89 protein-coding genes and 7 pseudogenes (1 of these 96 running past the window's edge) are annotated in these 115,343 nt (G+C 59.2%); 45 read left to right on the top strand and 51 right to left on the bottom strand.

Going from position 1 to position 115,343, the window contains the following annotated elements; genetic code table 11:
• Positions 1-84: pseudogene (gene glyA / locus FJ425_RS17930) on the bottom strand (serine hydroxymethyltransferase); its annotated part reaches 579 nt to the left of the window's first position; the annotation flags it as partial.
• 84 nt (positions 85-168) lie between these two features.
• Positions 169-999 carry a hypothetical protein gene (locus FJ425_RS17925; protein WP_198327536.1) on the bottom strand — a complete coding sequence of 277 codons (831 nt, stop codon included), beginning with the start codon at positions 997-999 and terminating at the stop codon, positions 169-171.
• Positions 1,000-1,125: 126 nt separating this feature from the next.
• Here FJ425_RS17925 and FJ425_RS17920 point away from each other — a divergent pair, with 126 nt between their 5' ends.
• A complete protein-coding gene (locus FJ425_RS17920; RefSeq protein ID WP_064993351.1) occupies positions 1,126-2,946 on the top strand; it encodes a phospholipase D-like domain-containing protein in 1,821 nt (606 codons plus the stop codon).
• A 123-nt stretch (positions 2,947-3,069) separates the two neighbouring features.
• Here FJ425_RS17920 and FJ425_RS17915 read toward each other — a convergent pair whose 3' ends face one another.
• From FJ425_RS17915 to FJ425_RS17905, 3 genes are all read right to left on the bottom strand, one after another.
• Entirely contained in the window at positions 3,070-3,528 is a 459-nt protein-coding gene (locus tag FJ425_RS17915) for a MucR family transcriptional regulator (RefSeq protein ID WP_064993350.1), read from the bottom strand.
• Positions 3,529-4,259: 731 nt separating this feature from the next.
• Positions 4,260-5,306 carry a hypothetical protein gene (locus FJ425_RS17910; RefSeq protein ID WP_064993349.1) on the bottom strand — a complete coding sequence of 349 codons (1,047 nt, stop codon included), beginning with the start codon at positions 5,304-5,306 and terminating at the stop codon, positions 4,260-4,262.
• Positions 5,307-5,421: 115 nt separating this feature from the next.
• Positions 5,422-8,196 carry a caspase family protein gene (locus tag FJ425_RS17905; RefSeq protein WP_140698301.1) on the bottom strand — a complete coding sequence of 925 codons (2,775 nt, stop codon included), beginning with the start codon at positions 8,194-8,196 and terminating at the stop codon, positions 5,422-5,424.
• Between the two features lie 393 nt (positions 8,197-8,589).
• Between FJ425_RS17905 and FJ425_RS17900 the strand changes: the two genes are divergently transcribed.
• Both FJ425_RS17900 and FJ425_RS17895 read left to right on the top strand, forming a co-directional pair.
• Positions 8,590-8,769 (top strand): hypothetical protein, encoded by a 180-nt coding sequence (locus tag FJ425_RS17900; RefSeq protein ID WP_064993346.1) that lies wholly within the window; start codon positions 8,590-8,592, stop codon positions 8,767-8,769.
• 16 nt (positions 8,770-8,785) lie between these two features.
• Positions 8,786-10,189: a radical SAM protein gene (locus tag FJ425_RS17895; RefSeq protein ID WP_064993345.1), complete on the top strand. Its 1,404-nt coding sequence runs from the start codon at positions 8,786-8,788 to the stop codon at positions 10,187-10,189.
• Positions 10,190-10,272: 83 nt separating this feature from the next.
• On the opposite strand, the gene FJ425_RS17890 is transcribed toward FJ425_RS17895, so the two are convergent.
• Both FJ425_RS17890 and FJ425_RS17885 read right to left on the bottom strand, forming a co-directional pair.
• Positions 10,273-11,553, bottom strand: coding sequence for a HipA domain-containing protein (locus FJ425_RS17890; RefSeq protein ID WP_064993344.1), 1,281 nt, complete (start codon positions 11,551-11,553; stop codon positions 10,273-10,275).
• Positions 11,543-11,881: a helix-turn-helix transcriptional regulator gene (locus FJ425_RS17885; RefSeq protein WP_064993359.1), complete on the bottom strand. Its 339-nt coding sequence runs from the start codon at positions 11,879-11,881 to the stop codon at positions 11,543-11,545. The genes FJ425_RS17890 and FJ425_RS17885 overlap by 11 nt, the downstream gene beginning before the upstream one ends.
• A 283-nt stretch (positions 11,882-12,164) precedes the next feature.
• Here FJ425_RS17885 and FJ425_RS17880 point away from each other — a divergent pair, with 283 nt between their 5' ends.
• From FJ425_RS17880 to FJ425_RS17855, 6 genes are all read left to right on the top strand, one after another.
• The gene (locus tag FJ425_RS17880) at positions 12,165-16,229 is read left to right on the top strand and encodes a hypothetical protein (RefSeq protein ID WP_064993343.1); all 4,065 of its coding nucleotides are present in this window, start codon (positions 12,165-12,167) and stop codon (positions 16,227-16,229) included.
• A gap of 156 nt (positions 16,230-16,385) precedes the next feature.
• Positions 16,386-16,706, top strand: coding sequence for a hypothetical protein (locus tag FJ425_RS17875; RefSeq protein ID WP_064993342.1), 321 nt, complete (start codon positions 16,386-16,388; stop codon positions 16,704-16,706).
• Positions 16,703-19,825, top strand: coding sequence for a hypothetical protein (locus FJ425_RS17870; RefSeq protein WP_140698298.1), 3,123 nt, complete (start codon positions 16,703-16,705; stop codon positions 19,823-19,825). Before FJ425_RS17875 ends, FJ425_RS17870 begins: the two co-directional genes overlap by 4 nt.
• Positions 19,826-20,587, top strand: coding sequence for a hypothetical protein (locus FJ425_RS17865; RefSeq protein ID WP_064993340.1), 762 nt, complete (start codon positions 19,826-19,828; stop codon positions 20,585-20,587).
• Positions 20,584-21,879, top strand: coding sequence for a hypothetical protein (locus FJ425_RS17860; RefSeq protein WP_064993339.1), 1,296 nt, complete (start codon positions 20,584-20,586; stop codon positions 21,877-21,879). Before FJ425_RS17865 ends, FJ425_RS17860 begins: the two co-directional genes overlap by 4 nt.
• Positions 21,879-22,301, top strand: coding sequence for an ASCH domain-containing protein (locus FJ425_RS17855; RefSeq protein WP_064993338.1), 423 nt, complete (start codon positions 21,879-21,881; stop codon positions 22,299-22,301). The genes FJ425_RS17860 and FJ425_RS17855 overlap by 1 nt, the downstream gene beginning before the upstream one ends.
• Before the next feature lie 967 nt (positions 22,302-23,268).
• Here the strand turns inward: FJ425_RS17855 and FJ425_RS17850 are convergent.
• The 4 genes and pseudogenes from FJ425_RS17850 to FJ425_RS17830 all read right to left on the bottom strand — a co-directional run bounded on the left by FJ425_RS17850 (position 23,269) and on the right by FJ425_RS17830 (position 27,460).
• A complete protein-coding gene (locus FJ425_RS17850; protein ID WP_064993337.1) occupies positions 23,269-24,393 on the bottom strand; it encodes a hypothetical protein in 1,125 nt (374 codons plus the stop codon).
• Positions 24,390-25,634, bottom strand: a pseudogene (locus FJ425_RS17845) (HipA domain-containing protein). Before FJ425_RS17845 ends, FJ425_RS17850 begins: the two are co-directional and overlap by 4 nt.
• A complete protein-coding gene (locus FJ425_RS17840) occupies positions 25,627-25,962 on the bottom strand; it encodes a helix-turn-helix transcriptional regulator (protein ID WP_013533370.1) in 336 nt (111 codons plus the stop codon). Before FJ425_RS17840 ends, FJ425_RS17845 begins: the two are co-directional and overlap by 8 nt.
• Positions 25,963-26,551: 589 nt before the next feature.
• Positions 26,552-27,460 carry a hypothetical protein gene (locus tag FJ425_RS17830; protein WP_064993336.1) on the bottom strand — a complete coding sequence of 303 codons (909 nt, stop codon included), beginning with the start codon at positions 27,458-27,460 and terminating at the stop codon, positions 26,552-26,554.
• Between the two features lie 1,925 nt (positions 27,461-29,385).
• Between FJ425_RS17830 and FJ425_RS17825 the strand changes: the two genes are divergently transcribed.
• Entirely contained in the window at positions 29,386-30,129 is a 744-nt protein-coding gene (locus FJ425_RS17825; RefSeq protein WP_064993335.1) for a class I SAM-dependent methyltransferase, read from the top strand.
• A 471-nt stretch (positions 30,130-30,600) separates the two neighbouring features.
• On the opposite strand, the gene FJ425_RS17820 is transcribed toward FJ425_RS17825, so the two are convergent.
• The 14 genes from FJ425_RS17820 to FJ425_RS17750 all read right to left on the bottom strand — a co-directional run bounded on the left by FJ425_RS17820 (position 30,601) and on the right by FJ425_RS17750 (position 47,598).
• On the bottom strand, positions 30,601-32,028 hold the full coding sequence (locus tag FJ425_RS17820; protein ID WP_064993334.1) for a hypothetical protein: 1,428 nt from the start codon (positions 32,026-32,028) through the stop codon (positions 30,601-30,603).
• Between the two features lie 427 nt (positions 32,029-32,455).
• Positions 32,456-33,487 carry a class I SAM-dependent methyltransferase gene (locus tag FJ425_RS17815; protein WP_064993333.1) on the bottom strand — a complete coding sequence of 344 codons (1,032 nt, stop codon included), beginning with the start codon at positions 33,485-33,487 and terminating at the stop codon, positions 32,456-32,458.
• Between the two features lie 649 nt (positions 33,488-34,136).
• Positions 34,137-34,958 (bottom strand): 50S ribosomal protein L11 methyltransferase, encoded by an 822-nt coding sequence (locus FJ425_RS17810; RefSeq protein WP_224655960.1) that lies wholly within the window; start codon positions 34,956-34,958, stop codon positions 34,137-34,139.
• A 529-nt stretch (positions 34,959-35,487) separates the two neighbouring features.
• Complete coding sequence (locus FJ425_RS17805) at positions 35,488-36,291, bottom strand: arginine deiminase family protein (RefSeq protein ID WP_064993331.1); 804 nt, start codon at positions 36,289-36,291, stop codon at positions 35,488-35,490.
• 15 nt (positions 36,292-36,306) lie between these two features.
• Positions 36,307-37,293, bottom strand: coding sequence for an arginine deiminase-related protein (locus FJ425_RS17800; RefSeq protein WP_064993330.1), 987 nt, complete (start codon positions 37,291-37,293; stop codon positions 36,307-36,309).
• Positions 37,290-38,363 (bottom strand): ornithine cyclodeaminase, encoded by a 1,074-nt coding sequence (locus tag FJ425_RS17795; RefSeq protein WP_064993329.1) that lies wholly within the window; start codon positions 38,361-38,363, stop codon positions 37,290-37,292. Before FJ425_RS17795 ends, FJ425_RS17800 begins: the two co-directional genes overlap by 4 nt.
• 3 nt (positions 38,364-38,366) lie before the next feature.
• Positions 38,367-39,287 (bottom strand): arginase, encoded by a 921-nt coding sequence (gene rocF / locus FJ425_RS17790; RefSeq protein ID WP_064993328.1) that lies wholly within the window; start codon positions 39,285-39,287, stop codon positions 38,367-38,369.
• Positions 39,288-39,331: 44 nt separating this feature from the next.
• Complete coding sequence (locus tag FJ425_RS17785) at positions 39,332-40,138, bottom strand: ABC transporter permease (RefSeq protein WP_064993358.1); 807 nt, start codon at positions 40,136-40,138, stop codon at positions 39,332-39,334.
• Positions 40,138-40,851, bottom strand: coding sequence for an ABC transporter permease (locus FJ425_RS17780; protein ID WP_198327675.1), 714 nt, complete (start codon positions 40,849-40,851; stop codon positions 40,138-40,140). Before FJ425_RS17780 ends, FJ425_RS17785 begins: the two co-directional genes overlap by 1 nt.
• Positions 40,852-41,024: 173 nt before the next feature.
• On the bottom strand, positions 41,025-41,807 hold the full coding sequence (locus FJ425_RS17775; protein WP_064993327.1) for a transporter substrate-binding domain-containing protein: 783 nt from the start codon (positions 41,805-41,807) through the stop codon (positions 41,025-41,027).
• A gap of 44 nt (positions 41,808-41,851) precedes the next feature.
• Entirely contained in the window at positions 41,852-42,664 is an 813-nt protein-coding gene (locus FJ425_RS17770) for an ABC transporter ATP-binding protein (protein WP_064993326.1), read from the bottom strand.
• 100 nt (positions 42,665-42,764) lie between these two features.
• Entirely contained in the window at positions 42,765-43,955 is a 1,191-nt protein-coding gene (gene alr, locus FJ425_RS17765; RefSeq protein ID WP_224655959.1) for an alanine racemase, read from the bottom strand.
• 793 nt (positions 43,956-44,748) lie between these two features.
• Positions 44,749-46,194 carry a M20 family metallopeptidase gene (locus tag FJ425_RS17760; protein WP_064993324.1) on the bottom strand — a complete coding sequence of 482 codons (1,446 nt, stop codon included), beginning with the start codon at positions 46,192-46,194 and terminating at the stop codon, positions 44,749-44,751.
• Positions 46,195-46,326: 132 nt separating this feature from the next.
• A complete protein-coding gene (locus FJ425_RS17750) occupies positions 46,327-47,598 on the bottom strand; it encodes a CapA family protein (RefSeq protein WP_064993323.1) in 1,272 nt (423 codons plus the stop codon).
• 489 nt (positions 47,599-48,087) lie between these two features.
• Between FJ425_RS17750 and FJ425_RS17745 the strand changes: the two genes are divergently transcribed.
• From FJ425_RS17745 to FJ425_RS17735, 3 genes are all read left to right on the top strand, one after another.
• On the top strand, positions 48,088-49,053 hold the full coding sequence (locus FJ425_RS17745) for a LysR family transcriptional regulator (RefSeq protein ID WP_064993322.1): 966 nt from the start codon (positions 48,088-48,090) through the stop codon (positions 49,051-49,053).
• A 205-nt stretch (positions 49,054-49,258) separates the two neighbouring features.
• Positions 49,259-49,603 (top strand): hypothetical protein, encoded by a 345-nt coding sequence (locus tag FJ425_RS17740; RefSeq protein ID WP_064993321.1) that lies wholly within the window; start codon positions 49,259-49,261, stop codon positions 49,601-49,603.
• Between the two features lies 1 nt (position 49,604).
• Entirely contained in the window at positions 49,605-50,171 is a 567-nt protein-coding gene (locus tag FJ425_RS17735) for a DNA-binding protein (protein ID WP_064993320.1), read from the top strand.
• A gap of 518 nt (positions 50,172-50,689) precedes the next feature.
• Here the strand turns inward: FJ425_RS17735 and FJ425_RS32060 are convergent.
• A complete protein-coding gene (locus FJ425_RS32060) occupies positions 50,690-51,217 on the bottom strand; it encodes a 2Fe-2S iron-sulfur cluster-binding protein (RefSeq protein ID WP_318013636.1) in 528 nt (175 codons plus the stop codon).
• Between the two features lie 2,388 nt (positions 51,218-53,605).
• Here FJ425_RS32060 and FJ425_RS17725 point away from each other — a divergent pair.
• From FJ425_RS17725 to FJ425_RS32045, 7 genes and pseudogenes are all read left to right on the top strand, one after another.
• The gene (locus FJ425_RS17725) at positions 53,606-53,923 is read left to right on the top strand and encodes a hypothetical protein (protein ID WP_064993319.1); all 318 of its coding nucleotides are present in this window, start codon (positions 53,606-53,608) and stop codon (positions 53,921-53,923) included.
• 73 nt (positions 53,924-53,996) lie between these two features.
• Positions 53,997-54,863: a hypothetical protein gene (locus FJ425_RS17720; protein WP_064993318.1), complete on the top strand. Its 867-nt coding sequence runs from the start codon at positions 53,997-53,999 to the stop codon at positions 54,861-54,863.
• Between the two features lie 233 nt (positions 54,864-55,096).
• The gene (gene virD4 / locus FJ425_RS17715) at positions 55,097-56,842 is read left to right on the top strand and encodes a type IV secretion system ATPase VirD4 (protein WP_064993317.1); all 1,746 of its coding nucleotides are present in this window, start codon (positions 55,097-55,099) and stop codon (positions 56,840-56,842) included.
• A gap of 105 nt (positions 56,843-56,947) precedes the next feature.
• Positions 56,948-60,124, top strand: a complete 3,177-nt coding sequence (locus FJ425_RS17710; RefSeq protein ID WP_224655958.1) for a Ulp1 family isopeptidase — start codon at positions 56,948-56,950, stop codon at positions 60,122-60,124.
• Positions 60,125-60,382: 258 nt separating this feature from the next.
• A complete protein-coding gene (locus FJ425_RS32055) occupies positions 60,383-61,096 on the top strand; it encodes an IS66 family transposase zinc-finger binding domain-containing protein (protein WP_224655957.1) in 714 nt (237 codons plus the stop codon).
• Positions 60,987-61,769, top strand: a complete 783-nt coding sequence (locus FJ425_RS32050) for a transposase (protein ID WP_224655956.1) — start codon at positions 60,987-60,989, stop codon at positions 61,767-61,769. The genes FJ425_RS32055 and FJ425_RS32050 overlap by 110 nt, the downstream gene beginning before the upstream one ends.
• Positions 61,770-61,799: 30 nt before the next feature.
• A pseudogene (locus FJ425_RS32045) lies at positions 61,800-62,069 on the top strand (transposase); the annotation flags it as partial.
• A gap of 102 nt (positions 62,070-62,171) precedes the next feature.
• On the opposite strand, the gene FJ425_RS17695 reads toward FJ425_RS32045, so the two are convergent.
• Entirely contained in the window at positions 62,172-62,897 is a 726-nt protein-coding gene (locus FJ425_RS17695) for a response regulator (RefSeq protein WP_013533346.1), read from the bottom strand.
• A gap of 1,222 nt (positions 62,898-64,119) precedes the next feature.
• Here FJ425_RS17695 and FJ425_RS17685 point away from each other — a divergent pair.
• Genes FJ425_RS17685 through virB11 form a run of 11 tightly spaced genes read left to right on the top strand, consistent with a single transcriptional unit; the run spans position 64,120 to position 73,543 of the window.
• Complete coding sequence (locus FJ425_RS17685; protein ID WP_064993315.1) at positions 64,120-64,893, top strand: type IV secretion system lytic transglycosylase VirB1; 774 nt, start codon at positions 64,120-64,122, stop codon at positions 64,891-64,893.
• A gap of 14 nt (positions 64,894-64,907) precedes the next feature.
• On the top strand, positions 64,908-65,273 hold the full coding sequence (gene virB2 / locus FJ425_RS17680; protein ID WP_013533343.1) for a pilin major subunit VirB2: 366 nt from the start codon (positions 64,908-64,910) through the stop codon (positions 65,271-65,273).
• On the top strand, positions 65,273-65,599 hold the full coding sequence (locus FJ425_RS17675; RefSeq protein ID WP_013533342.1) for a type IV secretion system protein VirB3: 327 nt from the start codon (positions 65,273-65,275) through the stop codon (positions 65,597-65,599). Before virB2 ends, FJ425_RS17675 begins: the two co-directional genes overlap by 1 nt.
• Positions 65,599-67,968, top strand: a complete 2,370-nt coding sequence (locus FJ425_RS17670; protein ID WP_064993314.1) for a VirB4 family type IV secretion/conjugal transfer ATPase — start codon at positions 65,599-65,601, stop codon at positions 67,966-67,968. The genes FJ425_RS17675 and FJ425_RS17670 overlap by 1 nt, the downstream gene beginning before the upstream one ends.
• A 13-nt stretch (positions 67,969-67,981) precedes the next feature.
• Positions 67,982-68,665: a type IV secretion system protein VirB5 gene (locus FJ425_RS17665; RefSeq protein ID WP_064993313.1), complete on the top strand. Its 684-nt coding sequence runs from the start codon at positions 67,982-67,984 to the stop codon at positions 68,663-68,665.
• A gap of 58 nt (positions 68,666-68,723) precedes the next feature.
• The gene (locus FJ425_RS17660; protein ID WP_064993312.1) at positions 68,724-69,611 is read left to right on the top strand and encodes a type IV secretion system protein; all 888 of its coding nucleotides are present in this window, start codon (positions 68,724-68,726) and stop codon (positions 69,609-69,611) included.
• A 22-nt stretch (positions 69,612-69,633) separates the two neighbouring features.
• Complete coding sequence (locus tag FJ425_RS17655; protein WP_013533338.1) at positions 69,634-69,792, top strand: type IV secretion system lipoprotein VirB7; 159 nt, start codon at positions 69,634-69,636, stop codon at positions 69,790-69,792.
• Positions 69,789-70,502 carry a type IV secretion system protein VirB8 gene (locus FJ425_RS17650; RefSeq protein WP_013533337.1) on the top strand — a complete coding sequence of 238 codons (714 nt, stop codon included), beginning with the start codon at positions 69,789-69,791 and terminating at the stop codon, positions 70,500-70,502. The genes FJ425_RS17655 and FJ425_RS17650 overlap by 4 nt, the downstream gene beginning before the upstream one ends.
• Positions 70,499-71,380 carry a TrbG/VirB9 family P-type conjugative transfer protein gene (locus FJ425_RS17645; RefSeq protein ID WP_064993311.1) on the top strand — a complete coding sequence of 294 codons (882 nt, stop codon included), beginning with the start codon at positions 70,499-70,501 and terminating at the stop codon, positions 71,378-71,380. The genes FJ425_RS17650 and FJ425_RS17645 overlap by 4 nt, the downstream gene beginning before the upstream one ends.
• Positions 71,377-72,519, top strand: coding sequence for a type IV secretion system protein VirB10 (gene virB10 / locus FJ425_RS17640; RefSeq protein ID WP_064993310.1), 1,143 nt, complete (start codon positions 71,377-71,379; stop codon positions 72,517-72,519). Before FJ425_RS17645 ends, virB10 begins: the two co-directional genes overlap by 4 nt.
• Complete coding sequence (gene virB11 / locus FJ425_RS17635; protein ID WP_013533334.1) at positions 72,503-73,543, top strand: P-type DNA transfer ATPase VirB11; 1,041 nt, start codon at positions 72,503-72,505, stop codon at positions 73,541-73,543. The genes virB10 and virB11 overlap by 17 nt, the downstream gene beginning before the upstream one ends.
• Positions 73,544-73,661: 118 nt before the next feature.
• Here the strand turns inward: virB11 and FJ425_RS17630 are convergent, their stop codons facing one another.
• From FJ425_RS17630 to FJ425_RS17620, 3 genes and pseudogenes are all read right to left on the bottom strand, one after another.
• The gene (locus FJ425_RS17630; protein WP_064993308.1) at positions 73,662-76,097 is read right to left on the bottom strand and encodes an ATP-binding protein; all 2,436 of its coding nucleotides are present in this window, start codon (positions 76,095-76,097) and stop codon (positions 73,662-73,664) included.
• Positions 76,098-76,264: 167 nt separating this feature from the next.
• On the bottom strand, positions 76,265-77,017 hold the full coding sequence (locus FJ425_RS17625) for a carbonic anhydrase (RefSeq protein WP_064993307.1): 753 nt from the start codon (positions 77,015-77,017) through the stop codon (positions 76,265-76,267).
• A gap of 973 nt (positions 77,018-77,990) precedes the next feature.
• Positions 77,991-78,696: pseudogene (locus tag FJ425_RS17620) on the bottom strand (porin); the annotation flags it as partial.
• Between FJ425_RS17620 and FJ425_RS32040 the strand changes: the two are divergent.
• The gene (locus tag FJ425_RS32040; RefSeq protein ID WP_064993306.1) at positions 78,611-79,096 is read left to right on the top strand and encodes a hypothetical protein; all 486 of its coding nucleotides are present in this window, start codon (positions 78,611-78,613) and stop codon (positions 79,094-79,096) included. The pseudogene FJ425_RS17620 and the gene FJ425_RS32040 sit on opposite strands and share 86 nt — an antisense overlap.
• Before the next feature lie 29 nt (positions 79,097-79,125).
• Here FJ425_RS32040 and FJ425_RS17610 read toward each other — a convergent pair whose 3' ends face one another.
• Entirely contained in the window at positions 79,126-79,725 is a 600-nt protein-coding gene (locus tag FJ425_RS17610; protein ID WP_084015684.1) for a type IV toxin-antitoxin system AbiEi family antitoxin domain-containing protein, read from the bottom strand.
• 98 nt (positions 79,726-79,823) lie between these two features.
• Between FJ425_RS17610 and FJ425_RS17605 the strand changes: the two genes are divergently transcribed.
• Positions 79,824-83,888 (top strand): helix-turn-helix transcriptional regulator, encoded by a 4,065-nt coding sequence (locus FJ425_RS17605; protein ID WP_084015682.1) that lies wholly within the window; start codon positions 79,824-79,826, stop codon positions 83,886-83,888.
• Between the two features lie 171 nt (positions 83,889-84,059).
• On the opposite strand, the gene FJ425_RS17600 is transcribed toward FJ425_RS17605, so the two are convergent.
• Positions 84,060-85,706: an MFS transporter gene (locus FJ425_RS17600; protein WP_064993354.1), complete on the bottom strand. Its 1,647-nt coding sequence runs from the start codon at positions 85,704-85,706 to the stop codon at positions 84,060-84,062.
• A 141-nt stretch (positions 85,707-85,847) separates the two neighbouring features.
• Between FJ425_RS17600 and FJ425_RS17595 the strand changes: the two genes are divergently transcribed.
• A complete protein-coding gene (locus tag FJ425_RS17595) occupies positions 85,848-86,036 on the top strand; it encodes a hypothetical protein (RefSeq protein ID WP_064993304.1) in 189 nt (62 codons plus the stop codon).
• 10 nt (positions 86,037-86,046) lie between these two features.
• Here FJ425_RS17595 and FJ425_RS17590 read toward each other — a convergent pair whose 3' ends face one another.
• The 9 genes from FJ425_RS17590 to FJ425_RS17550 form a co-directional block, all read right to left on the bottom strand.
• Positions 86,047-87,030: a beta-ketoacyl-ACP synthase III gene (locus FJ425_RS17590; RefSeq protein ID WP_064993303.1), complete on the bottom strand. Its 984-nt coding sequence runs from the start codon at positions 87,028-87,030 to the stop codon at positions 86,047-86,049.
• Complete coding sequence (locus FJ425_RS17585; protein ID WP_064993302.1) at positions 87,027-88,292, bottom strand: adenosylmethionine--8-amino-7-oxononanoate transaminase; 1,266 nt, start codon at positions 88,290-88,292, stop codon at positions 87,027-87,029. The genes FJ425_RS17590 and FJ425_RS17585 overlap by 4 nt, the downstream gene beginning before the upstream one ends.
• Positions 88,292-88,927, bottom strand: a complete 636-nt coding sequence (gene bioD, locus FJ425_RS17580) for a dethiobiotin synthase (RefSeq protein WP_064993301.1) — start codon at positions 88,925-88,927, stop codon at positions 88,292-88,294. The genes FJ425_RS17585 and bioD overlap by 1 nt, the downstream gene beginning before the upstream one ends.
• A complete protein-coding gene (locus FJ425_RS17575) occupies positions 88,924-90,066 on the bottom strand; it encodes an 8-amino-7-oxononanoate synthase (protein ID WP_064993300.1) in 1,143 nt (380 codons plus the stop codon). Before FJ425_RS17575 ends, bioD begins: the two co-directional genes overlap by 4 nt.
• Positions 90,063-91,073 (bottom strand): biotin synthase BioB, encoded by a 1,011-nt coding sequence (bioB, locus tag FJ425_RS17570; protein ID WP_064993299.1) that lies wholly within the window; start codon positions 91,071-91,073, stop codon positions 90,063-90,065. The genes FJ425_RS17575 and bioB overlap by 4 nt, the downstream gene beginning before the upstream one ends.
• A 190-nt stretch (positions 91,074-91,263) precedes the next feature.
• Positions 91,264-92,142: a carboxylating nicotinate-nucleotide diphosphorylase gene (gene nadC / locus FJ425_RS17565; protein WP_064993298.1), complete on the bottom strand. Its 879-nt coding sequence runs from the start codon at positions 92,140-92,142 to the stop codon at positions 91,264-91,266.
• Entirely contained in the window at positions 92,139-93,686 is a 1,548-nt protein-coding gene (locus FJ425_RS17560) for an L-aspartate oxidase (protein ID WP_064993297.1), read from the bottom strand. Before FJ425_RS17560 ends, nadC begins: the two co-directional genes overlap by 4 nt.
• Positions 93,683-94,657: a quinolinate synthase NadA gene (nadA, locus tag FJ425_RS17555; protein WP_064993296.1), complete on the bottom strand. Its 975-nt coding sequence runs from the start codon at positions 94,655-94,657 to the stop codon at positions 93,683-93,685. Before nadA ends, FJ425_RS17560 begins: the two co-directional genes overlap by 4 nt.
• A gap of 64 nt (positions 94,658-94,721) precedes the next feature.
• The gene (locus tag FJ425_RS17550; protein ID WP_064993295.1) at positions 94,722-95,684 is read right to left on the bottom strand and encodes a hypothetical protein; all 963 of its coding nucleotides are present in this window, start codon (positions 95,682-95,684) and stop codon (positions 94,722-94,724) included.
• 173 nt (positions 95,685-95,857) lie between these two features.
• On the opposite strand from FJ425_RS17550, the gene panB reads away from it, so the two are divergent.
• The 4 genes from panB (at position 95,858) to FJ425_RS17530 (ending at position 99,169) form a co-directional block, all read left to right on the top strand.
• Positions 95,858-96,694 carry a 3-methyl-2-oxobutanoate hydroxymethyltransferase gene (panB, locus tag FJ425_RS17545; RefSeq protein WP_064993294.1) on the top strand — a complete coding sequence of 279 codons (837 nt, stop codon included), beginning with the start codon at positions 95,858-95,860 and terminating at the stop codon, positions 96,692-96,694.
• A complete protein-coding gene (gene panC / locus FJ425_RS17540; RefSeq protein ID WP_064993293.1) occupies positions 96,691-97,554 on the top strand; it encodes a pantoate--beta-alanine ligase in 864 nt (287 codons plus the stop codon). The genes panB and panC overlap by 4 nt, the downstream gene beginning before the upstream one ends.
• A gap of 159 nt (positions 97,555-97,713) precedes the next feature.
• Positions 97,714-98,439, top strand: coding sequence for a LuxR family transcriptional regulator (locus tag FJ425_RS17535; protein WP_064993292.1), 726 nt, complete (start codon positions 97,714-97,716; stop codon positions 98,437-98,439).
• Between the two features lie 94 nt (positions 98,440-98,533).
• A complete protein-coding gene (locus tag FJ425_RS17530) occupies positions 98,534-99,169 on the top strand; it encodes an acyl-homoserine-lactone synthase (RefSeq protein ID WP_064993291.1) in 636 nt (211 codons plus the stop codon).
• A gap of 557 nt (positions 99,170-99,726) precedes the next feature.
• Here the strand turns inward: FJ425_RS17530 and FJ425_RS32035 are convergent.
• The 6 genes and pseudogenes from FJ425_RS32035 to FJ425_RS17495 all read right to left on the bottom strand — a co-directional run bounded on the left by FJ425_RS32035 (position 99,727) and on the right by FJ425_RS17495 (position 105,430).
• Positions 99,727-100,950 carry a hypothetical protein gene (locus FJ425_RS32035; protein ID WP_224655955.1) on the bottom strand — a complete coding sequence of 408 codons (1,224 nt, stop codon included), beginning with the start codon at positions 100,948-100,950 and terminating at the stop codon, positions 99,727-99,729.
• A gap of 657 nt (positions 100,951-101,607) precedes the next feature.
• Positions 101,608-102,417: a galactosyl transferase gene (locus FJ425_RS17515; protein WP_064993289.1), complete on the bottom strand. Its 810-nt coding sequence runs from the start codon at positions 102,415-102,417 to the stop codon at positions 101,608-101,610.
• Positions 102,414-103,426, bottom strand: a pseudogene (locus FJ425_RS17510) (polysaccharide pyruvyl transferase family protein). The gene FJ425_RS17515 and the pseudogene FJ425_RS17510 overlap by 4 nt, the downstream one beginning before the upstream one ends.
• 32 nt (positions 103,427-103,458) lie before the next feature.
• On the bottom strand, positions 103,459-103,866 hold the full coding sequence (locus FJ425_RS17505) for a hypothetical protein (protein ID WP_064993288.1): 408 nt from the start codon (positions 103,864-103,866) through the stop codon (positions 103,459-103,461).
• Between the two features lie 420 nt (positions 103,867-104,286).
• Positions 104,287-104,468, bottom strand: a pseudogene (locus tag FJ425_RS17500) (polysaccharide pyruvyl transferase family protein); the annotation flags it as partial.
• Positions 104,465-105,430, bottom strand: a pseudogene (locus FJ425_RS17495) (glycosyltransferase family A protein). The pseudogenes FJ425_RS17500 and FJ425_RS17495, both read right to left, overlap by 4 nt.
• Before the next feature lie 522 nt (positions 105,431-105,952).
• On the opposite strand from FJ425_RS17495, the gene FJ425_RS17490 reads away from it, so the two are divergent.
• Positions 105,953-106,207, top strand: a complete 255-nt coding sequence (locus tag FJ425_RS17490; RefSeq protein WP_064993353.1) for a helix-turn-helix transcriptional regulator — start codon at positions 105,953-105,955, stop codon at positions 106,205-106,207.
• A gap of 209 nt (positions 106,208-106,416) precedes the next feature.
• Here the strand turns inward: FJ425_RS17490 and FJ425_RS17485 are convergent, their stop codons facing one another.
• Positions 106,417-106,806 carry a hypothetical protein gene (locus FJ425_RS17485; protein ID WP_064993287.1) on the bottom strand — a complete coding sequence of 130 codons (390 nt, stop codon included), beginning with the start codon at positions 106,804-106,806 and terminating at the stop codon, positions 106,417-106,419.
• Positions 106,807-107,258: 452 nt separating this feature from the next.
• Here FJ425_RS17485 and queC point away from each other — a divergent pair, with 452 nt between their 5' ends.
• From queC to FJ425_RS17460, 4 genes are all read left to right on the top strand, one after another.
• Positions 107,259-107,957 (top strand): 7-cyano-7-deazaguanine synthase QueC, encoded by a 699-nt coding sequence (queC, locus tag FJ425_RS17480; protein WP_064993286.1) that lies wholly within the window; start codon positions 107,259-107,261, stop codon positions 107,955-107,957.
• A complete protein-coding gene (queD, locus tag FJ425_RS17475; RefSeq protein ID WP_013533306.1) occupies positions 107,957-108,313 on the top strand; it encodes a 6-carboxytetrahydropterin synthase QueD in 357 nt (118 codons plus the stop codon). Before queC ends, queD begins: the two co-directional genes overlap by 1 nt.
• Positions 108,310-109,044, top strand: a complete 735-nt coding sequence (gene queE, locus FJ425_RS17470) for a 7-carboxy-7-deazaguanine synthase QueE (RefSeq protein WP_064993285.1) — start codon at positions 108,310-108,312, stop codon at positions 109,042-109,044. Before queD ends, queE begins: the two co-directional genes overlap by 4 nt.
• A 923-nt stretch (positions 109,045-109,967) precedes the next feature.
• On the top strand, positions 109,968-110,501 hold the full coding sequence (locus tag FJ425_RS17460; protein WP_064993284.1) for a hypothetical protein: 534 nt from the start codon (positions 109,968-109,970) through the stop codon (positions 110,499-110,501).
• 523 nt (positions 110,502-111,024) lie between these two features.
• Here the strand turns inward: FJ425_RS17460 and FJ425_RS17455 are convergent.
• Genes FJ425_RS17455 through FJ425_RS17445 form a run of 3 tightly spaced genes read right to left on the bottom strand, consistent with a single transcriptional unit; the run spans position 111,025 to position 112,161 of the window.
• Entirely contained in the window at positions 111,025-111,570 is a 546-nt protein-coding gene (locus tag FJ425_RS17455) for a hypothetical protein (RefSeq protein WP_086081355.1), read from the bottom strand.
• Positions 111,571-111,592: 22 nt separating this feature from the next.
• A complete protein-coding gene (locus tag FJ425_RS17450; protein WP_084015674.1) occupies positions 111,593-111,838 on the bottom strand; it encodes a DUF2188 domain-containing protein in 246 nt (81 codons plus the stop codon).
• A gap of 56 nt (positions 111,839-111,894) precedes the next feature.
• Positions 111,895-112,161, bottom strand: coding sequence for a DUF3892 domain-containing protein (locus FJ425_RS17445; protein WP_064993282.1), 267 nt, complete (start codon positions 112,159-112,161; stop codon positions 111,895-111,897).
• A 1,113-nt stretch (positions 112,162-113,274) separates the two neighbouring features.
• On the opposite strand from FJ425_RS17445, the gene FJ425_RS32470 reads away from it, so the two are divergent.
• Together FJ425_RS32470 and FJ425_RS17425 are read left to right on the top strand one after the other, a co-directional pair.
• On the top strand, positions 113,275-114,060 hold the full coding sequence (locus FJ425_RS32470) for a thermonuclease family protein (protein WP_176479564.1): 786 nt from the start codon (positions 113,275-113,277) through the stop codon (positions 114,058-114,060).
• A 329-nt stretch (positions 114,061-114,389) separates the two neighbouring features.
• Positions 114,390-115,343 (top strand): RNA-directed DNA polymerase (locus FJ425_RS17425; protein ID WP_140700728.1); only part of this gene is annotated, 954 nt, incomplete at its 3' end.

Below are 115,343 nucleotides of genomic sequence, written 5' to 3'. Positions count from 1 at the left end.
GATGTGGGCGATGTCGGCCACCAGGTAGGAGTTCACCTCCGAAGCAATTTTGGCCATTGCCTCGTAGTCAAAGATACGCGGATAGGTGCGGTACTTTTCCGAATGTCATGATTTTGAGCGCCTTCTTGAAATCCGCCCCAGGCGTCATTGGCGTCGAGCCGATCGCTCTCAGTCCAACTGGCCCGGAAAATTCACTTTTCGCCCAGCTTCGAGATTGCGCACGATATTTTCGACTGCGATCTGGTAGAACTCACCGACATGGAAGGCCATGGCACCATCAAGGTTTCGTTGGTGATATGAAATGATGCCGATCACGCAATTCACCAGAGCGACTACAGCGGACTCGTCCAAGGGGTAGTCGGCGTAGATGGCATTCGGATCACTGAAATAGCGCTTATCGAGATGCGCGAAGAACTTGTCCCGCCGGCCCATGATCATCGCAATCGTCGTCCTGTGGGCTTCCAGCTCATTGAGCTGTTCCTTGATCAGGCTTGGAGATGGTGTCCCCGATTTCCAGGCGATGTGCATCTGGTTGTCGAGGCAAAACTCGAGGAACCTGAATAAGCTGCGGTCGCTGCGCCTTGGACTTTCAAGCAGCTTGGCAGTGGCAAGATGGAGATCGACTTCGATCGAGCGCATGATCTGGTAAAGTAGTGGTTCTATTCGCCAGAGCCTGTCCCCGTGCTCTTCGCATTGTTTCAATAGGGACGAATACGTTGCCAGCTTGATCACCAGACCCGGTGGGTTGTTCCCATGGACAAGCGCGGCATAGCGCCCGAGGCGCTCTTCATAGTTGGCCTGAATCTGTGCCTTCATCGATCGTCGTTCCTTCCGGAAAGAACCGGCAATCGCACGCACAAACCTGTTTCGGCGCAACCGCAATGAAAATTTGCCCGCCACCACCCATGCCGAGCGGCGGCAATTATTGCTGACGTTGAAGTGTGAGCCCGCTGTAGTGTCGCCATATTCTGCGCCATCAAGTATCTGGCTAACTAACATGTGGTCACATGCCACAAATTTTTGCCATAAGCATGATTGATTCCATTCAGAACTTGAAATTCAATGTCATGGTTTGGGAGAGATAATCCCGTTCAGCATTGCCATGAGGAGGGAAGAATGCGGAAAATGGGGGCATCCGATAACGGCAAGTTGAAAGTGCACGCCATTGCGGGGACACGCGTCGTGTTGCTGGCGCTGGATCTGTCCAAGGCGGATGCGCGGGGGTTGAGAGGCTTCGCGTTTCGACGCCGCGTCAATGGTGGTGAATGGTCGTGGCTGACAGGACTGAAGATATTCGAGAAGCTGTTCCCGCAGGGCGTCAAGGCTGCGGAGGATGGCAAGATACCGCGGTTCTTCACGAACGAGCATCCGATTCAAAGCTTTATGTGGAGCGACTATCAGGCCAATCCGCAGACCAGATATGAATTTGAAGTCTCGGCCATGTTCGGCGAGCCGGGTGCGCTTGAAGCCCGCCATACCGCAAGTATCGACATTACCACCGAGGCAGAAGACGACGGCAGACATGGTATCTGGTTCAATCGTGGTGCCATCGCCAGCCAGGCCTTCGCCGAAAAGTTCGGCAACAAGGCGCTCGGCGACGACGAGTATAACGATCCGGAAAACAAGGAGGTCGCGTGGTTGTCGCGCGGCCTGCTTGAAGCGTGTATCGCCCATATTCGGGAGACACCCGCGGGCGATGGGCTGCGCGTGGCGGCCTATGAGTTCACATATTTGCGCTTCGCGAAGGAGTTGAAGGCTGCTATCGACCGTGGCGTCGACGTACGCATAGTGTTCCACGACACAAAGGTCAACAACGCGAACGCAGAACTGGCTGGGCTAGCGGAGAAGGTTGGCAACCGCACGATACTGTTTCGGCGCACGAAAACCAAAATCCCCCACAACAAGTTCATCGTGCGTCTTGCTGGCGGGACCGACCCTGTCTCGGTCTGGACAGGCTCGACCAACTTCACGCCCTCCGGCTTTCTGGGGCAGACGAACGTCGGACATAAGGTGACCGATGCCGGGGTTGCAAAAACCTATTTTAAATTCTGGACCGGTCTCACCAGCGATCCCGATGACGACCACGCAACGGTTGCAGCTGTCGGTCTGACCCCCAACCCAGCCAATCTTGTCGGTCCTGGCGTCACGCTTGTGTTTTCACCGCGCACCAGCACGCGAATGCTCGATTGGTACGGCGCGCGTATCGCGGACGCAAAAACGTCCTCCATGTTTACGGGTGCCTTTTCCGTCGATCCCAAGATTCTGGCGCCCATGGCCGCGAAAGGGCCGTCGATGCGGTTCATTTTGCTCGAGCGGCCTCCGACCGAGGCAATCGAAAAGGCACAGCAGGAGAATCCAGCCGATCTGCAATTCTCGTACGGCGCCATCCTTGGCAAAGAGAAGATGGAAGTTGAAGAGCGGACTGGGCGTAGCGCCACGGGAAAAAAAGTCACCAAGATCGTGCCGATACCTCATTTCAAGATCGAAAGTTGGTTTCTCGATGAGGAACTGGAACGCCAGAGCGGCGATGGATTCGTCTTTTTCATCCACACCAAATTCCTGCTGATCGATCCTCTATCTCAGGATCCGCTGATCTGCACAGGATCGGCGAATTTTTCCGGAGGCTCCCTTACCGCAAATGACGAGAACATGCTGTTGATCCGCGGCGACACCCGGGTCGCTGATATCTACCTGACAGAGTTTGACCGGATATTTCGCCACTTCTACTCTCGCGACATCATCAACAAGATCGAAAAGTTGGGTGGCGAAGCCAAGGTTGGGATACTTGATCCATCGGGCAAATGGCTCATCGCCTACTATGCCGACGACAATGCCAAGTGTCACAAGCGACAAATGTTCTTCGCCGATCCGGACGCAAGTTGGAGCCAGGCGGCACCGGACGATCACGACATATTCAAGGGCGAAAAGAAGCTGCCTGTGATTTGACCTGAAATGGGCCCAAGCGTTCACCAGGCGAGCGCCACCTGCACGTCTGCGCACCTTCTGAAGCGATTGGTCCCGCGGGCCGCAAAATTTTCGTTGCGGCCTATCAAGACCGTTCGCGTAGCGCTAACGGCGCGGTGATGTTCGCTTGGTCGTTGCCTTTTGCGTCGCCTTGGCCCCCGGCTTCCGCCCAAGCCCGCTGGACTTTGCCAATGCAGAGCGTTGGGCCGCGTAATTCGGCGCGACCATCGGGTACTCTCGCGCCAGCCCCCACTTTTCACGGTATTGCTCAGGCGTCAGCCCGTAATGAACACTGAGGTGGCGCTTCAGCGACTTGAACTTTTTCCCATCCTCCAAGCAAATGATGAAGTCAGGCGTCACCGATCTCTTTGGATTGACCGCAGGCTGCGCGATCGGCTCTTGGGCTGCCGTTGGATGACCGATGCCCGACAGTGTCGAATGAACTAGACTGATGAGATCTGGGAGACCGGTCACTGGCAGGGCATTTTTGGCAACGTATGCCGAGACGATATCCGCGGTCAGTCCGACCAGATCGGCTTGCTCAGCTTCTTTTTCCTCGCTCAAAATATATTCTCCTGATGATACGCAATTGCCCAAGGGTGAATATGTAGTGCAAGTTTGAGCGCGCGCCAATCGCGGCAGCCAGAACCTCCTAAAGGTGCGGTCTATCCCCTAAGGCCGACCTAGTCGGCCTCTGCCGTACTTGTGCGCGCAGGCTGTGTGATGGTTGGTGAAAGCAGCGCGGTCATTTGCAGAAGCCAATGGGAGCGATGCGCACATGTAGAATTGCTCGGTCGAACCAAAGATGGGTCGGCGAGTCGGCATTGGCGGCGTTTCATTTGGCGCCCCTCGCCGGGGGCTGTCGGTCCCGCATCCCGCCTTGCGTCGGCGCTATGCTGATGCTCCTTCGGCCGCCCTGTTAAACCGTCTCAGGGTCACGAACTTTCTCCAGCACCGCACTGCCTTTGGTCGCTATCGCGGTCATTTCGGTGCTTCCGTCTTGTACGCCATTGTCCCTCGACGAAAGCGCGGTTCCGTTGATGACCCCGCGCTGACGTCGGCGCTTTGGCAGGCGCTTGGGATTGCTTGCCCAGAGATGACAACCGCTTTGGCGCCAAGATGGCATCCATGAGTTTGGCATAAGCAGCGTGTCTGGCCTCTTTCTGGACAAACCCTTCGCATCTTGCCCGATATCGCTTTTGCTGCGTTTGGGGTGATAAACGTGAACCAGCTTGTCGCCGCGCCGGCACACTCCAAAATGCGGCTGGCAGTGTCCCCGGCGTGAACCTTGCTGATTAAATGACAGCCTGCCGACGCTTGGGTGGCCAAGCAAATGCGAAACCGCCATCCTTGATCGGCCACGCTAGGCCGAAACCGTTGTCGAACGCCAGCGCTCGATCATCAGCGTTCGTCACTTCAGTCTCTACAACTATCAACTGTTTGCCGTTCCACCGCTGGTGCTGCCGATAGTCAAGAAGTTGCCCAATGGCTGTTCGAATCGCGAACCTAAGGGTCGACGGTTCGGTTGGTTTGATCTCAACCATGACCTCATCTCGCTTGTCAGCTACGTACCTTAAGTCGTCGCAGAAGGTGGCCGGGAAGGTCACGCCAGGAAACCGATCCTTAAGATAGGCTTCGAACCGTCTTTGCAATCTGTTGTGGCGGGGATGGACCACGGCTTCATATTTTTCCACATAACGCGAATACGCATTGGATGCAGCTTCCCCAGCTCGTCGTTTTCTGCGGGTTGCCGACGACGGGCGCCTAGTTTCACGCTCGCCCTCAAGAAGTTTTCTGACAGACCGGACAAAATCGCGCGCATTGCGGTTTTTCGTATCTTCCGCGTACCACCAACTGACCTGGCCGCTCCAACCGGGACCTCGCTCAAGCTTCATGCGTCGTTCCGATGAAGGCAACAGCCTGACGTCCTTGATCCTGGCCTTGACACGGAAGCTGGTGATTTCATCCTCCACGTGCCGCACCGATGGGAATTGGCCGTTGAATTTTTGTCGATGACGGTAGATGCGCGCGTTTCGGTACCAACCGACCACACAGCGCGGATCGCTCCCCTGTGTCGGAGCCGTCCAGACTATATCGACGCCATCGAGGAAGTCGTCCTCGGGACCGGCCCCAAGGCGCTGGATGTTGACCTGCCGATCCTCTTCGCCCTTGATGGTTTCGAAGTGGCCGTAGACATACCCATCTTCACAGGCAACGAAGTTCAACTCCTCACCGCAAAAGCCTTCCAGAACTGGAAACCCGCCGCCGCCTTTCGGAGGATCGTTCGGATCCCTGCCGGCATAGTGGTTCATCCATGCAATGTTGCAGAAGAGCAATGGCATTCGTTGTTCCTTATGACTGATGCATTATCGCTTTGACTGGGAGAAACCGGGGCGAGCCAGATCCCTATGGGATGAAGCTCCTTCGGCTGGCGCGCGGCCAAAATCGTCGCCGTTGCTACTCGCAATATTGGTCTTCTTCAAATTGGTAGTCGCCAAGTTGGCGGCGCGCGGCAAGAACCGCATCGAGACGCCAGAAGACCGATCCATCCGCGATGCGCGCGTCGGTAAGCAGACTGCGCGGTCTTGTAATTGACAGGGCCCGCAAAAGGACCGCTCTTGCTTGTGCGTCCGGTGCGAAGTCCTGGAGCGAGCGCACAAGGTCGAATCCGCTTGGGTCGCCCGTCGGTCGCAGTTTGTGCGCCAGCGCGCGATAAAGGACATCAAGGCCTGCGTAAGAGAAGTGGTTGGAGGCGTACCTTACGAGGAGGTTGATCGTTGCTGGCGAACTCCCATGATCGCTCCTCAAAGCCGCCGACAGCGCCTGCGCGACTGACACATCCGTCACCTCAACGATTTGGACCCCGGTAAGCGGATCGGCGCTGCGTGGCGGTGCTATCTGAATGTCGTACTCAACGCCTTTTTCCAACCCTGAAACCCATCGATCTGGCATGGGCGTCCAACATGCTAGGTCTACCATCTCGGACGCGTATGCCGCGACATCACGGTCTTGCTTGATGCCGTTGTCCAGTCGAAGGACCAATTGAGCTAACGCCTCGGCACTGAGGAAGCGACCTTGAGCCGCTAGCACGCGCGCAGCAAGGCTGGCATCAATCGGCAAGCAGGACGAATTTTTACCAGACGTGCCAAGTACACAACCCCACAACGGTGTGCTCCACTCCTCGCTTAGCGGAAGCACGCGCGCGAAACGTGGCAACCAGGTCGGGTCCACCCAGAACATGTCGTGGTTGATAACGAGCAAGCCGTATCGCCGAATGATCAGATCGAGATCACGTCCGTTAAGTTCGCCGCGGCGGGCGAGCAGCAATATTGGTGGAAGTGACCAGGAGCTGGTGGCGGAGCCCTCTGCGGCTTGTCTTTCGGAGTCCTTTGCCATCAACCACATCATCATTCCGGCTCCGTTGCCCATGCCCGACGCTTGCGGGCCAGCAGCGAAGTATTCGACGATTTTTGTCGAAAGCTCGCACCAACTCGCCGCGCACCTGGCCAAGCGTGGAAAGACCGCGGCGTTCGGCGCCAAGGTGAGTTTGGGACTTCCCGCCACATCCTCGACGAACCGTAGAAAGGCGAGCCAGTCCGATGGTCTGACAACGTCGCGTTCTGCCCGAACGGAGGTCAACAGGATAGCGGCCTCCAACGAGCGTCGCCGCGCGTCCTCGTCCCGGAGCTCACCAAAAGCCAGGGCAAGCCCGGCGAGGTAAGTCCGCACAGCCTGATCGGAAAGCTCCGATAGGCCATAGTCGGCGACCGTTCGCACGTCGTCGACGTTGTAGAGATCATCGATTTCTGGACCGTTCAAAAGGAAATATGTCGCGGGGCAAGACCGCGCTCGATCAAGCAGCGCAGCTTCGAGCGCAAACTGGTAATCCCACAATCGGTCGCGCTTGACGTCCTTGGAATCACAGACGTCAATCACACCGCTGCGCGAAGAGACAAAATGCAGCCGTCGACCGGCGTCCTTAGACAATTCGGACGATAGCCGGAATTCCCAGTTTTCCTGGTCGCCTATCGGGTGACTGACAAGCCCACCTACACCGCCGCGCATCAGGGCTGTCCGCGCCTTGATGCGTTGCTCGTCCCAACGCGGCGAAGCAGGTTCGAGATCGTCGGCGGCAATCGCCAACTGCACTCCCGATCCCATCGCGCTCGGAAGCAATGAGGACATCCATGGCGGGCCGGGGCGTACCTCGATCCAGCCGTTCGGCTGCACGGCGATGTGATATTGCAGGAAGTACAGGAGCATGCAGATGGCGACTACAAGCGCTGCACTCCAACCGAAAACGCGCCGTACCCTTCCAGCCAAGGCTCGTCTGGGTTCGGGGGCTAAGGGCGGCCCAATGGTCTTGTCGGACCATTCGAGCGCAAGATGGCCGGAGCCACAAAGCTCCGGCGACTGCCTGCGACCGCCGGCGAAGAGGTAGGCAAGTTGCTCGGTACGCTCCCTCGCGAAAACAAAGAGCCGCGCCAGGTCGCTCGACGCCGATCCCCCGGGCGACGGCTGCGTAGCGGTCCCGGGCATTGCGGCCAGTGCAAAGAGCCGCTTGTCTACGAGCGCTTCGTGCAGGGCAATCGTGAACAGGCCTCGGCCGAGAGCAGGGTGCTCGTAAGCCAATTGCTGCGAAGTGGCGCCGGAGAGGACCAGGATGTTGTCGTCGCCAAGTCGACCCGATAGCGCTGCCCGAAAGTCCTTCGCAACGCCGCCGGCATGGCAAAAGTCAAAAACCGCCGAGACCTTCGCCGGTCTGGCAAGCATGACAAGATCGGCAAGCCCGGCGCCGGTGAGGTCTATTTGGTCAGGATTAGCCTCATAGGTGCAGAACCAGGTCTGGTCCGTGCTCTGGTCACCATGACCCGAAAGGACCAGGATGAGTTCGCAGCCTCCGACTTCTTCACTCGCGCCAATCTCTCGAAACATCGCTTCAAGCGACTTGCGGGTAAGGTTCTCGTCGTAAAGCCCTGTGGGGGCATCGCTGGAAGCCAGAACGGCGATCGCATTGGCCAGCGCGGAGGCTCCCTCCACAGAATAGCGAAGCCGAGACCGTGAACTCATGTAGATAGGGCTGGAAAAGCGATCGGCAGCTATACTACAAACGCTTCCGGAAGGATGCACATCGCTGGAGGATTGATCATGAGCGGCGGAGTAGCTTTGACCACTGCGCTCGGCGTTTTCCTGGTTGGTATTTTCGGAGGGTTCGTCGCTGAGCTTGTTCATTGGTATGGCCTAAGGACAAATCCGCGATTTCCAGAATACCTGAAAAGTGCACTCTACTGGATTATCACAGCGCTGATGATATTTGTATCCGGCGCTTTCACTTGGTTGAATTTTGGCAGTCAGGCGCAAGCATTGACTGCATTCCAGATCGGGCTCTTGACCCCGCTAATCCTGCAAAAGGTCATTGCGGGGGCCGCTGGCGCGGAAACGGCTCGCTCACCCCGAGCCAATGTGACCGATTTCTTCCGCGGCTAACAATCTTCGACGATCCACGAAGCATTAGCCGTCCGGGGCTCTGCATCGCGAAATTAGCGCGACTCGATTTTACTTGCCAAGTCGCCAGTTCGGGCAGACTATGCGGGTGTGGGTCTTCACGAGGAGGGATCGTAAGTCATGACGAAGATTACTCTCATCGAATCTGCTGACCGCGAGCCTACAATCAAGGTCAAGCCGGGCGTAACCATAGAGCAGGTTGAAGTCAGCGTTTCCGACGAAAAGGGCAATTCAAAGCCGCTTGCGACACTTTGCGGCTATGACGCAACCTACTGCGTGGCCCTGATCGAGCAGAGCTGACGGTTGGCAGCGTGCCATGTACTCCACATCACGCTACAATTTCTCGATCCCTACAAAGACCGGCAGTATCATTCTTTACAATGCGCGAACGGGAGCGTCGCGTCATTTTGCGGGGAGCGATGCTGCCGATCTCGGCTTCGCTCTTTGCAGGCACCCCGCAAAAATCGATCTCACCAATCTAGGGGAAGCGCTGTCGCAATCCTTGCTGAGCGGTGGATTTGTTGTTGAGCCGGGGTTCGACGAAATAAAGCAAATTCGGGAGCTCTTCCTGCAGACCAAGGCAGAGTCCCCAATCATTGTGACCATCACTACGACCAACAATTGCAATCTAGGGTGCTTCTACTGTTTTCAGAAGCGGGACGAATCCACGCTTGAGTTTGGCAATGTCGATAAGATCGTCGAGCGCGTTGAAAACATTCTGACTGCTTCCGGCAAGCCAGCCCTACACATTGATTGGTATGGCGGCGAGCCGATGTTGAATCGGGCCTTTCTGGAAAAGGCATCGTCACGGCTCCAGGCACTCTGCAATCAGTTGGGACGGCGGTACTCAGCGTCGATCTTGACCAACGGCACACTGTGGCCTGGCGATCCCTTGGCTTTCGCCCGCATCCACATGATTGAGCGCGTTCAGGTCACCTTCGACGGATTTGGCAAATCCCATAACAAGGTACGGCGCTACCGTCGCGGATTTTCCGGCGAGGATCAGTTTCAGGGCGCTATCAGACTGATTGAAGCTCTCAAACGGGATGTGACCGTTGATATCCGTTTCAACCTGGGTACGAAGAACAGTGCGGATCTCGTTTTGCTCGCCGAATTCGGGATGACAAACGGCTGGTTCGAGAAGGGGTCAAAGGCAACGCTGCAGATCGCTAAACTGACGCCTTACTCAACCGAGGTCGATTTCATCCGCAAGACTGAGCTGGCTTATGCGGAATTCGAGGCCGCCAGGGATGTCGTGCGCGCCATCGTCCCAGAAATCTATCTCGACAAGACAGCCGCATTGGATCGCTACCCCCACCCAAGAAGATCCGTGTGTGCTGCGATTGCCGAGGATTCGATCGTCATCGGCGCTGATGGATCCCTGTACAATTGCGGCCTCCAGGTTACCGAACCGCACCGCGCTGTCGGACAACTCGATCGAGAATCCACCGCACAACAAGCCACGCAGGAACAATGGTGGGACGGGTTCGATCCGACACGCAACGAAAAGTGCAGCACATGCTCCTTTCTGCCGCTGTGCTGGGGGGCTTGCCCAAAGCTTCACCTGGAGCGCGATACGGCATCGCTCGATCAACAGAGCGAATTCTGGCGGACCATGCTGCCGAGGCGATTGACATCCTCGCTCGGACTGCAGCTACCAACCGATTTTGCCTTAACCGCAACGGACCAATTCAAATCCGCGCCGCCCGATCGTCGCTAGGCTTGTGAGAAGTCAAGGCGGGGGTCGTGTCAACACTGATCGGATCGCGGGTCTTGCGAACTCCGCGCGACGGCGAATTTGCTCTACTGAAGCAGGGCTCTCAGGCTTTCTGGAGCGCCCTCGAGCGCGAAGGGGTTGAGGATCTGCCTTCGCCAAAACAACTGACGATCAATGACGCTAAGATTGGCTTCCTCGCAGACGCGATCCCACTGATCGCGGATCGTTGTGATCTGTGCCGCCGCGATCGCGGTGGCGTCCTCTTTAGACAACTGGAACACCGCATGTGCCTGAAGGCAGACCGCAACCTGGCTTGATCGGTTGTTGCCGAGGATCAACATCGCTTGGCCCGCCTCGTTGCCGGCGCGCGCCTGCGGGCAGATGTCGTAGGCAGGGGTCAGCTCCAGCTCGGAGCCATTCCAAAATGCGGCATGATTGCGGGCATGGTCGTCCGTGTTGCCGCAAAGGATATTGAAGACTACCCGCGAATACAGCTCCTTCAGCGTTTTCTTTGGATCGCTAAAGCGATGGCGGATGATCGGCGCCAGATCTTCATAGCTGGCATAGCGCGCCATCATCTCATCGAGGCCGAGCATCGTCAGTGCAGAAACCATGCTGCGGCGGCGCCATTGATCGCCTGACTTTTGCCGGTCGAAACGGGTGATGAGCAGGACATCCTTCCCTACGGTCTGTGTCAGGCGCACCGGTGCCGCATTGATCCCGACCATGCCGGCAAGCCGCATGGCGATGAACTCAGCCTTTACCACGCTGTAGACGTCGCCTTGAGAGGAGAATTTCGCGATGAATTTTGCATCCGCGTCGGCGATCAGTGCTTTCGGCCGGGCTCCGCCGATGGAGCTTCCATGAAACAAGGCCTGGTCCAGCTCGGACGTCAGCGGCACACCCTCTTCGACGCGGGCGGCAGCGCTCAAAAGCTCCTCCAGCGATGCGCTTCGCGATTGGCGTGGAACGTATCTGCTGGGCGACGCCTGGAAATCGAGCGCGCCTATGCGGTCAGATCCAGACTCCAACAGGTAAGTGAGCTCGTCCAGCGCCGCGGGATCGATCGCGTTGCCCTTTTTGCCCAGGATAAGGTTGATGATGACGCGCCGGCCCCAGGCATCAGGCGCTGCGTCGCGAATGCTGTTGGGCATCGAAAGACCAGGCGACAGCGGCAATCCGCCTGCCTTCAGCGGCAATTCGGGGTCGTAGATCGCGATCGCGTCTTCGCGGGCCAGGTAGGAACGGCCATAATTGAATAGCAGCTTGTCGCCGTCACGCGTCAACAGTCCGGCAACAACCGGCTCCGTCGCTTGTGGCAGCCAAATCCAGACAAAAGCCTCGCGGGGTGCGTTTTCAGAAGTCATCTTTCACCGGACCGGTTGACGTGCGTACGGCCTGGGGAAGAAGCGTCAGCGTTGCGGTGTTCGCCGCTATGTGCTGGGCAAACGTTGCCAGGTCGCTATCGAACAGCCTTACTCCCACGACGGCCGCGGCCTCGAAGACAGCGCCGATAGCGCAGCCGAGGTCGCCCCGTTCAATACGGTGGACGAGACCACGCGATAGACCGGCACGCTCACCGAGCTCCTCGACAGTTATGCGACGCTCGATGCGTGCGCGCCGGATGAGTTGCCCTAGGAGCAGCGCGGCGTCGCGGCTATAACGCGAATAAGACCTCGATGCGGGCTTAGCCATGATCATGTTCCATTAATGGTACTTTTTACCGCTTTGCGCTCCATTTATAGCGCAAAAATCCCTCTGACAAGCCATTGCTCGTCACGGAGTCTCATAAATAGGACGAAAAATAACTTTGCGACCTATTTATGGTACAATTAAGCTGCGGAAACGGCCTTTTTGCGGCCCAACATTAGGGCCTGCTAACGCGAAAGCGTCGACAACGGCAGCCTGCTATGCGTCACTGACGTCAGGGCGACTCATGGTGATTTTGAAGCTGAAATTTCTCCGCAGGAAACTTTAGATGACAAGCGGTTTTCCCCAGCCCTCTGCAAAAGATGCGGCCGCGGCCTATTTCAAGCGCCGGCTGACGATCAGCGATACTTCCAAACTCGACCCCGGGGTTGATGAGCCGGGGCTTCTCGCTCTTGCCGGTAACAAGATCGTTCTTGGCGAGCCTGGCATGGGCAAGAGCGAGCTCATGCGCGAGCTCGGACGGCAGTTAATCGTTGAACCGGTGACCGCGATCCGGTTCATCAACAGCAAGAACCCGGCCAAGCTGGTGGCGATGGGCAAGCCGATTTTGATTGATGGCCTCGACGAGGCCATGTCCAAGCGCGAGGGCGACGCCGTCGATGCAATCCTCGCCCAGCTCGAAGAGGCCGGTTCGCCGCCGTTCATCCTCTCGTGCCGCTCGCGCGAATGGCAGGCGCGCAGCATAACGGACCTGCGCCAACTCTACGGTGCCGATCCCATTGTGCTGACGCTCGAACCCTTCAACCGTTCAGAAGCGCGCGCCTATCTCGTTGCGCGGTATTCAACCGTGGATCCCAACCATGTGCTCGACCATCTCGCCTTACACGGATTGGAAGAGCTTTATCGAAATCCCTTGACGCTTGGCCTGACTGGACGGGTCGCCGAGACCGACGTGCAATTGCCGGGGACGCGGGCTGCCTTGTTCGAGCGCGTCTGTACATTGGTCTGGCCTGAGCACGATCCGGATCGCCAGAATATGGGATTGGCCCAACTCACTCAGGATGAAGCGCTTGATGCTGCAGGGGCAATTGCTGCTGGCCTTTTGTTTTCGGGCGCTGAAGCTGCGAGCGCTGCGGGCGCATCGCAGGTTCAGCAAGGTGATCTGCGACTGTCAGATTTGGAAAAGCTGCCGAGCGCCAAGGCCGCGCGGGCGATTTTTTCCTGCAAGCTATTTCACAGCGTTGGTCCTTCGCGGGCCAAACTTATTCACCGCGTCATCGCAGAGTATCTCGGCGCACGTTGGCTCTCGCGACAGGCCACCACTCCGCGGACGCAGCGCCGCGTTCTGGCACAATTGCAGGGCAGCGGCGGCGTTTCCGCAAGTCTGCGCGGCATTCATGCCTGGCTTGGCTACCATAGCCCGCCAATGGCCGAGCGGATCATCGCCGAAGACCCCTACGGTGTGCTTCGCTATGGGGAGACCGCTGCGCTGACCCCGCATCTGGCCGATTGTCTTTTCGAGGCGCTGCGCAGGCTCGCTCACGACGATCCGTATTTCCGGTCGGCCGATTGGGACATCAAGACGGCGGCGGGCCTGATGATCGCGGCCCTCAAGCCCAAGATCAAAGATATCATCGCGGCGGCAACGAGCAGTGTGCATCTGCGTTCGCTCTTGATAGAAGGATTGAAGGGCACATCCCTGGCCGCCGAGCTGGCCGACACGCTCGAAGTAATCGTCCTGTCGAGAGAGCGCTTTTACGCCGAGCGCGCCGACGCGGCGGACGCCCTCATGCCATATCGCGACCGCGCCTGGTGGCAGGCGACGGTGGCAGCTTTGGCTGATCAGGGCGGCGACACCTCGCGCCTTGCGCGCAAGCTGATCCAAGCCATTGAGGGCGATGTGCCAGACGCGGTGCTGGTCGCAACATTGTTCGGCGAATTAGGCTTAACAAGTTGTCCGCTGCCACGCCGCAGGGATCGGCGCGTCCACACAATCCGCCCATATCGGCGCCTGTTCGACACGATAGCTACGGCACGACTGGCCGGAATACTGGATTTGATCGCCGAATATGCGGAACTCTTGACCAACGACGATTGGCGGCAGGCCGGCGAAGTAGCAGACATCGTGGCTCAGCTGATCGTCCAGGCAATTGATAAAGGCATTACCGGACCGGCCCAAGCTCCTGCGCTGTGGCGCTGGCTCAAGATCATTGAACGGTCCCATCGCTCCCATCGTGAAGAATACCAGAGCCTGGCCGACCGATTGTCGACGCACGATGCGTTGCGACGCGCGGTCCAGGAGCACGTTCTTGCGACTGACCGCCGCAAGGATAGCCTGTGGGCGACCGAGCACCATTTACAACACCGTTTGGTCGGGCTCACAACACGACCAGGCGACATTGTCTGCGCGCTCGCTCGCTTGGCCGAAGGCGACACAAAAGACGCTGGCCTGCGTGAAGATTGGAAGGACTTGTTGCAGATTGCCAGGGGCCCAAGCGGGCTCGATCCCAATGTGCGGCTGGCCGCGGAAGCGTTCCGGCGCGGCGACAAGCAACTGGCTAGGTTCCTGCGCAAGCTCGAAAATCCCAAGAAGCCCGCCTGGAAGGTCCGTCACGACAAGAAGGAAGCCATTTGGGTGCGCGAGCAGAAGGCGGCCTTCGAAGTGGTACGCCACCAGTTGGAAAAGGTGCGCGACGATCTGCGCTCCGGCGGACTCACGGCAATCTTCGAGCCCGCCGAAGCCTATCTTGGCATGTCATCCCGCGATTTGCCGAATGACCTGCCGCCGGCCGAGCGTCTGGTCAGCCTCCTTGGACCGGCGCTGGGTGACGACGCACTGACCGGATTCGAGGCCGTTCTTCATCGCCCCGATCTGCCCACCGCCGCTGAAATCGCTGAGGGTTTCGCACATGGGACGTTCTATAACTACAGCGGCCCGATCATGGCCGGACTTTATGAGCGTCTGCGCACCGGGAAGAGCTTGGCCGACCTTCCGGGTTCTCTCAAACTGGCGGCCCTGCTGCTCAGCTACGACGATCACGGCTGGAGCGTTGAGAATGAACAGGAGCGGCTGCAAGCCGCGCTGGAGGCCGAGGTCATCCCCACTGCCGAATCCCGCATCGCATTCGCGCGGCTCTGGATGGAACCGGCGTTGGCAGCCGGCAGCGATCATGTCAGCGGGCTCTACAAGCTCGCCCACGATCCTGCCTGGCAGGCGACCGGAGCTGCGCTGGCCGCTGAATGGCTGACGGCGTTTCCCAACGTTCCCGAGCAGGTCGAAGTAGGGCTGGTCGACTGCCTGACCCAGGCTGGCGCGGTCGATGCACTGCGCGATATCGCAGAGGCGCGCGCCGCGATGGTGTTTCGCAATTTCGATCATATGCTGTCGTGGCTTGCAATTGATGTGCTGGTGCGTTTTGAGTTGGTGAGGCCGGATCTCAACACGATCGGTGCAGGTCATCCTAGGTTCATCTGGTTCCTGCGCAACCGAATCCAATTCGAGCGGGGCGGCGGTATGATGCCGCTGTCGGTCGCACAGGCGGAATGGATCATTACCGAGTTTCGTGGGCATTGGCCCTACGCAGTGCTCAACGGCGTCGGCTCGGGCGACACAAACGACTATGACGCAACTGACTTTCTGCGCTCCCTGCTTGGTCTGATCGCTGGCGACACCAGCGTCGAAGCAAGCCAAGCCATGGCGCGCCTCGTTGCCGGATCCAATGACGGCTATGCCGAGCTGATCCGGCACATGGCAGCAGAACAGCGGCAGAAGCGGGCGGAAGAGGATTTTTCAGGGCTGGCGCCGAGCGATTTGACAGCGCTCCTCGACGACGGACCGCCCGGCAATATCGAAGACTTGAAGGCGATAGTGCTGGAAGAGATGGACATCGCGCGGCGCAAGCTCGCCGGTGATGATCTCGATACGGTTGTAGAATTCTGGACGGATGCTGGCGTTCCGCGCGACGAGAACCGCTGCCGCGACCGGCTGGCGGCGATGATCGGACCGGAATTGGCCCGCTACGATATCCAGCGGATTACGGAGGCGGACATGCCTCAGACCAAGCGGGCGGATCTCGCCTTCGCGCGCGGCACGATGCAATTGCCCATCGAGGTCAAAGGTCAGTGGCACCCGAATGTCTGGGATGCGGCGACCGACCAGCTCGATGTTCAATATCTCGTCGACTGGCGCTCCGAACAACGCGGCATCTACTGCGTCCTGTGGTTCGGCAATATGCCCTCGGCGAGCGGTAGGCGATTGAAGGCCAGGCCCAACGGGCTTCCCGCGCCCGCGAGCGCCCAAGAGATGAAAGAAATGTTGAAGGCCGCGATTCCCGAGGCGCGCCAGCCACTGATCGAGGTGGTTGTCCTCGATCTAATCAGCGGAAGACGCTGAAACGGCGCTTCGAGCCATGTGAGAATATAGTGGAGTCAGGTTCGGTCGCTTCTATTCGCGGAAAGACACAGCATTAATACACAGCGCCACTGAGACTTAAATTGCTGGTCAGAGTGCCGAAGATATAGTAGAGGATGTTTAGCTGGGAGGGAGCTTATGGGGATCATCGAGACAGCAGCGCTGGGCGCCGTCGGCGGCATTCTGCCGGATATCATCAAGGCCATTCGCAAGCGCTTTGAGTCGACGCCGTCATATATCAAATCAAGCTACTATTGGTTCAGTGTGGTGTTGTTGGCGATCATCGGTGCGGTCGCGTCGATAGCGGCTCATGCCGGAACCGCTCAGGAAGCGCTGGCCTACGGAGCCAGTTCGTTCGCACTCCTCACACAGGTCGTGGGACAGACTGAGGAGAAGCATCTGGGAGGCGCGGACGAGGCGAGCCTGATACGCCAGATTCGCACCTGGTGGGGTTCGTGAAGCTCGCTGAAGCTTCCTCCCCGTCAAACCTTTTTCGGCGCTTCATTCGATTGACGGGTGCAGGTCCGGATCGCGACATTGGGCTTCCCTGGTTGCGGCTGCCATTCCTGGACCGCCCGTTCGACCTTTGGTCGCGAGATTCCAGATTGGCACTCAGGTCTGCTTTTCCAGCAGGCGAGATTGCCGCGGCGCTCGACGAACGCATGTTTGAGGATCGCGAACCGCTCTTCTTAAGGATCGGCGCGGGCGCCAGGGAATCCGCCGTCCCGTGGGAAGCGTTCCAGGCGGAAATCAGTCCGCTCAACCGCCACAAGCTCGCGCCCGTGCGGACTGTCGATGATGATCGCAGCTTCGGGTTCGCGGCGGTGCCGGAACGTATGAGAGTGCTTGCATTGGTCGGGCATCCAGGACCCGAACGCGCTTTTGACCCGCAAGCAGCCCATGATTTCCTTGCTGAAACCCTTGCGGCAGCCGCTACCGCGAGCGGCCGTATCGACGAATACGACCTGCTCCAGCTTCGCGCTGATGACCTCGACGCAGCAGTGGCGCTGGCACGGACGTTGAGGCCGAATGTGGTCATCTTCTTCGGCATCGGGCAAAGGGCACCCGCGCCGCAACTGCGCACGGCAGATGGCGACGACGGCTGGATGGCCGTTTCCGCGCTAGCGCAACGATTGTTTCCAACACCTCATTCGGCGCCGCCGTTCTGGATTTTCTGGGCCTGCTCACTCGGCGAACATGATGAGCAGACCTCCCAAAGTGTCGAGGGAGGTGCGGCGCTAACAGCGCTGCGCCAAAGCGGGGGTATTTCGGTCCTCGCCATGCGCTCGCGTATCCGCGTGCGCGCGGCACGCATCATGATCGAGGCGCTTTTGGGATCTTTCGCATCGGGAGAGCCTTTGGAGGTGGCGGCCGCCGTTAGCCGTGCTGCGGCTCTCAACGCCGATGTGATCTCTGACGGCCGGATGGACTACGCCGCGCCCGCCGTCTGGTCGCTTAGCGAGCCCGTGGACGCCGTCAGCTGGGGTGACGAGCCAGCGTTTCCGGCGTCCTGGGTGGCAGTGCGTCTTTTGTCAGGCGCCAACGAACTTCCCGCGCTTGCAAACGGGGTGGCTCCGATCGATGAGACGTCGTCGGCGCTCGCCCGCACCTGGACCCGGCCCGGTCGATATTTTGCGGTAACCGGTTCCGCGTCAATCGATCCGGGATCGCGCGCGCGGCTGCTTTCAGTTGGCGCAGCCCTGCGTCGTGATACAGGTCGGCCGGTCGTTCCGGTTTTGCCACGCTCAGGCGCGACTTTTGATCAACGCCTGCGGTTGTGGGCTGAGGACGCCTTTCGCCAGCTTGACCCCCGGCACCATGATCGCGAGATCGCCCAGGCAATTGCCGCCATTCGGGACACAGGTCTAAACGGGCTTGCCCGACTCCTTGCAATCCCCGACATTGTCGTTTTGCTGGGGGAAGTTCCCGATTCAGCGGTCGCATGGGACGTGCTTGTGACTGCGGCGGCGCTGAGTTCGGTGGTAGTCGCAGGTTCCGCTGTCCCTGACGCGGCCCGGCAATGGGCGATCGATCAGCTTATGATGGACATGGCCAACGAAGAGATCGAAGCCGCGGTGCGCGCGGAGCCATTGGTGTCGGCTATCCTGAGCGTCTCCGAGCGGGCGCTGGCCATGGGTGATGTCGGGCGCATAACTGGCGTGGAAGCAGCCCGACTTACCCGGCTCGATCCCTTTTGCGTACGCGTTGCAGGACAACGGGTGCTTGCAGAGACGGTTCGGCGCACCATGCTGCGATTGTTGCCGTCCGAAACAGTTGATGCAGCCCATCGCTCCTGCATAACAATGCTGCTTGATCGGCCGGTAGAGCACGATTTCGGCGCGCTGGTCGAAGTTGTTCGTCACTATGCTTCACTAAGAGAGGGAAGTCAGGCCGCAGAAGCGATCAATGCCGCTTGGCTTGCGGCTGGCGCTGGCTGGTCGATCTCGGATCGGGCACGACTGTTTGATCAAGCAACGCAAAGCCGCGTCTTGGTCGACGAGCTCGCCGCCGCCCCGTGGTTCTCAATCTGCGAAGCCGCCATTGTCTTGCAGCAATTCGCACTGGTCCGCACCATGCTTAGCGGCCGTAACTTTTCCACGCCTGTCGAAAAGGCGCGAAAACATGCGATGTTGTCGGAGTGTTTCAAGGCTGACGCCACGCAACCGCCAGCGCAACAAGCGATGCGCCGCGAGGCTGCGGCAGCGGTGGCCGAAGCCCAGGCGGCCGTCGACGCTGGTATCGCCGATGCCGCCGTCCAGTTGTCACAGTATCGCAACAACCTTGCCCGCATCAGCCAGTATTTTGATCATGACTATGATGGCGCGCTTGCGGTCTATGACACGATCCTCAAGGAGGTCGGGCCCTCAGCCTTCGCGAATCCAATCTTCGGGCACCTCTTTGCGGCGGCCAGCCGCAATGCTGCCGAATGCGTTCTCGATCCAGCCATGCGTCCGCTCGATCCGGTTATCCGCGACCGCGCCGAAGCACTTGTTCAGCAGGGCCTCGAGGTGGCCCGAGCGCTTCACCTTGCTGAAGTGGAAATGGAACTTCGCTACACTAGGGCACGCATCGCGGAGGCCGCCAATGACGATCAGACCGCTGCCCTTATTCTAGCCGGACTGTCCGATGGCGAGGCGCAACGCCGCTATCCGCTTCTCGCAGCCATCGCGGCGGACAGGTTGGCTTGGAACGAGATGCGCACCGGTCATCGCCGGTTCAGTTGGGACGATGCGCGCGCCAGGCTTCGGACATTGCGCTTGTTCGAGCATGCCTGGGCGCAACGGGTTGTCATAAGGAACCGCATAGATTGCGCGGATTGTCTGGCAGCAAGGGGCGCGCCGGATCGCGAGACCGCGATCGAGCTGCTCAAGGACAATGTGGCCGACATCAGACGCCTGCCAGGGCTGACAGGAGACGAAGACGCGCAGCGCGCGGCAAAAACCCATGCCGGCCTGGATGTCCTCACCGCGTCCGGGGGGACGGTTTGGGCCGCTTTTCTAGAATCCCCCCTGGCCGCCAAGGTGCCCGAGCCGTGGAAGCGGGGGACCGCCGAAGAAATCTGGCAAGGGAGGATCTGAATGGGAACGGGGGGATTTGGGGGCGGCAGCGGCTCGCTCGGCGGCGGAGGCGCCGGGTCGGCAGGATCGGGCGGTTCCCTGTTGCGGGCCATCACGTATCTGCGCGACATCGCACGAATGCTGACGGCCGACGGCGATCAGGCACGACTAACGCGCGAGATCAATGCATTGCTACGCGAACGAGGACGCGCGGGCTTCATGGCGGGGCTATTTCAAGACCCCTTTGCGACCACACTGCTCGACAGGTTGATAGAACTCAGCAGGGCAATGCAAGGGCAAAGATGGTCTGGCATCTTGGATCAGAGCGGCGTTGCCAAAGGTTCAGGATCGATCACCGCCTATTGCGACGTGGCGATTGACCAAGCTTTGCGCGAGCATGGCGACGCCGTCGATGAAAGGCATATCGACCGCGTCGGTCTGGCGTTTCGCTCGTTTCTTGCAACCGCCCTTGCGGGCGATAACCTGGCGGTGGCCGAACGAGGCGATGCGGCAGCGGTAGAAGTGGCCTTCGATCGGACCCGCTTCGCCGACCCGAATGACATTCGTCGCGGCTTTCTCGGGCAAATCATTGCCAAAAGCATTGTCGGTGAATCCTGCATAGACCTCGGGGCGTCGGAGTTGTCGGTCGAGCGCGCCGCCAATACGATCGCCGCCGCTATCCAGCAACGCTTTGAGGAGAAATTCGTCCGCACCCGCAAGGCTGCCAGCGGCGATCTGCTGGCGACCATAGGTGCCAACTATTCGAAACTGGTAATCGGATGATGAGCACGCCTCGGACCATTCCCGCCCATATCGAGATCGTCAAGGCGCCGCGGCGGGAGACACAGGTCATCGACCTCGACCTTGCAAGCATCCAGTGGCACAACGCGGCCGGCCTCGGTCCGCTTGGGCTCGATCCCCGAGCGCTTGATCTCCTGGAAGTGGCGCGCCTCGTCTGGGAAGTGGAGCGCTATATTCCCAAGCGTATTTCGAGCCAGCGCGTTCGATCGGTAAAGGTGGCTGTTTCGGTGCGCGAACCCTCAGCATGGACGACCGCAACCCATGCAGCCCTAACGGCGATCCTGCGCTTATTGGGCAACGCTGAATGGACGTTCGCGGTCTCCAAGCGAAAGACCTCGAACGCGCTCGATCGGCTTTCGTTGAATGGCTCACACACAGATCGCGTTCAGACCACCGCGTTGTTTTCGGCGGGCCTCGACAGCACCAGCGGGCTGGACTGGCTGCGCCGCAACGACACCGACGCTGCGCTCGCTTCCTTTTATGGCGCCAAGGCAAGGCAAACGGAGTTGGCCGATCAATTCGCTTTCAAACGCCATGTCCAGGTAGGATGCACGTGGTCCAATGGACGACGACGCATCGGCGGGCAGTTTCAATATCGCTCTTTCCTGTTCCTTGCGCTCGGCGCGTTGGTCGCGCGTTCCTATGGCGCCACGACGTTGCTCCAGTTCGAAAACGGCCCTTTGGCGATCGCGATGCCACCGGCGGCGACCTATCGGATGACCCGCCATGCACATCCCATGCTGCACACCTTGGCGAGCGGTCTGTTCTCAAACCTCTTCGGCGAACCGTTGTCGGTTCAGAACCCGTTTTTGACCACAACCAAACGCGAAGCCGCCGAGGCGATGAAGGCGCATCTTGGTGCCAAGCGGTTCGATAAGGCCATCCTCGAAACCGAGACCTGTTGGAACCTGGCGTCGCGCCAGGTGCTCGGCGCCATTACCAAGCGCATCGGTCAACCATGCGGACTTTGCATTCCCTGCGCGGTGCGCAGAACCGCTTTGCGCGGCCGAGATGTCCCGCACGCGGTCGATCTGACATCCAAAAAGGACCCGCACTTCACTGACGGCGATGCGCGTATCCATATCGACGCTTATCTGGCATGGGCACGAAAGCTCACCGCATCGTCCTATGGACCCGAGCGCTTCGCGTTCGAAGCGCCGCAGATCGTGCGAGAGGCGGTTACACATTCCCAGGGCAAGCTGACGATGGCAGAGATTTTTGACATCGAGCAACGCTTCGCCCGCGAGTTGATCGAGACGTTTCCGGTGCCTTGATGACCATTATCGGCCTACCGAATTTTCTTGTAGCACTCAGCATCAAGCAGCCCTGGGCGGAACTGATTTTGCTGGGCCGCAAAACCATCGAAGTGAGAAGCTGGCCGACCGACTTCCGGGGGCCGTTGATCTTGCACACCGGCAAGAAGCCGGAGCTGGAAGCCCTGTTTCGATATCCCGATATCGACGCAAGCTACTTGGGTGGGTTCGTCGGCGTGGCCGAGCTGGTGAACGTCGAACTGTTCACCCATGCCAGCTGGAGCCGTCTCAGGTCGGAGCATATGGTGCCTGGCCCTATGCCAGGCGAAGCCTTTGGCTGGCGTTTTCGGCATGTCCGCCGGTTGAAACGGCCAGTAGATGCCAGCGGCAGTCTCAAGTTGTTCCCAGTTTCGGAGAACGCAAGACAGGCCATGGAATTCTGACACGCGGACCGTCACGCCTGCTTTTGGCGCAGCGCAAACCCCGGTTCCGTCGTTTAATTCGCCTCGGACGCTGGCCACCGCAATGGCCGTTCCTGGTGCCTATCGAGAAGCCCGCGGCGTAGACCTATACAGGCGATGCGATGAAAGGGCTTGAGATCGAAAATCTCGGGCTCTGCAGGGCAGAAGTTGATCGCAAACGCTCATGGTCCCCTTACGCCCCAGCATTTACACGGGGCGCGAGCGCATGGCGTTCGTAGTCGAGGAGCAACCCGCATCTTCACTAGGCGTGCCTGCGATAAAGTCTTCAAGAAGCGCCCAAGAGAACAAACCTGGGAAGGAGTTGCGCGACCTCACCGGAGTGGTCGAGTCCGAATTTGTCCTCCCGCTCTACGCCGGTGACAACACGAACCGGGGCGCAGCAGATCGTCGTGGTCCTTGTGGCAAGAGCGGCTAGTCCCAGCAGCCCAAATCGGATTGCATCCAGGTTGAGCCATTGGTGGGATCGCGCCGAATCGTATTTTTCGATGGGACACCCCGGCCGGATGTCTCATGCCGTCTAAATCAATAGCATCCCGCATGATGGGCGTTTTGGCGGGTAAATTCCGGAAGTTTACTCTAAGTTTTTGATTTTATTGATAATATGGCGGAGAGAGCGGGGCCTGGCGATACAACTCCTCGGATAACTGATGTCAGCCTCCGAGGCTTCGTATCTAGCCTGAACCCGGGCGGCCGCCATTTTGGCCTCAAGGCGCGGCCTTCCCCAGCGTATCGGTATACGACACTACCGGACGGGGCCGAATACGTTTCGGCAGACGATCTGAATTTTCGTCCCCTGTCGGTGGTGATAGTGGGCATCAGCGCGGCGTGGCCGCGTTCAGTCTCCTGCGTTCCATCTTTCTGCCTAATCGTGCCGTGTCTGGTGTCGCCGGCCGTTTCCCCACGATGCTCATGTTCGGTGGTCACCGGATCAGTTGCCTCCTCTGATGCGTCGCTCCTCACCGATCGGGATGATCCAGCCGCCAGCGCGGTCAGGCCGAGAAAAATCATCGGGACCCCCTATCTGCGTCAGGCGGATGCGAACGGTTTGCAGCTCCGCGTCGATAGCGGCACGGATGAGATCGCGCTCGATGCCGACGAAGACCGGCCGGAGATTGAGGCGAGCGAGCGCCTCCTGATCGGCGGGCGCAACGTCGGTGTCAGCGACGGGTCCGGCACGGGTGACGATCCCTCCGATCAGTCCGCCCATGGTCGTGGCCTTTTCCAGCTCTCTCACCAACGTGGCATCCAGCAGCGCTCGGGCGCGTTGGAGATCCCCTTGGAGTCTTCGCGCGAACGGCTGGTGTGTGAGGCCGCGAAGCGCACTGGCTAGCTCAGCGTGCCCAAGCGACTTGATGAGATTGGCGATATGGAGGCGGAGAAGCCCGATGAAGAGCGCGTCTTTCTCCTCCGGCTTGATCGGCTCGCCTTCATCGATCGGATCGCGGACTGAGAGGTGGGCGTCCGTCGGATTTGGCGCCGCCATCCCCCAGCGGGTCGCGATGGCAATGCGCTTCACTGTGATCTTGCGGCCTCCAGCGGTGATATCTATCCGTCCGGCCTGAGCCCAGGCGCGGTTCAACGCTTTGGCCGGGCCGCCATTATCGTGGCAACCTTTCGCTTCGGCCACGGTCAAGGAGGACAGGTCGGATGCGCAGGCGATCCAGTCGGGCAGATCGCCGCGGGACAAGCGCGTGACTTTGACCTGCCGGCGGCGATCGAGGTCGATGATGCGGCTGCCGAGATGCGCGAAGATCGAAAGGTTGAAGTAGCGTTCCAGATAGGCGCGGGCAACGAAGCGGCCGAACAAGCCGGATAGCGCGACCTTCACCTCGCGGGCTTGCCCAAGCGGTTCCCGGAAGATGAAGGGCGTACCCGCGCCGGTTGGCGTCAACAGCGCGTCCAGGATAGACCACGCGCCATATGCAGCCCCTGGCGTCTGCAACACTTCGCGAATCCCGGCGTCCTCGATCTCCGAGACGTCGAGGTCGACGGTCGCGCCCGCGACAGGGCTGAATGTTGGCGGATCGAAATTGTGGAGGAAGGTCCTCGTCATAGCGCCAGCGCCAGCTTGGGATCGTCATGCTCGAAAGCGCTGGCCATTCGGCTGATTTCCGCCGATCGAGCGCCGACCGCCTTGGCTGTATCGCGCCAGGTCGCTGTCACGGTCGCGACCTCTTTGATAATCGCGCGGGCCTGCGGCAGGGTGAGCGCGAAAAATATCGACGCGTTCAAGCAGATCGAGCGAACAGGTGCCCTCATCGAGATCGATGTTCGTCGTCAGCACCCGGGCCTTGAGATCTGTCGGGACGGGATTGAGGTCGTATGCCGGCGAGAGAGACCACCCCGCCTTTCCCAGCCATAGGAAACCGTGATTGCGGAGGTGGTCGTCGACATTGGAAACCAGCACATTGAAGACGACCCGCCGATAGAGGGCATGCGCGTCCGTCTTCCCCTGGGCGCCGTGTTGAGCAAGGGCATCGACGATCTCCGGATAGCTGCCGCGCTCACCGTCCTTGGCGCCCATCATCGCCATCGCCGACAGGAACGGGATGCGGCTCGCACCGTCACGATCGAAGCGTCGCGACAACATGACTGGCTTGCCGGCGACCTCGATCAGCTCGTGTTGAGGCGTGGCAATACCTGCCTGGCCGGCCAGCCGCAGCGCGATCTGTTCCCAGGTCTCCATACTGTAGTCGTCGGTCTCCTTCGGGAATTTCGCTATGGAGAGGTGACCATGTTGGTCGATAACCGAGGCCTTCGGTCGGGCACCGCCCAGGGAGGAGCCTGGGGCAAAGATGAGCTGCAAGTCTTCATCCGTTTCCTCGTCTCGGAGGATCGTTCGGTGATCTGGAGCAAACGGCCAAGCTCGATTAAAGCAGGAACGCCCGTGCGGATCGGCGCTTGGAAAATCTCTTCGCCGACCCAGCGGAAGCGGAGGGCGCCAAGTCGCGTCTCGTCGGCGACGCTGAGCAGGTAGTCGCTTTCTACAAGCGTGCGAACCGCGCGGCCTTCTTGGTCGGCGAGGCGGCGTTCGGCGCGCTGCATGAGGCGCCGGCCCCAGGTATCCGGCGCTGAGTCGCCGATGGAGCCGAAAGTCACAAGACCTGCAGGGGGGGCGAAGGCTCCGCGGGTCAAAGCAAGAGCTGGCTCTAGCGAGAAGCGGTCCGGATCCTCAAGCCATGCTCCGTCATACTCGAAGAGGATGGTCTCGGTTCCCCGGACGCGATTGCTCCTCGCCAGTCCGATCGGGCGTGTGCGGCCGTCCAAATCGATATGGACCTCGAAGTCAGCCATCGCGCGACGATCCGGTTGGCCGCTGGAGGTGGACATGCTTGGGCAGGTCGGCACTGGCGAGCGCCTGACCGACGCTGTCGTTGCTGATGTCGGCGACCTGGCCCAGGCCCTCAAGGAGGCCGAGGGCCTGCAGGACGCCGGCATAGATGCCGACGCTGACGTTGGTGTCCCCGGCTTCGACCCTTTGCAGAGTCGAGCGAGAAGTGAAGGCGCGCTCGGCTACCACCGCCATCGGCAGCCGTCGGCGTCGACGGGCATCATGAATGTCAGCCCCAAGCTTGCGCAGCACGCGCCGCACCGCAGCCGGAGGGTTGTGTGGAGTGGGCATTATGTCACCTTCGCGCTACAGATTGGTCCGTTATGTAGCACGAAGACTACAATTCATCTAGCCCTTGAAGCCTCATCTCAATGGAGAACGAAGTTCTATTACCGCCGTCGTGACGGCATCGACGGGACCCCCCAGTCGTCGGCGATCGCGGCGAGCGTGGTCATCACGTCATCGAAGCTCGTTCGGACGACCTGAGTGAAAGGAGCGTCTGTCTCCGTCACTATGCGGTCGATCTGGGCAAGTGCAGGCGAGAGAGCGGCCGCGATGCGAACGGGTCATCTCGGCATGACGGAGAAATAGCATAGCATCGGCGCACATCGAGCCTCGCTTTTGCTTCGGGTGAACCAGTGAAGCACGACCGTGCCGCGATGCTGTGGGAGATACGACCGTGCCGCGATGCTGTGGGAGATATTGTTCGTGCAGGTGCGGCCGCTGCCCGCCTTAAAAACTGTCAAGAAAGGTGGCGAGCGCCCAGACCCGTATCAGGATCCACTAAGGCTCGGGTATTCAGGCTCCGCGCCTCCGACGCGACCATGCTCTGAAGCCGCACCTCCAAGATAATAGGTTTTCCTTCGCCGGATGGAGGCGGTCAGAAATCCAACGCTTTGGCCAGCATCGGTTCAAGAACCAGATCCGGCCGACCTCCCTTTTCGCGAAGCTCCATTGCCCTTATGATCTTCGTGCCTTCATGGCTGTGCTTCCAGTCCCGAGACGCTTCGGCCGCGACGACGAGGTAGTCGGTCTGGCCGCAGACGGTTTCCTTCCAATCACCGCCGCGTTCGCAAATCATCTCAGCGATTACCTTTCGCGGGCCAATGGCGAATTTTCCCGTGAGGACGAACATCCGACTCGGAATTACGAGCCGGCTTGCATCCTCCAAGGCGCCGTCAATGACACCCACATTGCCGAAGGTAGGCAGCCCCGTATCTGTCGCGCTGTCGCCGACAAGATGGGCAATCCACCCGCATATGTCTTCTGCCTCCTCGGCGGTTATGCGACGGTCAGAAATAGACCTTCTGGCAGTTTCTCCGAGAGACGCCACGCGGCTGTCTCTCTGCAGGACCACACTCGAGTCCAACCTGGACAGCAGTCTTTCGACCTCTGCGGGCGTGATGGAGTTGTCGCAGGCGATACCGGCACAGAACCCGTAGAACTCGTTGACTTCGTCCTTCTCGTCAGCGGCGATAAACTCCCGCGAGCGTATGCCGACTATTGTTTCAAGGATGGCGTAGATCTCTTCGGGCGCGTTACCCCACACATCCAGATCGCGAATGAGCTCGGCAGCATCGTCGTCGTGAAGAAGGGACAGGAACTGCTCAGCTTCGACCCTGAGTGGCGGCATCTCCGCGCTCTCGACCCGCTCGCTGGCCATCACGCCCTTCAAGAACCCGAGCCAGTACCCCAACGCCTTCCGGTGATTTGCCTGCGCATGGATTCTACCGAGCGCGGCCCCTTCGTGTTCGAGTTTACCGCCCCTTCCGCGGAACACTTCAACCATTGTCGCCCCCTCGACTCTTGGTTTCGATCTTAGCAGACATCAGAACACTCATCTATCCGCCGACCAGACAACGCGTGCCTAAACCGGAAGGCCTATCCCGTTAGCTCCCTGCTTTCGAGATGGTAGGGCCAGGTTGCCACCCCAGGAACGGCGTTTCGGCCGAGCGGTCGACCAAAGAAGACGCTCTGGACTCACCAAGGATCAGGCGCCTGAACCCGCTGCCTCCGACGCGCTCTGTCTCTCGCCCAGCCGTGCTCGTCCGCAAGGGACGCTCCGCTCAAGCCCTTGCGGACTGCGCGCGCCTGCGCATGGCGGGACGCGCGACGGCGGCTCCGGAGATCAGGCTTGGTTCCAGACCGCTTCGTGCGGGGAGCTAAAGCTCGAGATCGCCCTTTCGCCTACTGTGCCGACACCGTTCTGTCCCTGGCGCTGCCGTGCTCTTTGATTAAATCTGCCGAATTCTCGCGTATCCTGCGGCCGCGCATGTGAGCACAAGGTGGCGCCGGCGCTTCGACGAGCCACCCCACAAAAACCAGCGTCGGGATGGCGACCGAAATGCTGAGGCAAGAGACCGCCACTCCAGAATGAAAAGTTCGTCATGCATTCCCATGCCGTTATTGCGTCCCTGCCAGTCGCCGGGGCCGACCGTACTGTCCTTATCGAGGCCGCCAACACCGCGCTCGAAAGAGCCATAAGCGCATTGAGCCCGCCAACGAGAAGCTGACTCGCACCCTTTGGGATGCCGAGTCCTATATCCATAATGAAATCACCGCAGACATGTTGCCGATTTCACGGGACGACGCTGCGTACTTCGTGGACGTGTTCCTGATGCATCATGTCATTGGATTGGCTGTCGCAGCAGACGAAGAGGCCGCTGATATCCCGGCCGTGACCTCGCCGGAGGTGGCTGGACCTGCCTGCTGCAATCTCGCGGGCAGCGCAATCAATACAGCGGTCTATTGTAGCAGACGCTTTATGAAGGCGAACCTCGACGATCTCGTGCGGCGCTGCGCCGGCCCGACCCGCCGATTCAAGCGGAGTGGTGCTGAGGTTGCAGGAAAATGCCCCCCGCAGGACTCCTGGAGGGCAGGCACGGGCTGGGTGCCGTGCTCGTGGGCTGGAGGCGCGTCACAGCGGCGCAGGCCCCGCACCCGGAGGGCGTCATGACGATGACGGAGGCCGCCCCCCTTCCTTGGAGTCCATCACTACACCCTGAGATTCCTGGTGGATTCGGGATACGTCGAAACGACCTCGTGAGAGGGAAACTGGGCGCAAGAACACTCGGGCCGAATTCACTACGGCCGTGGCAGCACGGCCGCTCCAGAACGATTTCGTCCAAGCCAGGAACGGGCCAGGAGACTGGGACGCGGTTCGAGTCCTTGCCCCCGGCTCTCGGAAGCAGGATTTAACCCTGCGATCCGCACCTCGATGGGGAACAGTCGCAAAGTGCAACCGAAGCTTTTGAGCAAGTGCTCACGGCTGAAATCGGAATCCGCCGGGGACTATGGATGTATCTTCGGCACGGCGACTTCAAAGGAACCGCCTCGTTATGGGCCAAAACGTTTGTGATGACGTAAAGGTCAGGCCAGAGTTGCCACTCCCCGCACGCGGTGTCCCTCAGAGGCGCCTTTCGCGACCAGAATCGTCTGATCTTTTGTCGGAACCCTGACAAAGCCGTGTCGTTGCAAACAGACAGAAGCGGAGACTAAGAGCCAATATAGTGAACTAAACCGACTCTTTGAATTGGCTTGGCTCTTGCATTTTGAATCGGCGTTCATTCCGCAACGGAGCCGTTCGATGTCCGGAGCCCGACCAGAGCGACACCCTTCGACCATTTCCTGTTGCGGAACGAGCGGCGTTATTTCCGAGCCGATTGCATACGAAGTAATTGCTAAAATCTTTAAATCAATCTCACAGGAGGAGAAATGGCTGACGAATTCATCTACGACGAAAATTGGTCGGCAATGTATGAGCTACTTACATTGCTGCGAGGTAAGAATGATGAGGTCGGCGAGACTGTCGCCTTTCTTCAGCGATTTTCCAGCGGAGGGAGTGCTCTTGAACTCGGCATTGGCGACGGACGCGTGGCGGTGCCGTTGAGCGAGCGAGGCGTCAAGGTCGAAGGTATCGACAATTCGGACAGCATGTTGAACCTTCTCGCCAAGCGTACTGGCCTGATTAAGTTTTGGAAGGCAGATATTTCAAGATTTAGATCGGAGCACCGCTACAACTTGGTGTATTGCGTTTGGAATACATTCACGCAGGCCGTCACGCGCGAAGCGCAAATAGCTTGCCTCCGATCTGCCGTGGAGGCGTTAGATGATGGAGGGAATTTGGTGATAGATGTAGGCGTGCCGCCCTTGGATGGTTTCGTCAACGGCCAGAAAATTTCCACGCTCGTTGTGGATCATGAGAATACGATCATCGCTGCTGATGTGCACGATCCGCTAACCCAAAAATTGGTCTCAACCCTCCTCTGGTTTTCTGGTACGTCGGTCAAACGATTGCCCAATCGCGTTCGTTACGTCTATCATCAGGAACTCGATACCATGGCCGAATGCGTAGGGCTCAAGCTGGCGGAGCGTTGGGGAGATTGGGCAGGAGGTGCGTTCACCGAACAGTCCAAACGTCATATCTCTGTTTACCGCCGAGCGACGACCGGTCTATAAAATGAGTTATCTCCAACTAATGTAAGGCAACCCCCCCCCGGGCGGGTGATAAAGCCTGGCAGAGCCTCATTGAAACGACCGTGAGGTTGATGTGAGCGGAACAAGCGAGCTTGGCGGCATAAGAGTCTATGATCGGTTCTACCTATTCGCAATATGGTCTGTAGGAGTCAGCAGCGCGAAGCGCGAACGTGCATCAGCGAACAAGCGCGGCTCACGAACTCCGATGCCTTAACAACTCGATCGCGCGCCGAACGACCTCGCTGGCTTCCTGCAAGCACTTGACCACCTGACGCCGAAGGCCACTTCGATCGGAAAGTGCTGTCAGCATAATTCGGCCGTCGGCAATCGCCAATGCGCACGCATGGCTCGCACAGGTCTTCAAAGCGCATCGGCGATGGAAGGCCCAACAGCGATGTCCATGCCTTCAGTGAAATGACCAAATCTGAACGGCGTCAGCTTCGCGCTCACAGATCAACGGGAGGGTCCAATTACATCCTGTTCTGGCTGCTGAGCGCCAGCGAGCCAAATGGGGCGATCCTCCAATGCTGTTTCCTTTGCAAGCCGTTTGCACAACGTTTGCCAGAGGGGATCGCCGGCGAATGCTGGCAAGCTGCCCCATGCCTCCCTCAAAGGTATCTCGCCATAGCAGTCGATTAACCGCCCAAAATCGCAGCCAAGCTGGGTCATAAGACTGAACGGATCGATTCGACCCGGCGAGATCGTGCGATGCCCCCACAGACTCGGCTCTTGGTCAGACCCCAGCGAGACGGACAAGCTACTATTTGCAGGTGACGGAAACTCAGAGAGAGTAGACAGCAAGGCATAGCGCATAATCGGATAGTAAACGATCTGGCGACTGCCGCCGAGCACCCGCACTCCAGGGAGTATCGATGTTACAAAGAATGACAGGAGCATACTGGGTATGATTTCATGCTCGTTCAACGATTGGAGAAGCGCGTCAGGTGCGCACTGTACAGAGAAGGTCCCGCTTTCGTTCAAAAACAGGCCATCGCGCAGCCGCAGGGGAAATATGCGCCCCCCTAAAAAATGCCAAAAGAAGTCGGTTGTCGTCTTTGCCCAGCCGGCCCATTGGCCGCAATCAAACGACACGAAATGATTGAGCAGCCTCTTCGCAAAAGAGCTTGGTCCAAACAGCGTTGACGAAAGCCACGATGACGGGTCGCGAAGATGCTGGGCGACTAGGTCGCCCACGTCCAAATCATCGAACTGCAACAACTGTAGATCCGATGCGAAGAAACGGCGCCAGAGGCTCTGATTGGCTGTCTTGATAGCATCGGCGGCCGAGAGAAACTCATCATCGGGCAGGGCTCTTTTCAATTGCGCGGCCAGTTGGCTCGCGATCCTCGTCTGTTTGGCGCTCGTCAGAGCAAAGCGCTGCGGCGCATGACGTCCGCAAACACTGAGTCGACCCATTTTTCTGTTTGACAGCCCGAAGAGATTGAAGTGCTGACCTCCAAGCCGCAGCCAACCGGGGCCTTTCTTGTCGCTTTCTTGGAATTTTACAGTTGAACTCGAATGAGTCACATACCAGCTGTCTTTATGGGAGCGCAGCCCCATGGCACTAAAGATATGCGTGTAGAACGCATCGGGTTCAAAAGCCAGGTAACAGTGTGGGCCGGTCTGAATGACCGGTCGGCTTCGAAGCTGTGCACCGAGTTTTTCAATCTGCTGATGCCCATAGCCCAGACGAGAGGCACAATCTGCAAGTCGTAACTCCATCTGCTCTAGAGCATGCATACGGACAGGATCGGCGGCGGCGGGCTTAGCGTCATAAGCGGCATGCGCATACGCACGTGTCGGAAGCGTCGAGTAACGCGAGATGTGTGGCATAAGCCAAACCAATGCTTCAGCGACGGGTTTTGGAGATGGCGATTTCATAACACGTCATCCGGTGGGCTGTTGGGCTACCGTTTTGCTTGGTGGACAGATGAGAATACCGACTGTCCAAACCACGACGATGACAACTCCGAAATACGGGAGCCCGGCCGAGGGCAACAGCGTATCGCCGGCAAGTGCAGTCAAACCATACACAACCAATCCAAACCCCGTTGCAAGGGTTTGGATGCGCGCTGGCCGATCGACGGGAACCGCAATAAAGCCGACTGCGCCGCTGGTAACAATTGGATCATCCTTCCCGACAAAGTAATGAGGTGACTGTCTGTACGCTGTTGGTTTCAAGAAGCGCGAGCCATGTCGCGGACATGAAATACGAGTACCTGCCGATATTGGAGGCAAGCCACTGGCCAAGAATGTACTGGTCGTAACAATGGCATTTTAGGACGCGTTGGTCGTTGGCCGGCTTCGCTCAGCTTCCGGACGCTGCCAGGCGGCGGAACGGCGGGGGTTCGAAGGCCAATCCCGGCAGCGAAGCCGGGGTTTCTGTATAGACGTATTCATTTGGAATGCAGGGTGGGGCCATCGCCGAAATTACACGCCGAAGATTGTCCGCGTTGTTGCTAGCGGCAAGTGTGTAGAAATTGCCAGAATTCCATGTCACGCATCCGTATTTGAAGTGCGCGGCCACCGACTCTGACATTTCAGATAGCGTCGTCTCATTGAGGTTCATTTGCTTAAGAATGGATTCAGTTTTCTTTTTGATATCATCCTGAGTGAAGAAGCGCGCTTTATATCCGTAGTCTTTCTGGAGCTCCCGGCTCAAGTATGAGATGTCGTCGTCTTGCCGAAATTTTTCGAAGAAGAAGAATATCCCACCGTCTTTCAAGTGACGTTTCACAAAGCCAATCTGCGCCTTTCGATTGGGCGAATACATTTGAAATGTGGTGTCCTCCAAGATGATGTCGAATCCGTCGGCAAAGTGCCTGAGCGCCAACGTCCCAACCATTCGGCTCCGGGTCAAGTGATGAAATGGGCCGAGGAAGAATGTTGCATGCGCGGGCCGTCCGTGCAGAAAGAAGCTTTCCTCGTTTTCCTTATTGGGACTGCATGAAAGGGTCTGAATCTTGCCGTTACCCAGCTGGGCAAGCGTTCGAGCGAGTGTGCCTTCGGCGGCCCCCAGCAGATAGAACCGAGCCGGGAGGGTCTCATCCGCGATAGCGTCTGCATATCGCAAGAAGGCATCGCCAACTCGAACCTCCTCCTCAAGACGATAAGGAATGCTGGCATGATAGTGAGGGTCGAAGCGGCCCCAGATCTGGCGATGCGCGCCGGTGAAGCTTTGCAGCGACGCATCCCCTTGGAAAAGGCGCGCATCAACGCTCGGAACTTTGATCGGGGCTCCTGATCGCCCTGCTGCGGTCGCCGAAAAGAAATCGGCCATTTCATTCAATCGTGGTGCCTTATCGCAGTCCTTGAAAAAGTCTCCCACCCGCTGTTCCATTCCGCTCTTCCCAAGTGAATTGTTCGACGCACAGCTCCGGTACTTCGCGCATGGCTCCGTCACTAGACGCATCCGAGGCAGGCCGGCTTCGCCATAGTTATATCACATCACAATAAGTACTAATGTAAAAGTTAAGCTAAAATCAAATATAGGTCGCGACTTGGAAACAACACACTCTGGACATTAATTAACAATCTGCGCAAGGAGTGTTAGACTTAGTCCGCAGACCTCAAAATTGGATGTGCACATGAGTTACTCACGCGTTGACCGGTATCGCCTGGTCGAGCTTGCCGGTCCCGGGCAATGATCACGTTGTCGCCAACATGGGGTGATCGCTTTGATCTCCCGCGTCAGCATCCTCCGCGTTGAAGCACTGATTGAGCTCGACACCGGAGAAGCGACCGGCGCCTGCATCGCCGACAATCCCAGCATGTTGACCCGTTATCAGCATGCGACCCAAACAGGCGGAGCGGTAGCCGAGTCTGCCCGGTAAAAGGTCCGGTCAGAGGTCGTATATTCAATACTGGATCGTGATGGCCTGTGCTCACGGGGGATCAGGTAACGTTAGCATCACCAGCCCCCCTGCAGCCGCCCTGTCAGCAGAACCTTCACACATGAACCAAGAGCCGCTTGTCGCTTGCCCTGAACTTCATGTCGAAACCAAATCGATCGACCCAGATTTATCGCCTCTCAAATAATATCTCCGCCCAGATTCGACCGGCATAGGTACTCGTAGAGGGTGAAAAGCCGTTCGCCAATGACTCTTCCGCTCCCTAGAAGAGATGAGAAATTTCCCAAATTGGGCGACAAAATATGAGGTCATTCCATGGCAGAGGCCAGAACTGTGAACGGTAACTTGGTGTTCTACCGGGTCCAGAGCGCTTGGGTCTAGATAATCATAGCTCCTGAAAAGCACGGTTGGCGAGAGACATACCGGATCGTGTAGCGTCTGGATCACCGAGAAATATGAACGTTCAGCAAACAGGTTAAATCCCGAAAGATCAAATCCGCATTGGTTAAAGACGGAATTTTCCTCAAAGGCTTGCACGTCGGTGCAGAGGAACCCGAATTGCTGAATCCGATATGGCATCACTACTGTAGCAGGACTGGCGATTTGGCGGATGTCTTCCGCTATCGATTCATATCCCTCACCAACTACCCCAGAATCCAATGTTTCCGTAAAAATTATGTCAGGCGCCGAAGGAAGGTCGCCGTCCAGAATTGCTTGCCTTGAGGACTTTGCAATCACCGCGATGCGATCCTGCAAATCGTTGTTCCGGATAATCTCCCGCGCCGCCTCAGCAATTCGCTCATCCATCTCGCATGTGAATACCTTTCGGGCGCCATGCCTGGCGAAGAGCATCGCCGGAAGGCCAGCCCCGGTCCCGATTTCCACGACGGTCTTTCCTCTGAGATTACAGGATGCAATGGCCGCCTCTATTGCTGCATTTCGTGCGGAGTCGCGCATCATTCTGAAATGCCAGTTGGGAACCTGGGAATCTGCGTGAGCGCGGGATGGGATTTCGTGCATTTTTAATACCCTCTAAACCCCTATGGTGGGTGAATAAAAGCCAACGATCTCATCGCGAACAGCGATCGAGGGCGTCGCGCGCATTGTAGGGCTGCCTGTCAATCCTCTGAGACGAGCGAATGAGTGTTGCAGCTTGCGAAGGGGAAGCAGCAAGAATGGTGCCAAGGCACGCAAGCGCTAGAGACCCGGCCTGCCAATTCCGTCGCCTACAAAGAGTGCGTGAGTCTGCACCAGTTTTGGGAATGCGCCGGGTACCTGAACTCAGTGCCGATTTGTCGAATCCCCGACACGGTCATCTTTCGGCCTGAGTTCCTTAGCTGGTAGTCGCCCCGAGCCTCGAGCGTGTCGCCGAATACTCCGTCGCTTTACCCGGAGAGAAAGCGTGGCGGCGCGACAATCACGATCGAGGGGAAAGCACGAGTTCTGTTTGTCGTCTAGACGTCTGGGGTAACAAGGGGGGTTGAATGACCTACCTGCAATCCCGGTACCAGCGCAGCGACATACAGGAAAGCCCGGCATCGATCCTCTCGATCTCGGCGGTCTTCAGAGGCACGACCTTGTAACTCGCCTTTTCGAGCATCTCAATCGTGCGCGGGTAGCCCGCGCTGACCATGACGATGTCGTTGACGCGCAGCACGTTCGCCGCAGGCTCTTCGCCTTCCGGGACGATGAACTGGCGGAATTCCTTGAATACGGAAGCCTTCGCGAGGGCAGCGGTCGAAATCACGGTTTCATCGTCGAGCAGCGAGGAGGCCGTCTTGAAATGCAGAACGCCTTTCGGAGTCTCGGCAATCTGGGCCTTCCCGCCGAGTTGCTCGATACAGGAGACAAGGGCCTCTGCCCCGGCCTTGTCGGTGCGATCGGAAAGGCCTATCAGGACGCTATTTGGGGTGTACATGATATCCCCGCCGTCCGCTTGTCCCGGGGTAGGGAGTTCTAGCACGGTGTCGAACATATCGCGCAGGATCGGCGCGATCTCCGCGGTCTCGGCGACCCGGCTTGGCGTGCCGGGACGGAGCAGGATGGCGCCCCCGGTGAAAACGAGCGCCGGGTCTTCGACAAACAGGGAGTCTGGAAAGGCCTCAAGAGACGGCAGGACGCTCACTTCGACACCTGCATGCCGCAAGGCCGCAACGTATGCGTCGTGCTCGCCCTTGACGCCTTCATAGGTAGGACCGCCCCGATCATCGGCGCGTAGGCCGTTGACGACCGAGATCGAGGGTTCGCGAACGATTGCCGAGTTGAACTGATAGACCGATCTGGTTTGCGACATTTCCAATCCTATTTGTCAGTAGTGTTTCGCTGTGCGGCTTGCTTGGGCGGTGAATGACGTCTGTGCGGGCTGCGCCCTGCGCTTCGACAGGTGAATCCCTGCAAGCATGCACCGGACCGATCCACCCGCGAGTTCGATTGTCGAGACATCGAACGGCAATAGTCGCGCGGACTGCTCGATTGCCGATATCTGCTTCGCCTGCAGCGCCGCATGTGCTCGCCCGGAAATGGCAACAATGCGACCATCCGTGCCCTCCAGTTCAATGGCATTGCCGGCGAAGTCTTCGATCTGCTCGATCGAAAGCTCCACGATCTGACGACCGGTTTCCTCCAACCTCGCGACGACTTCCCGCCGCCGCCAGGGATCAGGGATCGACTGCGCCCCTAACAACGCGAAATCGGTGCCGACGCACATCAGGACATTGGTGTGATAGACCGCCTTGCCGCTGCGATCGACTGCGTCAAAGATCATTGGCTCGAAATTGAAGTGCGTGCAGAACCGTTCGAGCGCAACCTCGTTTGCCCTGTTGGAACGCACCACGTAGGCGACACGGGCAATGTGGTCGAGCACCATCGCACCGGTCCCTTCGAGGAAGACCCCGTCCTTCTCGAGGCCGGAATAATCGATGACATCCTGAACCCGGTACTCAGCCTTGAGCATCTCGATGATGTCGGTCCGGCGCTCTTGCCTTCGATTCTCCGAGTACATCGGATAGATCGCGACATGCCCGCCAGAATGGGTCGAAAACCAGTTGTTCGGAAAGACGGAGTCGGGTGTTGCGGCCGACTCATCCTCATAGAGGTGGACAGTGATCCCGGCCTCAGCGAGGCCGTCCGCCATACGCGTGGCTTCTTGATATGCCAGAGCGACCAGATCATCCGGCTTCCGCGTTTCATCGCGCACCTGGAACGTATTGTCTGCCGCAGTGACCGGATTCGGCGTGAAGTGATGAGGGCGGATCATCACGACGGCCCTCGGCGCCTGCATGGATACTTTGCTCATCCCAATGCACCGCTCAGCCGCACTGGAGCCGGTTGGGCGGCGCGCAGGATCATGCCGTACAAGTCGCGGGGTTCATCCGGGTCGGCGAGGAGATCGAGTTCTTCGTAGAGTCCGGTGTCCTTGAGGCGGTCGCGCACATAGCGCAGGGCCGAAAAATCCTCGATCGCGAAGCCCACGGAATCGAACAAAGTGATTTGGCGCTCGTCGCGGCGGCCGGGCTCGTTGCCGGCGATCACCTGCCAGAGCTCGACCACCAAGTGCTCGGGCGCGAGCTGTTGGATTTCGCCTTCGATGCGGGTCTGTGGGGCGTATTCCACGAAGATGTCGGAGCGCAGAAGAATGTCGCGGTGCAGTTCGGTCTTGCCTGGACAGTCGCCGCCGACCGCGTTGATGTGGACGCCGGGGCCAACCATGTTGTCTGTAAGGATGGTGGCACACTGCTTGTCGGCGGTGACGGTGGTAATGATATCGGCGCCTTCCACGGCCTCCTGCGAGGAGGCGCAGGCGGTGATGTCCAGGCCGATGCCGGCGAGGTTCTTCGCGCAGCGGCGCGTGGCAGCAGGATCGACGTCGTAGAGGCGCAGTCGATCGACGCCGACGATGGCCTTGAAGGCGATCGCCTGGAACTCGGACTGTGCGCCGTTGCCGATGATCGCCATGGTGCGAACGCCCTTCGGCGCGAGATGCTTCGCCGCGACCGCCGACATGGCCGCGGTGCGGAGCGCGGTGAGGATGGTCATCTCCGTGAGCAGCATTGGATAGCCGCTTCCGACATCGGCCAGAACGCCGAAGGCGGTGACGGTCTGGCGGCCGGAGCGCGTGTTCTTGGGATGGCCGTTGACATATTTGAAGCCGTAGGTTTCGCCGTCGCTCGTCGGCATCAGCTCGATGACGCCGTCCACGCTGTGGGACGCCACACGCGGCGTCTTGTCGAACAGCTCCCAGCGGCCGAAGTCTTCCTCGATATAGCCGGCGAGGTCGGTCAGGAAGCGCTCCACGCCGATCGTCAGAACCAGCTTCATCATATTGTCCACGCTCACGAAGGGAACGATGTTTAGCTTCTCGGGCATGGTTCAGTGGTTCCTTGTCGGGCGGTCCATGATGCGGCGGCCCATTAGACTGGCGGTGAGGTCGACCATCAGGATCGCGGTGCGGCCGCGCTCGTCGAGGAAGGGGTTGAGCTCGACGAGATCGAGGCTGGTGACGAGGCCGGAATCGTGCAGCATCTCCATCACCAGATGCGCCTCGCGGAAGGTCGCCCCGCCCGGCACGGTCGTGCCCACGGCCGGGGCGATTGACGGGTCTAGGAAATCGACGTCCAGGCTGACATGAAGCATGCCGTCCTCAGCCAGGATGCGCTGGAGAAAAGCGCGTAGCAGAGGAGCGATCCCGTGCTCGTCGATCATGCGCATGTCGTGGACTGTCACCCCGGCGAGTTTCAGCGCCTCACGCTCGGCCGGATCGACGCTGCGCACACCAAGCGTGCAGATGCGCGCCGGATCGACCGCAGCTGGCAGGTCTGGGAAATAGCCGTGAAAGCCTTTTTGCCCGCTGGCGTAGGCGAGCGGGACGCCGTGCAAGTTGCCGCTGACCGTAGTGTCGAGCGTGTGAAAGTCCGGGTGGGCATCCAGCCAAAGCACGAAGAGCGGCCGGCCCAACTCCTTGGCACGACGGGCAACTCCGGACAGCGTGCCGGCAGAGATACTGTGATCGCCGCCGAGAAAGATCGGCATTGCTTCTCGGCTCGCCGCATAGGCAGCTTCGGCGATCGCTCCGGTCCACGCCGAGACCTGCGGCAGCGCCTTCAGGCCGAGGTTCTCATGCGCCACGGGCGGAAGCGGTCCGGGCGCGACCGCCCCTGCGTCCTCCACTTCATGGCCGAGTTCCGTCAGCGCCTGCGCGAGTCCCGCGGCGCGCAACGCGCTCGGTCCCATATCACAGCCCATGCGTCCGGCCCCGTCCTGGACCGCCGCGCCAACGATCCTACACAGCATGTCGCCGCTCCCTATTGCTGCTGGCAGCGCGCTGGTTCGGCGCGTCACCCCACTCGAACCGGGATGCGAGCCTCGATACGGCTGAAAATCCATACGAGCAATCCCGTGAGAACCATGTATGTCAATGCAAGCAGAAGCAATGGCTCGTATATCACCAATGTATCCTGGCGAACGCGAGCTGAAACTGCATAAAGGTCGACAACCGTGATAGTAGCGACGAGCGGTGTCGATTTGAGTTGCATTACTGTTTCACCGGCCAACGTGGGCAACGCCTTGTGGATTGCCTGCGGCAACCAGACCCGGCGAAAAAGCTTCCAGCGGTTCATACCGAAAGCGCGTCCCGCCTCGAGCTGGCCGCTCGGCACGCCGGCAAAAGCACCGCGCATAACCTCGCCTACATAGCCTGCGAAGGACAGCGTTAGAGCCAGTACAGCGTATGGCCACGCCTGGCGAACGAGAGGCCAGATATCGGATTCGCGAATCCATGGATATTGCGGGAAGAGCGAGCCAAGCCCGTAATAGAGCAGCCAAATTTGCAGAAGCAACGGTGTGCCTCGAATGACGGTGCAGAAAGCTTTCGCTGGAAGACTGAGCCAACTAGGGCCCACTACTTGAGCGAGCCCAAGTGGCAATGCCAGAACGAAGCCGAAGACGCAGGTCACGATGAGGATCCAGATCGAACGCCATAAACCAGCAATCGCAAGCATGTAGTAGTCGGCCAACCAGTCCCAACGCATGAAGACGGCTGCTGCGGTGATCAAGACAAGGCCGATCACGATCAATACGACGCGGTGTGGCTCCAACCGTGCGAATGGGCGGCAGTTTGCCGCAACAGTCGTGAAATAGGCCATCAGCGGCTCTCCGCTATCGGCTGCCGGCCGCGCCTTGCCCAATGCTCGACCCGTCCGATGAGGACGTTGGAGATCAAAGTGAGCAGTAGATAAAGCACGCCAGCGGCCATGAAGAAGGTGAAATAGGCCTTTGTAGTGCCCGCAGCCTGCCGTGTTTCCAGAGTCAGTTCATTGAAGCCCACAACGGCCAGAAGTGCTGTGCCTTTGAACGCAACCAGCCAGAGATTTGCGAGACCCGGGATCGCGAAGGGCAGCATCGCCGGCAGAGTAATGCGTCGCATCAGCATCCTTGGGTTCATACCAAAGGCTCGCCCGGCCTCGATTTGGCCTTGCGGCACCGCGAGGATCGCGCCGCGCAGCACCTCCGTTGCGTACGCGCCCTGTACGAAGCCGAGCGCAACGATGCCTGCCATCGGCCCGCTGACGTCGATCCGTCCGTAACCGAGAGTTTCCAGGAGGCGGTTGATCAGGTCCGGAACCGCGAAATAGATAAGCAGAATTAGCACAAGTTCCGGTACCGCGCGGATGAGGGTGGTGTAGACTTGAAGCAAGTCGCGGCGCACAGGTCCGCCGTAAAGCTTGCCAAAAGCACCGCCAATGCCAATAACCAATCCCAAGGCGAATGCGCCGACACCGATCCCAATTGAATTAATGAATCCGCGAACCAGATTTCCGCCCCAGCCAGGCGGCGTAGGTGCAAGCAACTCGAACATGCTGGTCTGCGCCAGCGACAAAAAGACAGAATCGGTCAAGAACGCCTCCACCTTGAGGATTGACCCTCGCCAAGAGCCTGCCGTTCACTGGTGCGTGACGAAGGAGGCCGCCTGCCTCCGACTCAACAGGCAGAAGTATTTCGAGGGTCTACGTAACAGGAGAATTTCGTCTGTCATTCGCCGTAAATGTCGAATGAGAAGTACTTTTTCGTAATTTCATTGTACTTCCCGTTCGCGCGAATCCCCTTGATTGCGGCGTTTATCTTTTCCTTGAGCATGGTGTCTCCCTTGCGCAGACCCGCGCCCGCGCCCGGCGCGAAAATCTCGGGGTCATTGGCAACCTTGCCCTTTATCTCGCAGCAGGCCTTACCCTGGTCAGTCTTCATGAATTGATCAATGGTAAGCGGGCTAGCCAGAATGGCGTCGATCCTGCCGGCGACCAAGTCCTGGTTGGCCTCATCCTGTGTCTGGTACGTCTTCATCTCGGCCAAGCTGTCTTTGAAATGCTTGCTGGCATAGACCTCGGCATTGGTCGAGACCTGAATACCGAGGATCCTGCCCTTGAGGCCCTCAGGGGTAGGATCCACTGCAACGCCCTTGGGACCGGCAATCGTGTACCCGTTATCGCTATAGTACTTGTCGGAGAAATCGATCGTCTTCTTGCGCTTCTCTGTGATTGACATCGAACTCATGATGACATCGATTTTCTTTGACGTCAGGGAAGGAATGATCCCGTCCCAGGCGACCGGAGTGATGACACAATCGAGTTTTGCCTCGGCGCAGATCGCATCAATGATCTCAATTTCCCAGCCGACCCATTTTCCAGAGGCGTCCAGGGACGAGAATGGAGGGTAGGGCTCGGCCGCGATTCCGACCTTCACCTGTTCAGCTTGCGCCATCAAAGTAGATGCGCAGAAGATTGCCGCTGCGGCCGTCAATTTGGAAAGTATTCTCATTGTTTTCCCCTATAAGTCAGATGGTTTAGTCTGTTTTTCAGGCGCTAGCCCACTCTGCGGATGAATTGTTGAAGCCGCTCCGATTTCGGAGATCCGAAGATTGCGTCTGGTGGCCCTTCTTCCTCGACGCGGCCCTCGTGGAGAAATACCACGCGGGTCGCGACCTCGCGGGCAAATTTCATTTCATGCGTGACCAGGATCATGGTGCGACCTTCGCGGGCCAAATCGCCGATTACGCCCAGAACCTCACCGATGAGTTCGGGATCGAGTGATGAAGTCGGTTCGTCGAAGAGCATCACGCGTGGCTGGACCGCGAGAGCGCGCGCGATCGCGCCGCGCTGCTGCTGTCCGCCGGATAAAAATGCCGGGTATACGTGCCGTTTTTCCAGAAGCCCCACTCTCGCAAGCAGTTTCTCGGCTTCGATGATCGCCATTTCACGCTTGACGCCAAGCACATGGACCGGAACCTCGATCACATTTTCGATCAAGGTCATGTGGGTCCAGAGATTGAAGCTCTGAAAGACCATGCCGAGCCGGGAACGTACACGTTCAATCTGCTTTCGGTCCGCCGGGAGGGTGCTGCCATTTCCGTCAGGCTTGAGACGTATTTCCTCGCCGTTCACCCTGATAACGCCGCTGGTGGGGTTTTCCAGGCAGTTGATGCAGCGAAGTAAAGTGGATTTGCCGGAGCCGCTGCCCCCGATAATCGCCACCACATCGCCGTCGCGCGCAGATAGCGAGACCCCCTTCAACACATGAAGGGCGCCAAACTTCTTGTGCAAGTCCTCGACATGGATCGCCTCCGCGGCCGTGTCCGTCACCGCGTGGCGAGGAATTGCCATGATCGTGGCCGTCATTGCTGTGCGCCTGTATCGCCGAGCACAACATGAAAGGGCGAGACCAACAGCACTGTTCTGAGCGCCTTCATTTCGTTTCCTCTATTTCTGCGCCAATGTCTCAGACATAGACGCGCGGGATGTGGTCGCGGAGCTGGGCATAGAGACCGATGAGGTCCGTGCCCCATTGAGCGGCGACTTCCTCGTGAGTGATGGTCTGGTGCGCTTGCTGTCCGAGCAGGAGCACTTGGTCGCCAAATCTTGCATCAGGCACGTCCGTCAGATCGATGCGCAGGTGCTCGAGATGCGCGGGAGGGAGCAGGCGCGCGCGCTGCCCCCTCACCAGCGCCTCGGCCTGGGCTGGCACGTGACGCGGAAGGCCATCCCCCCACCCCATACCTAGGACGCCGATGGTCATTCCCGACCGAAAACCGGGTATGTCTGGTATAGGACCGAGAGAAGCGTCGATCCGCTTGACGGAAACGAGGCATGTCGAAATGGCCTTGAGCGCCGGCCGCAGGGTGACGGCCCGCATGGGTCGATCCGTCTCGGGAAGACCGATAAACAGGGCCCCGGGATCGACGGCATCGAGATCCATCGCGGGATGCCGAAGCACACCGGCAGTACTCGACATCATAATGATCGGGGGACGGGTGCCGGACGCCTCGGCATCCTGTAGAATCCGCTGCAGGCGGGAAAATTGCTCGCTAGCATCCGAAGTCACTGATGTGGGCAGCTCGCTGAGATGGGCGTAGAGCCCCTGTACTTCAACGTCGTTGCAGACGTGCGCGGCTGCGAGAAGCCGGCCTATCTCCTGCGGCGTGGCCCCAGCCCTGAAGAACCCGAGATCCGCCTTGACGAAAATACGGGTGACGCTCATGGCGGCGCGCCAGGACTCCAGCTCATTGAGGCTGGAAACGGTAACGGTGAGTCCGAGCGCTTCAATTGTTTTCGCCGATGTCGGTAGGGGACCGGGATAAAGCAAAACCGGGAGATCGATGCCCATTTCCCGGATGGCCATAGCATCGGGCAAGGTTGCGACAGCAAAGCCGTCAGCCCCCTCTGTTGCCAGTGTGCGGGCGACAGGTCCCGCTCCACAGCCATATCCATTGCGCTTTAAGCAGGCGAAAATCTTCACTGTCCGGGGAAGATGCCTACGCAGCTGACGGTAATTGTGCCTGATCGCGCCGAGGTCGATCTCGTAGCAGGCCTCCCGGGACGCCGCCTTTTTGCTCTGCACCGTCGCAATAGACGTTAACGCGCACATAGGTTCTGACGTTTTTCCCAACCGCTTTTTATTGCTTGTTTGCATGCGAAACGATGCGAGGAATCGCCAAAACCGTCAATTTATTAAGTTTTTGTGACACCCTATTAATTTTACTGATATGGCCACACACACGAGGCAGGCAAATGGCTGGATGACGCTCCGCGATGCAGGGCTGCTGCCTGGCAGGCCTGATCAGCAGCCTGCAAGCATCTTTGAGCGACGGCTTGCCGACACCTTGCTTGTTCCTCATTATGGACGCGGCGCTTCGGGCCCGCCTGGCCGGGTCATCCAGCCAGGCGGTGCTGTGGGCGATCAGAATGGACTGGGGGCTGCGCTAGGTGCTGGTGGTCGAGCTGGCTACGGGAGTGACAGCACCATTACAGGCGCGGGTTCACGACAGGGCTCAAGCAGCGCGGACTTGCCAATGTCGAGTTCGCGGTCTCCGACGGCCATCCGGCCCTCAGGGCGCGTTCAGGAAGTGCGGCCCCAACGGATAGCATGTGCACGACTTAGCCTAGCGCTGTGGTTCGCCAAGCGGAAAACCAAAAACTCGAAGCTTGGCGCAGAGCTGGGGTGAGAAATTCATGAGAGGTGGCCGAGGCGAACCGCTACTTCAATACGGACCATTTGCGCGAGCGCAGAGAAGGAAAGGCCTGGGGACATTCATCGCTTGAACGCGCTGCGGTTCCCTGTTCTGCTAACCCCCGGGGCGCAGCAGACAGTCGATGTCATTGCGACGCCATTCGCGGAACTTGATGAACCCAACTGTGACGGAGCGTTGTCCGCCAGATAATGAAACTCTGCAAGCGAGGCCGCCGAGCGTAAGGTCTTCTTGCACCTATGCAAAAGCCGCTGCCTTACCGCGCAAGTTGTCGACCGTGATCTCGGGCGGAATTGGGCAAATGTAGCGTCGCCCGCCAGTACGCTCCTTCAATTCCGCTTTTGCCCGGGCGATAAGATCGGGATTGCGCAGGCAATCTGCCGCGGTGGTCGCCATTGCTTTCGCCGCGAGCACCATTCCTTTATGGGCTGCTGGCAGATTCCCTTGCGTGACGAGCTGCCAAGTGTGGAACGGCGTACCTATAGCGAAGCAGGCAGTGCTGCACTGAACCGTGGGCACGATCCAGCTCACGTCGCCGACGTCAGTGCTGCCCATCATCATCCCTTCGCGCGCAGGAATGGGAAGTAGCCCGTCATGCAGCACCTGGCTCGCCAGCGAACGGTCGTAGAGCGCAACGCTCGCCACAATCTCCTCGTTCGTAAACGCGTTCTTCCGCAGTTGTTCGGCGAAGGCATAATCCGTATCGTCGAAGCCCGGGCCGCCGAGGCGACTCATGTTTTCGTACATAACCTCCTGCAGCACTTTGTTAGGCAGAACGTTCGAGTTTGCATCCATGATCTGCACCTCAACGGTGGTTTCCGTCATCAGCGCGGCGCCATCGGCGATCTTCTTGACGCGCTGGAACAGGTGCTCTGCATCCGGCAAATGCGGCGAACGCACCAGGTAGAGTGATTCCGCAAAAGCCTGTACCACGTTCGGCGCATCGCCACCCGTATTCGTAACGGCATAGTGGACGCGCGCATCCGAGGCCATGTGCTCGCGCATGTAATTTACGCCCACATTCATCAGCTCCACCGCGTCGAGCGCGCTGCGGCCAAGATGGGGAGAAACCGCCGCATGCGACGCCTGACCCGTGAAGCGGAAGCTAGCCTGAATGCACGCGAGAAACGAGGTGGACTGCACCTCGTTGACGACGTTTGGATGCCAGCAGAAGGCGGCATCGAGATCATCGAAGAGACCGGCCCGTGCCATGAAAGTCTTGCCCGATCCGCTCTCTTCCGCCGGGCAGCCGTAATAGCGCACCGTGCCCGCGATGGCGCCCGATGCAAGCGCATCCTTCAAGGCCACGGCTGCGAGCGCAGATCCGGAACCGAGAAGATTGTGCCCGCAACCATGCCCAGATGCGCCCTCCGTGGTAGGCATGCGCTCGGTAATGCCCGAAACTTGCCCGAGAGCCGGCAGCGCATCGAACTCCCCCAGAAAACCGACTGTTGGGCTACCGCTTCCATGTTCCGCCACGAAGGCAGTGGCCATGCCGCAGAGCTTTTTGGTAATGCGAAAGCCCTCGTGCTCCAGCAAGGCGATCTGCTCGGCGACCGCGCGATGCTCCTCGAAGGCGAGTTCCGGCATGGCCCAGATGCGGTCGCTGAGCGCACAGTAGTCGGCGCTCTTGGTGTCCACGCGCCGGGCGATTTCATAGACGCCCAGCCCATCGTTATGCATGTTCGGTTCTCCTCATTGTCCAAATGCGCATTTGGAACCGTTCGGCTGTAAGGGGGCGCCCCGTCATCAGTGCATTGGCACTATACGACACGATCATCAGGATGCGGGCCAGGTTGACGTGCATGGACGACGCTACCTGTTGGCGGCGACCTCGACGCTGCGGGAATTAGCTTTTGGCAGAAGAACGCGAGCATCTTCCAGCACTATTTCGGTTCCATACTTTTGCGAGCGTCGAGATAGGTCTTCGAGCATTGAACCAGCCAGCTCTTTTGATGCGGGCACGGGCACAAGACGCTCATGATACCTGTTGCTGCTCAGCCGCTGCTCCCCTCCAATCACGATTGGAGCGAGGTCGATTGACTCCAAGTGGTTGTTGCCATCGAAGCTGCACGTCGCGACGATACTTTTCCAGATATCTGGTGAACTCCATTCGTCCTCACCTTCGGGTAGATGAAACAGGAAATTTCCCAATCCGTAGAAGATCGGAGCCCCGCGGTAGATTTCGATCGGCTGCAGCACCGGTGCGCCGTGGCTGGCGAACGCATTCGCTCCCGCATCAATGCAGGATCGCGCGAAGAATTGAACCCATTCGGGAACCTCGCGCCAATCTGGTTCCCAATGATGATGATGAAGATAGGCGATGACAAAGGCACCGGCCAACGAGGCCTTCCGGATTGCGGCGAGCTGACCTCGTAAACTTTGCTCGTTGAAGATGATCCTTCGGCAGTTCTCGGAGGATCGGCGAAAAATGGTTCCGTAAAAGTCGATTTCATCGGACGATGTCAGTTCGCGAGGATCGTCCGGCTGCGTGTAGGTTCCGCGCTCCATAGAGTTGCTTAAAAACGTTTCCTGAATGGAACGCAGGTTCGCGAATTTCTCATCGTCAACCTCGAATACCCGCGAGACATCGAGTTTGTTCACCCCCGGTCGAGCGGGACGGGTACCTGCCGCATTGTCAGCGTACATTGTGGCTGGCCCTGGTCCGGCATCCATCGCGATGAGGGCGACCTTCCTCTTGCCGAGTTGCTTGATGCCGGCTTTGCTCGCGTCACTGGCGTCAACGCCAATTCCTGCACGCAGAAACTCACGCTCGTCTACTTCCTCAAGTGTCGAAAGCACTCCTGCGGGCCCAAGATCGAACGCATGATTATTGGAAAGAGCCAGTGCGCTAAAGCCAATATCCTTCAAATTATCCAACACGACAGGTGGAGAGCACTGGAAATAGGTGCCTTTCATCGGCCACCCACCATGCCGGCCGAGAATCGTGGTTTCTAAATTCGTGAATGAGGCATCGGCTTGCCGGATCAGTTCTTTGATCGTGGCGAAGCCGTCGTCCGATACATGCCGAATATCGTGGTAGATGAGGGACTGTCCGGTGAGGGCGAGGGTGAACGGCGAAGGCATGATTGAGTATCAACCCCTGTATGGGCAAATGTCATTAGCGGCCACTTTTTGTGGCAACCGATCGACTGCGGAGAAAGTGTTGGCTAGTTCCTTGATCCGGTAAGGATCGGCCGTGCGGATTTACGACAAGCGCGGGTAGTTGGTTGCGGGTGCGCAACGTCCGAGCTGGGGTCGGAACAGTTCCTGCCAGAGGCACGGAAATACGAATGCCGCATATGTGCTTTTCTAACGTTATAGTCCGCAATTTTTAGAGCTGTGTCCCCTGTGTTCGATTGTGAACTATCCGCTCTGCCAGGGGATGGGTGTTGCTGCATGCGTCATGTCAGCGTTCTCTCTGATGCGTCTGATCCACTGGTTTTGTTACGCCAGACGATGGGGAGAATCGGGAAAATGGTCAATTTATTAAGTTTTTGTGACACCCTATTAATTTTACTGATATAGCGGCCAAACGGAGCTCTGGCCCTGCGGCCACCAATTCGGACAAAGGCAATGGAAGAGATTTCCGGCCGAAACAGCAAGGCTGGGTTCAGGTCCGCTCAGATTTTTCGGGAGATCATGAGGACCGGTTCTACGAGGCGGGCCGCCCGAGAACTCGGGATTACCCAGTCGGCCGTAAGCCAGCATCTCAAGTTGTTTGAAGAAGCTGTTGGTGAGAAGCTTTTTGCGCGAGATCCCCGCGGCCTTGTTCCAACCACGCGCGCCATCGAAATTTACAACCGCATAGACAGATACTTTGAGACCCTCGGCCACATCGAGAGGGAAATCACCGATTCTTTCAGCGCCAAGCGAAACCTCCTGACGATTGCCGCACCGCATATATTCTCGTTGAGACTCATCCCCAAAATAATTCTTGCGCTAAATAATCTAGATTCGACTCTAGAATTTCATTATAGGGCCCAGCGATACGACGAGATAGCACAAAGCGTTGTGACGGGAGAGGCCGATATCGGGATTTCCCGACTGCCGTTAGATGAACGCTTCTTTGAGTGGAAGATAGTCGCCGAAAGCAAGAGTGTCTGCGTGTTGCAACCCGACCATCGCCTTGCTGAAAAGGACATCATAACTGTTGACGACCTCTCAGGGGAGCCCCTTATCGTTCTAGAGAGAGAATACACTTCTAACAAATTGGGCCTATTGACATACGGGCGGAGAGAACTTCCTTTATTGCCGAAGGTTCATTCGGACACAATAGGCTTGGATGCTTCCTTTGTCGCATATGGTATAGGTATTGCAATAGATAATGAATTTGTTGCACAGCAATATCAAATGTTTGATGTGAAAATCGTTCCTTTTGAGCCGTCAGCGAGATACGACTACGTGGTATTTTGGCGCCGCGGCAGCGATAATATTTCGCAAACGTCGCCAATTGTGGATACTTTCGTGGAGGTGATCCACCGTGAACAATCGTTCGGGCGTGAGGGGCCCAAAGCGGCTTTCCACCCCCATAGCATCTAATGCCGGAAAAATTGTACCTGAGTGGCTGTTTCGGTCGATTGCAGCGGTGACATCCCTACTTCGTGACATCCCTCCTTTTGGAGAGCTTCAGCACGCAATTCCGGGTGCCAACAACCGCCCTTTGTCTTGGTGCATTTGAAAAATTCACCTTGCCTGCTATGTTGTCTAGAATCCATTTTTGTTAAACGGACCTGAGGGAACCCCTATGACGAAGACAGCTGTACGGATGCGTCGCGGCCAAGGGCCAGTGGGCAAGCGGACGAGAACCCATCCCAAGCTGGCTGAGAAATTGCAGATGCGTCGATTGGCCAGGATTAACGCGGTCCTGCAGAGGGCGGAAGAATCTGGCCTGCGCGCTGAGAAGGACGGCAGGATTGCGGGGCGGGTGAGTGCTAATCTAATCAAGAAAGCCAAGGCTCGAACCGGATTGACGTCTGATACCGAGCTCGTCGAATTTGCATTGGCCAATGTGGCTCTGGAAGACAACTTCGCCGAGACCTTCAGGAAAACACGGGGGACTGTGGATCCGACGCTGAAGCTCGGATTCTGAATTGGCCGATTTCGACTTTGGTGCGGCCTTAAGGTGGTCGCGATTTGATCCTCAAAAAACCTTGAGCCGCCGCCCCGACACGGAGCTGCCGATCATCGGCAACCTCGGCGGGGCGGGGCAAGAACTGCTGCTGGACACCTGCGTCTATATCGACGGTTTGCAAGGCCGGGCGCCTGACGCAGTTGCCGACCTCCTCGATGTCAGGCAGGTCAACCATAGCACCGTAGCGATCCAGGAGCTGATGCACACTGTAGGCGTGCTTGATCCGAAACACTCGGGCACGAGTAAAGCTGTCAAGCAGATCGGGAGCATGATCAAGGACATGCCGTCCCATCGGGTTTTTGCACCAGATCCCGATGTCTTGGGCCGAGCCGCCCTTCTCTCAGGAATGCTGTGTCGCCTCCAGGGCTACAAGCATGATTCCAAGCTTCGGGCGCTTCAAGACTGCGTGCTGTTCCTGCATGCGCAGAAAATGGGATTTTCCGTTCTAACGGGCAACGTCAGTGATTTCGACTATTTGCTGCAGTTAATTCCGAAGGGTCGGGTTTTGATGTATCGGCCAATCTGAGTATAGCCGCCTTCCGCGCTTCTGGGCGAAGGCGGCAATGACTTGGCCACCTTCCGCAGTCGCCTGACCCGGGACTCCCATTCGCCCATGCAGGACGGCTCGAAGACCTGCGGCAGCCCTGGTCCGTTCCAAAAGCTCAATGCCAGACTTTCGTTATCGACAGGCAGGCCGCAGCATAATTTGGATGGGTCAAAGCGTCCAGATTGTCCATAGCCGATCTTAACTGTTCTTCCCAATCAATGTGACGAGAGACAATTCGGTCAGAAACTCCAATCCTCTCGCTGACAGGAGCTAGTGCCATCGAACGGGTCACACAGGCGGTTCAAGTGCGTACGAACTGAGCCAAGGAAGAGCTTTGCTCACTTCGAGGGAATTCGTTGACTCTGCAAACCGTGCGGCAGCCGATCAGGCGCTGCAAGTCGACCAGATGCGTGCCGCAGGCCAATCGAGGAACGCTTCATCGCCGGATTTCAGTCTGTACCAGGCCGGGCGTGCTCAGGATCACGTGACGGACCGCCTCATGGTAACGGACCTAACCAGTGCAACGACAACGGCGCAAGCGCCTGCTCGATCGTGCTTTCGACATCCGCCCTGTGGACCGGCTTCTCTTTGAGACGCTCAACCAGCACGGTTGCACCGGTGACAAAGCCCGGAGTGCAATAGCCGCACTGGAATGAAAAACGTTCGACGAAGGCCTTATCGCGGAGAGCCGGACGACATCGCCATTCGCGTCGCGTTCGGCATGCCCTTCTTATGTGCGGACGGACTTGCCATCGAAGAAATGCGCTGCGGTGATGCAGCTGCGGATCTGACGGTAACGTCCTTCCGGGTCCTCGAGAATGATCGCGCACGCGTGGCAGATGCCTTGGCCGCAGCCAAGCCGCGATCCCGTAAGGTTGAGATATTCGTGCAGGAAGTCGCACCTCCGATGTCTGTGTCCAGACCCCGACATCCCTGGCATGCGGCAGGCAATACCGGTTCCAGTTCCGGTCGGGTCCGTCCTCATAGAGCGGCAAAGCCTCGAGCAGGGCGTGGCCGACGCCCATGGCCAGGCTGCCTTGGAGCTGACACGAGACGAGTTCCGGCACGATTTGGTGCCGCCTTCGAGGATGGAATGATGCGAAAGGAGCTTCACGTCCCCCTGAGGCGGTGTCCACTGCGACTGCTGCGATCGTCGCCACGCCCGCGTAACAGGTGCCGGCGGCGTTCTGGCGCTGTACCGGCGGATAGAAGACTTGGCTGTTGGCGCCGCTTTCCGAACTGGTCAAAGCGCGCCAGCTGGTTTGAAGGCACTGATGACCTGCGGCGGCTTCCATTTTCTCGAGCGGCGCTCGCCTCACCTAGTACTCCCGACATTCCGGCATCGCTGACAAACGGCGCGGCCTTGCCCGGTCATGAAAGCGGCCTTGCCCGGTCATGAAAATCGCGGGCGTCTCTAACGCCGCAAGATTGAAGCGCATGACTTCTGCTTCGGATCCGCATGTCCTGACTGATCTGTCCTCTGTTGAGCCTTCAGAAGGAGATGGCCGAACTCCTCGCAGCCGAGCCGCGCCTGCTGGCTTGCGATTGTGTGTCGCCCCGCGTCCCGCCGAATTGACTTTGCGCGCTTTTCCCTTCCTGAAATCCGGCCACACTGACCGGGCGACTAATTTTCACAGCCAGGATAGCCTCCCATCTGCACAGCTCCCGCCAAACCCAGCAGCGCTAGGCGCTTTCCGAAACGTCCAGTCACGTTTTCAACGCGCGTGTTGGAAACGGTGAATCGTCGACACATTTCCGCCACGGTTTAGCCGCGCCGAAGCCACAATTTCCCACGACATAGCCGGCGTTGCCCTAGACGGTTCGGTCCGGCACCGGCTCAACAAGCCCCCCGCCCTAGGGTCAGTGCCGGATCGAACCACCCTCTTCTTGCGGGACACAGGTCCGAGCCTGAATGTGCTCAGCAGAAGTAAGCTGGTCCACTTCATGGCGAGGCGGTCTCCCAATCGCACAGGGCTGCAAACACCTGCACAGCAATAATGGTTTGCGGCGCGCATCGGCTTGAGGCGACTTAGGCCAGCTCTACGATGCTTTAGTGTGCGACTCATTCAAAGTAGCAAACTGACGCTAGTCAGAAAGCAAGCCTGCATACCGGTCGGCGCTGTCGATGCTCCTATAATAGTTGGTGTCTTCAACCGTGCCTGATTATCCTACGATCTCATCGACTTGCAGTGATCCTGTTAGATCTCGGTCGCTGCGCCTCGGCTCTGGCTGCAGATCGGCTCACTATTCCCATAGGCCGAAATAAGTTGGAACCGCGTCCCGGACTTCCCCACGTGAAAACACGCTGACCGTCGATGTTGCTCTCCACGTGCGGTCGCCCGCCCAGGATGTGAAATGCAGCTTTGCAGGATCGAAGGCGCGGGCCACGCAATGTATCCCTCTCATGTTCGTCCCTGCGATTGCTCTCCTTGTATCGCGGATCCATGCAGCGTTTGTGGATCATCTGCCGCACTAAGTGTGCCAAGAGAAAAAGCCTCTGACTAAACCGTTGTGGGCCGCCCATGCCATCCGAACCCGACATTGTTCCACAGCCGACACTGACGTCCTGGCTGGCCTAGGGCGTGGGACCTGAAGTTGCGACCACGAGCACAGAGCCGGCTCGGCGACGAGGCGAGGGCCATCGGCAAAAAGAGTAACAAACACCGTGTTGCACATGCACGCTGGAGAATACTTGATGGCGGTCGGATTCACTCCGTCAGGCGTGACAGTTAGCGTATCGTTTGCCTTCGCATCGCGCGGAAGTGTGCGTGCTCAGAGCGTAATAGCGCCGCGATCGCGACGGTAACCTGAAAACTCCTTGAGCCTTGATAAGGCGCTCAATTCGAGCTTGTGCCCAAGAACAGGCCTGTCGGCCAGGACGGCTGCGTGCGCGAGTCATGCCATCGCGTCTGCGCTTCGGCGCCACTTGAACCCTCCTTTATCCCCTTGCATCCGATCGAGGTGCAGCTGAAGAAACTGACCGTCTTTGCGTAACTGAAGTTTTCCTGAGTCCTGCATCGTCGTGGGGCGGGGAAGGAGAGGGGATGTTGCAGCCAAAGCAAGTAATGTCGATGGTGCGCCTGCATCAATGCGGTTGGAGCGCAAGGCTGCGTGGCCATTGCAGCTGGTCATGTTGCTGCGGAGCTGGCGCTGAATAGGCCGTCCGTTCCGGGGTGACTGCGCCAGGCGACCTCCCGTTGAGAAAACCCCGGGCACGAAGGCGTTGAACATGTCGCTGTCGCCCAGCTGACGGTTGACTCGCCAGCGGCTGGGGCTAACGCCGGGCACTCATAGGCGACAGGCGGCCGGGCCGAGAAGGGGCGGCATTGTGCGATGCCGCGCTGCCCGCCAGCGCGATTTTTCCCGCCCGTCCTTTGCACCTCGCCTGTCACCGGCCCCGTCGCGAGATTGCCATGAGCCTGCAGCAGGAAGGCCGGATGGTGGCAAAGCGCGGTGGTGCTATTGGCGGCCGCGCAAATTGCCGGGCCGCGGCTGATCAGCCGGAGCGGGCGGTGGTCGTTGTAGCAACGCTCGATCATCCACCCTGCGCTCAAAGGAGAAGCTGCCGCGAGGATATCACCCCGGGCTCTTGCAACGACCGGAAGGAGGAGGCGACAGAGCCGGGGCGTACCATTCATGCGCTTTGGCAGAAGTCACTCACGGCATTTGATGCCAGCCTCGTCATCTTGGCTGGGACGAGACTGGAACCTTCTGCCAGACTACAACTGTAACACCATATCGGTTCAGCAGGTCAGGCTTGGGTGATAACCTCATGCGTAGAATAACGACTTTGGAGACCGAGCAATGGATCGCGATAACAAACGGGCACGCGCAGCTGCAAGTTCATCCCAAGCCAGGGAACAAGCCAGGGAACCCTCTACCATCCTGTCCCTTACAGAGGGGCCATTAACGCAGGTAGCAGAACGGCTGGTAACCGCTAACCCGCGCGATACAGCGCGAAACCTTGCAGGCTTCAAAGGCCTCGGGAAGGAAGCGCGAACAGCCATTCGGGGTACTCAACCCGGGCAAGAAACTGAACTCGCAAAATTTGAAAGGCGGGGCAATCAGCTCGGACGATCAGCCGTCGAGCTGACTTGGAAGCTGACATCCGAATTGGGGTACCGGCCGGACAACGTTGCATTGGAGCAAGTCAGAGCGGTCAGCAATATAGCCAATTACCTAACGCCACACATGCAAGATGCTGTTGTCAATCGCATTGGCAACATGGATCCGGCCTCGCAAGCTCTCGGAGCTCTTAACGTTGCGCCCAACTTCGGCAAGTTCAATAACGAAAACCAATCTCGCATTCTTGATCAAGCCGTTGAATTGATGTCTGATCCGAACGGCAACATCAGGATGGTGGCACAGAATGCAATTATCCAGGCGTATCACCAGATGGATCCAAATCAGCAGGCCCAAGCTCACGCAGTTCCCGGCCTGGAACCCCTCTTGCGGCAAATGCCTCCGCCGCAGCATGCAGAGGAACGGCATGCGGATCTGGACGCCCACATAGCAGGCCTTGAGGCTGCGGTTCATGCGACAGGCACGCAAATCTCCTATGAACAGCTGCAGCGGGGTGGTCTAGTAGGGCAGGCCATAAACCGCAGCTACAGTCAGGCCCGAGCGGACCTGCAGGAGTCCACCAGGAACAGGGATCGCGGGGGCCGTTGAGATCTCGGCAACAGTAGACGCTTTCTCTCCCGAATTGCGTTCACGGCCTGGCTGTTTCCAAGTCGCTGGCCGTTGACGCACTAACTTGTGTAACTTTCAAAAAACCACGTCTGCCGGGTGGTGCGATGCAACCATTGCGCCACCCGCCTCGGCATCGATCTGTCGAGCGGCGACATCACGACGTCGGTTCGGTGTCTGAAGCCGCACCATGAGCTGCGGCAGGCAATGGAACAATGCCTTCAACCAAAACGACGACCCCCAACATAGCCGTTAGCATCGCCTGCTCGCTCGCCGTGGGGTTCTGTGCGGCAAGTCTGTACGCAACCTTCCTCCACGGCGGTGGCGGCGAGGCCTTGATGGCGTTTGATGTCCGTGCCTTTTGGTTTGAGACGCCCTTCTATCTGGGTTTCGCAACCCCCGTCTTCTATCGGGGCGCGGCTATCGTGCTCTCGACATCCGCGGTCGTCTTGCTGATTCAGCAGGTCGTATTGCGCCGCAAGCTCGAACACCACGGGACGGCTCGTTGGGCTCGAGTGGATGAAATGCGACGCACCGGATATCTGCGACGATACCGTGGCGTGAAAGGACCGGTATTTGGGAAGACGAGTGGCCCTTTCTGGCCTGGTTACTACCTGACCAATGGCGAGCAGCCTCACAGCCTCATCGTTGCACCGACCCGCGCTGGCAAGGGCGTCGGCGTAGTCATTCCAACGCTACTTACATTCAAAGGCTCAGTGATAGCTCTGGACGTCAAGGGGGAGCTCTTCGAGCTCACCTCGAGGGCGCGCAAAGCCGCAGGCGATGACGTGTTCAAATTCGCGCCGCTGGATTCGGAGCGGCGCACGAACTGCTACAATCCACTGTTGGACCTTATTGCGCTGCCTCCACAGCTCCAATTCACCGAAGCCCGCCGCTTGGCCGCAAACCTGATTACGGCCAAGGGGGAAGGCGCGGAAGGTTTCGTCAGCGGCGCGCGAGATATCTTTGTCGCGGGGATCCTTGCCTGCATCGAGCGGGGCACGCCGACAATCGGCGCCGTCTATGATCTCTTCGCCCAGCCGGGGGAAAAGTTTAAGCTCTTCGCGCAACTCGCCATGGAGACGCGAAACAAAGAGGCTCAACGCATCTTCGACGACATGGCCGGGAACGACACAAAAATCCTGACCTCCTACACTTCCGTGCTCGGCGATGGCGGGCTCAATCTCTGGGCGGATCCCGCTGTTAAGGCGGCCACAAGTCGCTCGGACTTTTCGGTCTATGATCTTCGCCGTCGCCGAACGTGCATCTATCTTTGTGTTGGTCCAAACGACCTTGAGGTGATCGCGCCTCTGATACGCTTGTTTTTTCAGCAAATCGTTTCAATTCTACAGCGGTCGCTGCCCCGCCCGGAGGAAAAGCACGAGGTTCTCTTCCTGCTCGATGAGTTCAAGCACTTGGGTAAGCTGGAGGCGATCGAGACCGCAATTACGACTATCGCGGGCTACAAGGGGCGTTTCATGCTCATCATCCAAAGCCTTTCGGCACTGACAGGGGCTTATGGAGAGGCTGGCAAGCAGAATTTTCTCAGCAATACCGGCCTGCAAGTGTTCATGGCAACGGCCGATGATGAGACCCCGAACTACATTTCCAAAGCCATCGGTGAATACACGTTTGAAGCCAAATCGATTTCCTACAGCCAGGCGCGAAGATTCGACTGGAACATTCAGAATTCGCATCAAGGTGCACCGCTGTTGCGTCCCGAACAGGTTCGGCTGCTCGACGACGACTACGAGATCGTTCTCATCAAAGGTCTGCCACCATTGCAATTGAGGAAGGTGCGATATTTTTCGGACCGCATTCTGAAACGCATCTTTGAAGGCCAGACAGGCGCCCTCCCGGAGCCGGCACCGTTGACGGAAGCAGAGGAGGAACTCTCCACAGACTTTCGACTCGATGAGCCGCCGCGTGGATTGGCGCAGGAATTTAACGATACCGTTTGATGTGAGGCTAGTGTGGACCCGCGAAAAAATCCATCCCGTGCAACAGCTTTGCCGCAGGACGCCGGCTTGGAAGGGCGGCAAGCGGGCGAGGCCCGGCGAGTGAGCGTGGCGCAGCAAGTGGCCGAGGCGTTCCGGCCGATGTTCGATGATCGAGCCGACGAGGCGCACAATGAAGGGGCCGTTCTGCGAGTGGAACAGGGGCTCCGCGACGTGCTTCACCAAGAGCAGGATGATCAAGCCGCTCAGCCAATCGTAACAGCCAGCCAACAGCAGATCCGACCCTTGTCGGATGCGCTTGACCAGGGCAACCACCGGCCACAGTTGGTCATCGTCAATGGTGAACATTTCACAGCGCTGTGGCCAGCGGAGAGGCTGGCGGCCCTGAATGCGCGGCAAGCCGTCGCCCTTCACCAGCAGCCGAGCCAAATCGGCCATTCGGGCGGCCGCGTGCCGATGCAGCCCCTCATGCAGCGGTTGGCTGAATTGCCATTGGCAGGGCTACCCGTTCAAGGCGCAAGGGCCGAACACATCAGAAGGATGCATGTGCAGGCCGCGCCCTCCGCAAAATTTGAAGCGCCCTCCGCTGCGATCGGGAGCTCCATAACCGTCTCGTTCGCCCTCCCCAAAGGCGTCTCCCATGGAACTCAACGCGTCCCACAGGCGATGCTCTCTTCCTCGGACCGCGATGGCCGCTTGCCTGATGCGGGTCCGGCCCGGCAAGTGGGCATTGAGCAGCACGTGGCCGCGCCGCGCCGCTCCAATCCGGCTCCTGTCGCGCCTCGAGTACGTCGTGACCCCAGCTATCGCCATGTGTCCGACGAACACTGGAACGTTATTGATAAGGCGATCGCCCAGGCTGCGGCTTCTCAGCAAGGCTATAGCAAGAGTAGGCTTCAAGCTCACGCTTATTCGCTTCGCCGATTAGCGAATCATTTCGGCGAGCGCGGCCAAGCGAATGATCTAACAAATCACCAATCCCTGGTCGACCACCTCGATACTTTCTTTCCGGACTACCCTGATATGAAGACGGCGTTGAACGTCCTGCGTGCGTATCATGAGCCGGACTATTCAGTTGCTGACCGGCCGGTGCCCGCAAAGGCGGACGCGCACCTCCTGGAAAAAGCGGCCGGTGACAGCGGGTTGGCTTCAAGCACCCGTGTTATCTATAGTCGTAGTCTTCGCAAATTTTCTGCGGCGCTTAACAAACAGGGTCAGACGATCACTGGGCTGGATCACAATGAGCGGGCGAAAATCGCCGAGAGCTTGTACCCAAACGATCGCTATCTCAGCCACGCGCTAGAGCGGATTCGCAAAGCGGACTCATACGCGCTTGCCAAGGCGAACCTATCGCTGTTCGATGATCGAGCCGACGTGGTGCCAACCAATACAGAGGCGCTTGTGCGAATCGAGCAGGGGTTGCACGGCGCGCTCCAGGAAGGGCAGAATGATCAAGCCGCCTCGTCTTTTTTCAACAACCCAAGCACGCCCGCTGGACGGGATAACCTCAACACAAGCATGTCGGACGCTTTCGCAAACTCTGGATGGGCCGGAGTTCAGGCCGCCGCTCCGCCAGTCCTAGCTGCCAGCCAACAGCAGATACAGCCCTTGCCGGATGCGCTTGATCAGGGCGCCCACCGGCCACCCCGGTGGGTCGCCACCAACAATGAACATTCCACAGCGCTGTGGCCAGCGGAGAGGCTGACGGCCCTGAATACGCCGCAAGTCGTCGCCTTTCAGCAGCAGCCGAGCCAAATCGGCAATTCAGGCGGCCGCGTGCCAATGCAGCCCCCCATGCAGCAGTTCGGTGAATTGCCCTTGGCTGGGATACCCGTTCCAGGCACAGGGGCCGAGCCCATCAGAAGGACGCAGCGGGCCGCGCCCTCCGCAAGGTCTGAGGCGCCCCCCGCGGCGATCGAGGACTTTATAGACCTTTCGTCCGCAGTCCCCGACGGCTTCTCCCATGGGACTCAACGCCTCCCAGAGGCGATGCTCCCTTTGCTGAATCACCATGGCCTCTTGCCGGATGCCGACAAGCCGGAATGGAACTTCGATATCAAAGGTCACGGCTACACCGCCCTGACGCCGGAGGGCGGCAACGCCGTTTGGCTCGTCCATCGCGGTGCGATGAGGGAAGCTGCAGCGGCAGCAGTACCGGCAAGGGCTCCAGAACCCGCCTTGCCAGCGACGCAGTCGGACACCTATCGCGGTGTTCCGTTGGTCGATCTGACCACCTCCTCCGAGGCACACATCGCAGCCCTTCCGTCAGGCTCGTTCAACCTCCCCGAAGGGGCGGTGCTCGGCCCCGACCTGCTGGGTGACGCCCATATCAGCAGGGATTACCAGTTGCTGGCGCAGAGCCTGCAGATGCACCACCCAGCACTCGCCGCCCGAACGCGGCTTGTGGATTCCTTGGTCTCCCAGCAACTGCGCCGTCACGACCGGGACCCGGACCCCATAGTGCTGTCCATCTATCATCAAAACGACGTCGCAGCCGACTTCGTGTTCCTGCCTGTGAACAGTGGCGATCCCATGGCTGCGGCGGGGAATGATGGACGCAACGAGCATTGGTCGCTGCTGCTCGTAGATCGCAGCGACCGGGATAAAGCGGTTGCCTATCACTACGACTCCATCCGTCGTCGCGATGGACTGCCATACAATGACGCGCCTGCACGAGAGCTCGCAGCCAGACTGGACGTGACCACCGTGGTGACACCCGCCATGGCCCTGCAGAACAACGGTGTTGATTGCGGCGTGTTCGTGGTGGACGGCACGCGCTCCCTGGTTGAGAGATTGGCGAACCAGGACTTGCCAGACCCGCAGCGGCCGCTGCACCTCGAGGCCCTCGTCCCCGATCGGCAGGCGCTGCAAAACCGACTGTGGCAGGGGCGCTTGCCCCACGAGGTTGCAAGCCCCGCGGAAGTGTTTGGAGCAGCCGGGTCGCAGGTGCGACACGCGGTGTTGCAAGCGCAGCAAGCCCGACAAGTCGCGCCAGCCTCGTTTGAACGGCACGTGAGCAGGACTCGCCACGTCCAGGCCGAGCTGACGAGTGCACTTGAAAGGAGCAACCGCGTGAACAGCGGGGGAGTCATCATAAACAATGAACACTACACAGCGCTGTTGACACCGGCGAAGAGGCAGAGGACTGAAAATCCGCAAATCCTCAGCACGGAGCGGCAAGCGCGTGCAGCAAACACGTCGTCCATCAGGCAAGACCCCGATCAAGCCCGAGCGGACCTCATGACTTCCTACAGAAGCAGAGAGCGCTCCGACGCGGGGCGTTGAGCTCGATGGCCGCGATGAAGCAGAACAGCTCTTTTGGCGACCACGTCCCAACAGCTGGCTGCGCAGGCCGGCTCGAGGTTCTGGACGGTCGGACGGGACGGCGGGTGCGCTCGGAGGCCGACAGAGCCCGGATTGCCGCCGAGAGCCTGATGCCGGAGGTGCAGGTGGCGGCGGTCGCCCGCAAGCATGGCGCGACCCACCGATTGGCGGCGTCGCCTTCGTCAGGGACAACTGGCACTGCCAGAAAGCATGGCGCCGATGTTCGCGCCGCTGATGGTGGATGAATCGTCGGCGCCTCAGCGGACGATGAGGCCACCGAAATCGGCGCAAGCGACCCTGGCCGAGCGCCAGGCTGCCTTGGCTAAATCCGAAGAGGCGCGGCGTCGCCTGGAGACCATCGTCGGTCAGCTCAATCACGAGAAGTTCGGCGCCAGGTCCGAGAAGCTGCATCCCGATCAATACCACCTGCCGCTCGAAGACGTGGAGATCGCGCAGGGCGTGCTCGACGCCGCGCAGGAAAGGGCGCAGCGGGTCATCCAGGGTCGTTCGGACGGCGCGTCCGGTTCACGCCCGCGCAACCGTGGTCACTTGCCGGCTCATCTGCCGCGAGTGGAACGGATCATCGAGCCCAGAGCACGCTGTGCCCCTGCGGCTGCGGCGAGATGGCTAAGGATCGGCGAGGATGTCAGCGAGCGGCTCGACGCGATCCCGGCGCAGTTGCGCGTGCTGGTCAGGCGCCGCCCGAAATACGCTTGCCGGCGCTGCTCGAGCGCGGTCGTGCAGGCGCATGCGCCCGAGCATATCGTGTCCGGCGGCCTGCCGACCGAGGCGCTAATCGCCCAGGTCATCGTCGCCAAGTTCGGTGGTCATTTGCCGTTCTACCGGCAGGCCGAAATCTACGCCCGCCAGGGGCATCCAACTGGATCGCGCCACACTGGGCAATTGGGCAGGCCGGGCCTGCTTCCATCTTAAGCCGAAGCCCAGGCATCTGTCTGACGCGGATCGCCTGTTCATTGACGCCTATGAGGGCTATGACCGGCTGAGATGCCTGGAACGGCCGCAACGACCGTGGCTGCTCGTCCATTGCTGGAGCCGCCTGCGCCGACGGTTTGTGAAGCTGGCGCGTAACACCAAGTCCCCGATCGCCGAAGCGGCGATACGCCAGATCGCGGCGCTCTACGCCATCGAGCCACCAGTGCGCGGCATCGCCTCAAGTCCGGCTTGCCGCTCGACAGGATTATTCCGCGCCGATCATCGCCGCCCTGAAACATGGTTCGAAAAGCAACTGTCGATGATCTCCTCCGGCTCCAGGTTGGCGGAAGACACCCGCTATGGGCTCGCTCACTGGGAGGGGCTCACCCGCTTCCTCGACGACGGCCGGCTCCAGCCCGACACCAACCCAGTCGAAAACGCCATCCGTCCAGTATGCGCGACCAGAAAAAATGCTCTGTTTGCTGGCCATGAAGTTGCGGCCGAAAACTGGGCACAGCTCTCATCCGTCGTGGCCACCTGCAGGCTCAACGACGTCAATCCCGTTGCCTACCTCGCCGAAACTCTCGACGCCATCATCAACGGCCATCCGCAGAGCCAGATCGAGGAACTCATGCCCTGGCGATTCCGGAAAACGTCAAGCCCAAATCCATAGGCGATCGGCGAGGCGCTTACGCTCGACAGGCGATACACACTTCTCAAATTGGGTCTCTCGCGCTTCGTTGGGAGGGTCGCATCGCGATCGACAGCAACACCGTCGAGCGCTCAATCCGTGCGATCGGGCTCAAACGACAAGAACGCGCGCTTCGCTGGCTCGAACTGCGGTGCCGAAATAAGGGGCGGTGATTGCATCGCTGAGACCCGCAAGCTCAATGGTGTCCAGCCACTCGGCTATCTCGCCGCCGTCCTCACCAGCATCGTCAACAGCCATCCCAACAGCCAGATCGACGACCTACGCCTTTGGCCTGTACCCCGGCGCCGAGCTAAAGGCCGTGGCCTGAGAACACCGCTTTGGCTTGATCAGCCTCCTTGTCAGCAATCGCCAGAATCGCCCCTGTCACGCGGCCAAGGTGCCTCCGTAGCTAACGTCCACGTCAGCGTTGAAGAAGTACCCCGCACCACGACTCGTCTTGACCAGGCGAGGATTGGCCGCATCAGCCTCGAGCTTCCGGCGCAAGCGCAAGATCAGGACATCGATACTTCGATCGTAGACCTCTTCACCACGCACACGGCTCGCGAGCAAAAGCCGTTCTCTGGATAGTACGCTGCGGGGGTTCTCCAGGAACGCGATCAGGAGATTGAACTCACATGCGGTAAGCTTGACCTCGCCACGCTCTGCACAGATCAGCCGCCGCTGTTTGACGCTGAGCTTCCAAGCTCCAAACCGGAATGAGCGATGATCTTTCGTTCGCGGACTGGAAATGCGCTGGCGTAGCGCTACGCGAATGCGGGCCAGGAACTCGCGCAGGCCGAAAGGCTTGGGAATGAAATCGGTTGCGCCGAGCTCCAGTGCAACGACTTTTTCGGCCTCATCGAGCCGGTCGCCGCTGATCACTATGATAGGCAAATCCGATTTTGTCGCCAGCTTGCGGACGATCGCAAGCCCATCCTCACGGCCCAGGTTGAGGTCAACGACCACAAGGTCGACCGGCTCATGAGATAGGACGTGGTTGAACTGCTTGCTATCGTTGACTGCAGTCACCTTCAAGGCATGCATCATGAGATACTCGGCGATGAGGCGTCGCATTGCGGCATCATCGTCAATGACAAGAACATGTTTCAACGGCTCACCTTCAATCTTGAATCCCCTTGATTCCAAAGCTGTTGCCCGGCAACCTTCTGGATCGACCCACCACAGCTGCCCCCGCTGCCACGCGCCGTTGCGTGCGGCCAATGTGAGGCCGTTGCTCGTCATGGTCTTTCATCCACAGCCAAATGACCGCATCAAGTCAGTCCGTGACCAGGAGACCAGGTCCAGTCGCCGGCATGACCCTGCCGTGGGATCCTTCAGCTCAAGCTCGAGCTCACCTGCAGGCCCGGCAACAGCACTCGACTTCGACGGCACGGACGCCCAGTTTCCTGACGTGTCCTTGAGTCGCCGCGGTTCTGGCGACGGCGGAGCTGCATCAACTCGAAATCCTGCCGCTCGTGCGTCCGGGCTCCGAAGCGGTGGCGGAGCGCGGCGTTTGATTGATCGCAGAGGCGGTGGCGCAAGAGCGGCCGTGTCGCTGCTGTAGCCTTGGGCCATGGTATGTCTCCTTCCAAGCGAGTTCTTCCGGGGGGAGGGGCCCGGCGTTCCAAACCCTGGTCCGCGCGACCGGCAGGTCGGTTGCGGTTACGGTTCCGAGCTAGCATTTATCAGTTGAACGCGACACCTCCCTTTGAGCTGGTCACTATTCTCGGCAGCGGCCTCGGACGCCGCCAAATGGGGTGCGGCTCGCCGAACAGCTGAATCAGGCTCGCACCAAGATGGGCTGCGCTGCTGCGTTTCCGCGCCCCGCGGACAGCCCCATCCAGCCAGCGCAGACGAGCTCGCGCGATGGACCTGCCCGTGCGGGGCCGCGCATGGCTGTCTCTTAAAGAGCTGGCAGCATACCGCAACGTGGGCACCGGCGCCTTCTTCGGTCCTCTCGCTGGACCGACCCACGGCATCCGCAGCCTGGACTAGCCTCCATTTTCTCCTTGATTCGACCTTGGCAGAAGATTCCATCACCATCCTGCCGCCGAAGCCGCGGATTACAGTCCAAAAGCAACAGGCGACCGGGACGGGCAATCCCGCACAGGACTCGTCGTACCAAGATCCTTTGCATGTCGCTGCTGGCTAATCGGATCCGCCAACCCGTGCTTGCGCAAGATGCTCACCCACACTGCCACGATCAAGGTCTTTGTTTCAGTTGAAGCCGAAAAGCTGAACTTGAACATCACACAGTAACAAACCGCCCCGATAAGCGTGTTCCGGACAGGGCCAGAACCCGTCGGGCGGCTTGGAAAGGTAGGTGATAGGAATGTTTATTGCAGTTTGGCCGCTGGCCATCGTTCTGTTGACATCCATGTCACTCCCAGCCGAGCCCGCGCCACTTTCGCCCCGTGAGTTCCACCGCCTGTCGCGCAAATGCGCTCCCTGGGTCGCGCCGTCCACCCTTGCCGCGATTGCCAAGATTGAAAGTGGCTTTGAAACGCTGGTGGCTCATGACAACACCACAGGTGAGCAGCTTCGCTGGATAGACCACCTGCAAGCCACGCGGGGCATCAAGGACCGACTCGAAGCACAACATTCCGTCGATGTTGGATTGATGCAAATAAACAGCAACAACTTTCCCACGCTCAATCTCACGCCGGAAAAGGCATTCGAGCCCTGCGCCTCGCTTTCGGCCGCCGCCCACTTGCTTGAAAGCCGGTATGCCGGCGGCACGACTGCCCCAGCGCAGCAACTGGCGCTTCGCCGTGCCATCTCGGCCTATAACACGGGTGACGTCACGCGTGGCTTTGCCAACGGTTATGTACGCAAGGTCGAGTTGGCCGCAAAGGACATGTCAGAGACAACGCAGGAGCCGACCGCCCAAGATGCGCCACACCTTGAGGCACCGGGTCGGAAAGCAGTGCCGCCTCTGCTCCAGCTGAACCAAAAGGCCAACCAAAAGCAGCCCCGCCAAAATTCCTGGGCCATCTGGGGCTCCTATCAGACAAACCGCTCCGGGGCCGATCCCTCCGGTCCGACAGACAGCCGGGCTGCCGATGAGCGGGAACCCTCGAACCCGAACAAACTCGTATTCGATTGAAACATGGAGATACAATGATCAAGCCACTCAAAATACTTCGTGCGCTTAAAACGCGTGTTCCTTCGCCTTTTTCCATGCTGCGAATGGCGGCTGAATACGCGCCGGCCGCTGCTGCGGGCGTGGCGTGGACGGTCTTCTCCAGCGGGCCGGCCGCGGCACAGGTGACCGGAGGGACGGATCCCGCCAAGATGGTCCAGAATATCTGCACCTTCATACTTGGTCCCTTCGGACAATCACTGGCCGTGCTCGGACTCGTGGCCATCGGGATCTCCTGGATGTTCGGTCGTGCTTCACTTGGCCTGGTTGCGGGTGTCGTTGGAGGAATCGTCATCATGTTTGGCGCCAGCTTCCTGGGCAAGGCGCTGATAGGCGCCGGCTGATGAGCGACCGGCTGGAAGTGAGCACCCTCTATGTGGCGGCGACACGCCCCGCACTGTTTTTGGGGGTGCCGCTGACGCTGGCCGGAGCGCTCATGATGTTGGCGGGACTCGTCATCATCATCCTTAAGAACCCGCTCTATGAAGTCGTGCTCGTGCCACTCTGGTTCGGAGCACGGCTGATTGTTGAGCGTGACTATAACGCCGCAAGCGTGGCGTTTCTCTATTTGCAGACCGCCGGCAGAAGCGTGGATGGGTCGGTCTGGGGCGGGGCGAGCGTCAGCGCGAATCCGATCAGAGTGCCGAAGCGCGGAAGAGGAATGGTGTGATGTTTGGCGCCAGTGGCAGGACCGAGAGATCTGGCGAGATCTATCTTCCGTATGTCGGTCATCTGAGCGACCAGGTTGTCCTTCTGGAAGACGGATCGATTATGGCCATGGCACATCTGAACGGGCTGCCATTTGATTTGGAAGACGCTGAGATGCGCAACTCGCGCTGCCGCGCGTTCAACACTCTCTTGCGCAACATCGCCGACGACAATGTCACGCTGTACGCCCATCTTGTGCGAAACAACGATGTGCCGGAGCCGGCATCGCGCCAGTTTCAAAGTGCATTCGCTGGCAGTCTGAGCGAGGCGTATGAGAGCCGTGTCCTGTCGGGCAAGCTCTTTCGCAACGACCATTTCCTCACTGTCGTCGTGTTCCCCCGCACCGCAATCGGCAAGATCGGCTGGCGTAGCGCAAAATCGTCCAGACGCAATGACAACGATCTGGCCACACAAATGCGAAGCCTGGAAGACCTCTGGCAGATCATTGCTGGCTCACTGGGCGGTTACGGTCTGCGCCGGTTGGGTGTTCGTGAGAAAGGCGACGTGCTCTTCACGGAAATCGGTGAGGCGCTTCGGTTGATAATGACGTGCCGGTTTCTTCCGGTTCCGATGGTTAGCGGCTCACTCGGCGCCTCGATCTACACTGACCAGGTCATCTGCGGGAAGCGGGCGCTTGAGATTCGACGGCCCGGGGGCAGCTCGGTGGGGTCATTGTTTTCGTTCCGTGAATATCCGGCGACGACGCGGCCCGGCATGCTAAATCCCTTGCTGTCGGCCAACTTCCCGCTTGTGCTCAGCCAGAGCTTTTCCTTCCTCACTCGGCCCCAAGCTCATGCGAAGCTTAGCCTTAAGTCCAGCCAGATGACGAGCGCCGGCGACAAGGCTCTCACCCAGATCAATGAACTTGCCGAAGCAGAGGACGCACTGGCAAGCAACGAGTTCGTCATGGGTTCGCATCATCTGAGCCTGTGCGTCTATGCCGAGAGCCTCAACAGCCTTGCAGATCGCGCAGCAAATGCCCGCGGAAGGCTGGCCGATGCGGGCGCCGTCATCGTCCAAGAGGGTATCGGTATGGAGGCCGCGTACTGGTCCCAACTTCCGGGGAACAACAGGTGGCGCACACGCCCCGGGGCCATCACCTCGCACAATTTTGCCGGGCTTGTGTCATTTGAGAACTTCCCAAACGGTTCCGCATCCGGCCACTGGGGCAAAGCTGTTGCGCGCTTCCGCACGAACGGTGGAACTTCTTTCGACTACATCCCCCATGAGAATGACGTGGGCATGACGGCGATATTCGGGCCAGTCGGCAAAGGCAAGACGACGCTGATGACCTTTATCCTCGCGATGCTTGAGCAAAGCGTGGTCGATCGCGATGGTGCCATCGTCTTTTTCGATAAGGACCGGGGTGGTGAACTGCTGGTGCGGGCCACGGGGGGGACATATCTAGCCTTGCGCAGAGGCGCTCCGAGCGGCTTGGCCCCTCTGCGTGGACTGGACAACACCTCCGCCTCGTTGGACTTTCTGCGCGAATGGTTGATGGCCCTTATCGAGAGTGACGGCCGCGGTCCGATCTCGCCGGAGGAAAGCCGTCGACTAGAACGTGGCATTGTTCGTCAACTTTCGTTCGAACCCGTGATGCGCTCAATTGCGGGCCTGCGCGAATTCCTGCTGCACGGCCCCTCCGAGGGCGCAGGAGCACGGCTGCAGCGGTGGTGTAGAGGGAATGCGCTTGGATGGGCCTTTGACGGCGATGTCGACGAAGTAAGGCTTGATGCCTCCATCACCGGCTTCGACATGACGCAGCTCCTGGAATATGAGGAGGTCTGTGCGCCGGCCGCCGCATATCTTCTGCACCGCGTGGGCGCCGTTGTCGATGGCCGTCGGTTCGTCATGAGCTGCGACGAATTTCGCTTCTATCTGCTCAACCCGCAGTTCTCGGCTGTTATCGACAAGTTCTTGCTCACCGTCCGCAAGAACAACGGGATGTTGATACTTGCAACGCAGCAGCCCGAACACGTGCTGGAATCGCCGCTGGGAGCCAGTCTCGTTGCGCAATGCATGACGAAGATTTTCTACCCGTCACCGACGGCGGACCGGGCTGCGTATGTCGATGGTTTGAAGTGCACCACGCAGGAGTTCGAGGCGATCCGCCACGGAATGGCAATTGGCAGCCGCAAGTTTTTGCTCAAGCGCGACAGCGGGAGTGTTGTTTGCGAATTCGACCTTGGCCAGATGCGCGAGTACGTAGCCGTACTCTCGGGGCGGGCCAACACCGTGCGCTTTGCCGACCAGCTTCGTGACCAGCACGGAGATGCCCCAAGCGGGTGGCTCGACGAGTTCATGGCTCGTTACCACGAAGTTCAAGACTGAAGGAGGAATATTCATGAGATTTGCCAAGCTTGCAGTGACGACGCTTGCTGTTTCCTTTCTGCTTAGCACACAGGCCAGGTCGCAATTTATCGTCAGCGACCCGGCATTGACAGTACAAGCGGGACTAACAGCGGGTTCCACTGCGGCGATGCTTATAAAATCGGCTCAGACGCTCGCTACCACGATCGAAATGGTAGAGATACTGAAGTCGTCATTTGCTGTCACGGGACTGCTGGGCGCACTGAACCAGGGAAACCACTACCCATCGAGCAATAAGCTGGACGGGCAGATGTTTGATGCTCGGGCGCCGGTTTCGACCATGGCGCGTACCATTGTGCAAGACCCAACCCGGAGAGTCACCGGCACCGATTCAGAAGCGAAACTGTTAGAGGAGCAAATCACTGGTGCCGCCAATGCGGCAGCTCTTGCAGCCGACACTCTGGACGTAATGGACAAGCGCCTTAAGGCTAACGACAACACGCCTGGTCAGCTTTCGCGCTCGCGAAATATTGTGCAGGCCACCGTGACCAACGGTCTGGTCCTCAAGCAGATTCACGATGCGGTCATCCAAAATGTCGAGGCCACGAGTCTGCTGACGATGACCACTGCACAAGGCAGCCTTCACGCCGTGGAGGAGGCCGCCACGCAGCGTCGCGAGCGCCAGGACACCGCCAAGATGTTTGGCACACTGCCGTGAACCACGCAAAGTTCGTCCGGCTCAACTGGGCTGATCAGGGACAAATCAGGCTCAGGCCATGAATTTCAAGATTGCCGCGCCATTCACGGCCATACACACGATCTTTGATCTGGCCTTTACCTCAGGGCTGCACAACGTGCTTGAAAAGATCCAAGAGGCGGTCAGCGCACCTCTGGTCGCGTGTGTAACGCTTTGGATAATAATACAAGGCTGTCTGGTCATGCGCGGTCAAGTCGATGCGCGCGGGAGTATCTCGCGCGTAATCATGGTGTCGATTGTCGTTGCCCTGATCTTGGACCAGTCCAACTACCAGCAGTACATTGAAACGTTCTTCGACGACACGATTCCAAGGTTTGCTCACCATATAAGTAGCAGCGACTTGCCATTCGTCGATATTCCTCGGAAGCTAGACTTTATGTTTGCTGCAAGTCAGTATGCTTTTCAGATGATTGCTTCCGAAATTGGGACAATGAATGGCCAGGACATACTTGCCTTCCAGGGAGCGCAATGGATTTTCTACGGCTCGCTGTGGACGGCGTTCGAGATCTACGATGCCGTTGGAATTCTGACGAAGCTGCTCTTGGCGATCGGACCCCTGGTCCTTGTCGGCTACCTTTTTGATCGCACGCGAGACATGGCCACCAGATGGATCGGCCAACTGCTCTCGTACGGGCTGCTGCTTCTCCTTCTCAACATCGTTGCGACGATAGTTATTGCGGCCGAAGCAGTCTCGCTGACAGCAATGCTTATCATAATCAAAATGTCGGGCACGACAGCAGCCAAGATCATCGGGCTTTACGAGCTCGACATGCTCTTCCTCGCTGGCGACGCTCTGATCATCGCGCTTCCGACGATCGCCAGCAGCATCGCCGGCGGCTCTTTGGCAGGCGAGAACCGACCTCTTAGCAACCTCAACCGCTACTTTGCCAAAACGGCGGGTGGTTAATCAATCAACCGGTGCCAAAAACATGAAACGCTATCTACTGTTGCTAATCCTCGCTTTGGCGGCCTGCAAGACAACCGATCGGCTTGCGACCTGCACGGGTACGCCATTCCAACTGAACGCGGGACAATGGGAAACCACTCCTGAGGATCTTCAGGTCGAGTGCGCGGAAGAGCCCAAGTGAAATTTCCTGAACATGCCCTTCTGGTGGAGAGAGAAACGCTAGCCGCTCACTACAAGAAGGTGGAAGCGTTTCAAACTTCACGAGCGAAGTCTGCGCGGCGCTTGTCAAAGGCGCTTATAGCCTTTGCCGCAGCGGCGGTCCTGGGAAATGTCGCCCAGGCATTTACCATCGCTGCCATGGTCCCGTTGGCCAAGCTCGTACCTGTGTTCCTCTGGGTGCGGCCGGACGGTACCGTTGACAGCGAAGTGTCAATCTCTCGACTGCCGGCAACCCAAGACCGAGCCGTCATAAACGCTTCGCTGTGGGAATATGTACGCCTGCGCGAGGGCTACACGGCAGATACAGCCCAATACGCCTATGACCTCGTCTCCAGTTTCAGCGCACCTTCTGTGCAACAGCAATATCAAGATTTCTTCAACTATCCCAACCCCACCTCGCCGCAGGTCACGGTTGGGAAGCGCGGCAAGCTCGAGGTCGGGCATATTTCATCAAATGACATCAGTCCCGACGTTCAGCAGATCCGATACAAACGTACGCTTGTTATCGATGGGCAGACGCCGATAGTGACCTCCTGGACTGCTACCATCCGCTACGAGCGCTTGACGGGTCTGCCTGGGCAATCGAGGCTCACCAATCCGGGAGGTCTACTCGTCACATCCTACCAAGCCTCGCAAGACACCGTATCGAACCTGGGCTTCGTGCAGCCATGACAAAAAGAGCATTTCTGGCGCTGGCCTGTTCACTCTTCCTAACGATGGAAGCGTGCGCCGAAGACACGCCACTTGCCGGCAAGCATGATGCGCGGATGCGCTACCTGGCTTACCGCCCCGACGAAGTGGTGCGCCTATCGACCGCAGTTGGGGCAACGCTGGTTGTCACATTCGCGGCAAACGAGACCGTCGCAGCCGTGGCTGTTTCCAATAGCAAAGACCTGGCTGCGCTCCCGCGCGCCAATTATCTCTTTTTCAAGGCTAGCCGGATGCTGTCGCCGCAGCCGGTCGTCGTGCTGGCCGAGAGCGAGTCCGGTACACGCAGATACGTCTTCAGTATTTCAACGAAAGCGATGCCCAAACTCGATGAGGAGCAACCAGACCTATACTACAGTGTGCAGTTCACCTATCCTGCTGATGAGGCTGCTGCTCAGAGAAAGGAAGCGGAAAGGCGCTCGATTCTTGGCCAGGCCCGGGCGAGAGTGCTGCAAGACGAGAGAGTTCGGGATTTGTTGAATCGGCCCGCCGCAGCTGCCAGTCCGGACGAAAGCAATTTTCACTACGTCGCAAAGGGCGATCGGTCGCTGGCGCCGCTGGAAGTCTTCGATAATGGCTTTACGACCGTATTTGGATTCGCAAGCAATTCCCGCATACCCTCCCTCTACGTTATCAATCCCGACGGCAAGGAAGCCGCTGCCAATTACACGGTCAAAGGCGACTATGTTGAAGTATCCGCCGTCGCCCGGGAATGGCGTCTGAGAGATGGCAACACGGTCTTGTCCATTTTCAACAGAGCTTATGACCCTGTGGGACGAGCGCCAGCGACCGGTACAGTGACACCCGACGTGTGGCGCGTTTTGAAAGGCTCGGGACGATGAATGAAACCGGCCCACAGGCGGGACATGATGTCCATGCATCCGGATCGATGGTCTCGGAGCCGGCCCGCCGGCATGTTTCGGGATCGCAGAAGTTGGCCGTCGCTGCTCTTGTTCTCATCTCGTCTCTATCGCTCATCTGGCTCGGAGGTCGTTCCAGCACACAAGACGAACCATCTCAGCCAAAGCCGCCAATTGTCGCCAACGTCGAGCCATTCCGTCCCGTGCCAATCGAGGTTGCTCCAGAACCTCCAGCACCCGCAGAGGCGGCCAAGGCGGCAGAGCCTGCGCCATCCACGCCGCCCCCACCAGCGGCAGATGATCCGCCGCCGGAGGAATCACCAATTTTCGCCTACAGCGGCAGCGGTCAAATGCCCAATGCCGATCAGCGGAGCGAAGACAAGCAAAATGATGCTCCGGGGACAGCGGATGAGATTTCAAACGGTGGCGATCTGTCAGGCCGATTGAAGCCAGATATACAGGAGCCGAGCCGGGCCACACTTTTGCCGCACCCTGATCTCGTGATTACTCAAGGAACGATCATTCCCTGCATTTTGCAAACTGCGGTCGACACAAATTTACCCGGCTATGTGAAGTGCGTCTTACCTAAAGCCGTCCGAGGCGCCACCAACAACGTCGTGCTCTTGGATCGCGGGACAACCGTGATTGGCGAGATCCAGCGCGGTCTCCAGCAGGGGGATGCGCGTGTATTCGTGCTGTGGACGCGCATCGAAACACCTGACCATGCCCTCGTTTCGATAGCATCGCCGGGCGCTGACGAGCTCGGCCGCTCCGGAATGCCTGGCACGGTGGACAATCACTTCCGGGAACGCTTTGGCGGAGCGATTCTCATGAGCGTCATCCAAGGCGCGTTTCAGGCGGCTGGTCAATATGCGGCCAGCTCTGGCGGAGGAAGCGGCACCAACAGCTTCCAGAGCAATGGTGGACAAGCCGTCGAGACGACATTGAGAGCGACGATCAACCTTCCCCCAACCCTGAAGAAAAACCAAGGAGACGCCGTATCCATCTTTGTGGCTCGGGACCTCGACTTCTCGGATGTATACGATCTTAGAGCGACTGCCGCAGCGCCATCCCCCCAACATCGCGAACGCCGGAGAAACAACAATGCAATCGGAGGCTGATCCTCAATTGCGTTTGCTTCTCGATCCCGTTCTGAAATGGCTTGAGGAGCCAAGAACCGAAGAGGTCGCTATCAACCGGCCTGGGGAAGCCTTTGTCCGACAGGCCGGCGTTTTCACGAAACATCCACTGCCGCTGTCTTATGACGATCTGGAGGACATCGCGATCCTCGCCGGAGCGCTGCGCAAGCAAGATGTCGGACCGCAAAGCCCCCTCTGTGCGACTGAGTTGCCGAACGGAGAGCGGCTGCAGATCTGTTTGCCCCCCGCAGTACCCTCAGGAACAATAAGCCTGACGATACGGCGTCCCTCAAGTCGTGTGACCGAACTCAAGGAAGTTTCTTCTCGCTACGAATATTCGCGTTGGAATCAATGGCGGTCACGAAAAGAGCGCCAAGAGCGGCAGGACGAAACGATTCTTCAGCACTACGACCATGGTGACTTGGAGCAATTTTTGCGAGCCTGCGTCTGCGGGCGGCTCACAATGCTGCTTTGCGGACCGACTGGAAGCGGCAAAACGACAATGAGCAAGACTTTGATCAACGCTATACCCCCGCATGAGAGGTTGATCAGCATCGAGGACACGCTCGAACTTGCAATCCCGCACGAGAACCATGTCCGCTTACTCTATCCAAAGGACCGAGCAGGCGCAGGTGCGGTGACGGCCGAGCAACTGTTGCAAGCCAGTTTGCGCATGCGGCCTGATCGAATATTGCTTGGCGAGATGCGCGATGACGCCGCTTGGGCCTACCTTAGTGAAGTCGTCTCCGGCCATGCGGGATCGATATCAACGATTCATGGGGCTGATCCGGTACAAGGTTTCAAAAAGCTCTTTTCACTCGTCAAGAGCAGCGCGCAAGGAGCCGCTGTCGAAGACCGCACGCTTCTTGACATGCTGTCGGCTGCCATTGACGTCATCATACCGTTCCGTACCCAAGGCGACGTGTATGAGGTAGGAGAGGTATGGCTCGCCGCCGATGCCCGGCGGCGGGGAGAGACAGTAGCCGACCTTCTCAACAAGCACTAAGGCTGGAACAACGTCTCGGGATCGGTAAGCCGGTGTCGACGCGTTATTCTGTTCTGCTTCGATATCTTTTTGACGGGCCTTCTCGCAGTGGTTGGATAGGCTGAGCGATTCGGCGGTATCATGCCATCATCATTGTACGAACCGCATGCGCCATTGTCCGGGATGAGACCGGCTTCGCTAGCCAAAGGACGAGGGCCTGATTAGCGGATATGACCGGCATGGAGTCGGTTTGGCCGACGACTATGACAGGCACCGTCATGAGGGTGGGGCATACGGATTCGGCCTGTCCTCGCTCCAGGAAAGGCGTTCTACCTAAAATCACCAGGTCTGCTGCCTTCCCGCTTTCGGTCCACTCGCAAAGACCTTCAAGGTTCGCGAAGCCGACCGGCTCATAACCCAGCGCGGCGATCTGGTCCCTGTAGATCTCCAACTCTGCTGGATCGGGCTCCACGACTGCAACGATTTCTCCGTTGCCAAGTGGTCCGTCGTACCGACCGAAAGCGATGTCAGCGGTGACTGGCTCCTCGTCGGAGGCCGGTAGGTAGATATCAAACCGCGTCCCTCGGCCAACAGCCGAGGTGACATCAAGGCATCCTGCGAGCGCGCTCACGTGCCTGTCAACCGCAGCAAGACCCAGCCCGGTCCCGCCGACGACAGAGCGCGTGGTAAAAAAGGGCTCAAAGACATGCGGAAGTATCGAACTTGCGATTCCCGGGCCATCGTCGCTGATGGAGAGGAGAACGTAATCTCCAGGTCTCAAGGTGCCCTGAGCCAGCGGCTTGGTTTGGCGCACCTGAGCGCGAGAAACGCTGACCTCGACACGGCCCTCGTTCAAGACAGCCTCCGACGCGTTCTTGCATAGATTCATGAGGATCTGCTGTATCTCGGTTGGGCTGCCCTCGACCACCGTTTGCCACTCGTTGATCTTGAAGTTCAACTGAACATCCGACCGAACTGTGACCCGCAGCAATGGCGCAAGATCCATGACAATTTCGGAGACGTTGAATGGCACTGCCACGCGCTGTCGGTTTCGGCTTAGTGACAGGATCTGGTCGACGATCAGCTTGGCTCGGTGTCCAGCTAAAATGATCTGGTCGATGTGATTACGGATTCTGGAGGGGCGACGCACAAGGCTTTGGGCAATCTCTGAATAGCCGATTATTGCCCCTAAAATGTTGTTGAACTCATGTGTAACGCCGCTTGCGATCGTGCCCACGGTCCTCAGCCTTTCCACATGCTCCCATCGACTCACCAGAAGGTCGCGTTCCGTATTTATACGTTGCAGTTCAAGATGGTTGCTCAAACGCACAATGGCGCTGGCAAGAACCCGCAGGTCGTCTGCCGAGGGGAGTGAGCGATCTCCTTCAAAAACAAGGATGCAAACCACAACCTGCTGATCGGAAGCCCTGCAGGCAACAATTTGACAAACACCGGAAAGCCCTAAGGCGGTCCGAACGACGCGAAACACTGGCCGTCCGGCGCGGACAAGTGAAACGACTTCATCAATAAGCGGCACGTTCCAGACGGGTGTGTACGTGTTCGCCACAAAGCACTCGGTATGCCTGCTGAGACTCGGATCCACTAGGGCGAGCGCGCATTGATCCGCATCGAAAACGCGTTGAACGACTCTGAGCGCTTCTTCGGTGGAAAAGCGCGCCGAGGCGTCCTTTGCTTTACTTTCGTTGAGGCGAGTTTCGATCTCACTCATTGCCTCTTCAAGCTCCAACCGCCTTTTCAGCCGGTTCGTCCGCAGAGGCTGCCTGGAGGGCGGAATCATCGCAAACAAGCAGAGGCATATGGACACCAAACCGAGGAAAAGTCGCATGCGCTGCGCGTGCGCGCTGGCCAAGCTGTAGCCCTCCAGATGCTCTCGCTCCAGTTCGGCGGCCTTGGAGAACGTGTCCGGAGATGCGATCTGATCGGCAGCTTCGTCCAACCTCCATGAAGAAGATAAGGCAGCTCCAGCCTTGCTCAGAACGAGCCTCGGTTCAGCCGAAAGCACGATCAGCATCGAAAGTTCAACCATGCCCGACGGTGCTCCCCCAAGGCGGCCAATCGAGCGAGCTAGCTGTGCAAGACAGCTTTGCATGAGCTGATTTTGTTCGACCAAGACTGAGACGGCAGCCTTTTTGCTTTCGATCGAATCTATGAGCTGCGCGAGCAATCTGGATTGCTCTGATCTCTCATCGGACGAAATCTCGAAAGAACGTTGCAAGTTTACACGAGTCTTTTGCAACGCTTGCCCGATAGAAGCAACCGAACGGTAGTCCAATGTCATATCCATCCCAGCGCGGGCGACGTCGCGCCGGAGCAATGCGTCATTGATCTGAATCGTTCGCAGCTGGCTTAGGATCGCGTGATCGATCTGCGGGGGCTGGCCCTGCGTCCCGACCAAGAGCGCAATCGAGGTGGCTAGGGCGATCATAATTGCTTTGTCGGAACTGAGCCAAGGAAACGGCGTTTGATCCGCGATGGACCCCTTGCGAAGGTCCGACATGAATTCCAGTTCATGGGCTCGGTATGCGGCCGGATGCTGCTGGAACAGGAAAGCCACGCCTACCTCTCCCCCTTATGAGAATGGCTTAACACCGTTACCGAACTTGGTCCTGGTGCGCTTCCAGCGCGAAATGAGCTCCCAAAGCGCCTACGCGACGCGGAGCACATCCTTACGATTCTGAAAGCAGATCAACATGACGCGCAGGCGGTTTTTACGCCGGGGCGTCAGCTTAGGCCCAGGATGAAGCGCCGATTGGGCGCGCGGATAGGGCGCGCGTTTTCGGGATATAGCGAGGTAAATCGCTCTATGTCTGCTGGGTCGACATCAACCGGTTCCGTCGCCACCATCCAGTCGACGTTTTCCGTGCATGGCGGCGTCGTCAAAGATCCTTCATATGTCCAGTAGCCAAGCGAAGCCGGCAGAAGCTCGTTCGGGTCGACTTCATCGACGGCTGCCTCTTCGCCTGACGTTGCAGGAAATGCGGCAGCAAGCCGGGCAAAGCTGGCATTTGTGGCGCCTGGCGTCAGAAACACGCTCAGAACACCCACAGTATCGCTGTTGCGGCCCTTATGGACAAAATGCGCTTCCATCGGGAAACTCTTACCTGCGACGTGGTGCTCGCTTGGTGCATGGAAATGGAACTGTAGCAGCTCATAGACACGATCCCCCCGAGTGAGCGTGCTGCCTTGCGGCAGGTTGATCTGAATGGTGTGGCCGTTGTTCACCATTCTGCCGCCGCCCCTGTGCCAACCTATGGCGATGTGCGGAATATCCGCTTTGACCGCGCCCCTGATATCGACCGGCGATTGCTGCATGCCCGCCGAGCAGACCAAATTCGTCTTGTCCAGATGCCCCCATTGTTCGGGGCCGACCGGCCCGGCATATCCCCATTCGGTGCTGGCCGCCCGCGCGGCTTCAGCGCAAATGGGACAAGCGCCGAGTGCAACGAAACCTTTGATCAGATTACGACGGTGCATGTTGCTGTGGCTCCTACTGAACACTTCAATTTGGCGTGGCATGGGAACTGCGGGCGCAGCTGTGATGTGGGCGACAGGGGCCGAACAGTTCGGCACGCCACCATCGCGGCCTCAGGGCGACCGACGGTCCCGCGCACGGCCGTGCTCGCCGGCCACATGCGGTTGTGACAGCTATTTTCCCCCGGTAGAGGATAGTCCCAGCTAGCCGGCTGTATCCATGCTCATTGTCTCCACGACCGCCGTTTGCCGTTCGGCTGCAGATCACATTGGCAACTCCACCGAAGATGGCGGCACCCGGGCCGCACTGGGTAAGCGATTCCACGCAACAACTCCGATGGCCCCACCAGGCCAACTGACGCTTCATATTCATCATCGGACAGCCGGAGAAATCGATTGCTTAGATAAAGAAGCATCCATGACGTGGATGCATACATTGCCATTGCCCAATTTGCGGTGCTGCTTGGGACGCCGGCTACGGATAGGAGGGTCGGCCATTTCCCGGCGACAACAACGCGGCTGAGAACTGGGCGAGGCGGCACGAAATTTGGCTAGACCTTATGCTGTCACGGCTTCCGGGACCAAAGGCTTGCGAGCCTGGGCAGTCGGCTGCGATTCAGATTGAGTTGCCCTGAAGACGGCCCAGCAGAACAAAATTCTCACTGATGTTGCGACGACGCCCGCCGAAACTCATCCTGAACCACTGAAGAAGGTTCAAGTGCCTGGACGAAGTGTCTAGGTGTTCTCAGCCCTTGCGTGCTCTCGATTCGGCAGCTTCATCGCCAGGTAGTAGCCCAACAGAGATGCAGATCGACCGGCGATGTCGCGGACCAGCTGTTGAGTTACCGAGCTTGGGAGTCTCGCTGAGCAGGTTCTGAAGCCCAGCAACGGAGTCCGGGCATGATCATGCGGGACGACATCTTGAAAGGCCAGACAGCGAGGCACCCGTCGGGCGCCGCCGTTCAAATTCATTCCGTTAGAACGAGCTTTGGAATCGCAGAACGCCGCCGAGCCTGTCCGCTTTGCCGACGTTAGCCGGGTTCGAGGCGACGGGAGTGAGCTTGGCGTAGTGGGCATAATCGACTTCGGCCCTGATTGTGAACCCTGGAATGGCCATATAGGCGAATTGCAGCCAGTCCGCAGTTGCTGAGCTGATCGCCTGAGACCTGGAGGTTCAACGACGTTTTCTCGTCGAAACCTGTAAGTGGCCCCTACCCACAAAGCCCAGTCGCCGCTCCATTCTTGTAGAAGCCGCGACCCTGAGCGGCGATCGCCCTGCTTGGGTCGTCGTTGGGATTGCCAAGGGAGCCGTAGCCGAACATACCGAATAACGACAATCATCTGTGACGTTGAGGTCGATGCGGACCTTGCCAGCCAAAGCGTTGTAGTTGCTGTCACGAGCGATGACGCCGGTGATCGCTCCGCCAGCCTGTGTCTGTCTCACGCCTAAGACGACGTGGGGAACATGGCCGTCAAGAGAACCGACCTCACCCGCCCCTTATTCAAGTGAAACCAGAGCTGAAAACCCATTGTCGGAATCCAGATAGTACTGAGCTACGTTGGTGTCGAAATCGCCAATACGCAACGAGTGCATTATTGAAGACGTTCCCGGAGTATCCGGCAAACGTGTCGAAGGCCGAGTCGTCCTTCCCGACACGCAGGCCACCAAGCTGGATCCAGGCGGAAGTCAACTTGGCGCCGCTGTTGAAGGCTGTTCGGCCAACCCTTCAGGTTCAGGCGAACGCCTTGGTATTTTCCTTCGCGCACGGGATCGACTGTCAGGGAGGCCGCATCGAAGACGATGCCTTCGTCGGGAGCTTCGACCTGGCAAATCCGGGTGAAGAGGTCGTGAATGGCGCCGGGGTCAGGGTCGCCTTGGCCGAGCAGGTCAAGATCGCCGGTTGGCCTGAAGACGTATTCGGGCCAGGTCACGAACAGCATTGCGCCCTTGAGTACATAGCGCTCGGACGCTTCGGTCATACTGAGGCGGAAAAGCAAGCGTTCGATCGCATACCGCGTCAGGATGCGCTGATAGTCGTCACCCTGTTGCCTAGAGTGCTGAAGAAGGCGGTCTCTTATTGAGGCGGCAGGATTCTTGAGAACCTTAGCCATCATTGTACGGCCTTGATATAGGGCTCGATCCGGGCGGTCACTCGATCAATGACCGCGTACTTCATCAGCTCACTCGCTATGGTCTTTCGTTGTTGCAGAGCGTCGCGGAGCGCCTCGACTGCGACGTCTTCGCCAACATGACGGCGATGCTTGAAGCAATCGGCAACCGTTTTTGCGACGCCATAGATCGCTACATCGACGCCTTCGACGCGGATGAACTCGACTCCGGATGCCAGGACTTCGCAGGTCGCCCGAACAATCTCCAGACGCAGGCCTGGAGTGTGCGGCGTCCTTGCCTTGTGTGGTATCGTCATCCACACCGCGTGCGGAAGCTGGGTCGTCAAACCGTGGTGACGAAGCGCGCTGATGAGGCTGACCACGCCGTTCGGCACAATACGTGCCGCTTCTGCCAGATCATGATCGGTGTCTTCGCCCATTCGCTCGGGATGCTGGTATAGACCGCGCCTGAGACGTACGATATCACCGGCCTCGGTAAGGCGCCTGAGATAGACCAGCGGGATGCCGGCCGCCGTAAAGTCGCGCGCACGCACGATGCCGCGATCTCGAACGAGATTCAGGGCGGTCTCACGGTGGGTCATACGATTTCGAGGCATTTGTTATCTATTGTCGGCAAAAATTTAGATTTGTCGACAGAAAAGAACAGTTGGGAAAACTCAACTGATGTCATATATTTCATATGACCATGGCGCAACAGGTTTCCCCGCTTGATCTTACCCCAAAGCACGTCCGGGCCGCCCGGGCTCTTTTGGCGTGGTCCCAGCACGACTTGGCCAAGCAAGCCGGCGTGGCGACCTCTACCGTTGCGGATTTCGAGCGGGGTCAACGTATCCCCGTCGCCAACAATGCCCAAGCAATTCGTACGGCGCTCGAAAATGCCGGCATCCGTTTCCTGCCGACGGGTGCGGTAATCGGACCAGCTATCCCGAATATCACCCCGTCCGAGCGAGCAGGCGCACCTATCCGCTGGGTGGATGCGGAAGATCTTTCGGTCTGGGCAAACCGAACAGAAGGCGTGCTGAGCATGCCAACCCTTGTTTCACATCTGATACGCGCTACCGCCGGCACCGCAGTTCACCTCCGCTTTCCAGCTGACGAAGGGGTCCAGCATCCGGGCTGGGACGGACAGACCTACACGGACACAGGAAACTCTTACGTGCCGAAAGGTGAGGCTGGTTGGGAGATCGGAAGCCAGCGTCGCGACATCGAAAGAAAGGTGACCGAGGATTACCGGAAGCGAACCGACGAGCCGGCGCCGTTCGATCCAGCCAATGCTAGCTTTGTGTTCGTCACTCCCCGCCACTGGCCCGGCAAGGATAAATGGGCAAAGGCCCGAGAGGCGGAAGGGCCTTGGGCAAACGTTCGTGTTTATGACGCCGACGACCTTGTCCACTGGATCGAACAAACACCGGTGGTTGGGCTGTGGTTGGCGGTTCGCCTGGGGAAGCGACCGGAGGACACTCGAGAGCTCGAGGAAGTCTGGGAAGAGTGGTCGCTCGCTGCGAAGTGGCCCCTGACCGAGGAGTTGGTCCTAAGTGATCGTGACGAGGAAGCAGCTGACCTTCTCCGCTGGCTTCGCAGCAAGCCATCCGTTTTCTCGCTCCAAGCTACGACCACAGATGAGGTCGTGTCGTTCTTTTACGCAACACTTGCGATGCTCCCGGACGAAGTGAAGGCCGCTTACAAGGCCCGATGCCTGGTGGCGACGACCGCTGCGGCGGCGCGAGCATTGGCAAACGCGCCAGGTCCTCTGATTGTCGTCATGACTGAACCAGACCCCGGCATCGCGCACGCGCTGGCGGGACGCGGCCACTATGTCCTGCAAGCCTATGACGAGCGGCCGATCTCCCGAGGTGACGTCCGTGCCCTACCGCGACCGTCGCGCGAGGGGATCGCTAGCGCTCTGGTTGCCGCTGGCATTGCGCAACCTCGTGCCGAGGCATACGCGCGCGACAGCGCACGCAATTTGGCTGTCCTGCGTCGCCTTATTCCCAGCGCGCCGGGGCGACGGCCACAGTGGGCGGAGGTTAGGCCGCCTCAAGCATTGTTGGCAGCACTTCTCGCGGGCGGCTGGGATGAGGACGCAGAGGCGGATAAGGCACGCCTTGCAGAGCTCGCTGACGAACCATATGACGCAATCGCCCGCGATCTGATGCCTTACGTCGGAAGATTTGACAGCCCACTGCAAAAGATCGGCTCGACCTGGCGTATCGCTTCGCCGCAAGATGCATGGTTCCTGCTTGCGCGGCATTTGACAGGGGTCGACATCAAGCGCTTCGAGGCTGCAGCCCATGCTGTCCTCGGCTCCGTAGATCCGCGGTTCGAGATGGACCCAGACGAGCGCTGGATGGCGAGTGTTCGCGGCGTCCAGCGCGACTATTCGGGAATGTTGCGCCATGGGATCGGACAAGTACTGATCCTGCTTGCTCTGTGGGGCGAGGAGATTAAGACGATACCGGACGCCGCACGCCGTGCTGATCATATTGTCGCGAAGCTGCTGGCGAATGCCACCAAACAGAGATGGTGGTCCCTATCTCGAGACTTCCGATTGTTGGCCGAGGCCTCACCGAGCGCCTTTCTTCGGGCCATCGAGGATAGCCTTGATCTGAACGACCCGCCAATCCGCGCCCTATTCGGCAGAGACGGGGAAGGTGTCTTTGGGGCAGAGCATTTGTCGGATCTTTTGTGGGCGCTCGAGTCCCTGGCCTGGTCGCCAGAGCTCATGCCGAAAGTGACCCATGTCCTGGCTCGGCTGGACGCCATCGACAACCCGCCCGGGCAATACGCGAACCGACCGGCCAACAGTCTCCGCGCGATTCATCTTCTCTGGCTGCCCCAAACCTATGCGACGCTCGACCTGCGGCTTCGGGCGCTCGACCTCATTCGCAAGCACGAGCGAGACGCCGCCTGGAAACTCATGTTGAGCCTGCTACCGCAGGGGCACGACACCTCCATCCCGTCGCCGATGCCGCTGTGGCGTGATTTTACCGTCGATGAAGTCGAGGTGGCTACATGGGCCACCATCGGGCGCGGAGCTGTGGCGATCACGGAGCGTGTGCTCGTCGACGTCGGCCTCGATGCCGCCAGGTGGACCGCGCTGCTCGACCGATTCGCTGACCTTTCACCGGACACGGAAGGTGGGTTCTCTACACTGGAGGCGGCTGAGCCGAGGATTACTAAGCAGATTGACCGCGCAGCAATATGGGCCGCCATGCGCCGTGTCCTCCATCACCATCGGCAATTTCCAGACGCCGAATGGTCCATGCCGAGTCAAGTGCTCGACCGACTTGAGGCGATTTACGAGCGCTTCGCACCCGCTGATCCAATAGAGCGCGTGGCATGGCTCTTTGAACAAGATGCGGGCTTGCCACGGCCTTCGGCCGAAGGTTGGAAGACGAATGAGCGTGAGGTCGATCTAGCGAGGAAAGATGCCGCACACGCCCTGTTCTCCAAAGACGGCATTCCAGCCATCCTCGCGCTCTCCCGCAAGGTTGGCACAGCGGGATACATCGGCAAGGCGCTCTTTGCTGGCGGTCTCTCCGAACCCGATCTCGAAGCGCTGTTGGAGTCGGCAATTCGAAGCGAAGATGCGCATGAGCGTGCTCTTGCCCACGGCCTGATCGTCTCTGCCTTTGCAGAGCGAAAGGAGCCATGGGCAGCTGAGTTGATCGCTAAGGCAACCAGTCGCTCTTGGGGCGACACCGCATTGCTTACGATCCTGCGCGCGCTTCCTGGGCGGCGTTGGACTTGGGACCAGGCTACCAGCGCTGGCGCTGAAATCGAAGAAACGTATTGGCGTCAGACGCCGGTGTTCTGGATGAGCGACGACCGTGACGAGGTCGGTTTCGCGATCCGCAAACTCATCTCCGTTGGTCGCGCGCGTCACGCTCTGCCGCTCGCGGCACGCGACAGCCGAACTGATCTGCTCTCAGATCTTCTCATCGAGGTGCTACTTGAGGCCGTCCGACAGCCGTTCGAGAGCGAGGGCGACAGGAACGAAGCGACGATGTTCCAGCACTACGTCGCCGAAATCCTCCAGGTGCTTGACAAACGTGATGACGTCGACAGCAATGCATTGGTCAAGGTCGAGTGGGCCTATCTACCGATTTTGACTCGCTCGCGCCGTCCGCCCAAGGTGCTTATGAAGGCGCTGTCGGAGCAGCCATCCTTCTTTGTCCAAATACTCAGCGCGGTATTCAAGGCGAGCGAGGAAAGCGGTGTCGTCGACGTTGAGCCGCAGGATCCCGAGCGAGCACGCGCCATCGCCACCCAGGCCTACCGACTTCTTGAGGAATGGGATCGGCTTCCCGGTACAAAAGATGATGGGACGATCGATAACGTTGCTCTTGAGGGGTGGATCAAGGAAGCTCGATCGCTCGCTAAGACCGCCGGCCGAGAAGATATCGCCGACAGTCGCATTGGCAACGTTTTGGCTGCCTCTCCTTTTGGAGCAGACGGCAACTGGCCGGCCGAAGCGGTCCGCGACGCAATCGATCTTTTCCGCAGCAAACCAATGATCAATGGCTTTTTGACCGGTAAGATGAACCGACGTGGCGTAACAATGCGATCGCCGCGCGACGGTGGGGAGCTGGAACGGAAGGAAGCCGCTAAATACCGCGGATGGTCGAATGCGATCTCTTTCGACCATCCGCATACGGCCAAGGCTCTCGACACGCTAGCGGACAATTATGAGGCTCAAGCACATCGCCACGATCAGAGTTCCGAGCGACTGGACTGGGAATGACTGCTGGGTTTCGGGCCTGGGATCGTGTGGCCAATGCTGTTTCACACGCGAACTGCTGTATGCCGAGCTTCTGGTTGGCCGCGCGGAATTCGGAGCTTTTGCAGCAAAGTAGGTCTCTCGGTCCGCCAGAAGCGCCAAAGGCCAGACCCCAATGCTCGACGCGTGGTCACGTCACCTCGGAGGGCGAGAAAAGAGTGTTGGGGAACGGGTACGCGCGGCCTCAGTCGTGCGTTCAATGGAAAGCACTGTGTGAGGAGGATCCTCCCCATCGTGCAGTGACAGGAGATGGTCACCGATTTCCTTATCCGCTGCCGTGAGCCGATGATTCAGGCGAAGAAAGTCCATCCAGGTCGGCGTGCGGAATGTCTCTGTCCAAATCGAAGGCGTTTGAAGATTTCGCTGCAGTGTCCAGTTTCGCGCACCGGCACGGCTCTGAACATGCCGCCTGGCGCGCATGTAGCCCAGAAAGGTCTCGATGTTCTCTTCGGGTATCCGATACTCCACCTTGACCACTATGGGTCCACTTCTGGGCTTCAAGTCGAGTGCCAGCTCCGGCGGGCGAAAATCCGAACTTTCCTGATCCGTTTCCTCCCATGGACCGACCGGTAACAGCATTCCCGCAGCCGCAACCAGCAACAGAGCGCCGGCGGCGCCCTCCAAAGCCCAGCCTAAGGAGTAGTTCTGTGCGACAGTACCCCAGATCCAGCTGCCAGCCGCCATCCCGCCTGCGCTCAAGGCGTAGTAGATCGACAGTGTCCGGCCGACCACCCATCTGGGGCTTGCCAGTTGCACCGACACGTCGATCCCAGTCCAGGTGATGAGCCAACCCGCGCCGCCGAGTGCCAGCGAAACGACCGCCACGGGGACCGATGATGTGAGTGCAAGCGAAAGGCAACATGCCGCACAAGCGACAGAGGCGAAGGACACCAGCCTGTTTTGAGACGTCATCCGCCTTAGAAAGCTATTGCTCATGCCCGCAATGAAAGCACCCATCCCGAAGCCGGCCAGCAAGATGCCGTAGATGATCGGGCCGCTCTTCAGCTGGTCCCGGACAAATAGAGGCAGCAATGCAAGGATGGAGATGCTTGCCAGGCCGAAAAGGGTTGCACGGGCAATCGCTGCCCTGATCTCCAGGGACATCACAGTGAAGCGCACTCCGTCATGAATTGCCATCGTCATGCGTTCACGAGGGAGAGGGGAAGTGCGAACCTTCCATCGTGTGCGCCATATCGCGGTTAGCGGCGCCAGATCACTCAGCGCTGCCAAGGCGAAAGCGGCAAGCGGTCCAAGAAATGCCAGGACCACGCCCCCCAAAGCCGGACCAACGCTGCGTACAATGTTGTATCCTACGGACATGAGGGTGACCGCGGCCGGGATGTCCCTTTTGTGAAGGATATCGCCAACAGATGCGTGCCAGGCCGGATCATTCAAGGCAAAGCCGCAGCCAGCCAGGAAACCCAATGCAAGAATTAGCCATGGACCGGCAAATCCCAGACCCACGGATATCATCAGCGTCGTTGAAGCCAATGCTATCAGGCAGTGCCCCGCAAACATCACCCATCGGCGGCTGAAGTTGTCGGCAATGGCTCCGGCAACGATTGAGAGGAGGAACACCGGCAAGGTGGATGCAGCCTGCACCAGCGCAACCATCAGGTCCGAAGCGGAAATCGTGGCCATCAGCCAGCTGATGGCCACCGTTTGCACGAGCCAACCGAGGCTGGATATTTGTGTGGCGGTCCAGATCGAGCGAAACACCGGGTTTCGAAAGGGAGCGAGCGTTGCTGAGGCAGGCAGATGGGTATTGTTTTCGGACTGCATGATCATTTGATGCCTTCGAGGGGCCGCTTGTTCAATTCTCGGCTGCCGGTGCTGCCGCTACAATATTGATCTATGGACCAGAAGGGCCGGACTTATCGACCAGGACGACTTCGTCGAGGTGAGGAGGGGTGATGAACTCTGTTGGCTCCGCTCTCCCATGCTGGCGCCGACAACCTTCGAAAGACAGCATTGCCGATCGTGCTGATCGACAGAATCATCTGCAACTTTGATCGCTCTGGCCTGACCACGCCAGCGCCCATGAAGCTTGTCGGCGACCATTTTTTCGTGCGCCCGTTCGTTCGTGTCATCGGTGACGGATCCTGTGCATGACCGCGTACGGCTAAATTCCTATGACGAGTGCGCCTCCGCTGAGACCGGCACCGGCCGCGGCAAGAAGAATCTTTTCGCCTGGCCGAAACGGCTGCGCCCGATGCGAAAGCGAGAGCGAGAGTGGGATCGTCGCGGCCGAAGAGTTGCCGTAATCGGCAATCGTCTTGACAATTGCTTCATCCGCTATGCCCAGATTCCTGCCGACCGCATCGAAGATCCGGGCATTGGCCTGGTGCGGCACGAAACGATCGATGTGTTGCGGCGGCATTCGGGCGGCCGTGAGCGCACCTCTCGAGCAGTCAGTCATCATCTCTACAGCCCTGGCGAACACTTCACGCCCGTCACTGATGGTCATACGGGTTTGCTCGAGGTCCAGCTCGCCATGAAACGGCGTGTTGCTGCCGCCGGCGGGAATCTGAATCAGCCCGTAGCGCGAGCCGTCCGAGGCCATCGCCGCGCCGAGAATGCCTCCGTCCGGCTCTTTGCACGGGGCAACCACCACCGCGCCGGCGGCATCCGCAAACAACACCGCGCTTGCGCGCTCGGCCGGATTGATGCGGCGGCTGAGGATATTGGCGGCAATCACCAGGCTCGCTTTGCCATGGAGGCGGGTGAACCCATCCGCCAACATCAAGGCATAGATGAAGCCGGCGCAGGCACCCGTCAGGTCAATCGCACCGGCGCGGTCGAGCCCGAGCCGGTGGGCCACCAGCGGCGCGCTCGGTGGCAGGAGATGGTCGGGCGTGGACGTGGCCAGCAACAGCAGGCCGATATCGTCACGGTCGACACCGGCATTCGCCAGCGCCATGTCGCCGGCGCGCGTGGCAAGGCCCGATAATGTGTCTTCGCCCGTTGCCCAGAAGCGCGACCGTATCCCGGTGCGCCGCTCGATCCAGCCGGGTTCGAGCCCGAGACGACCTTCGATTTCCGCGTTATTGACCTTGCGCGCCGGCGCGTGATGACCGAAACCGACGATGCGCGACGACCGGATCATGATCGCGAACCGAAGCGTTCGCCGGCCTCCTCTATGGCGTCATAGAGCCCGTCCAGTTCGTCGCCGGTGATGCAATAGGGCGGCAAAAGATAGAGGACATTTCCGAGCGGGCGCACCAGCATGCCACGTTCGAGGAAAAAAGCGCGCAGTTTCGGCCCGATCTCCGCCAGATATCCGGCCGAGCCGGTGCGCAGATCGAGGGCTAGGATCGTGCCGTTTGCTCGGCCCTCGGCGAAGAAGGGATTGTTTTGGAAGCGTTGCAGGCCATCGGCCTGTCTCGCACTTAAGGCCGCAATCCGCTTGGCGACCGGCTCGCACCGCCAGACCTCGACATTGGCAAGCGCGGCCGCGCAGGCGATCGGATTGGCGGTGTAGGAACTTGAGTGGAAAAAGGTCTTCTTTCGGTCCACGCAGTAGTGGGCCTCGAAGATGGCATCGCTGGCGAGCGTGGCTGCCAGCGGGACGGCGCCGCCAGTCAAGCCCTTCGAGGTGCACAATATGTCCGGTGAGATCGATGCCTGCTCGCAGGCGAACATGGTTCCGGTGCGCCCCCAGCCGGTCATCACTTCGTCGGCGATCAAGAGCGTGCCGGACGCTTCAGCGATCCGCTTCAATTCCGCCAGCACCCAGGCCGGATACATCAGCATGCCGCCGGCGCCAAGCACGAGCGGCTCGATGATCAGCGCGGCGGCGCGGCGGTCAAGAGACAGGGTCTCGAAACGATCCAGCGTTTCCTGCTCCCGCCCCGCGGCCGGAAAAGGAATGGTGTCGACCTCGAACAACAGCGGTTCGTAGGCGGCATTGAACACGCCCCGGGCGCCGACGCTCATCGTGCCGATCGTGTCGCCATGATAGCTGTGTTCCATGGCGACGATGCGCGAGCGCGGCGCGCCTGTGTTGCGGAAATAGCCGAGCGCCATCTTCAGTGCGACTTCAACGCTCGTGGAGCCGCTGTCGGAATAAAAGACCCAGTCGAGGCCTGGCGGCACCATTTCGATCAGCGCCGACGCCAATTGCTCTGCCGGCTCATGGGTGAGGCCGGCGAAGATCACCTGGTCAAGCATCTCGGTCGCAATCCGGATCGCTTCCATGATCCGTGGCTGGCGGTGCCCGTGAGTGACCACCCACCAGGAGGAGATTGCGTCGAGGATACGCCTTCCGTCATTCGTCTCCAGCCAAGCTCCGTCGGTGCGGACGACGGACAGCATGGGCGGCTCGATCGCGTGCTGGGTGAAGGGATGCCAGACGCGCGACCGCGGCATCACTCGCCTCCAGCCATCTGCGCAAGGTCGAAGCTTGCAAACATCGCCTTTCTCAGAGTTTCGCTCGTGAGCGGAGCGAGGTGTGGCAGTCTGCCGAGCTGACGCACCGCGCCCAACTCGGTGATTGTCTTTTGCGTATCGGCCGCCTCTTCACCGATGAAGACAACGCCGATCAGCGGGATCGAGCGAGCCCGCAGGGCTTCGATCGACAGCAGGCTGTGGTTGATCGTGCCGAGTTCAGTGCGGGCGCACAGGATCACCGGCAGCCGCCATTCAGCGAAGATGTCAATGAATCTTGTCTGTCGATTGATCGGCACCATCAGTCCGCCAGCGCCTTCGATGACGAGCGGTGTGGGCAGGACCGGAAATGAAAGATCGGCAGGCTCGATCGAGACACCGTCGATTTCGGCTGAACGGTGCGGCGACAAGGGGCTCCTCAAGCGGTGGGCCTCCGGCAGCACCCGCCCCGATGGCAGGCCAGCGAGCCGTTCGACCACCTCACTGTCGGTCTCACCTTCGAGACCCGATTGGACCGGCTTCCAGTAGAAGCCGTCGAGCAGACCTGCGAGCCCCGCGGCGAAAACGGTTTTGCCAATTCCCGTATCGGTTCCCGTGACGACGATGCGCTTGCTCATGCCGTGGTGGCCAATACTTCGGCAAGCGTCTCGACCATGACGCGAATGTCAGCCTTGCCCACGTTGAGCGTCAGCGAAATGCGCAGCCGCGAGGTACCCTCCGGCACCGCCGGCGGACGAATGCCGCGTAAGTCGAAGCCGCGAGCCTGCAGAGCCGCCGCGACAGCCATGGTGCGCGCCACGTCCCCAATGACAAATGGGTGGATCTGCGAACCGCTGGGCTTGGCTCCGCAATGCTCGGCCAGTTGCCGGCTTGCGAAGGCAACGTGCTCGTGCAAATCAACGCGGCGCATCGGCTCGTCGACCAGCATTGCGAGCGCTTCGCGCGCAGCCACTGCCATCAGCGGCGATGGTGCGGTGGCGTAGATAAACGGACGGCAGCGATTGACAATATAGTCGCACAGCACTCGCGGCCCGGTGACGAGCGCGCCCGATGCGCCGAGTGCCTTGCCGCATGTATGGAGAGCCACGATGTTGTCGCGGCCCTCGAACGCGGCGGCCAGCCCGCGGCCCCCCGGTCCCCAGACACCTGTGGCATGTGCCTCGTCGACCAGTATGAAGGCCTCGTGCCGATCGGCAAGCTCAACCAGGCTCTCCATCGGCGCGCAGTCGCCATCCATGCTGTAGAGGCTTTCAACGCCGATCCAGATGCGGCCAATGCCGCCTTCGGCGCGCCAGCGCCTGATCGCGTCCTCAAAAGCATCAATGTCATTGTGTGCCACCAGCCTGAACTCGGCGCGTCCTGCCCGGGCCCCTTCATGCATGCTGGCATGGGCGAGTTCATCGAGGATCAACAGGTCGCCCTTCTTCACCAGGGTGCTCAGGAGGGCGAAGTTGGCCATGTAGCCGCTGCCGAAGAACAGCGCCCGTTCGGCCCCGAAGAACGCGGCAGCATCTGACTCCAGCGCCTCATGCTCCGGCGCGTTGCCGCGCAGAAGCCGCGATCCGGTAGCGCCCACAGGGGTGCCCCGCTCGATTGCCGCCGCGACTGCATCGCCAAGTCTCTTGAAGGCAGCAAGCCCGAGATAATCGTTGGACGAGAAGTCGAGCCCGACCCGCGGCGCCAGTGCGCGCAGCCGGTCCTTGCGTGCCAACCCCTGCAAGGTTGCTTCAAAGCGGGCGAGCGGTGGCTCGTTCATTTCGCCTCGCCTCGCATCGGTTCGATGCCCAGACGTCTAAATAGACGAGTATCCTTGTCCTCTCCGGGATTGTCCGCAGTCAGCAGCGTGTCGCCGACAAAAATGGAATTGGCGCCGGCAAAGAAGCACAGCGCCTGGGTCTCGTCGCTCATCGCCGTCCTGCCGGCGGAGAGCCTTACATCAGACTTCGGCATCATGATCCGGGCGAGCGCAATGGTGCGGATGAAATCGATCGGATCGATGGGTTCGGCATCGGCGAGCGGCGTCCCCCTGATGGGGATCAGCATGTTGATCGGCACGCTTTCGGGCGGCTCGGGCAGGTTCGCCAGCGTCACCAGCATGTCCATGCGATCGGCCTTTTCCTCTCCCATCCCGACAATGCCGCCGCAGCAGACCTTGATCCCAGCCTCGCGCACGCGCCCAAGCGTTTCCAGCCGGTCGGCAAAGGTCCTGGTCGAAACGACCTTGCCGTAATAGCGCGCAGAGGTGTCGATGTTGTGGTTGTAGTAGTCGAGACCGGCCGCCTTCAGGCGCTGCGCCTGGCTGAGGTCGAGCATGCCGAGAGTCATGCAGGTCTCCAGGCCGAGCGCCTTCACGCCTTCGATCATGGCGAGCACGGCGTCCATGTCGCGCTCCTTCGGACTGCGCCAGGCAGCGCCCATGCAATAGCGGGTTGCGCCAGCATCTCGTGCCTTGGTCGCCTCCTCGACGACATGTTTGACCTCCATCAGCTTCGAGGCCTTCAGGCCGGTTTGGTGATGCGCAGACTGGCTGCAATAGCCGCAATCCTCCGGGCATCCGCCGGTCTTGATGCTGAGAAGCCGCGACAGCTGCACCCGGTTGCGATCGAAGTTCTGGCGATGGACCGTCTGCGCCAAGAAGAGCAGATCGTTGAACGGCATTCCGTATATAGCCTCGGCCTCTTTGCGGCTCCATCGGGCTAGTGCTGCCTCCATCGACTGCGTGGCAAAGTCCGAGTCGCACTCCTCGTTCATTTCCGTTGTCATCGTCAAAGCCTCTATTGCCGATCAGCGAGCGCACTCACCAGTCCGTCGAGTGGGAGCCCCTTCCGATTGGCTCGTCGGTGGGCGCAATATTGGGATCCGGAAGTAATGAAGGGTGAGCCGCATGAAGCGTGCTCTTTCGCGCCTTTTGGTGCGCGCAGCCCGAGCACGTTGCTCCCCATTGTGTTTCCCGTTAGTTCAAATGAGTGCTGATGTTCCCGCGAGTTGGCATGTCCAGGCCGATGTCGAGAATGGGCGCGCTGTGTGTCAGCCATCCGACCGAGATGAGATCAACACCCGTCGCAGCAATCGCCGGTGCCATTTTCGGTGTCACCCGGCCGGAAGCCTCCGTGACGGCGCGGCCCCCAACCATTGCCACGGCGCGGGCAAGGTCCTCAACCGACATGTTGTCGAGCAACACCGCGTCGACCCCCAGCGTGAGCGCTGTATCGAGCTGCTCGAGGGTCTCGACCTCGACCTCGATCTTCACCATGTGCCCCGCGGCAGCGCGCGCCCGCTCTATTGTCGTGCGAATGTCGCCGGCGATCGCGATGTGGTTGTCCTTGATCAGGAAGGCGTCGTCGAGCCCGAAGCGGTGATTGGCGCCGCCGCCGACGCGTACCGCATATTTCTCCAGCGCGCGCAGGCCGGGCGTCGTCTTTCGCGTGCACACGATCCTCGCCTTGTGGCCACGCACGGCTTCGACCATCGCTGCCGTGGCAGTGGCAATGCCGCTTAGATGACACAGAAAATTGAGCGCCGTGCGCTCGGCGGTGAGCAGGCCCCGCGCCGGTCCGCACAGCATGGCGATGATTTCGCCCCCCGCGACATCGCTGCCGTCAACTCTCCAGATTTGCATGTCGATCGCAGGTTCGACGAGCATGAAGGCGAAGGCGGCCAGATCGAGCCCGGCAACGATCCCCGTTTGTCGCGACTTCAGCACCAACGTGGCGGTGCGATCGCGCGGGATCACGGCCTCGCTGGTCAGATCGCCGCATCTGCCCAGGTCTTCGAGAAGAGCACCGCGCACGATCGGTTCGATCAGGGTTGAGGGAAGCGGTGAGAATTTCATGTCAGGGTACTCCGCATCGGCGCTCGCCAGCTGAGTGCGACGGCGGTCTGTATTGCGCTGCGCAGTGTCAGTCGTGACTGGCGCGCATCTGCATCGCGTCCGGCGAAATCGGAACGATAGTGCGAGCCGCGGCTCTCTTCGCGCCGCAGAGCCGCAATGGCGATCATCAGCGCGACCATGGCGGGGTCAGACGCCGCGCTGTCGTGAGCTGCAACCGGCAACAGGGTAGCCACCCCGTCGCGTAGCGTCTCGCCGTCGCGGACGATGCCGAGCGCGGCGGAGACGATTGGACGGATGCCGGAGGCGTCCGGCCGTTGAGGCACGAATGCCGAACACACGCGTGGTCGCCGGGTGTGTGATGCGTCGGCGACGCTTTCAGCAACCCAGCTCGCCGTCACCACTGCTTCGATAAGCGAGTTGCTGGCGAGCCGGTTCGCGCCGTGCAGACCCGTGCAAGCGACCTCGCCGCATGCCCACAGTCCCTCGATGGAGCTGCGGCCCGCAGCGTCTACTGCAACACCGCCCATGTGATAATGTGCGGCCGGGCGCACCGGGATCAGGTCGGTCGCCGGATCGATGCCGGCCTGGCGGCACAAATCGGCGATCGCCGGAAAGCGCTTGTCAAATCTGGGACCCAGACATTGCCTGGCGTCAAGAAACACACGGCGTCCGAGAGCGAGTTGGCGCCAAACCGCGCGCGCAACCACGTCGCGAGGCGCAAGCTCGCCCCCTGGGGTATCACCCAGGAAACGCTCTCCCTGCTCGTCGACGAGCACAGCACCCTCGCCACGCACCGCCTCGCTCACCAGCGGCATCGGCCGCCGCGGGCCCTCGAGGGCGGTCGGGTGGAATTGCACGAATTCCAGGTCGGCGAACTCCGCCCCGGCACAAGCGGCGAGCGCGAGCCCCTGTCCACATGAGCCAGGCGGGTTTGTCGTCTCGCTGAACAAGGCGCCGATGCCGCCGGTCGCCAGCACCGCGCGGCGCGTTGGCAAGGCGATTGCGCCCGTGCACCCGGCCGCGACCACGGCGATGATCGCCCCGTCTTCCACGACAAGCCGGCGGGCCTCGACGTTTTCCAGGACAGTGATGGAGGCTGTGCGCCGTGCTGCCGCGACCAGCGCGCGCACCAGTTCGCGACCGGTGGCATCGCCCGCCGCATGCACGATCCGCCGCTGCGAGTGCGCCGCCTCGAGCCCCAGCCGCAAGGCGCCATCAGCGCGTCGGTCGAATGCGACTCCAAACCGCTCTAGAGTCCTGATCGCTTCAGGTGCAGCTCGGACCACTCGCCGCACCGTTGCCTCGTCGCAGAGGCCGTCGCCGGCCGCCAGGGTGTCACAAAGATGAAGTTCGGGACTGTCTTCGCCGCCGACACTTGCAGCAAGACCGCCTTGGGCGAGCTCGCTGCAGGCTCCGGTTCCCAGCCCCGCATTAGATAGAAGCACAACCGGTTCCGGCGCCAGATGGAGCGCGGTCATCAGGCCTGCCAAACCAGAGCCGATGATCACCGGTGCCCCGCCAATGTCATGAACGTCGAGGCTCATATGGAAAGCATTCGCTCGACTGAGTGGCGCGCGCGCTCTGCAATCCCGGCGGCGATCCGAACCTCATGCCGGTTCTCTTCGAGCGCGGCGCGGATGTTGGCCAAGGTGATGCGCTTCATGTGCGGGCAGAGATTGCAAGGGCGGATGAACTCGATTTCGGGATGCGCGACCGCGACATTGTCGCTCATCGAACATTCGGTCAGCAGGACGACGCGCGCTGGTTTCTCCCGCTCGACATAATCCAACATGGCCGCAGTCGAGCCGGAGAATTCCGCTTGTGTGACAATCTCGGGCGGGCATTCTGGATGGGCGAGCACGATGACCCCAGGATGTGCATCGCGCAATTCCCGGATGTCGGTCGACGTGAAGCGCTCATGCACTTCGCAGTGGCCCTTCCAGGCGATGATCTCGACATCCGTGTCCGCCGCAACGTTTATCGCCAGGTATTGATCGGGCACCATGATCACGCGCGGCACGCCGAGAGATTCCACCACCGCGCGGGCATTGCCCGAGGTGCAGCAGATGTCCGACTCCGCTTTTACCGCTGCCGAAGTGTTGACGTAGGTGACAACCGGGACCCCCGGATAGCGCTGCCGTAGCTGCCGCACGTCCTCTGCCGTGATGGATTCGGCCAGCGAGCAACCGGCGCGGAGGTCCGGAATGAGGACCATCTTGTTAGGATTGAGCAGCTTGGCCGTCTCGGCCATGAAATGCACGCCGGCAACCACGATGACCTGCGCCTCGACCGTGGCCGCCTTGCGGGCCAGTGCGAGGCTGTCGCCGACGATGTCGGCCACGCAATGGAAGATCTCCGGCGTTTGGTAGTTGTGCGCAAGGATGACCGCGTTTCGATCGCGCTTCAGCGCAAGGATGGCTTCAAGGTCGTCGGTAAACGCCGGCCATTCGACTGGCGGAATCACCCGCCGGACGCGCTCGTACAGGGACGCAGCCGTAGGTAACGCCCCAGTCATCAGCGCCTCCGCTTATATTCGATCTGACAATAAGGGGAATATGTCTACCTTGACTATAAGTATGTCAAGCCCGCGCGAGCGGCAATTTTGTCCCGGCCCCAGCCCTGTCGTCGAGGACGGCATGCCGGAACCGATAGAGCTTTGCCGGTCGCCCGCCCGTCTCGAGGGAGGTCTCGCCAGTTTCCTCGACCAACTCTTGCTGCTCAACAAGCCTGCGGAAATTCGGCTTGTTGATGAGCCTCCCGGCGAGGGCCTCCACGGTCCGCTGCAGCTGAAGCAGCGTGAAGGACGGCCTCATGAGCTCGAAAACCACCGGCCGGTATTTGATCTTGGAGCGTAGCCGCGCAATGCCCGTCGCCAGGATTCGTCGATGGTCAGCGACCATTGCCTTGCCAGATGTCACCGCAGGCGTTGCGTCCCGCCCGCGGCCAGCCTCTTCGATCAGGGCAGATTCATAGAGCAACTCATAACGCTGTAGGGTGAGTTCCTCATTCCAATTGCGGTGGTCGAAACCGAAGGCAATCGCGGCGCGCTGCAGGCGTTCGCGTCGCGTGGTGGCGTCGCTGGCGCCCTCAGCCCACTCACTCAGGCGTGGTCGTAAGATATCGAGCACCACCGGCGTGCCGGAGCGATGATCTTCCCAGGGCAAATACTCGTACCAACTGCGCCACCCACAACTAGCGGAGCCCGCTGCCTGTTCCTTGCGAGTGAGTGCGAGATAGCTGATTGAGATGGCGCGTTCCTGGGGCTCGGCACCTATGCGGTCCCGATCGGCGAAGGTGTAGAGCTGCTCGATATAGCCGAGCGGGTGGCCGGTCTGTTGCTCGACCCAACCCCTCAGACCTGATTGCAGCGATCGATGCTCCAGCGCATAGGGGCCGGACGGAAGGGTATCCGCGTTCCCGATGGTGAGAAGACAGGGATCACTGTCAGTTACGGCGACGACAACGGCGATCAGGTCCACTTTTGCTTCGTCGGCCTTGACCGCGGCTCTGCCTTTTCTGGTTCCTTTTGCCTGATGGTTCATGTTCGCGAAGGTGAGTTGTTCCCGAATTCGGGGTTATCAATCGATTGAATTTAAGCGTTGCTGCACGAACGTCAACACCGCACAGCTGGACGATCTTTTTTGCACTTCGCACTCGCACAAAAATATGCCAAACGCGACACCCGCGGGGGGTAACGCTAGGGAAGGATGCATCGTTGAGTGCAACGGGTGAGACAAAGGCGATCACACCGCCGGATATCAGCGCGCGGAAAGGCCAGGCTCCACTCGTCTGCCTGACGGCATACACCACGCCGATAGCCAGATTGGTTGATCCACACTGCGACGTCGTTCTCGTTGGCGACAGCGTTGGCATGGTATTGCACGGCCTCTCATCGACGCTGGGCGTCACTCTCGACATGATGATCATGCACGGCCAGGCGGTGCGCCGCGGTCTGGTGCGATCATTGATGGTCGTTGACCTGCCATTCGGCTCCTATGAAGAGAGCCCCGTGCAGGCCTTCGGCAACGCTGCGCGCCTGATGGCGCAGACCGGTTGTGCGGCTGTGAAGCTCGAAGGCGGTGAGAAAATGGCCGAGACCATCCGCTTCCTCTGCGCCCGCGGCATCCCTGTCATGGCGCATGTCGGTTTAACGCCTCAGGCGGTCAATACGCTCGGTGGCTACCGCGTCCAGGGGCGGGGAGAAGATGCCGAGCGCATCAGGCGCGATGCCAATGCGGTTACGGAGGCCGGCGCATTCTCCGTGGTGCTGGAGAAGGTGCCCGAACCCCTCGCAAAACGCATCACTGCGGAGATCGCCGTCCCCACCATCGGCATCGGCGCCTCACTCGCCTGCGACGGCCAGATTCTGGTGAGCGACGATATGCTCGGGCTTTTCAGCTCCTTCCGGCCGAAATTCGTCAAGCGCTACGCCGAACTTGGCGAACAGGCCGATGCAGCGATTGCGGCTTATGCCGCTGACGTCAGGAGACGGTGCTTTCCGGCGGCGGAACATCTCTACACACACGAGGCGAGGGCCGGAGACGTCACATGAGCGTGCCGATCGTTCGAAGCACTGCCGAGCTCCGCGCTGTTACCGCGCGATGGCGTCGCTCAGGCGCCAAGGTCGCCCTTGTACCGACCATGGGGGCCTTGCATGAAGGTCATCTCAGTCTCGTGCGTGCTGCGCTTCAGAAGGCCGATCGGGTAGTCGTGACGCTGTTCGTCAACCCCAAGCAATTCAACAGTGCCACCGATCTTGATGCCTATCCTCGCACGGAAAACCAAGATGCTGCAAGGCTTGCGCCGCTCGGCGTGCATTTGCTCTATCTGCCGGATGCAGAAGAGATGTATCCGCCAGGCTTCGCCACGAGCATTTCGGTGTCCGGCATCAGCGAGGGCCTGTGCGGCAGCTTTCGGCCGGGCCATTTCGACGGCGTGGCGACAGTCGTTTCCAAGCTCTTCCTGCAGACCGGCGCTGACTTGGCCTGTTTTGGCGAAAAGGACTTTCAGCAGCTTCAGCTGGTCAGGCGCATGGTCGGCGACCTGGACATTCCAATCACCATCCTGGCCTGTCCGACAATCCGCGAAGCCGACGGTCTTGCACTGTCCTCGCGCAATCTTCGGCTCTCGCCAGCACAGCGCGCCATTGCCCCAAAGTTGGCAGCGGTCTTGCTGGGGGTGGCCGATCGGCTTGCGCGCGGCGCTCCTGTCCTTCCCACTCTTGCGGAAGCGCGCGCAGCAATCCTGGCTGCCGGCTATCGCGAAGTCGAGTACCTGGAACTTCGCCGCGAGGCAGATCTGCAACCGCTGACGAGCCTTGACCAACCGGCACGCTTGCTTGTCGCGGCATGGCTAGGCGACATACGGCTTATCGACAACATAGGAATGTCACCAATTGGTGCAACAAATTAGAGGCTCGCGGCGCTGCATCGCCGCACAACAGGCTCATTGACCAGGAGCAGAGCAATGCCCGCGATTAAGCCGACCAGCTCGCAAACGTCGAATGGATCGCCAATCATTTAGACGAAGGTCTGCGCCGAGCAACGGCACGGAGGTTTATGCAAAGCGCAGATGCATCGCGTGTTTGAAAATTTCCTCGAGCAACTCTCCGAAAGCGTCGATGCTGTCGATCTGTGTGAGACAATGGCGTCTGCCGCAGCCGCGTTAGACTTTCCGCTCTTTGCCTATTTCAGTTGCCCGTCAGCTTCCGGCCGGAAGCCGCGCTTGATTTCGAATTATCCCCCATCCTGGACATCGCGCTATATGCAATTGCGCTACCACAGGCATGATCCGGTGATCCTGCGCGGGCTTCAAGGCTGGGACACCTTTGATTGGGGTGTGGATTTAGCTCGGCAACATCTCCCGGCTTCACAGCAACGGATTCTGGAAGAAGCAGCTCGATTTGGCATTCGTTCCGGGTTGACCATGTCGATACATGACCATCGCGGCCGCTTTGCTGCGCTGACCTTGGCTTCCGACCAGCCCCGTCCGCCTCTCTTGCGGTCACTGACACGGTACGAGCAAGCATTGCAGCTGGTCGCGATCAGCTTTCATATATTTGCCCGGCGCAGGCTCGCCGAAGATTGCGTGGTCAATGGCGTAATCCTGACCCCGCGAGAATTCGAATGCTTGAAATGGGCGGCGGACGGCAAGTCGGCCTGGGATATCAGCCAGATTCTCAGCGTCTCGAAACGAACCGTGACCTTCCATCTGGAAAACGCCAAGGCAAAACTTGGCGTGCGAACCATCAACCAAGCCGTAGCACGGCTGGCTTCTTCCCGACATTCGAGATCCTGATTCCTTTCTGCGGATACCTGTAAAGGTCTACAGGCTGCATGATTGTCGGCTTTGCTCTTCGATGGCGGGACCACATCCTGCACGGAGGCGACAAATGATGCAGCTAATCACACCTGAGCTCTACGATGAGTTTTCAAGCGAGCTCAAAGAAATGTACGGACTGAGGCATCGCGTTTTCAAGGAAAGGCTGGATTGGGATGTTCAGACCGAAGAGGAACTGGAAACAGACGCATATGACGGGCTGAGGCCCGTCTATCTCCTTCTCAAAGGATCCGACTGGCGCATTCGCGGTTGCGTCCGTTTTTTGCCGACGACGGGACCGACAATGTTGCGCGACACGTTTCCGATGCTGCTTGGCGAGACCGCGGCGCCAGCGAGTGCCCGCATTTGGGAGAGCAGTCGTTTCGCACTCGATCTCCCTGCATCAACGCCCAAGGCTGGAGGGCTGGCCCAAGCAACCTACGAGCTATTCGCGGGCATGATCGAATTCGGCTTGTCGAACGAACTCACTCGGATCGTGACAGTGACCGATACGCGCATGGAACGGATCCTGCGTCTTGCAACTTGGCCGTTGGCGCGCATCGGGCATCCCAAGGCGGTGGGCAACACGGAGGCGGTCGCCGGCTTTCTCGAGGTTTCGCACGCTAGCCTCATGCGCATCCGCTGGAGGGGACGTTTGAACGGACCTGTATTATGGCAGCCGGTTCTCGGCCTGTCGGCATACGCTTAAGATCTTCCCACGCTTGAAGGCGTCATCGCGCTGCCGTTGGCCAAAGGCGTTTCAGAAGCTCACATGAGGCCTCTATCGACGGTCCGGGGGGTCCATATTGCGGCGAAGGCTGGCGGCTCCAGCAAGGGAGCGGTGCGCAACAGGAAGCTGACCTCAATCACCGCCCGCGCGCTTTCCAACGGAGCTACTAAAGGAATCAGCCTTACGGCTTTGATACCTACGTGAAGCGATGCAGCGCGCCACTGCGCGATGACGAGGAGGGGGCATCGCCGGCCGGGCCGGTCAAGCGGCCCGTGAAGGTGGAAAATCTTCTGCCCAGTCCGCGAGCGGACCGAGAAGGTCCCCCACCTTCCGCACCACGCCACTTGACAGTCCCGCCCGCCGCAGTGGGGCGGGCTCTCGCCATCCCCCCGGAAAGACCGGGGAGGCTTCGCTCGAAAGGGCTTTCCCGTCGGGAAACACACACTCAGGACACAGACCATGACCGAACTCGCAAACTTCATCCCCCTCAACGAGGACGGCACCTATCTCGATGGCGTCGTGCGCTGGCGTCTGTGCTAATCGAAACCACGTTCTTCCACAGGTGCAATCTTGCTTCTGTGAAATAAAATCACCTCGTACGAGCTTCCATATTCCGTCTTCACTCCATCCAAGCCGTATCTCTGCGCCAAGGGAGCCCATGCGCCTAGTTCATCGGGGAACACTTGATTACCCTGCTCGTCCATGACCGCTAATTTCAGGGGCTCTTTCGCCTCGACAACAAAGTACTTTCCAGAACTACCTGCATAGCCGCGTGCCGTGTTTACATCGTTTTCTGAGGTCATCCAAATTGCGTCGCCCGTGTGCCCGCTTTGCCCGCGACCGCCCCACACCCCATCCCTGTTAGCGTGGTTGAACTTTGTTCCCGCCGGAAGTTCTTCCATCTTCTTCCTCTCCCAACCAACTGAGGCTGCCTGATCTATGTGGTGAACGGTTTGTCCCTTGCCCTTAGCCGAAACCTGACTACTCGGTACGAGGACGATCACGGTCGCAGCAAGGATCATCCCCTTCCAGAAAGACGGGGGATGCACTCGATGAATCGGGATGGCCGCGGTGGCGGTCTCTTTCGGTGAGGATCTCATGTAAGGATTTCCTTGTGCTCGTTTGTGAATTGTCCGCCATCGCATCCATTTCGCGATCGTCAAGTCGAATGGAGTTGCCGTCAGGTCTGATGACCCGGCGGCGGTCTTCGCTGGCGGGTATGCCATGAGCGCGGCGAAGATCAGGCCGCCGGCCAGTTGTATCCAGTCAATGCTGGCGCCTGAAATAGCGATAGCAGGTTCCTGCGGCACCGGGCTGGCGGCCGGCCAAGCCAGTCCATCCGTAAAGCTCTGAGTAGCGGCAAGTTCCTTATGCAGATCAACCCGCTTGGGCCATTCGGGGTCATGCAGGCAGGCGAAATTCACGATCGAAGAGGCCTCGGGCATTCGGAAGGCAAGTGCATGTGACAGATGACGTATCCCGAGATAATTCACGCGTGCGACAATGTCCCGATCCAGCGTGCCCGAGACGCCTGCGGCATTGACGAGGCCGTCGATGCGTTCGGGGAACTGGGTAAGCGCTGCATCAATTTCTTCGGGAGAATCCTGATCGATGCGAAAGAACGCGTCCAGCATCACGACGGGATCCTCCAGATCGACTCCAATAAGACGCACGCCTTCGCACCGGGCGAGACGGGCGACTTCGGCGCCGACCCCGGAGCAGACACCGGTTACGACAACGGTTTTACCGGCAAGCTTCAACGGCTTCTCCATCTTTTCGCAAAGGACGGCGCTCTCGAATGTCTGATCAGGTCGCGGCGTCCTTGACCGCCGACGCCGATTGGTTGAACTCCTCGATGCCGCCTCAGACTCCCGGGCGTGCCGTTGCCCGACTCGGACGTTTCGTGCCTCAGCGATTGAAGCAGCGATACGGGCCGATGCACCGCAGGTGCTGTCGCTTATGTCGGTTCGGGTACGATCGACAAAACTGATTCTATGCATGGTGTTCATCCATACCGTAGATGCAAAGCGCCCGTCGGCTTGGACGGTTCAAGCGCAAAAGCCATGCCAACTGACAGAGCGCTTCGGCCTGGCTTGCTAAGGTATGGTTTGGCGCAGCCGGTGCCACCGAGAGACCTTCGGCCCTCGATCGCGAATGCGATACCCTCCTTTGCGGATGTCAGAAGCTGGAGAATAGAGTCCCCGCCTAATGGCCGCTCATGCTGAAGCGGTGGCCAAGATTCTCCTGAATTGCCCCTGACCGATAGTGAGTCGATTCCCTTACCTGGGCTGACAATGGGTTACGCAATTCAGGCCAGGCAACCAATCAGGCATGTCGAACTCGCGCGTTAAGGCCGTAGAGCGCAGCCGCAAACGCCAATATTGCTCAAGCCCTGCTACAACTTTGCAGCCGCCCGTCTATTCCGGTCGTCCGAAGAACTCTTTCCTGTGGCGAGCTGACAACAGACGCAACCCGGCGAGATTTCTCGCGACACGGAAGGGGCGCTTCAGAGCGCTTCTGCTTACGAAATACATCTGCATGAGGCTCGGAGTCTTATTGTGCGACCCCTGGTGTGCAACACGGTACACAGCGGCCCGGAACGGGAGGCAATTCAAGGGAGTTCCGCGCTTGGCCAGAGCTGGTGCTATACGGACGTGGCTGCCAAGCGTATCTTTGATCCATTCGATGGGGGCATCTTCGATTTTTGCCGGCAGCCCGTACAGATCCGAACGAATGATCAGCGATGTTCCGCAATAGTGACTGAACTGGTCACGACAGAGCAGAACATTGCCGCCATCGTCCCAGCGATACCCCTTGTCAATCCTCCAGCCGTTTTCGTTCGGATGCTTAGAAGCATACTGCACGATACGAGAGCTTACCAAATCGTCGTCGTCAACGATCATGAAGAAGCGGCTGCCAGCGGCATTGAGCATGCCGGCAAGAACACGGCGGCCTTTGTCGGCGCGGAATGAATCCAGAAAGTCGTTCTCAGTTGCATCGCCTCGCTCATGAATGTCGTTCGGTGGAAAGCTCACCCGGACCACCGAGAACTTATCGGGCATGACAGGAAGATCGGCCCCGTCATTGGCAACCACTATGCCTCGCCAATCGGGGTTGGTTTGATTGGCAATGGATGTGACGGTTTGGGCGAGGTTCCTCTTCAGGAGGCCCCAATCACGCGCGTTATCCTGATGCCTGACAGGAACAATGAACGTTACGGCAGTCATGACAGTCTCCAGTCTTTGACTGTGCCAACCGCCTGTTCTCTTGCCCATCTAATGCCGTCGTCATTCGACATTGCCTTGTAGGATAGATCGGTACCCCCTGAAAAAGCGTTCATGAACCGGCGAATTTTTCCGTAGTTGTTGTCCAGCACCGCGTGGGGGCGCCCTATGAGAATCGAACAGATGTGCACATGCAGGCGATCCGTAAGGATGGCCTTGCCACGGGAAATCTGCCGGATGCCGCGTCGAAAGCGGTTGTTGGCCGCGGCATTCAGTTTGCGCAACCGCACTTCTGAGGGGCTGAGGTGCAGCAACGCAGATGCCGCACCGAGCGCTTTTGCAACGCCCACCCTCGAGTGGCGCTCGGTGATCCAGTCCTCCCTTGGGATATGGGGATAGACAGAGAAATCGACCGCTCCGACCTGCTCCTTGTCCTGGCGAAGCATCGCGAGCACCGGGAAGCGGGGCGCATCAGGCTGCACACTGCCGATGCAAAAAGCCATGTCGGGGCAGAGATGCACCTGGCAATCGAACTTTTCCCGGGCGAACAGAAGGGATTCCTCGTCGCGCACCAGCAGCACGAAGTTCTTATGTCGGCCAATGGCGCGTCTGCTTTGCTCAAGCCGTTCCGGAGAGCTGTAATGGATCGATTGCGGAAACTGGACGATCTGCCGGTCGGGAAACAACTCCAGTATATGTTCCCGGAAGTCCTGGTGAGATACCCATAAGTCGCCGAAATTGCCGCCCCCATGGATAAATATGGGCCCACTCGGAGCCGTCCCCTTGAGTTCATCATGGGAAAAATCGTCCGTCGTGCAGACATAGGAAGGCCGCTTTGCGTAACGATCCTTCAAATAGGCAATCCCAGCCATATTGCCGAGTCGCCACAGTTCTTGATGTCGGGAAAATCCAGTATCGCTATCGGCTCATCGGGCCTGACGAACATCTTTAGGCAATCATGCGTTATGTCCTGCAGCGCAGCAATCAGTTCTAGTTCCTGAGCACCTGGCATCGTACCTCTCTTTTGAATTGACGAGCTGGAGATCACGCGTGGCTGACTTTGGACAGCACCTTGAAAGCGAGCTTTCTCACTTCGGTTTCCGGCCCATCCGGACGGCCCATAACGATCCAGAGAAAGAGACTGAAACCGCAATAGAGAGTTCCGCCGAGGCAGATGAGGACGGCGAGTTGGAGAACCAAGCCGGTCTGCGTGGTCTGAGCGCCAATGCAATGATCGGCGAGCGTTACACCTGCGGCCAGAACGGCCGAGCTGGCGAGCGCCCTGAAATTCGCCAACAACTGCGCCCTGACCGAGACATTGATGAGCCGCTCCACCACCACCATGTTGACGACAGCGCTGAACAGACCGGTGAGCACCCGGCTGAATATCAGCCCCGGAAGCCCCCAGCACCCCAAACCGATCGAAATCACCGGTATGCGGACAAGAAGCATCTGTGTATCACGCACGAACAGGGTCCGGGTCTGCCCCAGGCTGCAGCCCCATTCTGTCGGTGTCCTCTATGCCCAACTGCTCGGCACCGCGCCTGTCTCGCCATGGATGCGATCAAAGCTTCCTCGCGCTAGAACGGCGTGACTTGCGTGGGACCCGCCAACGCACCTCTCGCCAAGTCTCAGCACCACGGAGTTCCGGAATTTCCGGCCCGAGTCGCTGCTCGCGGACTTTGTCATCGCGTGTCTTCAATCGCGCGACCTCGTCTGGCCGCGAGCAGCACGCCACGCTGATTTTCGACATTTGCTGGAGCGTCCCGTTGCTTAAAGATAATCTTTGCGGATTCCGTTCAGCACCTCACCAAAGCGACTTTTCAAGCCGTCGAGCGAGCCATCGGGACTAAGCTGCGGTTCCCCGCGGCTGCTTCCCACAACCAGCTTGTGCACACCGCGCGGAAGCAGGCCCGAATTCAGGACCGTGCCGACGCCCACGAGCATTGTTTGTTGGTGCACCTCCCGGAATCCAGGCAACAGAAAGTCCCATAGCCAGAGATTGAGGTCGTCACCAAATTGCCGTGGCTCGATTCCCAATGATATGGAGTCATTTCGCCTCCGCAAACTTAGCTGTCCCGAGTTCCCTCAGTGTCAGCAGCAACTCAGGGTCACGCCACGCCCAACGCGCGAGCAGGCCGACGTTTGGCACTTTGCCGCGACGAAGAAGTCCGGCCTGGCTCCAAAGCGCCTGGCGACGCGCTCTGCCCTTGGAGGGTGGCGATTGACTCAACTTCCTCTGGCCGTCAGGCAAAGCAAGCTTCGAGCGCGTCGAGCGCTGCCCAGGTGTTGAATTGCTGCTGCAGGAAGCGGCGCGATGTGCGGTCGATGCGGTGAAAGATATTGACGCCCAAGCCGCGCACGACGCCCGGATCACCGCAGAGCAGGCTGCGCCGAGAGGCGAGGATTGTATCGCAGAAGAAAAGCACGTCCTCTGCGGCGCGCCGAAGAGTGGCGTCGAAACGGATTTTTTTGAAGATGGTACGGCCGATCACCATTCCAGAAAGATGGAGAAAGCTCCAGTCCTTCAGCATTGCGCTTGCAAGGTCAGGAACTTCGATGACAAGCGGCTGCTCCCCCAATCGAATCACCCGTCCGCCCCTGCAAGTTCGGATATTGCGAGGTGGTAATAGAACTCTTCGCTCGCTTGAATTGAGGCCCAGTAACAGTCCCCTCCGAAGCACAACATGCTCTCAAAAGCGTTGTGCAGATGATGTGGCAGCCAGGTGTCGTCTGAATCGAGGAAAGCGACGAGACGCGTCGAAGGCGAAACGTTCTCAAGCCCGGTGTTGCGAGCGCCACCAGGGCCGGCGTTGGCCTGCCTTATGACCGTGATGCGCGACCTCTGATCGGCGTCAAGCGCTTCCAGCTCGACCTCAGCCGGAAGAGGGGACTCATCGTCGATAACCAGAACCTCAAAGCCCGTATAAGTCTGCTCAAATACGCTCTGTAGCGAACGGCGAAGAATCCCCGCTTTTTTCTGATAAAAAGGGATGACGATTGTGAAAGAGGCCAATTCTCATCCATGCCTTCGGGAGGTCTGTGCGAGGCCCGAGTAACGCATTCGGCAATGGTTGGCCAAAGTGATTGTATGGATGATGATCATCCATGGCGTGGATAGGCCGTCTGCGGCGAGCGTGGCGTCATCTATGGCACCAATCAGCTCGGGTCTCGGGCGCACTCTCGTTTGCCCGTTCCCGTTGGCCCGGGGCGGCTGCTTCGACATGGCTAGCAGGCCAGCAGGAACACCGAATCCAGGGTTGAGCAAGCCGAACTACTGCCCCGGAACGTCGGCGGTGATCAGCCCCACTGGGTGGCGCGGGCATGGTCGGCGCAGTCGATCAGACCATGTTGCGGCGGTCAGTTTGTTACGACTTGATCGGACCCGGTTGAGCCACCATATACCGCCTCCGGCCGCTGGTCTTAGGTGCCTCATGCACCAGACCTCCAGGCTGAATTGAGTCAATTCATTTGACTGTCCGGGTCCAGAGGAACTCTCCCGAGGTGCCGGGCATCTTTGCTCTTCTTCGAGGTGTTTATGAAAGATTCACGCATTCCCGAGCCGGTGTTGACGGCCATGTCGGCGGGGACCCACATCACCCGTGCTTATCGTGAGCACCTTGGATATTCCGTCGAGGACCTGGCAGTGGCGTGCGGGCTTGCCGCTGAGGAAATCCTGAACATTGAGTCCGGTCTGAGATACAACAAGGGTTATAGGGACCGGATCGCAAAATCGCTGTCCCTACCCGCCGGAATTCTTGAGACGGAGGCGGACATATTGGACGCTGCCTGATCGGTGGAAGGCCGGTTTCCCGTTGGTTGCCGGGAAACAGGTCTCTCGTTTTCGCATTGTTGGAACCCAGCGTTTGCGCCACAGGTCCGTTTGCCCAGGATATCACCAACGCGAGCAGCAGGTGCCATACGCGCCCGGAGAGCCTAGCTCGGGCGCCGCTCGCGGCGCGTTCGGGGGGAATGCAGGATCACACATGCATTCCAGTCACGCTAACTGCCAAGCAGATGACCGGCATTTCGTAGGGCGGCGAGGAAGGGGCCGGCATGGACGGTGATATCGATCTTTGCCTGCGTTGAGAGGGGCATGCTTGTCCAGTTCTCCAAAGGCGCCATCAGATCTGAGAACGTGTCATTCACCATGCAATAGTGGGTAAGAAGGCCCTGCCTGTCCAACGCGACCACGCCAGTTTGTTCGCCTCGATACCGGATTGCCGCGATTCGCTGCACCTGCGGGTCATCGTCGACCCGCACGTCGAAAACCAATGTACCCTGGCTCCTCGCGGCTATCTCCGCGGCTCTTTCGCTGAAACTTGATGAGAGAGAGCGGACGCTTTCGACCGCCATCTGGAAAATCGCCCAATCCAGTTCCTGCGAGGCCATGTCGGCAATTGCGCGTAGTAGAGGGGTGATTGCAACGACGCATGCGGCTTGTTCACAGATGTCGGCTGACGACCGATCCTAACCGGGGTTCTGCCGCCCATCGTGCTGTCCGATTCGGACTGATGCTGAAGCGAGGGGGCACGCCCACTGAACTACCTCTCGGCACCACGCTCACTCCCTTGCTCTTGTTAGGCAGCGCGTGGCCTCCGCAGCCTCCGCTCTCCCACGAGTACGGGAATTCTTCCCAAGCCATATCGCGAGGCTTCGCATTTGTGATTCTAAGCGTATGCCCGGGTTTGAACATTGACCTAAGGAGGCTGCGCGGTGTCGCGACCCAGCCGCACCCTCGGCGAGTCAGCGCCACAGGGTTCACAAAGTTGACTGGCTGGGCTAGGGGGAGCGCAGAGAAATCTCCGGTCGCAGCCTTACCCGGTCAAAACAAGGATACCACGATGAAGACTCTCGTCATCTGCTCCGGCGGATTGGACTCCGTTTCCCTTGCCCACAAAGTGGCAGCGGAGCACGAACTTGTCGGGCTGCTGTCCTTCGACTACGGCCAGCGGCACAGCAAAGAACTGAAATTCGCCGCGATGTGCGCGCAGCGATTGGACATTGCGCATCAGATCATCGACATCCGCCAAATCGGCCGCGGCCTTTGCGGCTCCGCGCTCACCGATGGTGTCGACGTGCCGGACGGCCACTACGCCGAAGACACCATGAAGATCACGGTGGTGCCGAACCGAAACGCCATCATGCTGGCCATCGCCTTCGGACTCGCCGCCGCGCAGCAGCTCGAAGCAGTGGGGATGGCCGCTCACGGCGGAGACCATTTCATCTATCCAGACTGCCGTCCGGCCTTCATCGAGGCTTTCCAGACGATGCAGAACCGAGCGCTCGACGGAGACGCGCAGATCCGTCTTTATACGCCTTATGTGAACCTCACCAAGGCGGACATCGTCGGCGATGGAGCAAGGCACGGGACCCCATTTGCGCAGACCTGGTCCTGCTACAAGGGCGGCGAACGTCACTGCGGACGGTGCGGGACCTGCGTCGAGCGGCGCGAAGCGTTTCATCTGGCGCAGCACGCCGACCCGACCGACTATGAGGACACCGATTTCTGGCTTGAGGCGCTGCGGAGGCGGAGCGCCTGATGTTCCGCATTACCAAGGAATTCCACTTCTCGGCCTCGCATCAGCTCACCTCCTTGCCACCCGAGCACCAGTGCGCGCGACTGCACGGGCATAACTACATCGTCGTAGTGGAGCTCTCGGCCAAGGAGCTGAACTCGCACGGCTTTGTGCGCGACTATCACGATCTGGCGCCGCTCAAACACTATATCGACGAGAGCTTGGACCACCGGCACCTCAACGACGCGCTCGCGCATGAGCAGGTCACAGCGGAATACCTGGCCAGGCATTTCTATGAATGGTGCAAGGCACGGCTGCCGGAAACCGCCGCCGTGAGGGTGAGCGAAACCCCTAAAACCTGGGCGGAGTACCGGCCGTGACCGACACGCGGCCCGCAATCCGGGTCAGCGAGATATTCGGGCCGACGATCCAGGGCGAGGGCGTGCTCATCGGTTTGCCGACCGTCTTCATCAGAACCGGCGGGTGTGACTACCGCTGTTCCTGGTGCGACAGCCTCCATGCGGTTGACAACCAATTCCGCGATGAATGGAAGATGATGCCAGTGGACGCGGTGTGGCAAAACGTGGTTGCGCTTTCCGGCGCCCGGCCAGTTATGGTGTCCCTGTCGGGCGGCAACCCCGCCATTCAGCCCTTCGGCGGCCTGATCGAGCGGGGCCATGCTGAAGGTTACCGCTTCGCGCTGGAAACCCAAGCTTCGGTGGCCAAGGACTGGTTTGCCGAGCTTGACGTACTGGTCCTCAGCCCAAAGCCGCCGTCGAGCGAAATGAGGACCGATTGGGTTGCATTCGAGGCTTGCATCGAAGCGGCGCGGGAGAAGCCGCAAGTCGTGCTCAAGCTCGTCGTTTTCGACGAGAGTGACTACGCCTTCGCCAAAGACGCCGCCGCCCGATTTCCACGTCTCCCGGTCTATCTGCAACCCGGCAATCACACGCCACCGCGCCGTGGCGAGGAAGACGCAGCTGTCGACCTTGCCGGAATCATGAGGCGCATGGAGTGGCTGATCGAAAAGGTGACGCGAGACAGATGGTTCGAAGCCCGCGTATTGCCGCAGCTGCATGTTCTGCTCTGGGGTAACAAGAGGGCCGTCTAGGTCTCGCTCGCCGGTGTGGGAACTGCACCAATCTTATCCTCGGCCAGAATCTGGCGCCGTCAGCGCCGGACGGAACTAGAGCCCGTGCGCCTGTCGCGCCGCTGCTATGGCTTGGGTAAGCCCCCTCACGCCGACGTCAGCACCTTCTGGACCGCAGAAGGTGAACACCGGGCCTCTTTGGCTGCCTCACAGACCGTCCCTCGGCCTTCAGGGCCTTGATCAGGTCATGGTCTAGCGTCACCGGCCTGCCGGTCTTCCACGGCTCGCTTCAGCTATTTGACCGGGCCGCCTTGTGAGGCTGACGCGGCGCCAATCTTTACGGGCCTCTACGATGCGGCAGGCAACAAGGTCTACCGCTTAGTTGAGCGTCGGCCAGTTGGCTTTGTTTGGCGCACCCAGAGGTTGACCACTTTGTGCTACGCAAGCTCTGACGCCGCAACTTAACCTTTGGTTTTTCGTGGGTCTGCACCGTAGGTGCGTTCCTCGCGAATTGTTCCCTTTGCCTTGTGCAAAACCGCTTGGGCGAGGCCGCCAGCCTTATGAACAGCGCGACCTGCGGCCGTTGCGGCGGCCTCAGATGCTTTCTGGGTCTTGTGATCGGATACGGTGTTTCCGCCTTGCGTCACCTTCCAACCGCTCTTTGACGGCGACGAGTGAAATACAGTTCGTTTTGCCATTCGCATACTCCCATAGATGAACCGGCAAGCGCCGGAGTTTCGCGTGCGTAAACGTACGCACGCCAGAGCCGACTGCGGTGGAGTTATTTGTGGAAGACTAGTGTAAGAGGTTACTTCTTAGGTGGCTTGGGCGGTGGCGGCGGCGCAGGCTTGGGTGGCGGTGGCGGAGAAGGTCTGGGGGCCTCGTGCCTAACACCTTTGCGTTCTCCCGGCGGTTTCTCAGGTTGAAATTCGAAAGATGGAATCATGGCTTCCTCACTTAGTTCTCGCCTCGAAAAGGCAGACAACGATACGCTAAAGGAAATCTTGCGGGAAGCTGAGAGCCGACTTGATGCACAACTAACAATGGCTTTGGCAGCAGATTTGAGGGCGATGACGTTGCTCGGTTTCATGGTTGCGGTTGTCGCCGTAGTCGTCGCTGGCACGCTTGCTATCTATAAGTCCGAACACGTCGACATCTTCTTTGGTGCCGTTGGACTATTTGCGACGTTTGGGATGTCGGTTTCATCCTTTTACGCTTTTGAGGCGGCCAAGCCGATAGACTTTGATGCTGTGGGCAATTATCCCTCCGGCTGGGCATCTGATGCAGAAAGTGGGAAGCCGCTCCACATCGCCCTAGCTGAAGTCTGCGCCCATTACGATGAGATGCTGAAATCCAACAAGGCTGCCATGAAGAGCAGTAGCGAACACTTGCTGTGGTCCTCGCAAGTCGCACTAGGAACGATGTTTGTGTCCGCCTTTTTGGTGGCATGTCGTATCTTGCACCTGTTTCCCTACTGAAGGAGGGGAGGGCTGGGTACGATCTTGATGAACTAGATGCGACGAGAAGCGCGCAAGACCTAATCCGAAAGTTATGTTTGGAAAGGTAGGATCTGGCCCACGGTGTAGGGTGGTCGGATATCTAGGGCCGATGGTCCTAAGGACCGGTGGTGGCTGCAAAAAGCGTTGAGCAATTGCGGCTTTCCGGGACGCTTGCCAAGAATCCGGATACGTCAATCACTTCGAGCCGCCCGACGATCGGCCGATCGGTGAGCCATACGAATGGCTGTCGGCGCCAGGGCAAGCGGCCTGGAAAGAGATGGCGCCGACTTTGCTGCGGTATTGCCGCCGCGGGATTGTCGGTCTTACCGCGCTACTAGTTGGGAAAATGCGCAGCGGAGATCTGGGTGTTGCGGGCCTGAGAGCGCTCAACCAATGCCTGGGCTCACTTGGAGCCACGCCGGCGTCGTTCCCAAAGGTAGGTTGGGCGCCGCCTTCGGATGACCACGACGATTCTGCAGCCGAGTACTTTCGATAGGCGCGTTCAAGGGAGAATGTTCGGCGGCTCAACGTCAACGCAGCCATAGGCGCGGTCCGTCGCCAAGCCGCCTTCCTGCCTATATTCTGCCTTGAAGCAAAAGCGAAATGACTTCGGCTTCACGTCAGTTCTCCACCCACATCTAAAGGGTATGACCAGTTCATGCGGCACAGCGTTCATCCCGCATCCCTTCACACGGTGCGGGATTGCAAATTTCTTTGTTCGCCCGCCTTGTTTGACTGCCTCGATGATAGACCCAATCACACCGGTCAGGTCGTCATGATCGGTAAACACGATTACATCGTCCGGGTATTGAAACGACAACTCATGGACAAGCAACGCTCGTCTGTTGTGGTTCAGAATCTCGAATTTTAGGCTAGCCTGCCGTGAATACTCAACATACTCAGCCTGGTAGACGCCAAACGTAGGATTCACCTCACCAAGCACGGCGTCAGCTTGCCGTTTGGCTTGTGCGGCCGACAGCCATGCTAGCAGGGCGGAGATCAAAGAAACAGCGACCGCGACAGCGGCAATCCAATCAGAAGTCACCATGCCGAGGGCTTTCTCTATGCGGCTAACCGGGCGTTTTCTTAGGGTCGCGATCGCGGGGGAACGTTCTCTCCTCTTCATATCCGCCGCGCTTTTTCTCAATCCGGACAGAGCCGCCATCTTTCCCAATCGCGCTGGATAGAACGCCGCCAGCGGTGGCATCCGCTTTAGTTTCGAACCGCTTAGTAGCGCGGTCGGCACCATCTTTATGCAGTTTCCAGTCCTGTTTTTTCTTGTCAAACGACAGAGTGTATGTCGGCAGTTTGGTCATAGGATAATCTCCGAGAAGAAAGTGATGGCGGGCCGAAACCCGCCATCGTTAGAGCGTTACGGACACTCAGGAAGCGCCAGCAAATTATCGTTCCACTGGCCATCCGCGTGAGTGCGGACGTATTTCTCGTTGGGGCCATTGACCACAGCGACGTTGGCGCGCTTTCCGCCTACCGATGTGTAGAAAGTATGCGTGCCCGCTTCGATCCATTGGATCACTTGTGATCTCGACCATTTCCCGGTGGAGTTGCCGAGGTTTGTAATAGCCTCGTGCTTGTTCTCACGTGGGACTTTGTTGATGCAAGTTACCTGCACGTCTGCCATTGCAATTGCTCCTTTCGAGCGCTTTGCGGAGCAATTGGGAATGGCAGGGCTTGGGAGGATGTCTGACCATTACGTAGCTCCTGTGGCTTGTCAAAAACGCCTCAGGACGCTAGTTACCGACCTGCTATGGAGCGGACACGCGGTCTTGTTCGTCCACTCGGCACCACAAGACCGTGAGTACGCAACAGACAGAGGCAGACGGCGAATCACCGTCTGCCTCTTTTTTATGCAAAAATGGCATTCCAGTAAATGGCCAGTAACGTTTTGTTAACAATATAGTGACGCTGAGATAGTCAGCTTTGCTGTCGTATCGTCACTACCTCGTGGTCCGCCCAATCCTTTGAACGCGGCGCGCCATCATTTCCTTTTTACAGCAATCCGCAGATGTCAAAATACCCACCGCGCCCGGCGCGATCGACCGCCATGGAGTAAGCAATGGCTGCAAGTAGCGACGACCTGCTAATTAGCATTTCGACCGACCTCTCTACGCTGCAGGCGCGCATCAACGACATGGTCGGTATCGGTGCGAAGGGCCAGCAAGGAGCGGAACGGCGTCCTAGCGGACCAGGGGCGTGAGCTTGAGGCTCTGCGAACGAAATACAGCCCGCTGTTTGCCGCCCAGCAAACATACTTGGGAGTCTCAAAAACATTAAGATGGCGCAGGCGATCGGCGCAATTAGCGCGGATGAGTCCGCAGCTGCCATCGCGCGCGAGAAGGCTTCCTTTGCTGCGAACGTTGTTGCCATCAATACCGTGGCGAGCGCTCACCAAGCGCAATGCGCTCTCCCTTAACGCGTCCGCTGACAACTATCTCTTCTTGCATGCCGAGCTTGGCGTAGCGTTCGCCTTTAACGGTGGGACGGAACCATCGCTCCCGTGGATCGGCCCGTTCTCGGTCGCCAATGCCGTCGCAACCGGCGGCGTCAGCAGCATCGTGCAGGGGCGTTACGGTGCACAATACCAATCCGGCAATTCCGATCATCAAGCAACAGCCGTTCTTCTAGGCCTCCTTGGGCCATGCGCACATGATTTCGGTCCTCTCCCGCGTCCCACATCGGACTTGTATGCTGCACCGGCCGCCCAGTATTGTTGCGAAGGGGCGGGGCCACCGAAATGGAGCCTGAGGACGATCTGAAATCCCGTATCGAGGCTGCATTGGTTCGCGGCCACCTTAGCCAATGGCAGCGCCAGTTCCTCCTCGATATGCGTGACCGATTGGTGAAATACGGCCCGCGCACGCGGTTGAGCGCGAAGCAGTGGGCGAAGCTCTATGAGGCGATAGGACCCGCACATCCAGGCACCTACAAGCCCCCATCGCCGCGTTGGCGACCGCGCCGTTGGCGCAACCCACTCGTTCGGGAGGTTCGATACTTGGCAGGCAGGTTCGTCAGAACCTTTGGGATCGCTCTCGCATTGGTCGTCGGGTCCCTGATCTATTCGTTCGTTGTCAAGGGCGGCCAAATCACTTGGCCAAGCATGCCCTCCTTCGCGAGGTCAGACGCAGCAGGCTACAGGGTGCCACTTGCCAGAACCCAGTTCACCGTAACGGACGGAGATACCATTCGGCTCAACAGTTCCGCGAAGGGGACCCGGCTGGTTGGCTTCAACGCACCCGAAAGCATCGAGCCAAGGTGCGACTCTGAGGGAAACCTCGGGCGTCGAGCGAAGGCACGCCTCAAAGAGTTGGTTGCTGCGGCGAAGCTTGAGCTGAAGATGGTTCCATGTTCCTGCCCGGCAGGCACTGAGGGCACCGACAGGTGCAACTACGGGCGAAGTTGCGGCTCACTCTTTGCCGATGGCCAAGATGTGGGCGACATATTGGTGTCAGAGGGGCTGGCCGTCCCGTTCGCCTGCGGCTCTACAAGCTGTCCGCCAACGCCCCGCCCTTGGTGCGGATAGGATAAGACGCCTTCTCGCACAATGGTGTCCCAGCTCTGGCCCTTCCGCAGCATGTCCATGATCGCCTCGCTACGCTCGGCGTCTTCGGGACGGACCTTCATGTGACCCTCGGCCTTTGCCTTGGCGATCCCCTTGAGCCTGCCTGCGCGTCGGTCGTCATAGTACTTGCGGACAATGGCCGCGAGCATGTCGACCAGCATCCCGTTGATGGCGTCGAACATGGGTCCGGTGAAGGCGTCCTCGGTCTTCAGCATCATGTGCGAGGTCGGCAAGTCCAGCGCACCTTTGGAAACCCATCATTTGGCGTTGGCAATTTTTAGGAAACCCATGTGAATTACCCTGATCTTCCGTATCGTGGGCTCGGGGAGCGTATTTTTGGACAAGCTTCAAGTCATGCTATCGAAGGGCTACTTTCCAAAAGAGCTGCCGCCCCCTTTATAACCGAGGATTTCGGCGAGTATGCGCGGGAATTGTTGGCGATATGGGCCGCGAGCGGCCCGCTGAAGCCCAGCCATGCAAAGCATCAGAAATTTTGGGAGATAAGCGAGACTGAACCCGAACTCTACTCGACGCCAAAAGCGAAGAACGAGCGTCGACAACTGCACATTACAAACCCAGTGCCCCAGCTTCTGCTCGCTTCGGTTATGACAAGGAACTGGGCGACTATATCTCGCTGGCTGGACCGGCAGCGATTTAGCTTCTCCAGAACCATGATCTCATCCAAATCGTACAGGGCGATTGAGGAGCCCGACTTCAAGAGCAACGCGGTGCACAAACAACTCATTCGAGCTACCTACGATGTAGAGGTCAAATCAGACGTTCTTCGCTTCTATCCATCCATATACACCCACTCGGTGCTTTGGGCGGCCTATGGTAAGGAACGGGTCAAGAAAAACCGCAAGAAGTATAACGACAGCTTGGGTGATCGAATCGACGTACTTCTCCGTAAATGTAATCGAGGTCAGTCCGTGGGCATCCCGATAGGGCCCGATACATCCCGTATAGTCGCGGATATTCTCTCAGGCTACATCGACAGCAGACCGATGCTGAGGACCGGTCTTCAGCGCGGCGCAGCCGATCGCCTGCAGGATGATTGGGTAATAGGAACTGAAACTGTTGGTGATGCAGAACGACTGCTTTCTGCGTTACGGACGACCTACCTTGAGGTAGGTTTAGAAATTCACGGAGGAAAGACATCAGTTATCGGTAAGACCGTATGTCCGCTTCTGCCGGTGAGGTGGCTCACCCTACACTGCGCGTCCGAGGGTTGCTCGGGCGGTCCG

Origin of the sequence: Mesorhizobium sp. B2-7-2 (genome assembly GCF_006440775.1) — a bacterium.
Taxonomy (GTDB): Bacteria; Pseudomonadota; Alphaproteobacteria; order Rhizobiales; family Rhizobiaceae; genus Mesorhizobium.
The sequence above is the reverse complement of the archived record's forward strand: the minus strand, read 5'-3'. Positions and strand labels throughout refer to the sequence as shown.

Excerpts from the sequence above, each read along its gene's own strand:
- nadA (WP_064993296.1), bottom strand. The coding sequence starts at position 94,657 with ATGACTGGGGCGTTACCTACGGCTGCGTCCCTGTACGAGCGCGTCCGG.
- FJ425_RS17910 (WP_064993349.1), bottom strand. The coding sequence starts at position 5,306 with ATGCCATTGCTCTTCTGCAACATTGCATGGATGAACCACTATGCCGGC.
- FJ425_RS17645 (WP_064993311.1), top strand. The coding sequence starts at position 70,499 with ATGACAAAAAGAGCATTTCTGGCGCTGGCCTGTTCACTCTTCCTAACG.
- virD4 (WP_064993317.1), top strand. The coding sequence starts at position 55,097 with ATGCCTTCAACCAAAACGACGACCCCCAACATAGCCGTTAGCATCGCC.
- FJ425_RS17720 (WP_064993318.1), top strand. The coding sequence starts at position 53,997 with ATGGATCGCGATAACAAACGGGCACGCGCAGCTGCAAGTTCATCCCAA.
- alr (WP_224655959.1), bottom strand. The coding sequence starts at position 43,955 with ATGCAAACAAGCAATAAAAAGCGGTTGGGAAAAACGTCAGAACCTATG.
- FJ425_RS17450 (WP_084015674.1), bottom strand. The coding sequence starts at position 111,838 with ATGACCAAACTGCCGACATACACTCTGTCGTTTGACAAGAAAAAACAG.
- FJ425_RS17745 (WP_064993322.1), top strand. The coding sequence starts at position 48,088 with ATGGAAGAGATTTCCGGCCGAAACAGCAAGGCTGGGTTCAGGTCCGCT.
- FJ425_RS17825 (WP_064993335.1), top strand. The coding sequence starts at position 29,386 with ATGGCTGACGAATTCATCTACGACGAAAATTGGTCGGCAATGTATGAG.
- FJ425_RS17795 (WP_064993329.1), bottom strand. The coding sequence starts at position 38,363 with ATGCCCGAGAAGCTAAACATCGTTCCCTTCGTGAGCGTGGACAATATG.
- bioB (WP_064993299.1), bottom strand. The coding sequence starts at position 91,073 with ATGACAACGGAAATGAACGAGGAGTGCGACTCGGACTTTGCCACGCAG.
- FJ425_RS17515 (WP_064993289.1), bottom strand. The coding sequence starts at position 102,417 with ATGACTGCCGTAACGTTCATTGTTCCTGTCAGGCATCAGGATAACGCG.
- rocF (WP_064993328.1), bottom strand. The coding sequence starts at position 39,287 with ATGCTGTGTAGGATCGTTGGCGCGGCGGTCCAGGACGGGGCCGGACGC.
- FJ425_RS17850 (WP_064993337.1), bottom strand. The coding sequence starts at position 24,393 with ATGACGAGGACCTTCCTCCACAATTTCGATCCGCCAACATTCAGCCCT.
- FJ425_RS17600 (WP_064993354.1), bottom strand. The coding sequence starts at position 85,706 with ATGCAGTCCGAAAACAATACCCATCTGCCTGCCTCAGCAACGCTCGCT.
- FJ425_RS17840 (WP_013533370.1), bottom strand. The coding sequence starts at position 25,962 with ATGCCCACTCCACACAACCCTCCGGCTGCGGTGCGGCGCGTGCTGCGC.
- FJ425_RS17675 (WP_013533342.1), top strand. The coding sequence starts at position 65,273 with ATGAGCGACCGGCTGGAAGTGAGCACCCTCTATGTGGCGGCGACACGC.
- FJ425_RS17810 (WP_224655960.1), bottom strand. The coding sequence starts at position 34,958 with ATGATGCGCGACTCCGCACGAAATGCAGCAATAGAGGCGGCCATTGCA.
- FJ425_RS32470 (WP_176479564.1), top strand. The coding sequence starts at position 113,275 with ATGGAGCCTGAGGACGATCTGAAATCCCGTATCGAGGCTGCATTGGTT.
- FJ425_RS17900 (WP_064993346.1), top strand. The coding sequence starts at position 8,590 with ATGACGAAGATTACTCTCATCGAATCTGCTGACCGCGAGCCTACAATC.
- FJ425_RS17905 (WP_140698301.1), bottom strand. The coding sequence starts at position 8,196 with ATGAACAAGCTCAGCGACGAACCCTCCGAAAATACCAACCAGGAAAAC.
- FJ425_RS17895 (WP_064993345.1), top strand. The coding sequence starts at position 8,786 with ATGTACTCCACATCACGCTACAATTTCTCGATCCCTACAAAGACCGGC.
- FJ425_RS17670 (WP_064993314.1), top strand. The coding sequence starts at position 65,599 with ATGTTTGGCGCCAGTGGCAGGACCGAGAGATCTGGCGAGATCTATCTT.
- FJ425_RS17505 (WP_064993288.1), bottom strand. The coding sequence starts at position 103,866 with ATGCTTCTTGTCCGCATACCGGTGATTTCGATCGGTTTGGGGTGCTGG.
- panC (WP_064993293.1), top strand. The coding sequence starts at position 96,691 with ATGAGCGTGCCGATCGTTCGAAGCACTGCCGAGCTCCGCGCTGTTACC.
- FJ425_RS17575 (WP_064993300.1), bottom strand. The coding sequence starts at position 90,066 with ATGAACGAGCCACCGCTCGCCCGCTTTGAAGCAACCTTGCAGGGGTTG.
- FJ425_RS17665 (WP_064993313.1), top strand. The coding sequence starts at position 67,982 with ATGAGATTTGCCAAGCTTGCAGTGACGACGCTTGCTGTTTCCTTTCTG.
- FJ425_RS17590 (WP_064993303.1), bottom strand. The coding sequence starts at position 87,030 with ATGATCCGGTCGTCGCGCATCGTCGGTTTCGGTCATCACGCGCCGGCG.
- FJ425_RS17925 (WP_198327536.1), bottom strand. The coding sequence starts at position 999 with ATGTTAGTTAGCCAGATACTTGATGGCGCAGAATATGGCGACACTACA.
- FJ425_RS17660 (WP_064993312.1), top strand. The coding sequence starts at position 68,724 with ATGAATTTCAAGATTGCCGCGCCATTCACGGCCATACACACGATCTTT.
- FJ425_RS32055 (WP_224655957.1), top strand. The coding sequence starts at position 60,383 with ATGTTCGCGCCGCTGATGGTGGATGAATCGTCGGCGCCTCAGCGGACG.
- FJ425_RS17875 (WP_064993342.1), top strand. The coding sequence starts at position 16,386 with ATGGGGATCATCGAGACAGCAGCGCTGGGCGCCGTCGGCGGCATTCTG.
- queD (WP_013533306.1), top strand. The coding sequence starts at position 107,957 with ATGTTCCGCATTACCAAGGAATTCCACTTCTCGGCCTCGCATCAGCTC.
- FJ425_RS17535 (WP_064993292.1), top strand. The coding sequence starts at position 97,714 with ATGCATCGCGTGTTTGAAAATTTCCTCGAGCAACTCTCCGAAAGCGTC.
- FJ425_RS17455 (WP_086081355.1), bottom strand. The coding sequence starts at position 111,570 with ATGGTGACTTCTGATTGGATTGCCGCTGTCGCGGTCGCTGTTTCTTTG.
- bioD (WP_064993301.1), bottom strand. The coding sequence starts at position 88,927 with ATGAGCAAGCGCATCGTCGTCACGGGAACCGATACGGGAATTGGCAAA.
- FJ425_RS17560 (WP_064993297.1), bottom strand. The coding sequence starts at position 93,686 with ATGAGCCTCGACGTTCATGACATTGGCGGGGCACCGGTGATCATCGGC.
- FJ425_RS17585 (WP_064993302.1), bottom strand. The coding sequence starts at position 88,292 with ATGCCGCGGTCGCGCGTCTGGCATCCCTTCACCCAGCACGCGATCGAG.
- FJ425_RS17685 (WP_064993315.1), top strand. The coding sequence starts at position 64,120 with ATGTTTATTGCAGTTTGGCCGCTGGCCATCGTTCTGTTGACATCCATG.
- FJ425_RS17625 (WP_064993307.1), bottom strand. The coding sequence starts at position 77,017 with ATGCACCGTCGTAATCTGATCAAAGGTTTCGTTGCACTCGGCGCTTGT.
- FJ425_RS17550 (WP_064993295.1), bottom strand. The coding sequence starts at position 95,684 with ATGAACCATCAGGCAAAAGGAACCAGAAAAGGCAGAGCCGCGGTCAAG.
- FJ425_RS17760 (WP_064993324.1), bottom strand. The coding sequence starts at position 46,194 with ATGCATAACGATGGGCTGGGCGTCTATGAAATCGCCCGGCGCGTGGAC.
- virB10 (WP_064993310.1), top strand. The coding sequence starts at position 71,377 with ATGAATGAAACCGGCCCACAGGCGGGACATGATGTCCATGCATCCGGA.
- FJ425_RS17805 (WP_064993331.1), bottom strand. The coding sequence starts at position 36,291 with ATGTCGCAAACCAGATCGGTCTATCAGTTCAACTCGGCAATCGTTCGC.
- FJ425_RS17490 (WP_064993353.1), top strand. The coding sequence starts at position 105,953 with ATGAAAGATTCACGCATTCCCGAGCCGGTGTTGACGGCCATGTCGGCG.
- FJ425_RS17530 (WP_064993291.1), top strand. The coding sequence starts at position 98,534 with ATGATGCAGCTAATCACACCTGAGCTCTACGATGAGTTTTCAAGCGAG.
- virB2 (WP_013533343.1), top strand. The coding sequence starts at position 64,908 with ATGATCAAGCCACTCAAAATACTTCGTGCGCTTAAAACGCGTGTTCCT.
- FJ425_RS17780 (WP_198327675.1), bottom strand. The coding sequence starts at position 40,851 with ATGTTCGAGTTGCTTGCACCTACGCCGCCTGGCTGGGGCGGAAATCTG.
- FJ425_RS17775 (WP_064993327.1), bottom strand. The coding sequence starts at position 41,807 with ATGAGAATACTTTCCAAATTGACGGCCGCAGCGGCAATCTTCTGCGCA.
- FJ425_RS17750 (WP_064993323.1), bottom strand. The coding sequence starts at position 47,598 with ATGCCTTCGCCGTTCACCCTCGCCCTCACCGGACAGTCCCTCATCTAC.
- FJ425_RS17445 (WP_064993282.1), bottom strand. The coding sequence starts at position 112,161 with ATGGCAGACGTGCAGGTAACTTGCATCAACAAAGTCCCACGTGAGAAC.
- FJ425_RS17655 (WP_013533338.1), top strand. The coding sequence starts at position 69,634 with ATGAAACGCTATCTACTGTTGCTAATCCTCGCTTTGGCGGCCTGCAAG.
- FJ425_RS17920 (WP_064993351.1), top strand. The coding sequence starts at position 1,126 with ATGGGGGCATCCGATAACGGCAAGTTGAAAGTGCACGCCATTGCGGGG.
- FJ425_RS17740 (WP_064993321.1), top strand. The coding sequence starts at position 49,259 with ATGACGAAGACAGCTGTACGGATGCGTCGCGGCCAAGGGCCAGTGGGC.
- FJ425_RS17815 (WP_064993333.1), bottom strand. The coding sequence starts at position 33,487 with ATGGAACAGCGGGTGGGAGACTTTTTCAAGGACTGCGATAAGGCACCA.
- FJ425_RS17460 (WP_064993284.1), top strand. The coding sequence starts at position 109,968 with ATGGCTTCCTCACTTAGTTCTCGCCTCGAAAAGGCAGACAACGATACG.
- FJ425_RS17820 (WP_064993334.1), bottom strand. The coding sequence starts at position 32,028 with ATGAAATCGCCATCTCCAAAACCCGTCGCTGAAGCATTGGTTTGGCTT.
- queC (WP_064993286.1), top strand. The coding sequence starts at position 107,259 with ATGAAGACTCTCGTCATCTGCTCCGGCGGATTGGACTCCGTTTCCCTT.
- FJ425_RS17725 (WP_064993319.1), top strand. The coding sequence starts at position 53,606 with ATGAGCCTGCAGCAGGAAGGCCGGATGGTGGCAAAGCGCGGTGGTGCT.
- FJ425_RS17485 (WP_064993287.1), bottom strand. The coding sequence starts at position 106,806 with ATGGCCTCGCAGGAACTGGATTGGGCGATTTTCCAGATGGCGGTCGAA.
- FJ425_RS17785 (WP_064993358.1), bottom strand. The coding sequence starts at position 40,138 with ATGGCCTATTTCACGACTGTTGCGGCAAACTGCCGCCCATTCGCACGG.
- FJ425_RS17605 (WP_084015682.1), top strand. The coding sequence starts at position 79,824 with ATGACCATGGCGCAACAGGTTTCCCCGCTTGATCTTACCCCAAAGCAC.
- FJ425_RS17890 (WP_064993344.1), bottom strand. The coding sequence starts at position 11,553 with ATGACTTCTGAAAACGCACCCCGCGAGGCTTTTGTCTGGATTTGGCTG.
- FJ425_RS17830 (WP_064993336.1), bottom strand. The coding sequence starts at position 27,460 with ATGGTTGAAGTGTTCCGCGGAAGGGGCGGTAAACTCGAACACGAAGGG.
- FJ425_RS17855 (WP_064993338.1), top strand. The coding sequence starts at position 21,879 with ATGACCATTATCGGCCTACCGAATTTTCTTGTAGCACTCAGCATCAAG.
- virB11 (WP_013533334.1), top strand. The coding sequence starts at position 72,503 with ATGCAATCGGAGGCTGATCCTCAATTGCGTTTGCTTCTCGATCCCGTT.
- FJ425_RS17860 (WP_064993339.1), top strand. The coding sequence starts at position 20,584 with ATGATGAGCACGCCTCGGACCATTCCCGCCCATATCGAGATCGTCAAG.
- FJ425_RS17770 (WP_064993326.1), bottom strand. The coding sequence starts at position 42,664 with ATGACGGCCACGATCATGGCAATTCCTCGCCACGCGGTGACGGACACG.
- FJ425_RS17880 (WP_064993343.1), top strand. The coding sequence starts at position 12,165 with ATGACAAGCGGTTTTCCCCAGCCCTCTGCAAAAGATGCGGCCGCGGCC.
- FJ425_RS17800 (WP_064993330.1), bottom strand. The coding sequence starts at position 37,293 with ATGAGCAAAGTATCCATGCAGGCGCCGAGGGCCGTCGTGATGATCCGC.
- nadC (WP_064993298.1), bottom strand. The coding sequence starts at position 92,142 with ATGAAATTCTCACCGCTTCCCTCAACCCTGATCGAACCGATCGTGCGC.
- FJ425_RS17885 (WP_064993359.1), bottom strand. The coding sequence starts at position 11,881 with ATGGCTAAGCCCGCATCGAGGTCTTATTCGCGTTATAGCCGCGACGCC.
- FJ425_RS17865 (WP_064993340.1), top strand. The coding sequence starts at position 19,826 with ATGGGAACGGGGGGATTTGGGGGCGGCAGCGGCTCGCTCGGCGGCGGA.
- FJ425_RS17610 (WP_084015684.1), bottom strand. The coding sequence starts at position 79,725 with ATGACCCACCGTGAGACCGCCCTGAATCTCGTTCGAGATCGCGGCATC.
- FJ425_RS32060 (WP_318013636.1), bottom strand. The coding sequence starts at position 51,217 with ATGGGCGTCGGCCACGCCCTGCTCGAGGCTTTGCCGCTCTATGAGGAC.